Annotated in this window: 90 protein-coding genes (2 of these 90 running past the window's edge); 45 read left to right on the top strand and 45 right to left on the bottom strand. The window is 67.8% G+C overall.

Annotation, left to right across the window (positions count from 1 at the left end; genetic code table 11):
• The 3 genes from KW835_RS11210 to KW835_RS11200 form a co-directional block, all read left to right on the top strand.
• On the top strand, nucleotides 1-673 hold the 3' portion of the coding sequence (locus KW835_RS11210; protein ID WP_218382444.1) for a type I secretion system permease/ATPase. The gene continues 1,025 nt to the left of window position 1, outside the view; 673 of the gene's 1,698 nt are visible here — the last part of the coding sequence; its start codon lies beyond the left edge, outside the window; its stop codon occupies nucleotides 671-673.
• Between the two features lie 21 nt (nucleotides 674-694).
• Complete coding sequence (locus tag KW835_RS11205) at nucleotides 695-2,020, top strand: HlyD family type I secretion periplasmic adaptor subunit (RefSeq protein ID WP_218382443.1); 1,326 nt, start codon at nucleotides 695-697, stop codon at nucleotides 2,018-2,020.
• A gap of 68 nt (nucleotides 2,021-2,088) precedes the next feature.
• Complete coding sequence (locus KW835_RS11200; protein ID WP_255593463.1) at nucleotides 2,089-3,360, top strand: TolC family outer membrane protein; 1,272 nt, start codon at nucleotides 2,089-2,091, stop codon at nucleotides 3,358-3,360.
• 94 nt (nucleotides 3,361-3,454) lie between these two features.
• On the opposite strand, the gene KW835_RS11195 is transcribed toward KW835_RS11200, so the two are convergent.
• The 4 genes from KW835_RS11195 to KW835_RS11180 form a co-directional block, all read right to left on the bottom strand.
• Entirely contained in the window at nucleotides 3,455-4,573 is a 1,119-nt protein-coding gene (locus KW835_RS11195; RefSeq protein WP_218382441.1) for a glycerophosphodiester phosphodiesterase, read from the bottom strand.
• Nucleotides 4,574-4,941: 368 nt separating this feature from the next.
• Entirely contained in the window at nucleotides 4,942-7,788 is a 2,847-nt protein-coding gene (locus tag KW835_RS11190; protein ID WP_218382440.1) for a calcium-binding protein, read from the bottom strand.
• Nucleotides 7,789-8,087: 299 nt separating this feature from the next.
• Nucleotides 8,088-9,605, bottom strand: coding sequence for a CoA-acylating methylmalonate-semialdehyde dehydrogenase (locus KW835_RS11185; protein WP_218382439.1), 1,518 nt, complete (start codon nucleotides 9,603-9,605; stop codon nucleotides 8,088-8,090).
• A gap of 93 nt (nucleotides 9,606-9,698) precedes the next feature.
• Complete coding sequence (locus KW835_RS11180) at nucleotides 9,699-11,063, bottom strand: aspartate aminotransferase family protein (protein ID WP_218382438.1); 1,365 nt, start codon at nucleotides 11,061-11,063, stop codon at nucleotides 9,699-9,701.
• A 135-nt stretch (nucleotides 11,064-11,198) separates the two neighbouring features.
• On the opposite strand from KW835_RS11180, the gene KW835_RS11175 reads away from it, so the two are divergent.
• Both KW835_RS11175 and KW835_RS11170 read left to right on the top strand, forming a co-directional pair.
• Nucleotides 11,199-12,161, top strand: a complete 963-nt coding sequence (locus tag KW835_RS11175) for a LysR family transcriptional regulator (protein WP_218382437.1) — start codon at nucleotides 11,199-11,201, stop codon at nucleotides 12,159-12,161.
• A gap of 72 nt (nucleotides 12,162-12,233) precedes the next feature.
• Nucleotides 12,234-12,539 carry a flagellar basal body protein gene (locus KW835_RS11170; protein WP_218382436.1) on the top strand — a complete coding sequence of 102 codons (306 nt, stop codon included), beginning with the start codon at nucleotides 12,234-12,236 and terminating at the stop codon, nucleotides 12,537-12,539.
• Nucleotides 12,540-12,817: 278 nt separating this feature from the next.
• Here the strand turns inward: KW835_RS11170 and KW835_RS11165 are convergent, their stop codons facing one another.
• Nucleotides 12,818-13,081: a DUF2061 domain-containing protein gene (locus KW835_RS11165; protein ID WP_218382435.1), complete on the bottom strand. Its 264-nt coding sequence runs from the start codon at nucleotides 13,079-13,081 to the stop codon at nucleotides 12,818-12,820.
• A gap of 272 nt (nucleotides 13,082-13,353) precedes the next feature.
• Here KW835_RS11165 and KW835_RS11160 point away from each other — a divergent pair, with 272 nt between their 5' ends.
• The 8 genes from KW835_RS11160 (at nucleotide 13,354) to KW835_RS11125 (ending at nucleotide 23,526) form a co-directional block, all read left to right on the top strand.
• On the top strand, nucleotides 13,354-14,406 hold the full coding sequence (locus KW835_RS11160; RefSeq protein WP_218382434.1) for an SPFH domain-containing protein: 1,053 nt from the start codon (nucleotides 13,354-13,356) through the stop codon (nucleotides 14,404-14,406).
• Between the two features lie 104 nt (nucleotides 14,407-14,510).
• Nucleotides 14,511-16,028: a DUF4178 domain-containing protein gene (locus tag KW835_RS11155; RefSeq protein WP_218382433.1), complete on the top strand. Its 1,518-nt coding sequence runs from the start codon at nucleotides 14,511-14,513 to the stop codon at nucleotides 16,026-16,028.
• An 88-nt stretch (nucleotides 16,029-16,116) separates the two neighbouring features.
• A complete protein-coding gene (locus tag KW835_RS11150) occupies nucleotides 16,117-16,335 on the top strand; it encodes a DUF350 domain-containing protein (RefSeq protein ID WP_218382471.1) in 219 nt (72 codons plus the stop codon).
• Nucleotides 16,336-16,501: 166 nt separating this feature from the next.
• Nucleotides 16,502-18,109: a polyamine aminopropyltransferase gene (locus tag KW835_RS11145; protein ID WP_218382432.1), complete on the top strand. Its 1,608-nt coding sequence runs from the start codon at nucleotides 16,502-16,504 to the stop codon at nucleotides 18,107-18,109.
• A 277-nt stretch (nucleotides 18,110-18,386) separates the two neighbouring features.
• Nucleotides 18,387-20,084 carry an FAD-dependent oxidoreductase gene (locus KW835_RS11140; protein ID WP_218382431.1) on the top strand — a complete coding sequence of 566 codons (1,698 nt, stop codon included), beginning with the start codon at nucleotides 18,387-18,389 and terminating at the stop codon, nucleotides 20,082-20,084.
• A gap of 24 nt (nucleotides 20,085-20,108) precedes the next feature.
• Complete coding sequence (locus tag KW835_RS11135) at nucleotides 20,109-20,636, top strand: L,D-transpeptidase (protein WP_339385537.1); 528 nt, start codon at nucleotides 20,109-20,111, stop codon at nucleotides 20,634-20,636.
• Nucleotides 20,633-22,009 carry an MATE family efflux transporter gene (locus tag KW835_RS11130; RefSeq protein WP_218382430.1) on the top strand — a complete coding sequence of 459 codons (1,377 nt, stop codon included), beginning with the start codon at nucleotides 20,633-20,635 and terminating at the stop codon, nucleotides 22,007-22,009. Before KW835_RS11135 ends, KW835_RS11130 begins: the two co-directional genes overlap by 4 nt.
• A gap of 158 nt (nucleotides 22,010-22,167) precedes the next feature.
• On the top strand, nucleotides 22,168-23,526 hold the full coding sequence (locus tag KW835_RS11125) for an esterase-like activity of phytase family protein (RefSeq protein ID WP_218382429.1): 1,359 nt from the start codon (nucleotides 22,168-22,170) through the stop codon (nucleotides 23,524-23,526).
• A 109-nt stretch (nucleotides 23,527-23,635) separates the two neighbouring features.
• On the opposite strand, the gene KW835_RS11120 is transcribed toward KW835_RS11125, so the two are convergent.
• The gene (locus tag KW835_RS11120; protein WP_218382428.1) at nucleotides 23,636-24,616 is read right to left on the bottom strand and encodes a tripartite tricarboxylate transporter substrate binding protein; all 981 of its coding nucleotides are present in this window, start codon (nucleotides 24,614-24,616) and stop codon (nucleotides 23,636-23,638) included.
• 494 nt (nucleotides 24,617-25,110) lie between these two features.
• Here KW835_RS11120 and KW835_RS11115 point away from each other — a divergent pair, with 494 nt between their 5' ends.
• The 3 genes from KW835_RS11115 to KW835_RS11105 all read left to right on the top strand — a co-directional run bounded on the left by KW835_RS11115 (nucleotide 25,111) and on the right by KW835_RS11105 (nucleotide 27,447).
• Nucleotides 25,111-26,013, top strand: a complete 903-nt coding sequence (locus tag KW835_RS11115) for a LysR family transcriptional regulator (protein WP_218382427.1) — start codon at nucleotides 25,111-25,113, stop codon at nucleotides 26,011-26,013.
• A gap of 177 nt (nucleotides 26,014-26,190) precedes the next feature.
• Nucleotides 26,191-26,895 (top strand): riboflavin synthase subunit alpha, encoded by a 705-nt coding sequence (locus tag KW835_RS11110; protein ID WP_218382426.1) that lies wholly within the window; start codon nucleotides 26,191-26,193, stop codon nucleotides 26,893-26,895.
• A gap of 48 nt (nucleotides 26,896-26,943) precedes the next feature.
• Nucleotides 26,944-27,447 carry a GNAT family N-acetyltransferase gene (locus tag KW835_RS11105; protein ID WP_218382425.1) on the top strand — a complete coding sequence of 168 codons (504 nt, stop codon included), beginning with the start codon at nucleotides 26,944-26,946 and terminating at the stop codon, nucleotides 27,445-27,447.
• A 43-nt stretch (nucleotides 27,448-27,490) separates the two neighbouring features.
• On the opposite strand, the gene gcvA is transcribed toward KW835_RS11105, so the two are convergent.
• On the bottom strand, nucleotides 27,491-28,369 hold the full coding sequence (gene gcvA, locus KW835_RS11100) for a transcriptional regulator GcvA (RefSeq protein ID WP_218382424.1): 879 nt from the start codon (nucleotides 28,367-28,369) through the stop codon (nucleotides 27,491-27,493).
• Between the two features lie 86 nt (nucleotides 28,370-28,455).
• Here gcvA and KW835_RS11095 point away from each other — a divergent pair, with 86 nt between their 5' ends.
• Together KW835_RS11095 and KW835_RS11090 are read left to right on the top strand one after the other, a co-directional pair.
• Nucleotides 28,456-29,385, top strand: a complete 930-nt coding sequence (locus KW835_RS11095) for a DMT family transporter (RefSeq protein ID WP_218382423.1) — start codon at nucleotides 28,456-28,458, stop codon at nucleotides 29,383-29,385.
• A gap of 69 nt (nucleotides 29,386-29,454) precedes the next feature.
• Nucleotides 29,455-29,949: an NUDIX hydrolase gene (locus tag KW835_RS11090; RefSeq protein WP_218382422.1), complete on the top strand. Its 495-nt coding sequence runs from the start codon at nucleotides 29,455-29,457 to the stop codon at nucleotides 29,947-29,949.
• Between the two features lie 31 nt (nucleotides 29,950-29,980).
• Here KW835_RS11090 and KW835_RS11085 read toward each other — a convergent pair whose 3' ends face one another.
• The 7 genes from KW835_RS11085 to KW835_RS11055 form a co-directional block, all read right to left on the bottom strand.
• Complete coding sequence (locus tag KW835_RS11085) at nucleotides 29,981-30,958, bottom strand: tripartite tricarboxylate transporter substrate binding protein (protein WP_218382421.1); 978 nt, start codon at nucleotides 30,956-30,958, stop codon at nucleotides 29,981-29,983.
• A 40-nt stretch (nucleotides 30,959-30,998) separates the two neighbouring features.
• Complete coding sequence (gene tcuB, locus KW835_RS11080) at nucleotides 30,999-32,192, bottom strand: tricarballylate utilization 4Fe-4S protein TcuB (RefSeq protein ID WP_218382420.1); 1,194 nt, start codon at nucleotides 32,190-32,192, stop codon at nucleotides 30,999-31,001.
• Nucleotides 32,179-33,633 (bottom strand): FAD-dependent tricarballylate dehydrogenase TcuA, encoded by a 1,455-nt coding sequence (gene tcuA, locus KW835_RS11075; protein ID WP_218382419.1) that lies wholly within the window; start codon nucleotides 33,631-33,633, stop codon nucleotides 32,179-32,181. Before tcuA ends, tcuB begins: the two co-directional genes overlap by 14 nt.
• A gap of 192 nt (nucleotides 33,634-33,825) precedes the next feature.
• Nucleotides 33,826-34,764, bottom strand: coding sequence for a LysR substrate-binding domain-containing protein (locus KW835_RS11070; RefSeq protein WP_218382418.1), 939 nt, complete (start codon nucleotides 34,762-34,764; stop codon nucleotides 33,826-33,828).
• 79 nt (nucleotides 34,765-34,843) lie between these two features.
• Nucleotides 34,844-35,917, bottom strand: coding sequence for a porin (locus KW835_RS11065; protein WP_218382417.1), 1,074 nt, complete (start codon nucleotides 35,915-35,917; stop codon nucleotides 34,844-34,846).
• A gap of 89 nt (nucleotides 35,918-36,006) precedes the next feature.
• A complete protein-coding gene (locus KW835_RS11060) occupies nucleotides 36,007-37,005 on the bottom strand; it encodes a tripartite tricarboxylate transporter substrate binding protein (protein WP_218382416.1) in 999 nt (332 codons plus the stop codon).
• A gap of 49 nt (nucleotides 37,006-37,054) precedes the next feature.
• Nucleotides 37,055-38,146 (bottom strand): 4-oxalomesaconate tautomerase, encoded by a 1,092-nt coding sequence (locus KW835_RS11055; RefSeq protein WP_218382415.1) that lies wholly within the window; start codon nucleotides 38,144-38,146, stop codon nucleotides 37,055-37,057.
• A 220-nt stretch (nucleotides 38,147-38,366) separates the two neighbouring features.
• Between KW835_RS11055 and KW835_RS11050 the strand changes: the two genes are divergently transcribed.
• The 8 genes from KW835_RS11050 to KW835_RS11015 all read left to right on the top strand — a co-directional run bounded on the left by KW835_RS11050 (nucleotide 38,367) and on the right by KW835_RS11015 (nucleotide 51,593).
• The gene (locus KW835_RS11050) at nucleotides 38,367-39,308 is read left to right on the top strand and encodes a LysR family transcriptional regulator (RefSeq protein WP_218382414.1); all 942 of its coding nucleotides are present in this window, start codon (nucleotides 38,367-38,369) and stop codon (nucleotides 39,306-39,308) included.
• Nucleotides 39,305-40,426, top strand: a complete 1,122-nt coding sequence (gene mnmA / locus KW835_RS11045; RefSeq protein WP_218382413.1) for a tRNA 2-thiouridine(34) synthase MnmA — start codon at nucleotides 39,305-39,307, stop codon at nucleotides 40,424-40,426. The genes KW835_RS11050 and mnmA overlap by 4 nt, the downstream gene beginning before the upstream one ends.
• Nucleotides 40,427-40,706: 280 nt before the next feature.
• Nucleotides 40,707-41,183, top strand: coding sequence for a cellulose biosynthesis protein BcsD (locus tag KW835_RS11040; RefSeq protein ID WP_218382412.1), 477 nt, complete (start codon nucleotides 40,707-40,709; stop codon nucleotides 41,181-41,183).
• A 46-nt stretch (nucleotides 41,184-41,229) separates the two neighbouring features.
• Complete coding sequence (gene bcsP, locus KW835_RS11035) at nucleotides 41,230-41,832, top strand: cellulose biosynthesis protein BcsP (protein WP_218382411.1); 603 nt, start codon at nucleotides 41,230-41,232, stop codon at nucleotides 41,830-41,832.
• Nucleotides 41,829-42,611 (top strand): cellulose biosynthesis protein BcsQ, encoded by a 783-nt coding sequence (gene bcsQ / locus KW835_RS11030; protein WP_218382410.1) that lies wholly within the window; start codon nucleotides 41,829-41,831, stop codon nucleotides 42,609-42,611. Before bcsP ends, bcsQ begins: the two co-directional genes overlap by 4 nt.
• Complete coding sequence (gene bcsA / locus KW835_RS11025) at nucleotides 42,608-44,794, top strand: UDP-forming cellulose synthase catalytic subunit (RefSeq protein WP_218382409.1); 2,187 nt, start codon at nucleotides 42,608-42,610, stop codon at nucleotides 44,792-44,794. The genes bcsQ and bcsA overlap by 4 nt, the downstream gene beginning before the upstream one ends.
• A gap of 33 nt (nucleotides 44,795-44,827) precedes the next feature.
• Entirely contained in the window at nucleotides 44,828-47,164 is a 2,337-nt protein-coding gene (gene bcsB, locus KW835_RS11020; RefSeq protein ID WP_218382408.1) for a cellulose biosynthesis cyclic di-GMP-binding regulatory protein BcsB, read from the top strand.
• Nucleotides 47,165-47,264: 100 nt separating this feature from the next.
• Nucleotides 47,265-51,593, top strand: coding sequence for a cellulose biosynthesis protein BcsC (locus KW835_RS11015; protein WP_255593462.1), 4,329 nt, complete (start codon nucleotides 47,265-47,267; stop codon nucleotides 51,591-51,593).
• A 401-nt stretch (nucleotides 51,594-51,994) separates the two neighbouring features.
• Here the strand turns inward: KW835_RS11015 and KW835_RS11010 are convergent, their stop codons facing one another.
• The 5 genes from KW835_RS11010 to KW835_RS10990 form a co-directional block, all read right to left on the bottom strand.
• Nucleotides 51,995-53,638 (bottom strand): hypothetical protein, encoded by a 1,644-nt coding sequence (locus KW835_RS11010; RefSeq protein ID WP_255593461.1) that lies wholly within the window; start codon nucleotides 53,636-53,638, stop codon nucleotides 51,995-51,997.
• A gap of 426 nt (nucleotides 53,639-54,064) precedes the next feature.
• A complete protein-coding gene (locus KW835_RS11005; protein ID WP_218382407.1) occupies nucleotides 54,065-54,778 on the bottom strand; it encodes a Bax inhibitor-1 family protein in 714 nt (237 codons plus the stop codon).
• 107 nt (nucleotides 54,779-54,885) lie between these two features.
• On the bottom strand, nucleotides 54,886-55,461 hold the full coding sequence (locus KW835_RS11000) for a hypothetical protein (RefSeq protein ID WP_218382406.1): 576 nt from the start codon (nucleotides 55,459-55,461) through the stop codon (nucleotides 54,886-54,888).
• A gap of 537 nt (nucleotides 55,462-55,998) precedes the next feature.
• Nucleotides 55,999-56,556: a single-stranded DNA-binding protein gene (gene ssb, locus KW835_RS10995; protein WP_218382405.1), complete on the bottom strand. Its 558-nt coding sequence runs from the start codon at nucleotides 56,554-56,556 to the stop codon at nucleotides 55,999-56,001.
• Between the two features lie 118 nt (nucleotides 56,557-56,674).
• Nucleotides 56,675-57,844 carry an MFS transporter gene (locus KW835_RS10990; RefSeq protein ID WP_218382467.1) on the bottom strand — a complete coding sequence of 390 codons (1,170 nt, stop codon included), beginning with the start codon at nucleotides 57,842-57,844 and terminating at the stop codon, nucleotides 56,675-56,677.
• Between the two features lie 244 nt (nucleotides 57,845-58,088).
• On the opposite strand from KW835_RS10990, the gene uvrA reads away from it, so the two are divergent.
• From uvrA to KW835_RS10970, 4 genes are all read left to right on the top strand, one after another.
• Nucleotides 58,089-61,196, top strand: coding sequence for an excinuclease ABC subunit UvrA (uvrA, locus tag KW835_RS10985; protein WP_370633616.1), 3,108 nt, complete (start codon nucleotides 58,089-58,091; stop codon nucleotides 61,194-61,196).
• 212 nt (nucleotides 61,197-61,408) lie between these two features.
• A complete protein-coding gene (locus tag KW835_RS10980) occupies nucleotides 61,409-61,966 on the top strand; it encodes a sigma-70 family RNA polymerase sigma factor (RefSeq protein ID WP_218382404.1) in 558 nt (185 codons plus the stop codon).
• Nucleotides 61,963-62,961: a FecR domain-containing protein gene (locus KW835_RS10975; protein WP_218382403.1), complete on the top strand. Its 999-nt coding sequence runs from the start codon at nucleotides 61,963-61,965 to the stop codon at nucleotides 62,959-62,961. Before KW835_RS10980 ends, KW835_RS10975 begins: the two co-directional genes overlap by 4 nt.
• A 171-nt stretch (nucleotides 62,962-63,132) precedes the next feature.
• Complete coding sequence (locus tag KW835_RS10970; RefSeq protein WP_218382402.1) at nucleotides 63,133-65,631, top strand: TonB-dependent receptor; 2,499 nt, start codon at nucleotides 63,133-63,135, stop codon at nucleotides 65,629-65,631.
• 21 nt (nucleotides 65,632-65,652) lie between these two features.
• Here KW835_RS10970 and KW835_RS10965 read toward each other — a convergent pair whose 3' ends face one another.
• Nucleotides 65,653-66,636, bottom strand: coding sequence for an alpha/beta hydrolase (locus KW835_RS10965; RefSeq protein ID WP_218382401.1), 984 nt, complete (start codon nucleotides 66,634-66,636; stop codon nucleotides 65,653-65,655).
• Nucleotides 66,637-66,771: 135 nt separating this feature from the next.
• Between KW835_RS10965 and ompR the strand changes: the two genes are divergently transcribed.
• Nucleotides 66,772-67,497, top strand: coding sequence for a two-component system response regulator OmpR (gene ompR, locus KW835_RS10960; RefSeq protein ID WP_218382400.1), 726 nt, complete (start codon nucleotides 66,772-66,774; stop codon nucleotides 67,495-67,497).
• Nucleotides 67,494-68,870 (top strand): ATP-binding protein, encoded by a 1,377-nt coding sequence (locus KW835_RS10955; RefSeq protein ID WP_218382399.1) that lies wholly within the window; start codon nucleotides 67,494-67,496, stop codon nucleotides 68,868-68,870. The genes ompR and KW835_RS10955 overlap by 4 nt, the downstream gene beginning before the upstream one ends.
• 32 nt (nucleotides 68,871-68,902) lie before the next feature.
• On the opposite strand, the gene KW835_RS10950 is transcribed toward KW835_RS10955, so the two are convergent.
• The gene (locus KW835_RS10950; RefSeq protein ID WP_218382398.1) at nucleotides 68,903-70,855 is read right to left on the bottom strand and encodes a sigma-54-dependent Fis family transcriptional regulator; all 1,953 of its coding nucleotides are present in this window, start codon (nucleotides 70,853-70,855) and stop codon (nucleotides 68,903-68,905) included.
• 311 nt (nucleotides 70,856-71,166) lie between these two features.
• Between KW835_RS10950 and KW835_RS10945 the strand changes: the two genes are divergently transcribed.
• Together KW835_RS10945 and KW835_RS10940 are read left to right on the top strand one after the other, a co-directional pair.
• On the top strand, nucleotides 71,167-72,690 hold the full coding sequence (locus KW835_RS10945; RefSeq protein ID WP_218382397.1) for an aldehyde dehydrogenase family protein: 1,524 nt from the start codon (nucleotides 71,167-71,169) through the stop codon (nucleotides 72,688-72,690).
• 353 nt (nucleotides 72,691-73,043) lie between these two features.
• Nucleotides 73,044-73,424 carry a DUF779 domain-containing protein gene (locus KW835_RS10940; RefSeq protein ID WP_218382396.1) on the top strand — a complete coding sequence of 127 codons (381 nt, stop codon included), beginning with the start codon at nucleotides 73,044-73,046 and terminating at the stop codon, nucleotides 73,422-73,424.
• Between the two features lie 55 nt (nucleotides 73,425-73,479).
• Here KW835_RS10940 and KW835_RS10935 read toward each other — a convergent pair whose 3' ends face one another.
• Nucleotides 73,480-75,465 carry a methyl-accepting chemotaxis protein gene (locus KW835_RS10935; RefSeq protein ID WP_218382395.1) on the bottom strand — a complete coding sequence of 662 codons (1,986 nt, stop codon included), beginning with the start codon at nucleotides 75,463-75,465 and terminating at the stop codon, nucleotides 73,480-73,482.
• Nucleotides 75,466-75,749: 284 nt separating this feature from the next.
• Between KW835_RS10935 and KW835_RS10930 the strand changes: the two genes are divergently transcribed.
• A complete protein-coding gene (locus tag KW835_RS10930; protein ID WP_218382394.1) occupies nucleotides 75,750-76,190 on the top strand; it encodes an acyl-CoA thioesterase in 441 nt (146 codons plus the stop codon).
• 24 nt (nucleotides 76,191-76,214) lie between these two features.
• Here the strand turns inward: KW835_RS10930 and KW835_RS10925 are convergent, their stop codons facing one another.
• The 12 genes from KW835_RS10925 to def all read right to left on the bottom strand — a co-directional run bounded on the left by KW835_RS10925 (nucleotide 76,215) and on the right by def (nucleotide 86,395).
• Entirely contained in the window at nucleotides 76,215-77,216 is a 1,002-nt protein-coding gene (locus tag KW835_RS10925) for a succinylglutamate desuccinylase/aspartoacylase family protein (protein WP_255593458.1), read from the bottom strand.
• Entirely contained in the window at nucleotides 77,213-78,202 is a 990-nt protein-coding gene (locus KW835_RS10920; protein WP_218382393.1) for a tripartite tricarboxylate transporter substrate binding protein, read from the bottom strand. The genes KW835_RS10925 and KW835_RS10920 overlap by 4 nt, the downstream gene beginning before the upstream one ends.
• A 202-nt stretch (nucleotides 78,203-78,404) precedes the next feature.
• Nucleotides 78,405-79,307 (bottom strand): LysR family transcriptional regulator, encoded by a 903-nt coding sequence (locus KW835_RS10915; RefSeq protein WP_218382392.1) that lies wholly within the window; start codon nucleotides 79,305-79,307, stop codon nucleotides 78,405-78,407.
• A 66-nt stretch (nucleotides 79,308-79,373) separates the two neighbouring features.
• The gene (gene pyrF / locus KW835_RS10910) at nucleotides 79,374-80,201 is read right to left on the bottom strand and encodes an orotidine-5'-phosphate decarboxylase (protein WP_218382391.1); all 828 of its coding nucleotides are present in this window, start codon (nucleotides 80,199-80,201) and stop codon (nucleotides 79,374-79,376) included.
• A 162-nt stretch (nucleotides 80,202-80,363) separates the two neighbouring features.
• A complete protein-coding gene (locus KW835_RS10905; RefSeq protein WP_218382390.1) occupies nucleotides 80,364-80,921 on the bottom strand; it encodes a FlgO family outer membrane protein in 558 nt (185 codons plus the stop codon).
• Nucleotides 80,918-81,607, bottom strand: coding sequence for a hypothetical protein (locus KW835_RS10900; protein WP_218382389.1), 690 nt, complete (start codon nucleotides 81,605-81,607; stop codon nucleotides 80,918-80,920). The genes KW835_RS10905 and KW835_RS10900 overlap by 4 nt, the downstream gene beginning before the upstream one ends.
• A 209-nt stretch (nucleotides 81,608-81,816) precedes the next feature.
• Entirely contained in the window at nucleotides 81,817-83,016 is a 1,200-nt protein-coding gene (locus KW835_RS10895) for a phosphoglycerate kinase (protein ID WP_218382388.1), read from the bottom strand.
• A 174-nt stretch (nucleotides 83,017-83,190) separates the two neighbouring features.
• Nucleotides 83,191-83,526, bottom strand: a complete 336-nt coding sequence (locus KW835_RS10890) for an AzlD domain-containing protein (RefSeq protein WP_218382387.1) — start codon at nucleotides 83,524-83,526, stop codon at nucleotides 83,191-83,193.
• The gene (locus KW835_RS10885) at nucleotides 83,523-84,347 is read right to left on the bottom strand and encodes an AzlC family ABC transporter permease (protein WP_218382386.1); all 825 of its coding nucleotides are present in this window, start codon (nucleotides 84,345-84,347) and stop codon (nucleotides 83,523-83,525) included. Before KW835_RS10885 ends, KW835_RS10890 begins: the two co-directional genes overlap by 4 nt.
• The gene (gene fmt, locus KW835_RS10880; RefSeq protein ID WP_218382385.1) at nucleotides 84,344-85,333 is read right to left on the bottom strand and encodes a methionyl-tRNA formyltransferase; all 990 of its coding nucleotides are present in this window, start codon (nucleotides 85,331-85,333) and stop codon (nucleotides 84,344-84,346) included. Before fmt ends, KW835_RS10885 begins: the two co-directional genes overlap by 4 nt.
• 46 nt (nucleotides 85,334-85,379) lie before the next feature.
• The gene (locus KW835_RS10875) at nucleotides 85,380-85,889 is read right to left on the bottom strand and encodes a hypothetical protein (protein WP_218382384.1); all 510 of its coding nucleotides are present in this window, start codon (nucleotides 85,887-85,889) and stop codon (nucleotides 85,380-85,382) included.
• Nucleotides 85,886-86,395: a peptide deformylase gene (def, locus tag KW835_RS10870; protein WP_218382383.1), complete on the bottom strand. Its 510-nt coding sequence runs from the start codon at nucleotides 86,393-86,395 to the stop codon at nucleotides 85,886-85,888. Before def ends, KW835_RS10875 begins: the two co-directional genes overlap by 4 nt.
• A gap of 198 nt (nucleotides 86,396-86,593) precedes the next feature.
• On the opposite strand from def, the gene KW835_RS10865 reads away from it, so the two are divergent.
• Together KW835_RS10865 and dprA are read left to right on the top strand one after the other, a co-directional pair.
• Complete coding sequence (locus KW835_RS10865; RefSeq protein WP_218382382.1) at nucleotides 86,594-87,811, top strand: LysM peptidoglycan-binding domain-containing protein; 1,218 nt, start codon at nucleotides 86,594-86,596, stop codon at nucleotides 87,809-87,811.
• Nucleotides 87,812-87,886: 75 nt separating this feature from the next.
• A complete protein-coding gene (gene dprA / locus KW835_RS10860) occupies nucleotides 87,887-89,050 on the top strand; it encodes a DNA-processing protein DprA (protein WP_218382381.1) in 1,164 nt (387 codons plus the stop codon).
• Nucleotides 89,051-89,127: 77 nt separating this feature from the next.
• On the opposite strand, the gene KW835_RS10855 is transcribed toward dprA, so the two are convergent.
• From KW835_RS10855 to KW835_RS10835, 5 genes are all read right to left on the bottom strand, one after another.
• Entirely contained in the window at nucleotides 89,128-91,512 is a 2,385-nt protein-coding gene (locus KW835_RS10855; protein ID WP_218382380.1) for a DUF1631 domain-containing protein, read from the bottom strand.
• 17 nt (nucleotides 91,513-91,529) lie between these two features.
• The gene (secF, locus tag KW835_RS10850; protein ID WP_218382379.1) at nucleotides 91,530-92,480 is read right to left on the bottom strand and encodes a protein translocase subunit SecF; all 951 of its coding nucleotides are present in this window, start codon (nucleotides 92,478-92,480) and stop codon (nucleotides 91,530-91,532) included.
• 11 nt (nucleotides 92,481-92,491) lie between these two features.
• Nucleotides 92,492-94,375, bottom strand: a complete 1,884-nt coding sequence (gene secD / locus KW835_RS10845; RefSeq protein ID WP_218382378.1) for a protein translocase subunit SecD — start codon at nucleotides 94,373-94,375, stop codon at nucleotides 92,492-92,494.
• Between the two features lie 155 nt (nucleotides 94,376-94,530).
• Nucleotides 94,531-94,866: a preprotein translocase subunit YajC gene (gene yajC / locus KW835_RS10840; RefSeq protein WP_218382377.1), complete on the bottom strand. Its 336-nt coding sequence runs from the start codon at nucleotides 94,864-94,866 to the stop codon at nucleotides 94,531-94,533.
• 301 nt (nucleotides 94,867-95,167) lie between these two features.
• A complete protein-coding gene (locus tag KW835_RS10835; protein ID WP_218382376.1) occupies nucleotides 95,168-98,743 on the bottom strand; it encodes an indolepyruvate ferredoxin oxidoreductase family protein in 3,576 nt (1,191 codons plus the stop codon).
• A 191-nt stretch (nucleotides 98,744-98,934) separates the two neighbouring features.
• Here KW835_RS10835 and KW835_RS10830 point away from each other — a divergent pair, with 191 nt between their 5' ends.
• The 6 genes from KW835_RS10830 to KW835_RS10805 all read left to right on the top strand — a co-directional run bounded on the left by KW835_RS10830 (nucleotide 98,935) and on the right by KW835_RS10805 (nucleotide 107,016).
• Entirely contained in the window at nucleotides 98,935-99,417 is a 483-nt protein-coding gene (locus KW835_RS10830) for an Lrp/AsnC family transcriptional regulator (RefSeq protein ID WP_218382375.1), read from the top strand.
• 630 nt (nucleotides 99,418-100,047) lie between these two features.
• The gene (locus tag KW835_RS10825; RefSeq protein ID WP_370633614.1) at nucleotides 100,048-102,639 is read left to right on the top strand and encodes a DUF2339 domain-containing protein; all 2,592 of its coding nucleotides are present in this window, start codon (nucleotides 100,048-100,050) and stop codon (nucleotides 102,637-102,639) included.
• Nucleotides 102,636-104,138, top strand: a complete 1,503-nt coding sequence (locus KW835_RS10820) for a DUF3999 domain-containing protein (RefSeq protein ID WP_218382373.1) — start codon at nucleotides 102,636-102,638, stop codon at nucleotides 104,136-104,138. The genes KW835_RS10825 and KW835_RS10820 overlap by 4 nt, the downstream gene beginning before the upstream one ends.
• 150 nt (nucleotides 104,139-104,288) lie before the next feature.
• Nucleotides 104,289-106,061, top strand: a complete 1,773-nt coding sequence (locus KW835_RS10815) for an MFS transporter (RefSeq protein WP_218382372.1) — start codon at nucleotides 104,289-104,291, stop codon at nucleotides 106,059-106,061.
• 137 nt (nucleotides 106,062-106,198) lie between these two features.
• On the top strand, nucleotides 106,199-106,525 hold the full coding sequence (locus KW835_RS10810) for a hypothetical protein (RefSeq protein WP_218382371.1): 327 nt from the start codon (nucleotides 106,199-106,201) through the stop codon (nucleotides 106,523-106,525).
• A gap of 164 nt (nucleotides 106,526-106,689) precedes the next feature.
• Nucleotides 106,690-107,016, top strand: a complete 327-nt coding sequence (locus tag KW835_RS10805; protein WP_255593455.1) for a hypothetical protein — start codon at nucleotides 106,690-106,692, stop codon at nucleotides 107,014-107,016.
• Nucleotides 107,017-107,118: 102 nt separating this feature from the next.
• Here KW835_RS10805 and KW835_RS10800 read toward each other — a convergent pair whose 3' ends face one another.
• Nucleotides 107,119-109,098 carry a DUF2868 domain-containing protein gene (locus tag KW835_RS10800; RefSeq protein WP_218382370.1) on the bottom strand — a complete coding sequence of 660 codons (1,980 nt, stop codon included), beginning with the start codon at nucleotides 109,096-109,098 and terminating at the stop codon, nucleotides 107,119-107,121.
• 63 nt (nucleotides 109,099-109,161) lie between these two features.
• Nucleotides 109,162-110,385, bottom strand: coding sequence for a murein transglycosylase A (locus KW835_RS10795; protein WP_218382369.1), 1,224 nt, complete (start codon nucleotides 110,383-110,385; stop codon nucleotides 109,162-109,164).
• On the opposite strand from KW835_RS10795, the gene KW835_RS10790 reads away from it, so the two are divergent.
• Both KW835_RS10790 and KW835_RS10785 read left to right on the top strand, forming a co-directional pair.
• Nucleotides 110,318-110,530 carry a hypothetical protein gene (locus tag KW835_RS10790; protein ID WP_218382368.1) on the top strand — a complete coding sequence of 71 codons (213 nt, stop codon included), beginning with the start codon at nucleotides 110,318-110,320 and terminating at the stop codon, nucleotides 110,528-110,530. The two genes, KW835_RS10795 and KW835_RS10790, sit on opposite strands and share 68 nt — an antisense overlap.
• A gap of 213 nt (nucleotides 110,531-110,743) precedes the next feature.
• Nucleotides 110,744-111,394 carry an OmpA family protein gene (locus KW835_RS10785; RefSeq protein WP_218382367.1) on the top strand — a complete coding sequence of 217 codons (651 nt, stop codon included), beginning with the start codon at nucleotides 110,744-110,746 and terminating at the stop codon, nucleotides 111,392-111,394.
• A 65-nt stretch (nucleotides 111,395-111,459) separates the two neighbouring features.
• Here the strand turns inward: KW835_RS10785 and KW835_RS10780 are convergent, their stop codons facing one another.
• The 4 genes in view from KW835_RS10780 to KW835_RS10765 are tightly spaced (each overlapping or abutting the next) and all read right to left on the bottom strand, a layout consistent with a single transcriptional unit that may run on beyond the window.
• Nucleotides 111,460-112,089, bottom strand: coding sequence for a response regulator transcription factor (locus tag KW835_RS10780; protein ID WP_218382366.1), 630 nt, complete (start codon nucleotides 112,087-112,089; stop codon nucleotides 111,460-111,462).
• On the bottom strand, nucleotides 112,089-114,137 hold the full coding sequence (locus KW835_RS10775) for a PAS domain S-box protein (RefSeq protein ID WP_339385535.1): 2,049 nt from the start codon (nucleotides 114,135-114,137) through the stop codon (nucleotides 112,089-112,091). The genes KW835_RS10780 and KW835_RS10775 overlap by 1 nt, the downstream gene beginning before the upstream one ends.
• A complete protein-coding gene (locus tag KW835_RS10770; protein WP_218382462.1) occupies nucleotides 114,134-114,949 on the bottom strand; it encodes a carbon-nitrogen hydrolase family protein in 816 nt (271 codons plus the stop codon). The genes KW835_RS10775 and KW835_RS10770 overlap by 4 nt, the downstream gene beginning before the upstream one ends.
• Nucleotides 114,949-115,088 carry the 3' end of a YhdP family protein gene (locus KW835_RS10765; protein ID WP_218382365.1) on the bottom strand. The gene runs 4,048 nt beyond the window's last position, so only the last 140 of its 4,188 coding nucleotides appear in the window; its start codon lies off the right edge, out of view; it ends in the stop codon at nucleotides 114,949-114,951. Before KW835_RS10765 ends, KW835_RS10770 begins: the two co-directional genes overlap by 1 nt.

Genomic DNA, 115,088 nt, shown 5'->3' with positions numbered 1-115,088 from the left:
GGCGGCGCCCGGCCGTTCCGAGGACATCCTGCAGGGTCTCGATTTCGAGGCGCAGCCCGGTACGCTGACCGTGGTGATGGGCCCATCGGGCTCGGGCAAGTCCACGCTTGCGCGCGCGCTCGCGGGTGCCTGGCCGGTAACGGGCGGCCATTTGTCTACAGGTGGCCTTCGGGTGGGATACCTGCCCCAGGAAACGGCGCTGTTCAATGGCACCGTGGCCGAGAACATCGCGCGATTTCAGGCTGTCAACGGGAAGGTGGACGCACCCCGTGTGGTGGCTGCCGCCAAGGCTGCGGGTCTGCACGACATGGTGCTGCGCTTGCCTGGCGGCTATGACACGCCGGTGGGCGAAGGGGCCCGATCGCTCTCAGGCGGGCAGCGCCAGCGAGTAGCCCTGGCGCGGGCCTTGTACGGTGAACCAGGCCTTGTCGTGCTCGACGAGCCCAATTCCCACCTGGACGACGCGGGCGAGGCCGCGCTGCTGCAGTCGCTGCGCGGGCTCAAGGAGCGCGGCGCCACCATTTTTCTCGTCACGCACCGCGCTGGCGCTCTCGCACTGGCGGACCAGTTGCTGGTGCTGAACGACGGCCGCGTGCGCGCACAAGGCCCGCGCGATGCCGTGCTGGCGCAGTTGCGACCGGCGACCGCCGTTCCGCAGGCGCTGCCTGCCTGACCCTACTTTCCGAAGCAAGCCATGTCCACACCCCTGACGACGACGCCTCCGCTGGAGCCCCCTACCGACACTGGCCGCGCTGCGCGCATCGGCCTGTGGACGCTGGGTCTGGGCCTGGGCGGTTTTCTCCTGTGGGCCGCACTCGCGCCGCTGGATGAGGGCGTTCCCAGCCAGGGCATGGTGGCGCTGGACACCAAGCGCAAGGTGGTCCAGCACCTGACAGGCGGCATCGTGCGCCAGGTGCTGGTGCATGAAGGAGAGACCGTGCGAGACGGCCAGCCCCTCATTGCGCTGGACGACGCCACCACCCGAGCCAACCACGAAGCCTCCCGGCTGCGGTATTTCGCGCTGCGGGCGGCGCAGGGCCGCCTGGAAGCGGAGAGGGCCGGCACCGCTTCGCCGCGTTTTGCGGCCGACCTTCTGGCCGCCGCGCAGTCCGAGCCAGAGATACGCCAGCTTGTGGACAACCAGGTGCAGTTGCTCCTGTCACGCCGCGCTGCCCTCCAGGCCGACGTGCAGGCCATGGAAGAAGGCATCCAGGGCCAGAACGCGCTGCTGCAGTCCTACGCCGGCATGGTGGAAAGCCGCCGTGCGCAACTGGCCCTGCTGCAGGACGAATTGGGCCATACGCGTGAACTGGTCAAGGAGGGCTATGCCCCCCGCAATCGCCAGCTGGAGCTGGAGCGCCAGAGCGCCGATGCCCATCTGGCCATCACCGAATTGCTGGGCAACACGGCCCGCGGCCACCGTGCCGTGGCCGAACTGCGCCAGAAGATCCTCTCGCGCAAACAGGAATACCGCAAAGAGGCCGAAGCGAGCCTGGCCGAGACCGTGCGCGATGTCGAGCCTGAAAGCAAGCGCTTCACGGCGCTGAAAGGCGAGCTGGCGCGCACCGAGATCCGGGCCCCGTCCGCCGGTCAGGTGGTTGGCCTGGCGGTGCAGACCGTGGGCGCCGTGGTGCAGCCGGGGCAGCAGATCATGTCCATCGTGCCGCCGGGCGAACCGCTGGTGCTGGAAGCGCGGGTGGCGCCGCACCTTGTGGACCGGGTGCATGCCGGGCTGGCGGCGGACGTGCGGTTCAACTCCTTTGCCCATTCGCCGCAGCTGGTGGTGCAGGGTCAGGTAGCTTCCGTGTCCGGCGACCTGCTGACCGACGCGCAGACCAACATCAGCTACTACCTGGCACGGGTGAAACTGACCCCCGAAGGCATGAAGGCGCTGGGCAGCAGGCAGCTGCAGCCCGGCATGCCCGCTGAAATCGTCATCAAGACCGGAGAGCGCAGCCTGCTCACCTATCTGGCTGCGCCTCTGCTCAAGCGCATGGCAGGCTCGTTGAAGGAAGAATGATGGTGCGGCCAGCTACATCATCAGTCGCGCTCGCCTGCGTGGCGTTGCTCGGTTCCGCGGTCCACGCCATGGACCTGCAGGACGCATACCAGGGCGCGCTGCAGCAGGACGCGACCACCCGCGCAGCGCGCGCCGCCGTGCAAGTGGGCGACGAGCGCGTCGACCAGGCCAAGGCGCAGCTCTATCCGAACGTGAGCGTTACCGCAGGCTACGTGCGCAACAACCTGGACCGCACGCAACCCAACTTTCTGGGGCAGGAGGTCACGGCCAACGACCGCTACCCCAGCAAGAACGCCACCCTGACCGTGCGCCAGCCGCTGTACCGCAAGACCATCGCTGTGGTCATCGAGCAAACGCAAGCACAACGCGAAGATGCACAGGCCGGTCTGGAGAAGGAAACGCAGAACCTCGCCGTACGGGTGGCCGAGGCGTACACCCAGATCCTGTTTGCGAGCGATCAGATAGGGTTCATTGCGGCGCAGAAGGCGGCAACTGCCACCCAGCTTGATGCTGCACGCAAACAGTTCGCGGGCGGCAGCGGCACGCGCACGGACATCGATGAAGCGCAGGCGCGCCTGGACATGGCCGTGGCGCAGGAGCTTGAAGCGCGCCAGCAGCAGGGCTTTGCCCAGCGCCAACTGGCCCTGCTGATCAACACGCCTGTAGATGTTGCAGAACTGCGGCCACTGTCCCCCGAGCGCCTGGCCAACTGGAGCCCGTCGGCCATCGGACTGGAGGAATGGCTTGCGCAGGCTGAAGCGCAAAGTCCCGAACTGCGCCAGCTGCGTGCTCGGCTCGAAACGGCGCGGCTGGAAGTCGAGAAGGCCCGCGCGGGCCACCTGCCCACTTTGGACGCGGTGGCCCAGTGGAGCCGCAGTGACAGCGAGAGCGTCACCTCCCCCGCCACGCGCTACATCAACCGCACGGTGGGCGTGCAGCTGAACGTGCCCCTGTACGCGGGTGGGTACGTCAGCGCCGCCACGCGCGAGGCCGTGGCGCGCCAGACCCAGGCGGAGGAACTGCTCGAAGCGGCGCGCCGCGACCTGTCCCTGCGCCTTGCCACCGAGTACCGCAGCGTCACCGAGGGCCGCTTGCGCGTGCGTGCCCTGGAGCAGGCAGAGCGCTCTGCGGAGCAACTGGCGCTGTCGAGCCGTATGTCCATGAAAGGCGGGGCGCGCACGCTGGTGGATGTGTTCAACGCAGACCAGAAGAAGGCCCAGACCCAGCGGGACCTGGCACGCGCGCGCTACGAAATGCTGGTCGCGTATGTGCGGTTGCAGGCGCTGGCGGGAGCCGACGAAGGCGCCGGCATCGCGGCGGTGAACGCGTTGCTGCGCTAGTGCCGCGCCGTGGATACCTCGCACGGGTCATGAACGCTTCTTCGCGCTGACCGACGAGGCTTCACAGCGAGGTTCGTGCACCTGCTCTGTGGGCTCACTTGAGCGTATCCACCGCCTGGCGGCCTACGGCCGGGTCGTCGGTGAAAAAGCCATCCACCCCTGCTTTCAAGAAGGCCTGGATCTCGCCCACGCTGTCGCCGCGAACGGTGTTGTCGGTGGTGGGGGCCTTCTTGTAGGCTGCGGGCAGGAAGTTGTTTTCGGGCCGCAGCGTCCAGATGTGCACCGACAGGTTCAGTGCATGGGCGTCTTTCACCAGCGACGTCGCAGCACCCAGCACGCCGTTCTTCACGGGAATGACCAGGTCTTTGTGTGAGCCCACTACATCGGCGTAGGCGGCGATGCTCTTGAGGCCCTCTGCCGTGGCCAGGTCGGCGTAGGTTTGGGTGTTGCCCGCCACAGTGAAGTCGTAGGGCCGACCGGTGTTGCTGAGCAACTGCACCAGGCGCACGGTGCTCTGCTTGCGCAGGGCTTTGAGGTTGGCCACTTCGAACGACTGCACGAACACCGGGGCGTCCTTGCTGTTCCAGCCGTTCTTTTCCAGCACCGCGAGCAAGACGGGCTCCAGGGGCTTGCCGATGGACTGGAAGAATGTGGGGTGCTTGGTTTCGGGGATGACGCCAATGGTGCGCCCCTTGGCGATGGATTGCGCCTTGGCCAGGTCAATCACTTCCTGCAGCGTGGGCACCTCGAACTGACCGTTGTAGGCCACATTCGCCGGGCGTATGGCTGGAATGCGCTCGCGTGCGCGCAGCGTCTTGAGCTCGGCCAGGGTGAAGTCCTCTACAAACCAGCCCGTGATGGCTGTTCCGTCGATGGTCTTGGTGGTCTTGCGAGCTGCAAACTCGGGCCGGTCTGCCACATCGGTGGTGGCTTCGCGCACGCTGCCATCGTCGTTGAGGATGGCAATGGCGTTTTCGTGCCGCGACACCAGCACGCTGTCCTTTGTGATGACCAGATCGGGCTCGATCAAGTTGGCGCCATCGTCAATGGCTCTCTGGTATGCAGCCAGCGTGTGTTCGGGCCGCAATGCCGATGCTCCCCTGTGCCCAATCACCGTGGGCACGGGTGGCCAGGCTGGGGTGTCGCTGCCACCGCAGGCGGTGGCCAGAAGCAAAGTGGCCGCGACGGCCAGCAGAGTCTTGTGTATTTGCATGCGTTTCTCCCTTGGTTTTGTGACGCGGGATCATGCTCTTCTGGTTGTGTGAAAGAGTTGTGGCAAGCCTGCAAACAAGACAAGTGCTTCATTTCTACGCAGAAATCAACATGGCGTGCCTGAATTGGCTACGCGCAAGACGCAGTTGTGCTGTCTCACAGAAACCTTGCATCAGCAATGAATGCAAAGTCGGCACCTTTGCAAAAGAGATATCGCGGTGAGGAAAGGCCGGGCGAGGCGGACATCTTCGAGTGCCTTGTTCAGCGCTGTGCAGGCCTGCTTTCGCAGGCCACTGCACAAAAAGCAAAGCCGCCCCGAAGGGCGGCTTGGTTCCAGCTGCTGCCGGCCATGCGGCCGGTCGGCAGGCATCATGGAATGATGGTGACGTCGGAGGCCAGCAGGAACGCTGGGTGCGTGGTCGTGCCGAGGATCGCGACGTTGATGCTGGCCTTGCCGAAGCCAAAACCGTCCTGGTCGAACATCAGGGCGCCGGTGGCCGCGTTGTAGCGGAAGTAGGTGCTGGTGGTGATGTCCAGGTCGCCCCCGCCCAGAACACCGCCGTAGATGGTGCCGGAGAGGTCGATCGTGATGTGGTCTTCACCCACCACGAAGTCCGTGATCTTGTCGACGTTGGTGCCACTGATGAGGGTGGTGAACATGAACTCATCGTTGCCCGCGCCGCCCGTCAGAACGTCGGCACCCAGGCCGCCGTTGATCGTGTCGTTGCCCGCGCCGCCGATGAGGATGTTGGCGCCGTTGCCGCCGGTCAGCTTGTTGTCAAGCTCATTGCCCGTGAGGTTCACCGCGCCCGTGGACTGGATGATGCCGATCTCGAGGGCATTGCCCAGGCCCAGCGCGTAGGTGCCGGTGGTCATGGTGACGATGACAGTGTCCTCCGTGTCGGCGGGGAATTCGTCAGCGTTTTCCACGATCACGTCGCTGGCCGAGTCCACATAGTACGTGTCGTTGCCGCCCAAGCCATACATCACATCGTTGCCCGTGCCGCCGATCAGCGTGTCGTTGCCAGCGCCGCCGTGCAGCGTGTCGTTCCCAGCGCCGCCGTCGAGCGTGCCGGGGCTGCCGATGACCGTGAGATTGTCGGCAAAAGGCGTGCTCGCGTTGGCCAACAGCTCCGTCGGCGAGGTGGTGATATCGCTGAACTTGACGAACTCCATGTTGCGCAGCACGACAGATGTGCCGGGCGCGCCCGAGTACGTGAGCTTGATGTCCGTGGCGTTGAGGCGCGAGGCAGTCCAGTTCGCAGAAGTGCCCGGGAGGCTGCTCAGGTCGGCCATGTCCAGCGAGCCGATGCCGCCGTCCATGGTGTCATTGCCCAGGCTGCCCCACAGGGTGTCGTTGCCTTCACCACCCAAGAGGATGTTGTTGCCATCGTTGCCCTGCAGCATGTTGTCGATGCTGTTGCCGGTGATGTTGACGTTGACCGAGCCCGTGCCAAAGGCATTCTCGATGTTGGCCGACAGGACATAGGTGCCTGCTGCAGTGAATTGCACGTCCACCCAGTCGGTACCTTCGTTGACGTTTTCCGTGATGACGTCGCCCGCCGCGTTCACCACATACCAATCATTGCCCGCACCGCCAATGAGCTTGTCATTGCCCAGGCCGCCGTCCAGCGTGTCGTCGCCGTCGCCGCCGGTGAGGATGTTGGCGCCGCTGCCGCCCTTGATGTTGTTGGGTGCTCCGTTGTGGCCCGTGACGTTCACCGCGCCCGTGGACGTCACCTGGATCCATTCCACTTCGGTGGGCAGCACATAGGTGCCAGAGGCGACGGACAGGAAAATGCCGTCGTTGACGCCTCCGCCGGGATTCTCCACCGGGCTGTCCAGCAAGGAGTCCAGGTAGTAGGTATCGTCGCCGAGGCCACCGACCATCAGGTCGTTGCCCTTGCCGCCGTCGATGGTGTCGTTGCCGGCCGAGCCAATGACGGTGTCATTGCCCGCCAGCGCATTCACGCTACCTGCAACCGCCATGGTGAGGTAGTCGTCACCGTTGGTGGGGATGCTCAGGTCGGCCACGTTCTTGTCGCCATCGTTGAACTGCAGGACTTCCAGGCCGCGGATGATGATGGTCTGGGTCAGGCTCTTGAGCTGGATGTCGCCCGTGGTGCTGGTGGGCGCTGCGGTGATGACGAAGTCGCTGAAGTTGCCGTTGATGATGGCGCGGTCGGTGCCTGCGCCGCCATCCAGGGTGTCGTTGCCGCCCAGGCCTTCGAGCGTGTCGTTGCCACCGCCACCTGCGAGCACATTGTTGCCCGCGCTGCCCGTCAGCAGGTTGGCCTGGAAGTTGCCGGTGATGTTGACGCCCTGGGCGGAAGACGTCACGGTGGCGGATTCGATGTAGTCGGACAGCACGTAAGTGCCGCCCGCAGTGAAGGCCACCTGCACGTGGTCCGTGCCTTCGCCGGTAGCTTCCACGATGACGTCGCCCGCCGCATTCACGACGTAGATGTCGTCGCCCGTGCCGCCGATGAGCCGGTCGTTGCCTGCACCGCCGTCCAGCGTGTCGTTGCCGTCACCGCCCGTGAGCGTGTTGGCGCCGCTGCTGCCGGTGAGCTTGTTGTCCATGGCATTGCCCATGAGCCCTGCTGCGCTGGAGCCCATGACCTGGCCGTTTTCCACTTCGGCGCCCAGGGTGTAGGTGCCCGATGTCAGGGTGACCTGCACCAGGTCCGTGCCCTCGCCGGCCAATTCGACGACGGTGTCGTTGATGTTGTCCACCACGTAGGTGTCGTCGCCGGTGCCGCCTTCCATGTAGTCGCCGCCGGTGCCGCCATTGAGCGTGTCGTTGCCGCCGCCGCCGTACAGCATGTTGTAGGCGCTGTTGCCCGTCAGCACGTTGGCCAGGCCGTTGCCGGTGATGTTGATCAGGGTGGCACCCATGGCGGTGGCGTTTTCAACGTCGCCATTGAGGGTGTACATGCCCCCGCCCGCCAGCGTGAGCTGGACCAGATCGATGCCGGTGCCGCCGGAGGCAAAATCACCCAGGCTGTCGACGGCAATGGTGTCATTGCCGTCATCGCCGAACATCTGGTCGTTACCGGTGCCTCCATTCAGCAGATCGTTGCCATTGCCGCCGAACAACACGTCGTCGCCGCCCTGGCCGTAAAGAGTGTCGTTGCCGTCAAAGCCGCTGATGACGTCGGCGAGAGCCGTGCCGCTGAGAGAGTTGTTGGCCGCTGTGCCGTTGATGATTGCCATGATGAACCCCTGCTGAAAATGGGTGCCGCGATGAAGAGTGGGCAAAGCCTGCGCGAGCCCTCCCCATAGTGATATCAACGGAGTGTATCGGAATGCTGCTATTTCACTAGAGCTGTTACCTGGGGAATGTGGCGCCAAAGCCGAAGCTTTGTGACATAGCGCACGCAAACGGCGTGCGCCCCTGGGGCCTGCGCGGCCCTGAAAACCGCGACCTCGCAGTCAATGGGCCGGAAAATCGCCGGGCTGGGCAGTTGGCCCGCCGGATGCCCCGGCGGACTGCTCATGCCAATGCCGGATGGTCAGCGGCTGCTGGGGAAGCTAAAGACAGCCCCTTCGCGCACGCCGGCCGAGGGCCAGCGCTGGGTGATGGTCTTGCGCTTGGTGTAGAAGCGCACGGCGTCGGGGCCGTAGGCGTGCAGGTCGCCGAACAGGCTGCGCTTCCAGCCGCCAAAGGAGTGGTAGGCCACGGGCACGGGCAGGGGTACGTTCACGCCCACCATGCCGACCTGGATGTGGTCGGTGAAGTAGCGGGCGGCTTCACCGTCGCGCGTGAAGATGCAGGTGCCGTTGCCGTACTCGTGGTCGTTGATGAGCTGCATGGCCTCCTGCAGCGTCTTCACGCGCACCACGCCGAGCACGGGGCCGAAGATCTCTTCCTGGTAGATCTTCATGCCGGGCTTGACGTTGTCGAACAGGCACGCGCCCAGGAAGTAGCCTTCCTCGTGGCCTGCCACCTTGACTGAACGGCCATCGACCACCAGCGTCGCGCCTTCGGCCACGCCGCTGTCCACATAGGCCTTGACCTTTTCGAAGTGGGGCTTGGTCACCAGCGGGCCCATGTCGTTGCTGTTGTCGGTGCCTGGGCCGACCTTCATCTTGGCGATCTCGGTCTTGAGGCCCGCGATCACGGCGTCACCCACGGCGTCGCCCACGGCCACCAGCAGCGGGATGGCCATGCAGCGCTCGCCGCAGGAGCCATAGGCCGCACCCATGAGGGCGCTCACCGCGTTGTCCACGTCGGCGTCGGGCATCAGCACCGCATGGTTCTTGGCGCCGCCCAGAGCCTGCACGCGCTTGCCGTGCTTGCAGCCTTCGGCGTAGATGTACTCGGCAATGGGGGTGGAGCCCACGAAGCTCACGGCCTTCACGCGAGGGTCGCGCAGCAGCGTGTCCACCGCCGTCTTGTCGCCGTTGACCACATTGAGCACGCCGGGCGGCAGACCCGCCTCCAGCGCGAGCTGGGCGATGAACAACGTGGAAGAAGGATCACGCTCCGACGGCTTGAGCACGAAGGTGTTGCCGCAGGCCACGGCCATGGGCCACATCCACAGCGGCACCATGGCCGGGAAGTTGAAGGGCGTGATGCCGGCGGTGACACCCAGCGCCTGGAATTCGCTCCACGAGTCGATGCTGGGGCCCACATTGCGGCTGTGCTCGCCCTTGAGCAGCTCGGGTGCGTAGCTCGCGTATTCCACGTTCTCGATGCCGCGCTGCAGCTCGCCGTGCGCATCGGCCAGCACCTTGCCGTGCTCGGCGGTGATCAGGGCGGCGATCTTGTCGGCGTTTTCTTCGAGCAGCACCTTGAGCTTGCTCATGACACGTGCGCGCTTGAGGGGCGGCGTGTTGCGCCAGGCGGGGAAGGCGGCCTCGGCCGATGCGATGGCGGCCTCGACCGTCGCCTGGCTGGCCAGCGCCACGCTGGTCGTGGACTGCCCGGTGGCGGGGTTGAACACGGGCTGCGTGCGTTCGGTGTCGGCAACGATCTTGCCGTCGATCAGGTGGCCTACGGTGGTGGTGACGTTCTTGTCGTGGTTCATGGCTGGTATCAAAGAAAAATGCCACCAGCGCTTGCTGGTCAAGCGCTGGCAGCTATCAATAAAGGAGTGATTGCAGACAGTCCGGGAGCACGGTCACGCGGTCTCGGCGAGCGCGTCGCCCAACGCGCTGACCATGCGGTCGATCTCGGCCTCGGTGCTGATGAACGGCGGCGCCAGTTGAATGGTGTCGCCGCCGTAGCGCACGTAAAAGCCCTTGTCCCAGCACTTCATCGCGATCTCGTAGGGGCGGCGGGCCGGCTCGCCCGGCAGCGCGCTGATGGTGATGCCGGCGGCCAGGCCGTAGTTGCGGATGTCCGCCACGTGCTTGGCGCCCTTGAGGCCGTGCACCGCGTTCTCGAAGAACGGAGCCAGCGCTTTCACGCGGCCGGGCATGTCTTCTTTTTGCAGGATGTCCAGCACCGCATTGCCGGCGGCGCAGGCCACGGGGTGGGCCGAATACGTGTAGCCGTGCGGGAACTCGAGCATGTACTCGGGGCCGCCCTGGCCGATGAAAGTGTCGTAGATCTCCTTGGTGGCGATCACGCCGCCCAGCGGCTGTGCGCCGTTGGTCACCTGCTTGGCGAAGTTCAGGATATCGGGCGTCACGCCGAAGGCCTCGGCCCCGGTCCAGGCGCCGCAACGGCCAAAGCCGGTGATCACTTCATCAAAGATCAGCAGAATGTTGTTTTGTGTGCAGATCTCGCGGATGCGTTCCAGGTAGCCCTTGGGCGGGATCACCACGCCGGCCGAGCCCGAGAACGGCTCCACGATCACTGCGGCGATGTTCGATGCGTCGTGCAGCGCGATCACGTCCAGCAGCTTGTCGGCCAGCGCGCGGCCGCCGTCCTCGGCCATGCCCTTCTGGAAGGTGCCGGCCGGAGGCTGGGTGTGGGGCAGGTGGTCGGCCTCGATGCCCTGGCCGAAGGTCTTGCGGTTGCCCACGATGCCGCCCACCGAGATGCCGCCGTAGTTCACGCCGTGGTAGCCCTTTTCGCGGCCGATCAGGCGGGTCTTGCTCGCCTGCCCCTTGGCGCGCCAGTAGGCACGGGCCATCTTGAGCGAGGTGTCGGCCGACTCGGAGCCCGAGCCGGTGAAGAACACGTAGTCGAGGCCTGCAGGCGTCAGCTCCTTGAGCTTGTTGGCCAGCGCGAACGAGGCCGGGTGGCCGAACTGGAACGCGGGCGAGTAGTCCAGCGTGGCCGCGGCCTTGCCGATGGCTTCGGCCACATCCTTGCGCCCATGGCCCAGGCCCGAGCACCACAGGCCCGAGAGGCCGTCGAAGATCTTGCGGCCTTCGGCATCGGTGTAGTAGGCGCCCTGACCGCTCACGATCATGCGCGGCTTGGCCTTGAAGTTGCGGTTGCCGGTGAAAGGCATCCAGTGCGCATCGAGCCATTCGGCATCCATGCGGGGGCTGTCCGGGCCAGCGGCGGGTTTTTCGATGTGGACAAAGCTCATGGCGGTCTCCAGGGGCGGACGGTGGTGTTGAAAGGCAAACCAGGGGCAAGGGCGGCAAGACCCTGCACGGCGCCCATTGTTGTGCCGCCTGTTAATCTCTCAAATAATCCAATATCAATGTTTACTTGACAATCTATGCAAGTAAAAACCGCTTCCCCTGCCGTGGCGCCCACTCCTGGCTCCAAGCACCGTGCGGTGCTGGGCCAGCTCAGCGACATGGACCTGCGCCTGCTGCAGGTGTTCAAGAGCGTGGTCGAATGCGGCGGCATGTCTGCGGCCGAGCTGGAGCTGAACATCGGCACCAGCACCGTCAGCCGCCACATGAAGGACCTGGAAACGCGCCTGGGTCTGACGCTGTGCCGCCGGGGCCGGGCCGGTTTTGCGCTCACGGCCGAGGGCCAGCGGGTGTACGACGAAACCCTGCGCCTGCTGTCCGCCGTGGACGCCTTTCGCAGCAGCATCGACGACATCCACCGCCGCATGGGCGGGCGGCTGGAGGTGGCGGTGTTCGACAAGACGGCCAGCAACCCGGCTGCGCACATTGGCGACGCCATCGCACTTTTCGCCAGCCAGGCGCCCGAGGTCAGCCTGCAGATGCACGTGGCCAGCATCAACGCCATCGAGCGCGGGCTGATCGACGGCAGCTTCCACGTGGGCATCATCCCGGCGCACCGGTCGTCGCAAAGCCTGGTCTACGCCAACCTGTTCACCGAGACCATGCTGCTGTACTGCGGTGCGCGCCACCCTCTGTTCGGCACCGACCATGCCGCCCTTAGCTGGGACGCCCTGCGTGCCTACCATTTCGCGGGCCTGGGCTACCACTCGCCCAACATGGAGCTCAGCCACAGCGCGCGCCTGCCGCGCAAGGCCACGGGGTTCGATCAGGAGTCCATCGCCACGCTGATCCTGTCAGGGCGATACCTGGGCTTCTTGCCCGACCACTATGCGGAGGGCTTCGAGCGCCAGGGGCTGATGCAGGCGGTGCGGCCGGCGCAGTTCTTCTACCGCTGCGAATTCGTCAGCGTGCTGCGCAAGTCGCCGCAACCTCCCAGGGCGGCGCAGGCGTTTGCGCAATGCCTGATGCAGGCGCATGGGTGACAGCTTGCAGGCGGCGCACGCCGGGCGGACAATGCGGGCTTCCATCTTTTCAGCGCTTTGGCGGAGCACACCATGGCCAGTATTTCCTCCATCGGCAGTTCCGGCCTTCAGGCCGCCCAGTTGCGCCTGGACGCCTCGGCCAACAACGTGGCCAACATGAACACGCCCGGCTACCGCCGCGAGGTGGTGGCCCAGCAGGAAGCCGCCGACAGCGCCGGCGTGCAGGCCAGCCTGCAGCGCGAGCAGGACGCCAAGGGCGTGGCCCTGGAGCAAGAGGCCGTGGAGCAGATGTCGGCCACCTACGCCTTCAAGGCCAACCTGCAGACCATCAAGACCCAGGACGAGATGATGGGGTCGCTGCTGGACGTCCGGGCCTGACCGTCACGCCCGACGGGGGCTGGCACACAGCCCAGCCGTGGGTCACTGATGCCCCGCTTGCGGGGCGTCGCCGTTTCTGCGCCGGGCTTTCCGACCGTGGTGTCAGTGTGTCGACGCCATGCGTGCCAGCCGGTCGACCAGCCAGCGCTGAAACGCCAGGCCCGCAATGGATCGGCTGTGCAGGGGGATCTTGTACATGGTGGGCTCCTGAAGTGTGGATGGACTCGGTGTGCGGGCTTGCTGGTTCGGCTCGCGGGTTCCGGCTCTGCGGTCCGGGCTCAGCCCGGCTGGGGTGAAAGCCTGGCATCGGCGGCGGCAGCCACGGGCGCCTTGCGCAGCTTGCGGTCCCAGGCCTTCTCATGAAAGAAGAACGCCACCGCCTGCACCGTAGGCTCCAGCAGGCTCAGCGTGAGCGACGCCCAGAAATTGCCCGTCACCGCGTAGGCCACCATCGCAGCCACGCAGATGTGCACGACGTAGTAGCTGCCTGTTTTCATCAGCATGGTCTTGTTCTGGCGGGCGGCGTGGCGGATGCGGGACATGGTGGACTCCTGGCAGTGGCATGGCCGCTTCGCGGTGATGCGGGCGGCACGGGAAGGCATGGGATGAATGGTAGGCATTCTCAATAGCAATCGCCAATTGATTGCCGCTACCGCAGAGATAGCCGCTATCTGCGGCCAGCCCGCAGGCGCTGTTCCAGGCCGTGTGAACTACTTCACGCCGGGTGCCTTAAAAAAGCCCTGGTGGGGCGCAGCCCCGTTGCTATGATGGCCGCTCTTTTCAACCCCCTTTTCTCTTTGCTTTGGGAGCACACATGGCCCTCATGGACTTCATCAAGAAACAGTTCATTGACATCATTCAGTGGACCGAAGAGGGGGACGGCACCCTGGCCTGGCGCTTTCCCATGCGCGACATGGAAATCCAGAACGGCGGCACGCTGGTGGTGCGCGAGTCGCAGATGGCCATCTTCGTGAACGAGGGCCAGGTGGCCGACGTGTTCGGCCCCGGCACCTACAAGCTCACCACGCAGACGCTGCCGGTGCTGACCTACCTCAAGAACTGGGACAAGCTCTTCGAGTCCCCCTTCAAGAGCGACGTCTACTTCTTCAGCACGCGCCAGCAGATCGACCAGAAGTGGGGCACGCCCCAGCCCATCACCATCCGCGACAAGGACTTCGGCGCGGTGCGCCTGCGCGCGTTCGGCAACTACGCCTTCCGCATCGCCGATCCCAAGCTCTTTCACACCGAAATCTCCGGCACGCGCGAGTCCTACCCCGTGGCGGACCTGGAGGGCCAGCTGCGCGGCCTGGTGCTGCAGAACATCAGCAACGCCATTGCCGGCAGTGGACTGCCCTTCCTGGACCTGGCGGCCAACCAGGTCATGTTCGCCGACGCGCTGACCAAGGAGCTTGCGCCCATCTTTGCCAAGCTGGGCATCTTGATCGAGTCCCTCACGGTCCAGAACGTCTCGCTGCCCGAAGAGCTGCAGAAGATCCTCGACCAGAAGATCGGCATGGGCATGGTGGGCAACGACATGGCCAAGTTCATGCAGTACCAGACGGCGCAGGCCATCCCCAAGTTCGCGGAGAACAGCGGTGGCGGCAGCGGCATTGCGGGCGATGCCATGGGCCTGGGCGCTGGCGTGGCACTGGGCCAGGTGCTGGCGCAGAACCTGCAGCAGGGCTTGCAGACCCCCGTGGCGCCCGCAGCCGCCGCTGCGGCACAGGCAGCGGCCGCGCCCGTGGGGGTGAAGCCTGAAGAGGTGATGGCCACGCTGGAAAAGCTGGGCGACCTCAAGTCCAAGGGCATCCTCACGCAGGAAGAGTTCGACGCCAAGAAGGCCGAGCTGCTCAAGAAGCTGATCTGATCCGGTTGCTATCATAAAAATAGCTGCCTGCGCACGAGGGATAAGCGCCAGGGCCCTAAAAGGCCCTGCATCACGCTGAACGGCGCAGGCACCAATCCAACACGATGGCCACCGCCGACCCCACACAGCGTTATTACCGCGCGCCCTGCCCGGGCTGCGGCGCGCCGGTTGAATTCCGCAGCGCGCAGTCCACGCACGCCGTGTGCGGCTACTGCCAGAGCACCGTGGTGCGCAATGGCGACGTGCTGCAGCGCCTGGGCAAGATGGCCGAGCTGTTCGACGACCACAGCCCGCTGCAGCTCATGGCCAGCGGGCGCATTCAGCTCGATGGCAAGGACATCCCCTTCACCTTGGTCGGTCGCCTGCAGTACAAGGGCGACGCCGGTGTCTGGACCGAATGGGCGGCGTTCCTCGACGACGGCACCATGGCCACGCTGGGCGAGGACAACGGTGCCTACGTCTTCACCCGCCCTATCGACCCGGGCCGCGAGATGCCTCCGGCCGAGCGTTTTCGCGTCGGCGCCACCACCGCCATCAACGGCAAGCCCTACAGCGTGGCCTACACCGGCCAGGCGTCGCTCATCTCCGCCCAGGGCGAGCTGCCCAAGCTGCCGCCGCTCGGGCACCCCTTCGGCATGGTCGAGCTGCGCAGTGCCGATGGCGAAGTGGTCAGCATCGACTATGGCCACACGCCGCCCAATGTGGAGCGCGGCAAGGCCGTGCTGCTGGAAGACCTGCAGCTCAAGGGCCTGAAGGACGAATCCGCCAAGGAAGAAAAGGGCCGCCAGTTCAACTGCCCGCACTGCGGCGCGCCGGTGCAGGTGCAGCTGTCCACCACCAAGAGCCTCACCTGCGGCTCGTGCGCGAGCATCATCGACCTCGATAGCGGCGTGGGCGGCGAGCTGCGCTCGGCCGAGCAGGACGAACCCGTGCAGCCCATCATCCCCCTGGGCAGCAAGGGCCAGCTGCAGGGCGTGCACTGGCAGGTGGTGGGCTTTCAGCACCGCATGGGCGTTGCGCCCGGCGACGACGAGCACTTCGGCTGGAGCGAGTACCTGCTCTACAACCAGAAGCGCGGCTTTGCCTTCCTGGTCGATTCGGAAGAAGGCTGGAGCATGGTGCGCCCCACCACCGGCGCGCCGCAGCTGGCCGGCACCGGTAGCACGGCCACCTACCTGGGCACGCCCTACAAGCTCAAGTACAGCTACGAGGCAGAGACGACCTACGTGCTGGGCGAGTTCTACTGGCAGGTCACGCGCGGCCAGAAGACCTTCAACCGCGACTTCGAGGGCAGCAAGGGTGTGCTGTCCATGGAGCAGAGCAGCAACGAGATCACCTGGTCCGCCGGCGACAAGATCGCCAGCGACACGGTGGCCAAGGCCTTCAAGCTCGACGACAAGAAGGACGTGCTGCAGCGCGACGACCCGGGCCCGTTCGTGGCCAAGTCGGGCCTGGGGTGCGGCACCATCATCGTCATCGCGGTGGTGATCCTGATCCTGCTTGTCCTGCTCAGCCGCTGCTCCAGCTGCGATCCGCAACGGGAGAACTGCTCGTCCTCGTCCAGCTACCGCAGCTCGGGGGGCTCGTACGGTGGGTATTCCTCGGGCGGCAGCCACAAGTAGCAGGCACGGCGACACAGGTGGTCGCCAGCGCATCCCGCCCTATCTTCAATCGACAAACAGACAACCGTTCCAAGGAGAACACATCATGATGGGAATCGAATGGCTCAAGCCCGCGGCGTTTCTCGGGTCCATCCTGTATGCGCTGATCGGCGTGGTCATCTTCTGGGTGTGCTTCGTCATCGTCGACAAGATCACCCCCTACGACCTGTGGCGCGAGATCGTCGAGAAGCAGAACAAGGCCCTGGGCATGGTGGTGGCGGCGATGTGCCTGGGTATCAGCATCATCGTGGCGGCGGCGATCCATTGAAATATTCCCCTGAGCGGCTGCGCCGCGTCGGCCCCCTCTCGCATCGCTGTGCGATACGTGCAGAGGCACGATGCTGGCGCGCGCGGGCGAAGCGCCGCCAACGCGGCCGGGCGGCCTGTGCGCGGTGTTCGCTGGCCAAGTCCGCGCCCATTGCATGCGCCCCCCCATGAAGGACACCGGCGCGTCCCCCCCTTCTCCGGCCCGCCCCATCGACATCGCGCTGCTCATCAGCGTCTTCGTCGTGGCCGCCTGCGGGCTGCTGTACGAACTGGCCGCCGGGGCGCTCGCGTCCTATGTGCTGGGCGACTCGGTGCTGCAGTTCTCCACCATCATCGGCACCTACCTGTTCGCGATGGGCGTGGGCTCGTGGCTGTCGCGCTATTTCGAGCGGCAGCTGCCCGCGCACTTCCTGCGCATCGAGCTGCTGGTGGCGTTGGTGGGTGGTGCGCTGCCGGCCACGCTGTTCCTGGCCAACGCGTACACGCCGGGCGCCTTCCGGTTCCTGCTGTACGGCATGGTGATGGTGGTGGGCACGATGGTGGGGCTGGAGATCCCGCTGGTCATGCGCATCCTGAAGCGCAACGTCGTGCTCAAGGACCTCGTGTCTCAGGTGCTGACCTTCGACTACCTGGGAGCGCTTGCCGTGTCGCTCGCCTTTCCGCTGCTGCTGGTGCCGCACCTGGGGCTGATCCGCACCGGGCTGCTGTTCGGCATCATGAACGCCGCCGTGGCGCTGTGGGCCGTGTGGCTCTTCCGGCACGAGCTGCGGCGCCTGCGCGCGCACGTGGCCGCCTGTGCGATGGTGCTGGGCCTGCTTGTCGCGGGCTTTGCCGGTGCGGACCACATCACCAGCTTTGCCGAGGACAAGTTCTACCAGGACCGCATCGTCTTCAGCACCGCGTCGCCCTACCAGCGCATCGTCGTCACGCAAGGGCGGCTGGGCCACCGGCTGTACCTCAACGGCAACCTGCAGTTCGCGCAGGCCGACGAATACCGTTACCACGAGGCGCTGGTGCACCCTGCGATGTCCGCCCACGGCGCGCCCAAACGCGTCGCCGTGCTGGGCGGCGGCGATGGCATGGCCGTGCGCGAGATCTTGAAGTACCCGTCGGTGGAGTCCGTCACGCTGGTCGAGCTGGACCCGGCCATGACGCGCATCTTCAGCGAGAACCCGATGCTCGCGCAGCTCAATGGCAACGCGCTGCGCGACCCCAAGGTCAGGATCATCAACACCGATGCGTTCGGGTGGCTGCAGGGGAACACGGCCGAGAACGGCGCCATGGGCGCGGTCAACGCGGGCGGCGTGTCGCGCGATGCGCTGCCGCCTGCGGCGCTCGACACCTACGATGTGATCGTGGTGGACTTCCCCGACCCCACCAATTTCTCCATCGGCAAGCTCTACACCAACAGCTTCTACGCGCTGCTGGCCAACCGACTGGCCGCCAGCGGCTATGCGGTGGTGCAGACCACGTCGCCGCTGGTTGCGCGCAAGAGCTTCTGGACGGTGGTGCAGACCATGGAATCGGTGGGCCTGCAGACCGCGCCGTACCACGCACACGTGCCCAGTTTCGGCGAATGGGGCTTCGTGATCGCCAGCCGCAGGCCCTGGCGCCTGCCCGAGACACTGCCGGACAATCTGCGCTTTCTCACGCTGGATTCGCTGCCGCTGCTGTTCGACTTTCCGCGCGACATGGCGCGGGTGCCGACGGAAGTGAACAGGCTGTCGAACCAGGCGCTGGTCCACACCTACGAGCGCGAATGGGGCAGGCATTGAGAAGCCCGGCATTGAGAAGCCCCCCTGAGACGCTGCGCGTCATCCCCCAAAGGGGGACGCACCCAGCGGCCTGGCAAAGCCAGTTCCGCGGGTGCACTGGTATGGGGGCGTGCCGGTCGTTGCGGGCGGGGGCGGAATGCTGCCGTATGTCTGGCGGCTTGCAGATTCCAAAGCCCGTTCACGCTGAGCTGGTCGAAGCGCCGCGCCAGGCTTCGACAAGCTGCACAGGAACGGTGTGGGTGTTAAACCGCAGTTCCGCGTCAAAGACACTGACACCATGCAACGCCGCCATTTCCTAGCCACGGTTGCCGCTTCGGCGGCGTCTGCCGTTGTCCTGCCGGGGTGCGACGAAGCGCCGCGCACGCTGCGGGGCGGCTTTGCCGGCATCGACATGCAGCGGGGCCATGCGCTGCGGGACCTGCTCAAGGCCGGCGCGCTGCCCGAGCCTGCCGTGGTGCGCCGCGCGCAGGTGATCATCGCGGGCGGCGGCGTGGCGGGGCTGGCGGCGGCGCGCTCGTTGCGGCTGGCGGGGGTGGACGACTTCGCGCTGCTGGAGCTGGAGGACAGCGCGGGCGGCAACAGCCGGGGCGGGTCGGTGGGCGGCATCGCGTGCCCGCTGGGCGCGCACTACCTGCCGGTGCCGGGTGACGATGCGCGCGAAGTGCAGGACCTGCTGGAAGAGCTGGGCCTGCGCCAGCGTGTGGCCGGCCGCTGGCGCTATGACGAGCGCCACCTGTGCCACAGCCCGCAGGAGCGGCTGTACTTCCAGGGCGAATGGCAGGACGGCTTGCTGCCCGTGCACGGCGTGCCCGACACCACCCTCGCCCAATACCGCCGATTTGCGCAGGCGGTGGACGGTGCCACCCGCACCGCGCGCTTCAGCATGCCCGCCATGCGTTCGATGGGTCCCGGCAAACCGCTGCCACAGGCCCACCAGGCGCTCGATGCGATGACCTTCGCCGCCTGGCTGGCGCAGCAGGGCTTCGACGACGAGCACCTGCTGTGGTACCTGGATTACAGCTGCCGTGACGACTACGGCGCCGGCCTTGCCGTGGTGTCGGCCTGGGCGGGCATCCACTACTTCGCCAGCCGCCACGGGTTCCATGCACCGGGAGAGTCCGCGGACGAATCGCGCGAGAGCGTGCTCACCTGGCCCGAAGGCAACGGCTGGATCACCCAGCGCCTGGCCGCGCCGCTGCGCGCAGGGGGGCAGCTGCGCACCGCCACCAGCGTGCTGCGCATCACCGAAGGCCGCCATGGGGTGGAGGTGGATGCGTTCAACCACGGCACTGACAGCGTGGAGCGCTGGCAGGCGCCGCGCTGCATCGTGGCGCTGCCGGTCTTCATGGCGGCGCGCGTCGTGCGCAACCCGCCGGCGTTCCTCACCGGGGCCGCGCAGCGCCTGTCGTGGGCGCCCTGGCTGGTGGCCAACATCCACATCGACAGCCCGCTCACCGACCGGCCCGGCGCAGCCCCGGCCTGGGACAACGTGCTGTACGCCGACCCTACGCCCGGCGGCCTGGGCTATGTGGACGCCGGCCACCAGCGGCTGGATACCCGCGCCACCCTGGCCGGCCCCACGGTATTGACCTACTACCAGGCCCTGGGCAGCGTGCCGGACGGCCGCCAGCAGCTGGCGCAGCAGCCGTGGGAGCACTGGGCCGGGGGCGCGCTGGATGCCCTGTCGCTCCCGCACCCCGACCTGCGCCGCCGCGCCACGCGGGTGGAGGTGACGCGCTACGGCCATGCCATGGCCATCCCCACGCCGGGACTGGCCACGTATATGAGTCAAATCGGCATCTCACGCATGCCTATCAAGCGCAGTCAGCTATCGAAATCAGAGCGCCAGCCGTGGATTCCCACACCCGCCACCGCACGCCTGGCGTTTGCGCACAGCGACTGGGCGGGCTATTCGGTGTTCGAAGAAGCTTTCACACGCGGGCACGGCGCGGGGCTGGCGGCAGCGGCCGGGTAAGGCCCTGTTCAAAGGCTGGCGGCTGTGTCCACACGCATCGAAATCGATATCGGGCGGCAGGAACTGACGCTGCTGGCCGGCAACGAGGTGCTGGCCCGCTACCCCGTGTCCACCGCCCTGAACGGCGCCGGCGAAACCCACGGCAGCGGCTGCACGCCGCGCGGCATGCACCGGGTGCGCGCCAAGGTGGGCGCGGGTTGCGCAAGCGGCACCGTGTTCGTGGGGCGCCGGCCCACGGGCGAGGTCTACTCACCCGAACTCGCTGCCCAGCAGCCGGGGCGCGACTGGATCCTGGCCCGCATCCTGTGGCTCACCGGCTGCGAGCACGGTGTGAACCGCGGTGGCGGGGTGGACACGCTGCGCCGCTTCATCTACATCCATGGCTGTCCTGACGGCACCCCGCTCGGTGTGGCCGCGTCGCACGGCTGCGTGCGCATGGCCAATGCGGATGTGATCGACCTTTTCGAGCGGGTGGCGGTGGGGGCGCGGGTGTACATCCACAGCGACCATGCCCCCCCGCACACAGGGTGTACCGAGGGCACTGAGCCATGACAGACCCGTTTCATGCCAGCGGCCCGGCGCCTTCGCTCCACCGCCGCTTCCTTGTCTTCCTGGGCCCGCTGGTGCTCACCAACATCCTGCAGGCACTGACCGGCACGGTGAACCACGTCTACGTGGGGCGGCTGCTGGGCGCGGGCTCGCTCGCAGCGGTGGCATCGTTCATGCCGATGTTCTTGCTGCTGAGCGCTTTCATCTTTGGTCTGGGCAACGGGGCCTCCATCCTGGTGGGCCAGGCCTTTGGTGCAGGCAACCATGCGCGGCTGCACGCGGTGGCGGGCACCACGCTGTGCACCGGCGTGCTGCTGGGCCTTGTGCTGGCCGCCTTGGGGGTGGTGGCCGTGCGTCCCCTGATGCTGTTGCTGGGCACCCCCGCCGACGTGCTGCCGCAAGCGGTGGCCTATGCGCGGGGGATGATGGTGCTGTTCCCCGTGCTGTTCAGCTCCATGCTCACGGCCGCGCTGTTGCGCGGCACGGGCGATACAGTCACGCCCCTGCGTGCGCTGGTGGTGTCGCTGTCGGTCACGCTGGTGTGTGCGCCGCTGCTCATCCAGGGCATGCCCGCCATCGGGCTGCCTGCGCTGGGCATTCTGGGTGGCGTGGCCGCGTTGCTGCTGGCCACGCTGTGCTCGCTGGGCTACACGGCCTGGCACCTGCGGCGCCGTGCCCATGTGCTGGCCCCCACGCGGGCGCTGGCCGCGCAGCTGCGGATTGATGCAGCCCTGCTGCGCACACTGGTGCGGCTGGGCGTGCCCACCGGGCTGTTCTTCATCACCGGCTCGCTGGCAGACCTGGGCCTGCTCAGTCTGGTCAACACCCATGGCTCGGCGGCCACGGCGGCCTGGGGCGCGGCCAGCCAGGTCATGTCGTATGTACTGTTCCCGGCCATGGCCGTGGCCATGGCGTCATCGGTGTTTGCGGCGCAAGCCATCGGCGCGGGCCAGGGGGAACAGCTGGGGGCGGTCACCCGCACCGGTATGCGCATGAACCTGTGGCTCACGGGCGGTCTTGCCGTGCTGGTGTTTGCCACCGCGCCCTGGGTGGTGGGCCTGTTTGTGGCCGATGTGCGGGTGATCGACATTGCCGCTCGCGTGCTGGGCATCACCGTGTGGGGCGCATTCTTCTTCGGGCACGCCAGTGTGTACTCAGGCGTCATGCGCGCCAGCGGCACGGTGCTGGTGCCCACGCTCATCTCGCTGGGCTGCCTGGCCTGCCTCATCGTGCCGCTGGGCTGGGTGCTGGGCCGCCAGTTTGGCCTGGTCGCCACCTGGGCGGCCTACCCTGCCACCTACCTGTGCGCGATGGTGTTGCTGGGGCTGTACTTCCATGGCGTATGGCGGCGCCAGGCGGTGCGCCGGCTGGTTTGATCGGAAATGCGCGCTTGCGCATGATGGGGAAGCCCCGGATGGCTATAAAAATAATAGCTATCTGGACGCTCTGAGCGCCGCGCCAGCGTCGTGGCCGTCACAGCCCCGTCATGCGCCGGCGGCATCGTGGCTGCTTTACTCTGTTGCCAATAGCCACCATGTCCCGATTCTCTGCCCTGGCCGCCTGCGCCGCGCTGGCCTGCGCCGCCGTTTCTTCTCCTGCCATCGCCCAGCAGGCCTACCCCGCCACCCTCGCGGGCCACGCCCTGCTGCCGGCCCTCACCGTGATCGCGGCGCCCAAGGACGCACCACAAGACCTGCAGGTCAGCGGCAAATTCACCACCCCCCGCCGCGTCGAGGCCATCGGCTCGGTGATGGGCCAGTCGGGCGGGCGTGATACCGGCGTTTCGCTGCCCTTCAAGGGGCAGCCCGTCCAGGGCCACTCGGGCATCAAGCGCATGGCCGACGGTTCGTTCTGGATCCTTACCGACAACGGCGCCGGCGCCAAGGCCAACTCGGCCGACTTCATGCTGTACCTGAACCACTACACGGTGGACTTCAAGAGCGGCGAGTTCAAGCGCCACAAGACCGTCTTCCTGCACGACCCCGACAAGAAGGTGCCGTTTCGCATCACGCACGAAGGCACGGACCAGCGCTACCTGACCGGCGCCGACTTCGACCCCGAGAGCTTCCAGTTCGCCGGTGGCGCCCTGTGGATCGGCGACGAGTTCGGCCCCTTCCTCATCAAGGCCGACCTCAACGGCAAGGTGCTGGGCGTGTTCGAAACCAAGGTCGACGGCAAGGTCGTGCGCTCGCCCGACGCCCCCGGCGTTCTGATGCCCGGCGCGCCGGACGCCAAGCCCACGCCGTTCGAGGTCAAACGGTCCAAGGGCTACGAAGGCATGGCATCGTCCAAGGACGGCAGCAAGCTCTACGCGTTGCTCGAAGGCGCCTTGTGGAACGAAGAGGCCAAGGCGTATGAGAACGTGGGCGGCAAGCAGTACCTGCGTGTGCTGGAGTTCGACGTGAAGAGCGAGCAGTGGACGGGCCGCCACTGGAAGTACGTGCTGGACGCCAATCACCACGCCATCGGCGACTTCAACATGATCGACGGCAACACGGGTCTCATCATCGAGCGCGACAACGGCGAAGGCACGGCCGACAAGGCCTGCCCCGAAGGCCAAAAGCGCACCGACTGCTTCCACGACCTTGCCAAGTTCAAGCGCGTCTACAAGATCGAGATGAGCGATGCGAACGTGAGCGGCGAGATCCGCAAGGTGGGCTACATCGACCTCATGAACATCCAGGACCCGAAGCGTTTGTCGAAGAAGCCGCTGAACAACGGCGTGCTCACCTTCCCGTTCTTCACCATCGAGAACGTGGACGTGGTGGACGGCACGCACATCGTGGTGGGCAACGACAACAATCTGCCTTTCAGCAGCAGCCGCGAGCCCAACAAGGCCGATGACAACGAGCTGGTGCTGCTGGAAGCAGGTGAATTGCTGAGAGCGCGTTGATGCCCCGCTCGTCCATCCGCAAAGAGACATCTCTCTGTAGCGGGGGCCCTGCCCATACGGCGCACCTGATTCGCCTGGCTCGCTTTCGTCTCCGGTAAGCCAAGCATTCTCACTGCGGTTGCAAGTTGATCGCTTTGGCCAGACCGCGGTACCGGGCGGTCTCGGCCTCAAAGTACTTGGCCGACTCGGCCAGCGTCATGGGAGCTGCCGGCACCTGGGTTTGCTCGGCAAGTTGTTTGCGGACTGCCGGATCCTGCAGAGTCGTTCCAATCGCTTTGTGCAGAGTCCGCACCACCTCTTCTGGCGTGTTCTGGCGCACCAAGATGCCACTCCAGATTCTGTATGAGAAGTCTTTCAGCTCCTTGCCTTCGCTGGCCGTAGGTACGTTCTTCAGGAGTTCGGAGCGCTGAGCCCCCAATTGGCCAATCACCTTCAGCCGCCCCTGATCGGCCAGTGCGCCCATCGCTGCGCTGTAGACCAGGACGGCAAAATCCACATGGCCGCCGCCCAGATCCTGCAACAGTGGCGCATTGCCTTTGTAGGGCACGTGAGACAGCCTGATGTTCTTGCGCTGCTGCACATCCTCAAGGATGAAGTGGTACAGCGAGCCGACGCCCACGCTGCCATAGGTGAGCGGTTTGTCGCCCGACTTGCGAGCCAGCGCGATCAATTCGTCGACGCTGTTGGCTGGCAAGTCCTTGCGGGCGACGAACACCATCACCATGTCAGCCACCGGATGCACGAGGCGGAAGTCCTCGGTCTTCAGTTTCACCGCAGCATTGGCCATTGGCGAGAGGATCACCTCGTTGGCCGTCCCCTGAAAAAGATAGTAGCCGTCCGCCGGTGCTGCCAGAACCTTCTGCGCGGCAATCGCACCGCTGGTGCCTCCCAGATTTTCGATCATCACTTGCTGGCCAAGCTCTTTGCCAAGCGGAACATTCAAGACGCGTGCGAGCGCGTCTGAGGGTCCTCCGGCAGGATAAGGCACCATCAGGCTGATCGGTTTGGACGGGAAGTTCTGGGCCATCGCCGCGCTCGCGGCAAGCAAAAGACCGACCATGAACGTCGTCATCTTCTTGAAGGCTGTCATAAAGGGCTACTCCTTATTGAGGCTTTGGGACTGCACGCCACGAATGCTAGGCACCCCAAAATAATGTGTCCAATGCGTAATATTCGTAATTCGTATTCATTCGACTCATCGGGATGGCAGCTCGCCAAGGCGATGGGTTGAACCCCATGACGGGTCCAGGCGTGGGGCAGCAATCGCCCAGGGGCCACCATCGCAATCCCGTATGTCCGGACGGGCTGCCGTGCCACAGGGCTGGCACAAGCCCCCTCCCAGAATGTCCGAAGCGTTCGGCATGTTCTTGTGGATGCCCCCTGTTTATGAGTACCGATATGCTGAATTCGATATTTGGCGCACAAGTCAAGGTGTTGCTTGCCCATCGGCGGCTTGAACCAGTCTGCGTGCGCAAGGCGTGCCTTGTGGGGCCAGGTCCGAAAGTTGCTGAGGTCGGAAGCCATGCGTGAAAACATGTGTGGGATTCCCGGTGAATATTCATAGTCATTTGCCGCACTGAGACCATGAACCTGAGACACCTTGAGCATCTGCTGGCCGTCGCTGAGACCGGTTCGTTCAGCCGTGCGGCCGAGCAGCAGCACCTGACACAGTCGGCGCTCAGCCGCAGCATCCAGTCCCTGGAAGAAGACTTGGGCGCGCGCCTGATCGAGCGCACCGGCAAACGCAATGAACTCACCCCCTTGGGGCAGGCCGTGGCAGCGCGGGCCCGACGCATGGTGTTTGAGGCCGCCGAATTGCGCCGCAGTGCTGAATTGCTCAAACTGGGCGATCTGGGTGTCATCCGCGTGGGCCTGGGTTCCGGCCCGGGAGTCATGCTGATGACCCCCTTCCTGGCCTACATGGCGTTGAAGCATCCGAACGTGCAGGTCAGTGTGTCACCCGGGGCTACCGAGCTGCAATTGATACAGCTGCGCCAGCGCACGCTTGATGCGCTCGTCATCGATGTTCGGCGCATTGAGCCCGCCCCTGACCTTTTGATCGAGAACCTCACTGAAATGCAAACCGCTTTCGTCTGTCGCAGCGGACATCCGTTGCTGCAAGCGGGCAGGCCCGTGTCGTTCGATGAAATGCTGAACTTTCCCATCGCCTCCACGCCTCTGAGCGTGGAGGTGGCGCGGCTGTTGGTCGACCTCTTCGGTCCCCGGGCCAATCCCCTGCAAGCCGTGAGCCTGCGCTGCGACGACATTGCCAGCCTCATTGAAGCGGTGAAGGCGTCGAATGCCATCTACTTCGGCATCCGCGCTGCTGCTCGCGCCCATATCGAATCGGGAGAGCTTGAGGAATTGGTCAGCGCGCCTACGCTGACGATTGGAGCTCGCTTTGCGTTTGTCACGCTGCTGGGCCGCACCGAGGCGCCCTCAATGAGCTTGTTTCGCCAGTTTGTTGCCGAACGGCTGCGAGACTAGCTCGCTGAACTCCCCGGCGCGTGCAGCCGCAGTGGGCCGTACAGTGGTCTGCGACGGCGTGGTGCCGGAGGTTTTGGGGGGCTCAGATGGTACGACCAAGGTGGCTGGCAAAATAGGCTGAATTCACCGACAGTACGGGGCTTCTACGGCCCGAACTCGCCCACCACAATTCCCACCATGTTCACAGGCATCGTCCAGGCCACGGCAGGCATTGCCGCCATCCACGACCGCGCAGGCCTGCGCACCTTCACGCTCGACTTTCCCCAAGGCTTCTGCCAGGACCTGGCGATCGGCGCCAGCGTCTCCACCGACGGCGTGTGCCTCACGGTGACCGAGATCCTGTCGCCCACGCAGGCCAACTTCGACGTGATGCTGCAGAGCCTGAACATCACCACGCTGGGCAGCTACGCGCAGGGCGACCGCGTGAACGTGGAGCGCGCGGCCAAGGACGGGGCCGAGATCGGCGGGCACCCGCTGTCGGGCCATGTGGACTTCACCGGCACGCTGGTGCAGCGCCGCGAGTTCGACAACAATCTGGTGTGGCGCGTGGCCGTGCCCGAGGCGTTCCGCCGCTATGTGTTCGCCAAGGGCTACATCGCCATCCACGGCGCCAGCCTCACGGTGGCCGAGGTGAACCGGCAGGAAGGCTGGTTCGAGGTGTGGCTGATCCCCGAGACGCGCCGCGCCACCGTGTTCGAGGGCAAGCGCGAGGGCGACGCGCTCAACATCGAGATCGAGCGCAGCACCCAGGTGGTGGTGGACACCGTGCGCGAGGCCGTGCAGGAAAGCCTGGGCCGGCTGCAGCCCGTGCTGGAAGCCCTGCTGAAAGAAAAGGGTCTGTCGCTCGACGACTTCGTGCAGGCCCCCGTGCTGCCGCATTGAAAGACCGGTGCAGTGCGTTCGGCTGCGGCGCCCCTGTCTGAAGACCCCATGACGACGCCGACTGTCCGCCCCCTGGCCACCGCCGACCTGCCCGGCCTGCTGGCGGTGCAGCTGGCCTGCTATGGAGAAGGCTTCGTGGAAAGCGGCGATGTCTTCGCCCGGCGCCTGGCCAGCCCCGCCAATTGCTCGCTGGTGCTGGAGCGCGCGGGCACGGTCTGCGCCTACCTGGCCGCCTACCGGTCGGTGCGGCACAAGGTGACGCCCCTGCACGGCGACTTCGAGGCCGTGCCGCACCCCGACACCCTTTACCTGCACGACATGGCTGTGTTGCCTGTTTGCGCAGGCCAGGGCCTGGCGCGCGCACTGCTGCAGCCGATGTGGAACGCGGCTCGGGCCCAGGGCCTGCGGCACACCGCGCTGGTGTCGGTGCAGGGCTCGCAGGGCTACTGGGAGCGCCAGGGCTATGCGGTGCAGCCGCTGGCCGACGCCGCGCAGCGCGATCGGCTGGCAAGCTATGGCGAGGGCGCGGTGTACATGGTGCGCGGGCTCTGAGCCCCGGCGGTCACAAGGTGGTCACGAGGTGCCGACGCAGCGCCTAGCCGGCGCTGCGCTGGGCCATGATCCATTCGCGAAAGCAGCGCAGTGCAGGGTCTATCAAGGCTTCGGGCCGGTACACCAGGTGGTAGGCCAGCGGCGTGGCCAGGGGCTTGCAATGCACGGACACCAGCTCGCGCGCGGCAAGCTCCTGCTGCACCAGCGCGCGCCGCACCAGCGCAAAGCCGCGCCCCGCCACGGCGGCTTCGATGGCGGCGTTGGAGTGCGCGAACACAATGCCGTCCTCGCAGTCCAAGCCTGCTGCGCCATGTGCTTCGCACCACAGGCGCCAGTCGCCGCGGTGCTCGTCGTGCAGCAGCCGGGCGCTGGTGATGTCGGCCACGCGCGCCGTGCGGCGCGGCGCCAGCAGGCGAGGGCTGCACACGGGCACCAGGTCGTCGGCCACCAGCACCTCCGACTGCAGGCCGGGGTAGATGCCCTGCCCATGGCGCACGGCAAAGTGCACGCCCTCGGCCGCCAGGTCCACCGCGCGGTTGGTGCTGCCCACGTGCACGTCCATGCCAGGGTGTTGCTGCAAGAATCCGTGCAGGCGCGGCACGAGCCATTGCACGGCAAAGCCCGGCGTGCAGCTCACCAGCACCACCTGGCGCCGGTTCGTCGAAGCGATGCGCGAGGTGGCGTGGCCGATCACGGCAAGGCCCTCGGCGCATGCCCGCTGGTAGTCGCGCCCGGCGGCCGTGAGCGCCAGGCCCCGCGCCTGCCGCTCGAACAGCGCGCACCCGAGGAACTCCTCCAGCTTGCGCACCTGCTGCGACACGGCACCGGGCGTGACGTGCAGCTCCTGGGCCGCGCGCCGCACGCTGGCATGGCGTGCGGTGGCCTCGAAGAAGCGGACGGCGATGAGAGGCGGCAGGCGCATGGTGGTGGGGCGCTGTATAGCTCAGCTAAACGGCTGTAGAGGATAAATGGTTTGCCGTGGCTGCCTGCTGCCCCGAAGATCATGGCATGAACCTCCCGAGCCTGCTCCGCCTTCTTGCCCTCGCCGCCCTGTGGGGAGGCAGCTTTCTCTTCATGCGCATCGCCGCGCCGGTGTGGGGGGCCGTGCCCACCGCATTCGGCCGCGTGGTGCTGGGCGCGGCGGGGTTGCTCGCGTTGCTGGCGGTGGTGCGGCTGCGGCCGGCGTTCCAGGGCAAGCTCGGCGCTGCGCTGGTACTGGGTGCCATCAACTCGGCCATTCCGTTCTTGATGTTCGCACTGGCCGCCCGCGTGCTGCCGGCGGGCTACAGCGCCATCCTGAATGCGACCACGCCGCTCATGGGTGTGCTGATCGGTGCGTTGGCATTCGGCGAGCGCATCACGCCGCTGCGCGTGGGGGGCGTGCTGCTGGGCATGGCAGGGGTGGCGGTACTGGCGCAGGCCGGGCCCGTGGCACTCACTGCGCCGGTGCTCGGCGGGATCGCCGCCTGCCTGGTGGCCACGGCCTGCTACGGGCTGGCCGGTTTTCTCACGCGGCGGTGGATCACCCAGCGCGGCGGGCTCGACAGCCGCCTGGTCGCGCTGGGCAGCCAGTGGGGCGCCGTGCTGGCGCTCGCGCCGTTCGCCGCGTGGGAGGCCGCGCACCAGCCCGTGGCGGCCTGGCTCTCGGCGGGCCCTGTGGTCTGGGGCGCGATGCTGGCGCTGGGCCTGCTGTGCACCTCGTTCGCCTACGTGCTGTACTTCCGGCTCATTGCCGATGTGGGGCCGGTGAAGGCGCTCACGGTGACTTTTCTGATCCCCTTGTTCGGCGTGGCCTGGGGCTGGCTGGTGCTGGGCGAGGTGGCCACGCCGGCCCACGCGGGCGGCGGCGTGCTGATCGCGCTCGCGCTGTGGCTGGTGCTGCGGCCGGCGCCGCCCGCTGCGGCGGCGCCTGGCCCGGCATCCGCCGCGCGCCGCTGAGAGCGGCACGGGTGCATCGCCAGTGCGGGCGGCAGCACGACGTCATGCCGCCTCGTCATAATGCGCGCCATGCCCCACCGCTGGAAACCCAACGTCACCGTGGCCGCGCTCGTCGAGCGCGACGGCCGCTTTCTGCTGGTCGAGGAAGAGACCACGGACGGCCTCAAGCTCAACAACCCTGCGGGCCACCTGGACCCAGGCGAGTCGCCCATACATGCCTGCGCGCGCGAGGTGCTGGAGGAAACGGCCCACGACTTCGAGCCCACGGCCCTGATCGGCGTGTACCTGAACCGCTTCACCAAGACGCGCACCGGCGACGACATCACCTACATGCGCTTTGCCTTTGCCGGCACGCTGGGCACGCACCACGGCTGGCGCACGCTGGACACCGGCATCGTGCGCACGGTGTGGATGACGCCCGACGAGATCCGCGCCTGCCCCGAGCGCCACCGCAGCCCGCTGCTGCTGCGCTGCCTGGAGGACTACCTGGCGGGCCAGCGCTTTCCGCTGTCGCTGGTGCACACCGACATCTCGGTCACCGAGCCGGCGTCGCAGCAGGGCTAGCCCAAGGCCTCAAGGCCCGGGGGCGGGGGGCTCACTCCGCCGTGAGCTTGCGCTCCTTGATGATGGCGGCCCACTGCGCGGACTCCTTCTTCATGAAGGCCGTGAGCTCCGCGCGCGTGGTGGGCTGGGGCGTGAGGCCGTGCTTGTTCAGCGCCTCCTTCACGCCCGCATCGTTCAACACCTTCACGATCTCCTGGTTCCAGCGGTCCAGGATGGCGGGCGGCGTCTTGCCGGGGGCGACGAAGGCATACCAGTTCAGCGCCTCGAAGCCGGGGTAGCCCGACTCCGCCACGGTGGGGATGTTCGGCAGGTAGGCCGGGCGCGTGAGGCCGGTGGTGGCCAGGGGGATCAGCTTGCCCGTCTCCACATGCGGCATGGCCGTGGGCGGCGCGGCAAAGTACGAGGTGATGCGCCCGCCCAGCAGGTCTTGCAGGGCTGGAGCACCCCCTTTGTATGGAACGTGGGTCATGTCGATGCCCGCGCGCTGGTTGAACAGCTCGCCCGCCAGGTGCGACGCCGAGCCCGCGCCGGTGGAGGCAAAGTCCACGCTGCCGGGTTTCCTCCTGGACAGCTGTACGAACTCGGCCAGCGTCCTGGCGCCCGCGTCCTGGTGCACCACCAGCACGTTCGGAAAGTTCACCCCGCCCGACACCGCCGCCAGGTCCTTGAACGGGTCGTAGGTGAGCTTCATGAGGTGCGGCGCGATGGTCAGCGGCCCCACCGAGCCCAGCAGCAGCACCGTGCCATCGGGCACCGCATTGGCCACGAACTGGTGGGCGATGTTGCCGCCCGCGCCGCCCTTGTTGTCCACCACCACCGGCTGGCCGATGTTCTCGCCGAGCTTCTTGGCGATCAGGCGCGCGGCGGCGTCGGCTGCGCCGCCGGCGGCAAAGCCGACGACCAGGGTCACGGGCTTCTTGGGCGGAAAGTCCTGGGCGCGGCCGGCGTCTGCGAGCGTGAGTGCTGCAGCCGCCAGCGCCAGGGTTTGCAGTGCGGTTCTTTTTTTCATCGTTGTCTCCTTGGTCGTGGTGGTTGTGCGGGTGTTCTTTTCAGTCGGTCCCCAGGCCGATGGGGTGGGGCTGGCGCTTCTCCACCGCATGGCGCAGCAGCGCCGCGGTGCGGAAGATGCCGTGCGCGAACTTGCCGTAGGGCAGCGTGGCGAACAGCGCCATCACCGCGCCCAGGTGCAGGCACAGCATCAGCGCCAGGGCCGGTGTGCCGCGCGCGGCCCAGAGCAGCAGGCCGCTGGTGGCGGTGAGGAACAGCAGCGCGATGAAGCCCCGGTCCATCGGCTTTTGCGCAGCGTCGCCGTGTGCAGGGTGGCGGCGCAGGTTCAGCCACCCCAGGCCCGCCGTGCCCACGGCCAGGCTGATGCCGCCCAGCCCGCCCAGCAGCTTGGGCAGGCTGGGCAGGTCGTACGGTGCGGCCTGGCCCAGCAGGTAGTGGTACAGCGTGGCCACGCTGGTGGCGGCAAAGCACAGCATGAAGCCGTAGAACGTGAGGTGGTGAAAGCGCCGGCGCGACAGGGTGTAGGCGTCGTCTTCGTTGTGGCAGCCGTCGCCGTGGCCGCCGTCCAGGTATTTCAGGCGCAGCACGGCATCGGTGGCCTCGGCGGTGGCGGGGGCGCTCAGCGGCGCACCACTGGTGGCGGGCGTCACGTCGCGCCAGAAGCGGCGCACGCCCAGCGCCAGGGCCAGCGTGGCGAACAGGAACACCGGCGCGAACAGGCCCACCAGCAGGTTGTGCGGAAAGATGCCGTAGAAGCCGCCCTGCGGCCTGCTCCACAGCGCCGCCAGGCCCTGCCCGTGCAGCGCCACGGCCAGCACCAGGAACAGCGCCAGGCCTAATGCCAGCGCCAGCGACAGCGTGAGGCCGTTGCGCTGGTAGAGCGCGCCCAGCGCGGAGGGCCAGGCGTAGTCCGCATACGTCTGGCCGCGCACCTGCGCCATGGCCTGCGGAATGTTCACGGCGAATTCGTGCGGCGGCGCGTACTGGCAGGCATGCAGGCAGGCGCCGCAGTTGTGGCACAGATTGGCGATGAAGTGGATGTCCGCCTTCGGGAATTCGAGCCGGCGCGTCATGGCCGGGAACACGGCGCAAAAGCCTTCGCAGTAGCGGCAGGCGTTGCAGATCTGCAGCTGGCGCGCCACCTCGGATTCGGCGCCCGTCAGGGGCAGCACGGGGACCACGTCACCGTTGGCCAGCGCCCGGGCATCGCGTGTCAGGGCTTCAAGCGCTTGCATGGATTACTCCTGTTTTTGTAGCTGTTGGCGCTTGCTGGGAAAGCGCTAGAGCCTGTTTTGATGCCAATGCGGCCTGTGTGCCCGCAATGCGCCCGAAGGCGGTGCCGATGCTCATGCCCACCCCGGCGGTGTAGCCCTTGCCCAGCACGTTGCCGGCCATCATTTCGCCGGCCACGAACAGGTTGGGGCTGGGTGCGTTGCCAAAGCGCACGGCGGCGGTCTCGTCGGTGTGCAGGCCCAGGTAGGTGAAGGTCACGCCGGGCCTGAGCGCGTAGCCGTAGAACGGCCCTTTGTCGATGGGCCGCGCCCAGTGGGTCTTGGCGGGCGCGATGCCTTCCGTGTGGCAGTCGTCCAGGGTGGTGTGGTCGAAGGTGCCCACGCGGCAGGCGGCGTTGTAGGCATCGAGCGTGTGCATGAAGGTGTCCACGGGCAGTCCGAGCTTTTGCGCCAGCCCGGGCAGGGTGTCGGCCTTCACGCCCGGGAACACGGGCGGCATGAAGCGGCCGATGGCCTGGCTGTCGATGACCGAATAGCCGATCTGCCCCGGCTGCTGCGCCACCAGGCGGCCCCAGATCGCGTATCGCTTGGGCCAGAAGTCCTCGCCCTCGTCGTAGAAGCGCTCGCCATCGCGGTTGACCACCACGCCCAGCGACACGCAGTCGATGCGCGTGCAGATGCCGCCGTCGTACAGCGGCGCGCGCGCGTCGATGGCCACCATGTGCGCCTGCGTCGGGTCGCCGATGCGGTCGGCGCCGTGGTCGTCGAGCAGGTGCCTGAGCAGCACGCCCCGGTTGTAGGCCGTGCCGCGGATGAGGAAGTTGTCCGACGGCCACTCGCCGCGCTCGTTCCGGCCCCAGGCTTCGCGCAGCCATTCGCGGTTGGACTCGAACCCGCCGGCCGCGAGCACGCAGCTCCTGGCGGTGATGCGCTCGCCGCCCGCCAGGTGCGCCGCGACGAAGCGGCCGTTGTCGATATCGAGGCGCTCCACCGGCGACTCGTAGCGCACCTGCACGCCCAGCGCCTCGGCGCTGCGGTAGTAGGCATTGACCAGCGCCTTGCCCCCGCCCATGAAGAACGCGTTGGTGCGCGCTACATGCAGCGTGCCCGCCAGCGCGGGCTGAAAGTGCACGCCGTGGCGGCGCATCCAGGGGCGGCAGGTGGCCGACGCGCGGATCACCAGGCGCGCCAGGTGCTCGTTGGTCAGGCCGCCGGTGACCTTGAGCAGGTCCTGCCAGAACTCCTCTTCGGGGTAGCTGCCCACCAGCACGTCCTGCGGCGCATCGTGCATGCAGCGCAGGTTGCGGGTGTGGGCCGAGTTGCCGCCGCGCCAGGCCCGCGGGGCCGATTCGAGCAGCAGCACGCTGGCCCCTGCCTCGCGCGCCATGAGCGCGGCGCACAGCGCGGCGTTGCCGCCGCCGATCACCAGAACATCGGGCTGCATGGAAAGTTCTTCGTTTCATTCATGGGTAGGGCGAATGTAGAAAGAAGCTCTCCGCTTGCGCAGGGGCCGCCCCGGCATGACCCCATCACGGATCGTGATGGGGCGGTGGGTTGCACGCGGCTTTCCCCTCGTTCGCGCCAAGCGCCCGACGGCCTCAGTGTGAGCCGCGAGAGAAACGCGGAACCACCGGTGTCACGCCAGCGCGGCGCCCACCCAGGTGCCCGACTGCACCAGCGCACGTGCGCAGTCCGCCAGCACCACGCGCGTGGCCAGCGCGGCGGGCGACAGCTCGTCGTCCGACAGGCTGCACAAGGCTGCGGGGCGGCTGGCGGGAGCGTCCGCCAGTTCCGCCAGGTCAAAGCGTTCGTTGGCGTCGGGATAGCGCCCCACGGCGGCCCAGGGCTGCAGGGTACTGCCCAGGTCCGCGTTCACGGCATCCATCAGCATGGCGAGCGAGTCGATCTCCATCGCCACATTCGGCGCCACCTGCGCCGCGGCAAAGGCGGCATCGATGCGGCTTCGCAGGCCGTGCGGGCCCGTGGGCAGGATCAGCGGCTCGGCCCGCAGATGCGCCAGGCGCAAGCGCCTGGGCAGCCGGGCGGGCAGGGTGCTGGCGCCTCCGTGCGCGCTGCGGATGAGAAAGAGCCGCTCGTTGAGCAGGGGCAGCACGCTCCAGCGGCGCGCGGGCTGGGTGTCGAACAGCACGGCCAGGTCGAGCTGGCGCGCGTTGAGCATGTTGGAGAGGTGGCCCGACAGGCTCTCGACCATGTGCAGGCGCACGTCGGGGTAGCGCTCGCGCATGGCCCGCATCAGGGGCACGCCCAGCACCGACGCCGTCGTGGGGGCCAGCCCCACGCTCACCGTGCCCGACAGGCGCGCCTGCTGCGCTGCGCGCGCAGCCTGCTCCGCATGGCGCAGGGTGAGCTGCGCTTCGCGAAAGAATGCCAGCCCGGCCTCGGTCGGCACGGTGCCCTTGCTGGTGCGCTGCAGCAGCCGGGTGCTCAGTTCGCTTTCGAGCCGGCTGATCTGCTGGCTGAGCGCCGACTGCACCATCGAGAGGTCCAGCGCCGCGCGCCCCATGGAGCCGAGCTCGACGATGCGCACGAAGTAGCGAAGCTGACGCAGTTCCATGGGGTGATGGTCGCACAGTCCCACCAGAGCCTGTGCGGCTGCCCTGTCTCATGCGCCCAAGCCCTGCAGCGTCGGCGCCTCAGAACGAATGCACCACCCCGGCTGACACCCCGGTGGCATGGGCCTTGTTCGCCGCGCCCTGAAAGCCGTTGCGCCAGCGCGTGTGGTCCAGCTCGGCGTAGACCTTGGTGCGGCGAGAGAGCTTGTGCTCGGCAAAGGCGACCAGGCGGGTGTAGCCGTCGTCGGCCGCGCCGGTGCGCGAGCGGTCCACCTTGTAGCAGGCGGCGGTGATATCGGTGAGGCCCGTGGCGGACCAGGTGGCGCCGGCCGACACGACGCGCTGCACGGTGAAGCGGTCCGCAGCGGTCTCGGCCTTGCTGCGGCCCGCGTTGGCGGCCAGCCGCACGGCGCCCCATTGGTAGGCCGCGCCCAGCGTGGCGCCGCCCAGCGTGCGCTTGTTCACGTCGTTGAAGCTCTGGAACGCGCCCGACACCACGATGCCCTGGCCCGCCCAGGCCAGGCCTACGCCGTGCGAGGACAGTGCCGATGCCTGCGAGGCCACCTCGCCCACGCCCACCATGGCGCGCGCCGTGACGCCGCCCCAGCGGCCCGTGTACTTGACGGCGTTGTCCAGCCGGTACGAGCCCGAGCTGGCGCCCGCGCTGCCGTACTCGATGCCCAGCCCGTGCTGGCTCAGCGCCGTCACGCCGATGTTCGGGTTGAAGCTGGCAAAGCGCATGGCCAGCGGGTCCACGGGCGAGATGGCGTCGGCGAGCGTGGTGGTCTGGCGGCCCAGGGCCAGGGTGCCCCAGCCGCCCTGCAGGCCCACCCACGAGGCGCGGTCGAAGTACTTGCTCGCGTTGGCGGGTGCGCCGGTGTCGGCATTGAGGCCGCTTTCCAGGTTGAACAGCGCCTTGGCGCCGCCACCCAGGTCTTCGCTGCCGCGCAGGCCCCAGCGGCTGGTGGTGTGGATGCCGCTGCCCAGGCTGCGGCTCGTTCCCGGCGCCGGGGCGTTGGCGGCACTGAGGCCGCTGGCGTGGCGTGCCCCCAGATCCACCACGCCGTACAGCGTGACGCCGTCCGTCTGCGCCATCGCGCCGTGGCAGGCCATCGTGGCCAGCGCGGCGCAGGCCGCTGCAATGCTTCTTGTCATCATGTCTCCTGTCGTTGAAATGTCGGCGGGCAGCTCTGGCCCGCGCTCCCTCCTGGCAAGCCTGATCTCCTCCCTGCCCCTGTGCAATGTCAGTCGGGTGTGAGCTGGGCCTTCACCACCACGCCCTTCCACTTGGCGAGCTCCTGCTTGACGGTCAGGGCCAGTTGCTCGGGCGTGCTGGTGTCCACCACCGCGCCCTGCTCCTCGATGCGGCGCGCCACGTCCTTGTCCGCCAGCGCGGTGTTCAAGGCCTTGTTGAGCTGCTCGATCACCGGACGCGGCGTCTTGCCCGGCGCGAACAGCGCGTACCACTGCGTGATCTCCACGCCCTTGACGCCGGCCTCTTCGAGCGTGGGCACGTCGGGCAGCAGCGACGAGCGCTTGGGGCCGGCCAGGGCCAGCGCGCGCAGCTTGCCGTTCTTGACGTGCGGGTAGGCGGAAAAGAGGCTGGGGAACATCACCTGTGTCTGCCCGGCCATGGTGTCGTTCATTGCTGGCGCGGCGCCGCGATACGGCACATGCGCCATTTGTGCGCCGCTCTCCAGCTTGAAGATCTCGGCCGAGAAGTGCGGCGCCGTGCCGTTGCCCGCCGAGGCGTAGTTGAAGTCGTTGGGCTTGGCCTTGGTGAGCGCGACGAAGTCGCCCACCGTCTTGGCCTGCACCTTGGGGTTGACCACCATCAGCGTGGGCGAATAGCTCACCATGCCGATGGGCTCGAACTGCGTGATCGGGTCGTAGCGCAGCTTCTGCAACGCGGGGCTCATGCCGTGCGTGCCGATATAGCCGAACAGGATGGTGTGGCCGTCCGGCGCCGCGCGCGCCACGTACTCGGCGGCGATGGCCCCGTTGGCCCCGGCCTTGTTCTCCACGATGACCTGCTGGCCCAGCAGCGTGGACAGCTTGATGGCCACCACGCGCGCCATGCCGTCGTTGCCGCCGCCCGCGGCGGTGGGCACGACCAGCGTGATGGGCTTGTCGGGGTAGGCCGCGTGGGCGGCGCCTGCGGCCCACAGGCAGCAGGCGGCCACTGCCAGAGCGGCCGTGGCCAGTGCGGTGCGCCGGGTGGCCGGGGTGGATGGATGGGTCATGGCTTGTCTCCTGTCTTGGTTTGGATGGGGGGATCAGAGCAATCGGGGGTCAGTGCGCTGTGGCGCTTTCGGCCACGAACAGCGTGCCTTCCAGGATCTTTCGGGCCGTGCGCACCAGGGCGGCCTGCACCAGAGTGCAGTGGCCGTCTACCAGCGCGAGTTCCACATCCACGTGGATGCGCCCCGCCGGGTGCAGAACCTCCACGCGTCGCGTGCCGGCGCTGGGCGCGGTGCGGTTGTCCGTGGCCACGGTGCCGGGCAGCACCATGGCGGCGGCCACGCCGATGGCGCCGGTCACGGCGTGCGAGCGGTGGCAGCGCCGGGGGGTGAAGTAGCGCGAGGCGATGCTGCCGGGGACGGTGCCCTCGGAGACGATCACCGGCTTGGGCAGCACGCTGTTCGATACGTCGCCCATGCCCATGCGCAGGCCCGCTTCGCAGCGCAGGGCTTCGAGCCGGGCCAGCAGGGCGGCATCGGCATCGAGTTCTGCCGGGGTTTCGTCGCCGCGCAGGCCCAGGTCGGCGGCGCGCACCAGCACCATCACCTGGGCGGCGTCGATGCAGGTCACTGGCAGGCCGTGGATGGTGTCGATGCGCTGGCCTGTGGGAAAGATCTGGCCGGTGACGGCGCCCCAGGCATCGAGGAAGTTCATCAGCACCGGGGCGGCCGTGCCCTGCACGCCGTCGATGTGCACGTCGCCTTCGTAGTGCACCCGGCCGCCGCGGGTCTGCACCTGAACGTCGATGCGCGAGCGGGTGTTCACGTTGTAGACCCGCACCCGCGTCACGTCACCGGTGGTGCTGGCGGGCACCAGGCCCTGCTCGATGGCGAAGGGCCCCACGCCGGCGAGCATGTTGCCGCAGTTGGGGCGGGTGTCCACGCGGGCCTCGTCCACGCTGACCTGGGCGAAGAGGTAGTCCACGTCGCAGTCGGCGTGCACCGACCGCGAGACGATGGCCACCTTGCTGGTCAGCGAGTTGCCGCCGCCCAGGCCGTCGATCTGCAGCTCGTGCGGCGAGCCCAGGGCCGCTATCAGCGTGCGGTCACGCTGGGCGGTGTCCTGCGGCAGCCAGTCGGCCAGGAAGAATGGCCCCCGTGAGGTGCCGCCGCGCATCAGAACGCAAGGAAGGTTGTAGCTCATGGGTCCGCATGGTGCGGTGCTGCAACTTGTTTGTGAATTGCATTGTTGGCAACGATTGATGCACGCTGTGCAATAGATGCCGAGCGCTTCTACGTGCTGAAATGGCGTCTGTAAATTGCAATGTTGCGAAGCATTGATGCACGCGGAGCAATGGCTTCTATAGCTCTCCGGGCAGCGTCCACCGCGCCTCTTTCATCACCGCCAGAACCGCAGGACCGCCATGAACCAGAAATTCGATCTCGCCGACATCCAGGCCTTTGCCGCCGTGGCCGAGCTGCAGAGCTTTCGGGCCGCGGCCGAATCCATCCACCTGTCGCAGCCAGCCTTCAGCCGCCGCATCGACAAGCTCGAAGAGGCGCTGGGCGTGCGCCTGCTCGACCGCACCACGCGCCGCGTGACGCTCACGGCGGTGGGCCGCGACTTCGCGCGCAAGACGCGCGTGTGGCTCGACGACCTGGACGGAATGCTCATGGGCCTGGGCGACGTGGCGGCGCGGCGCATGGGCGAGGTGACGATCGCCTGCGTGCCCTCGGCCGTGTACTACTTCCTGCCGCAGGTGGTCAAGCGCTACCACGAGCGGTTTCCGAAGATCCGCGTCAAGGTGCACGACGCCAGCGCCAACGAGGTGCTGGTGGCGGTGGCGCAGGGCGATGCGGATTTCGGCCTGAACTTCATCGGCAGCCAGGAGGCAGAGATCGAGTTCAAGCCGGTGCTGGCCGAGCGCTTCGTGGCCGCGTGCCGGCGGGACCATGTGCTGGCGCGGCGCAAGAAGGTCTCCTGGGCGGAGCTGGGCCAGCACGATTTCATGTCGGTGGGCAAGACCTCGGGCAACCGCCTGCTGATGGACCTGGCGCTGGCCAACGTGCCCGACCGTCCTCAATGCCTGTACGAGGCCAAGCATGTGACCACGCTGCTCGGGCTGGTGGAGGCGGGCCTGGGCGTGGCGGCGGTACCCAGCCTGGCGATGCCCGGCAAGGACCACCCCACCCTGGTCAGCGTCCCCCTGGTGGACCCGGTGGTCACGCGCCAGATGGGGCTCATCAAGCGCCGGGGGCGGTCGCTGTCGCCGGCGGCGCAGCAGCTCTATGACCTGCTGGTGGCTACGCGTACTGCGCGGCCGCGCAGCGCCCGGGCGTCCGCAAAAATACAATCGCAGGGATGACAGCATCCCCCAAGCAGCGCGTCGTCGTCGGCCTCTCCGGCGGCGTCGACTCCGCCGTGACCGCCCACCTGCTCAAGAAGCAGGGCCATGAGGTGGTCGGCATTTTCATGAAGAACTGGGAAGACGATGACGACAGCGAGTACTGCTCGTCCAACATCGACTTCGTGGACGCGGCTGCCGTGGCCGATGTGATCGGCATCGAGATCGAGCACGTGAACTTCGCGGCCGACTACAAGGACCGCGTGTTCGCCGAGTTCCTGCGCGAGTACCAGGCCGGCCGCACGCCCAACCCCGACGTGCTGTGCAATGCCGAGATCAAGTTCAAGGCCTTCCTGGACCACGCCATGCGCCTGGGCGCCGAGAAGATCGCCACGGGGCACTACGCGCGGGTGCGCCAGAACCCGGCCTCAGGCCTGTTCGAGTTGCTCAAGGGCCTGGACCCTTCCAAGGACCAGAGCTACTTCCTGCACCGCTTGAACCAGGCGCAGCTGTCCAAGACGCTGTTCCCAGTGGGCGAGCTGCACAAGACCGAAGTGCGCCGCATCGCCGAGGAGATCGGCCTGCCCAACGCCAAGAAGAAGGATTCCACCGGCATCTGCTTCATCGGCGAGCGGCCGTTCCGCGAGTTCCTGAACCGCTACATCAGCCATGAACCCGGCCCCATCCTGGACGACCGGGGCCGCACGCTGGGCCGGCATGTGGGCCTGTCGTTCTATACCCTGGGCCAGCGGCAGGGCCTGGGCATCGGGGGGGTGAAGGAAAAAGGCACCCAGCGCGGCGGCGGCGAGCACGAGCCCTGGTTCGTGGCCCGCAAGGACCTGGCCAAGAACACACTGCGCGTGGTGCAGGGACATGACCACCCGTGGCTGCTGTCGTATCAGCTGAATGCTCAGGATGCGAGCTGGACGTCTGGCCACCCGCCCGCGCCCGGGGCGTATGCCGCCAAGACGCGCTACCGGCAGCAGGACGCCGCCTGTGAGTTGGGCGGCGCATCGGCCCAGGGGTTTCAGCTGCGTTTCGGCGACGCGCAGTGGGCCGTGACGCCTGGACAGAGCGCAGTGCTGTACGACGGCGACGTGTGCTTGGGAGGCGGTGTGATTTCCAGCGCCTCAGACTGAAACATTTGCTCACGAGCAGGGTTGTTAAAAACTATTGCACTCGATGAGCGATAGTTTGTGTGTATTGTCGTGTGGTTTGGTACCTACAAAAAAAGCCTGCTTGGCGGCAGTTCGCATTAGTTGACCTTTGGATGGGGACCAAAAAGCACTTTTGGTTAATCGGGCTTCTAGAATTCTCAAGCGTGATTGAAACGATGTGTATCAATCACGCGTTCTGGTAAACCCTTAGTTGGTCCATTCCGCGCCGGCCCTCCCGCCGGCCCGACGTCCTGCCCGCGCCATGTCCCATTCCGTTGCTTCCTTTCCCGGCCCCGAGATCGCCCAGCACCTGGCGACGCAGCAATGCGCAGCGCAGTGGCGGGGGTTTCTGCAGGCACTCACGGATGAATTCGCGTCATCCCTGCCCCCTGAAGACCTGCATGCGCTGATGTTTCGCGTTGGCACCCGCTTCGCGGCCGCCAACCCCCTGGAGCGCTCCTCCACGCTGGAAGACCTGCAGCGCAGCATGACGGCAGTCTGGGAGCGGATCGACTGGGGCTGGGTGCAACTGACGCAGGAAGCTGCCCGCCTGCACATCCAGCACAGCCTTTCTCCCGTATCCGCTGCTTTCGGGATGAACCACGTGCAATGGTCCGGCGGCTTTCTGGAAGGCGTCTACCAAAGCTGGTTCGAGCAGGCGGGGTCCGGTGCATTGCGCGTGGTGCAGGTCGCTGCGTCCGACGCGTGGGGCTGCGTGCAGTTCCAGTTGGCGCGCTGACCTCTTCTGCGTCCACACATGTACAAGGCATTGACGGTGATTGACTATGAAGCCCTCCGATGACGTCGTGAACCTCTTTCAGCAGTTTGGTGGCAAGCCTGGCCCGTACAAGGAACTGGGGCGCCAGCAGGAGCACCAGCTCTCGCGCGAGCGTTGGCCGCTGGTGACTGCGGTTCAGGATGCCGTGACCGGGGATATCCCGTCCGTGGTGCGGCGCGGCGAGGTGTCCGTCGATCCGTCGCTCCAGGTGGCGCGGCCGGAAGCCGCACCCGCCGCCCCCTCGCGGCCCGCGCCCGCCGCATGGGCGCAGACTGCACAAGCTCCGGTGGCCGCGCCGGTCGCTCCGATGACCCAGATTTCTCCCGCTGCCCCGGCAGCCGACTACCGCGCCGCGACCGTGGCGCCCCATGCACCGGCTGCAGCGCCAGCCGCCGCCGCACTGGCCCCGCGCTCTCCCCTGGCGGGTTTGGCCGGACTGCGCTCTGCCGCGATGGCGGCCGAGCCGCCTGCGCCGGCAGTGCCCGCAGCCTTGCCCGCAGACCTGCCGTCCGTGTTCGCCCGGCTGGCTGGCACGGGCTCAGCTGCTGCTGTGCCTGGCGTGCAGCCTGCGGCACCCGTCTGGCAGCCGCGCCGAGGTCCGTACCCATGAAGGTGATCGCTATCGTTTCCGCCAAGGGCGGTGTGGGCAAGACGACGCTGACGGCCAATCTGGCCACTGCCCTGGAAAGCCAGGGCGTGAGCCCGCTCCTGGTGGTGGACCTGGACCCGCAGAACGCCCTGGGCCTGCATTTCGGTGCCGACCCACGCTCGCTGGCGGGCGTGTCGCGCGCCACCCTGGAAGGCGAACACTGGGGTGCGGTCTGCGTGCGCAGCCTTTCGGGCGTGCACGTGCTGCCTTTCGGCGTGGTGAACGAGTCGGACCGGGTGGCTTTCGAGCGGCACCTGGACGCCCATCCTGCCTGGCTTGTCGAGCAACTCCAGCGCCTGGAGCTGCCGCCCGACGCGGTCGTGTTGATCGACACGCCCCCGGGCCCGTCGGTCTACATGCAGCAGGCGCTGTCCGCCGCGCAGGCGGCGGTGATCGTCAGCCTGCCGGACGCCGCGTCTTACGCGGCCCTGGCTCTCATGCAGCGCCTGGTGACCACCTACTGCACCCCCCGTGCGGACTTCGTGGATGCGCTCTACGTGCTCAACCAGGTGGACAGCGCCCGCCAATTGGCCAAGGACATCACGCGTGTCATGCAGGACAACCTGGGTGAGCGCCTGGTGGGCGTGATCCATGAAGACCAGGCGGTGCGTGAAGCGCTCGCCTACGACCAGAGCGTGCTGCAATATGACGCCCACGGGCAGGCAGCCGACGATCTGCGCAGGTGCGCACAGGTGATCGCCCGGCGCCTGCGCCTGCCGCTGGCGGGGGCTGGGCGATGAGCGTGGACCAGCGCCCCCAGGCCGACGAGGTCGCCGACGCCGACTCGCACAGTCCCCAGGCGCACTGGCGCACCGTGGTCCATGCCATCACGGCATGGGAGATCTGGCAGCACCCGCTGGCGCGCGTGGCGGCGGTGGTGTTCAGCGCGCTGCTGATGGGCCTGGTGATCAGCGTCCCGCTGGATCTGCAGGGGCAGATACTCTTTTCCGTGGGCTCTTTCGCAGCGGCCCTGCTGTTGAGCAAGACCCCCGGCCGCCTGTCCACGCTGGCGATGATCGTGCTGTCGATCTCCGCCTCGTCGCGCTACATCTTCTGGCGCTTCACGGACACGATCGGCTTCACCAACTGGGTGGACGCCGCTTTCGGCTATGGCCTGGTGCTGGCCGAGCTGTATGCGTTCGCGGTGCTTCTCATCGGCTACCTGCAGACTGCCTGGCCGCTGCAGCGCCGCCCCGTGCCGATGCCGGCGGATGTGAGCACCTGGCCCAGCGTGGATGTTTTCATCCCCTCGTACAACGAGCCGCTGGAAGTGGTGCGCCAGACGGTGTTCTCGGCCATGAGCCTGGACTGGCCCAAGGACCGCCTGCACGTGTATGTGCTGGACGACGGCCGCCGCCAGGATTTCCGCGAGTTCTGCGAAGAATTGGGTGTGGGCTACATCATTCGCGACAACAACCACCACGCGAAGGCCGGCAACATCAACGCGGCGCTCCAGGTCACGAACTCCGAATACATCGCGATCTTCGACTGCGACCACATTCCCACGCGCTCCTTCCTGCAGGTGTGCATGGGCTGGTTCTTCAAGGACACGAACCTGGTGATGCTGCAGACGCCGCACGTGTTCTTCTCTCCCGATCCGTTCGAGCGCAATCTGGACACCTTCCACCGAATGCCCAATGAGGGCGAGCTGTTCTATGGCATCGTTCAGGACGGCAACGACCTGTGGAACGCCTCGTTCTTCTGCGGCTCCTGCGCCATCATCCGCCGCAAGGAGCTGCTGGAGGTGGGCGGCATTGCGGTGGAGACCGTGACCGAAGACGCGCACACCGCGCTCAAACTGGCGCGCCTGGGCTACAACACGGCGTACCTCGAAGTGCCGCAGGCTGCGGGCCTGGCCACCGAGAGCCTGTCGGGCCATGTGGGCCAGCGCATCCGCTGGGCGCGGGGCATGGCGCAGATCGCCCGCACGGACAACCCGCTGTTCGGCAAAGGCCTCAAGCTGGGGCAGCGGCTGTGCTATCTCAATGCGATGCTGCACTTCTTCTATGGCCTGCCGCGTCTGGTGTTCCTGACCGCGCCGCTGGCCTATCTGTTCTTCGACGCGCATGTGTTTCAGGCCACCGCGCTCATGATCACGGCGTACGCGCTGCCCCACCTGGCCCATGCCAGCGTGACCAACTCGCGCATCCAGGGGCGGTTTCGCCACTCCTTCTGGAACGAGGTGTACGAGTCCGTGCTGGCCTGGTACATCATGCGCCCGGTGCTGGTGGCCTTCATCAACCCCAAGCTGGGCAAGTTCAACGTGACGGCCAAGGGCGGGGTGATCGAGAAGGCGTACTTCGACTGGACCATCGCGCGTCCTTACGTGGTGCTGCTGCTGCTCAACCTGGTGGGCATCGCCGTCGGCATCTGGAAGCTGTTCTATGCGGATGGCGACGAAAGCACGACCCTGGTCATCAACATGGTCTGGACGGTCTACAACATCATCCTGCTGGGTGCGAGCGTGGCTGTGGCCAGCGAGACGCGCCAGATCCGCGGCACGCCGCGTGTCGCGGCCAGCCTGCCGGCGGTGATTCGATTCGAGAACGGCCGCACCCTGGTGTGCAAGACCGAAGATTTCTCGCAACATGGCCTGGGGCTGACCGTGCCGGCGGAAAGCGACATTCCCATGGGCAGCCGCCTGTCGGTGTCGCTGTTCCGCTCCGACGAGGAGGGCGTCTTCCCTGCGGTGGTCACCTTCAGCGGCAATGGCCGCCTGGGCGTGAAGTTCGACAACCTGAGCCTGGTGCAGCAAGCCGAGCTGGCGTCGCTGACCTTCGCCCGTGCCGACGCCTGGATCGCCACCTGGGGCACGGGCCAACGCGACAAGCCGCTGCGCTCGCTCAAGAGCGTGATCACCATCGGGTTGCGCGGCATGGGTCAGTTGGCCACCACGGCCGTCAAGTCGCTCAAGCCCCGGTAGCCGTTCTGTTTTCTGTATTCGAAGATTCCACACATGACCTTCACACGACAACCGACAGATCGGCTGCCGCGCCAGCGCATGCTCCCCGCCATGCTGGCCCTGGCACTGGCAGGAACGGCCGCACCCGTTTCGCAGCTCGCTGCAGCGCCCGCTGCGCCGGGCACAACCGGCGCAGGGGCCGAGATGGCTGCAGTGTCGTCGCTGCCGGCAGAAGGCGGCGTGCGCGTGCAGCGCAACAGCTTCAAGGACCTGGGAGCTTTGTTCCCGCTGCAGTTGCGCGGTGTGGACGGCACCAGCGGCGTGGCCTTCAGCGTGCGCAACGACGAGGTGGTCACGGGCGCGAAGCTCAAGCTCAACTATTCCTACTCGCCGGCCCTGCTGACCAACCTGTCGCACATCAAGGTGATGGTCAACGAGCAGGTCGCGGCCACCATTCCCGTGACCACGCAGCAGGCCGGTGAGAACCTGCAGCGCGAGATCGTCATTCCCCCTCGACTGATCACGGAGTTCAACCGGCTGAACCTTCAGCTCATCGGCCACTACACCATGGAGTGCGAAGACCCGTTGCACTCCAGTTTGTGGGCCAACATCGGCAACGACAGCGTGCTGGAGCTCACCGTGGCCCCGGTGGCGCAGACCAACGATCTGGCGTTGCTGCCCCAGCCTTTCTTCGACCGCCGCGACGTGCGGCCGCTGGAACTGCCCATCGTTTTCAATGCCGCGCCCAACACAGCGGCGCTGCAGGCCGCCGGCACGATGTCGTCGTGGTTCGGTGCGCTCGCGGGCTTTCGGGGTGCCAAGTTCCCTTCGCTCATCGGCGAATTGCCGGCACGCGGCAATGCCGTCGTGATGGTGGCAGGCCGTGCGCAGGCCCCTGCAGGCTTGTCGCTGCCCGAGATCCAGGGCCCCACCGTCGCCGTGGTCAGCCATCCGGCGGACCGCAACGGCAAGCTGCTGCTGGTGATGGGCCGCGACGACGCTGAACTGGCCGTTGCGGCCAAGGCCCTGGCCGTGGGCTCATCGGCCCTGTCCGGCCCGCTCGCGCGCATCACCGAAGTCACGGAACTCAAGCCCCGCAAGCCCTACGACGCGCCCAACTGGCTGGCCAACGACCGGCCGGTCAAGTTCGGCGAACTCGTCGAAGAGCAGGCCCTGAACGTGTCCGGCTACTCGCCCGACCTGATCCGCGTGAACTTCTTCCTGCCGCCCGATTTGTTCGCGTGGCGCCAGAAGGGCATTCCGGTCGATCTGCGCTACCGGTACACCCCGCGCCCCAATGCGGACAAATCCACGCTCAACATCAACGTGAACCAGCAGTTCCTGCGTTCGCTGCCGCTGCATGCGGTCAGCCACGAACAGCCGGGGGCCTTCGACAGGCTGCTGACCAAGGTGCTGCCTCTGGATGAAACAGCGCCGGAGCGCGAGAAATTCCACATTCCGCTGTTCAAGCTGCCAGCCCAGTCGCAATTGCAGCTGCATTACTACTACGACGTGGTCAAGCAGGGCGCCTGCAAGGACGTTCCGCTCGACAACGTGCGTGGATCCGTGGAGGCGGACTCGACCATCGACATCTCCGGCTTCAAGCACTTCATCGCCATGCCCGACCTGGCGGCGTTCGGCAACGCCGGTTATCCGTTCACTCGGATGGCCGATTTGTCGGACACCGCCGTGGTGATGCCCGACAAGCCAGGCTTGGCGGAGTACGGCACCTACCTGGGCCTCATGGGCATCATGGGCCGCGTGACGGGCCACCCCGCGATGGGCGTGACCGTGGCGCAAGCCCAGCAGGTGGACAGGCTCGGTGACAAGGACCTGCTGGTCATCTCGTCGGGCGGCGGCAATCAGCCCCTTCTCAAGCAGTGGGCCAGTTCCATTCCTGCAGCGCTGCAGGGCGATGTCAAGAGCTTCCAGCTGGCCGACCTGGCCCGCCGCCTGATGCGCTGGTGGGGCTTTGAGGACGAGGCCAGCGTGCCGACGCGGCGCAACCAGGTCGCTTTCTCCAGCGCAAGCACCGACGCGTTCATCGCAGGCTTCGAGTCGCCCCTGAAGAGCGGTCGCAGCGTGGTGCTGGTGGCCAGCAACCAGCCGGCCGGGCTGGCGCAGGTCGTCGACGCATTGCTCGACGCCGATTCGCTGGCGCATGTGCAGGGCAGCACCACCGTGATCCGGGGCAAGCAGGTCGACAGCCTGCTGGCCGAGAAAAACTACTATGTGGGCCAGCTGGGTCCGCTGCTGTACGCACAATGGTTTCTCTCGCGCAATCCGCTGCTGCTGATCCTGCTGGGGGTGTCGGCTGCTGTGCTGGTGGCCATCGTCATGTACCTGTCGCTGCGTGCCCGAGCCAGGGCGCGCCTCAAGCAGAAAGCCTGATGAAGCCGCGCAGGCGCACAGGCGCCTGCCGCGATGTTCTGAAACAAGCAATCCGTTCCCGGCCCCGTTGTGGGCCGGGGCCACATGGGAGAAGGAAGGCATGTCCTCCAAAAACCGTCGTCACCACACACTCGCGCTGGGGCTGATGGCCTCGTTGATGGCGCCCGCAGCCTGGGCCCAGACGGGCGCTGAGCAGACCTTGCTCGACCAGGGCCAGTACTGGCAGGAGCGCGGCGATACGGTTCGTGCGGGCGAGGCCTGGCAGAAACTCCTGCGCATCAACCCCCAGAATGCCCAGGCCCTGTATGGCATGGCATTGGTCGAGCTCAGCGCCCAACGCCCCGAGGGCGCCCAGCGCTACCTCACGCAACTGCAGGCAGCCCATCCCCGCAGCCCCCTGGTGAGCCGGCTGCAGGACTCCATCCGCAGCGGCCGCAATGCACCCCAGATCGAAACCGCCCGCCAGCAGGCCAGGAGCGGCCAGGCCAGCCAGGCGCTGAGCACCTACCAGGCAGCGCTGGGCGACCGCGCGCCCACCGGCCCGCTCGCGCTGGAGTACTACCAGACGCTGGGCGCCACCGCCGGCGGTTGGGACGAGGCGCGCCGCGGGCTGAGCCGTCTGGCGCAGGAATCGCCCGAAGACCCGCAGATCGCCCTGGCGCTGGCCCAGCACCTGACCTACCGCGACGCCACGCGCCGCGACGGGATTGCGCAGCTGGCGCGCCTGGCAGGCCGTCCCGACGTGGGCAAGACCGCTACCGAAAGCTGGCGCAAGGCCCTGGCCTGGACGGGCACGCGCTCGGCCGACATCGCGCTGTACCAGGAATTCCTGCGCGCCAATCCTGGCGACACGGCCGTACAGTCGCGGCTGACCCAGGCGCAGAACCTGCAGAAACAGGCGCAGACCACCGCTCGCCCCGCTGCCGGGGCCGACCCGTTGCGCCAGCGCACCACAGCCGGCTTCCAGGCGCTGGACGATGGCGAGCTGGATGCGGCAGAAACCGCATTTTCGAGTGTCCTGGAAGCGCGCCCCTCCGACGGCGATGCGCTCGGCGGCCTGGGCATCCTGCGGTTGCGCCAGGAGCGTTTTGCCGACGCGCGCGGCCTGCTGGAGCGCGCCTCGCGCGCTGGGTCCGCCAGCCGCTGGAAGCAGGCGCTGGACAGTGCGACCTACTGGAGCCTGGTCGAGCAGGCCACGGCCGAGCGCGAGCGCGGTGACACCGCCGCCGCCCAGCGCTCGCTCGAGCAGGCCGTGCGCCTGAACCCCGCCGAGGTCACGGCAGAGACCGACCTGGCGGACCTTCTGGTGGAAGCGGGCCAGTACGATGCCGCCGAAGCGGCCTACCGCCGTGTCCTGGCACGCCAAACCGACAACCCCGACGCCGTGCGTGGGCTGGTGGGCGTGCTGGCCCAGAACAACAAAGCCGCCGAAGCGCTGGCCCTGGTCGAGAAACTCTCGCCCTCGCAGCAGGAGAAGGTCGGCGCCCTGGGCCGCCTGCGGGCGGCCCAGGCTCTGGGCCAGGCCCGTGCCGCCACCGAGCGCGGCGACGCCACGGCGGCGCGCACCGCCCTGGAAGACGCGCTGCTCAACGACCCTGCCAGCCCCTGGGTGCGCCTGGACCTGGCGCGCCTGTACCTGCGCATGGGTGCTGTGGCGGAAGCGCGCGGCGTGATGGACGGCCTGCTCATCTCCAACCCCAACATGCCCGAAGCGCTGTATGCCAGCGCGCTGCTGGCCTCCGAAGCCAGCGACTGGCCCGGTGCTCTCGCGCTGCTGGACCGGATTCCGGAGCAGCATCGCACGCGCGACATCGCCGCGCTGCAAAAACGCGTCTGGGTCCATGTGCAGGCTTCGGCCGCTTCGGCCCTGGCTGCGGAAGGCCGCCAGTCCGAAGCACTGGCCACGCTCGCGCAGGCCGAGTCGTTCGCCACGCAGGACACCGAACTGCTGGGTTCGCTCGCCCTGGCCTACGCCGATGCGGGCGAGCCCCAGCGCGCCCTGGGCATGGTGCGCCAGGTGCTGGCGCGCACCCCGCGGCCCGATGTGGGCCTGCGCCTGCAGTACGCCGCCACGCTGCTCAAGACCCAGCAGGACGTGGAGCTGGCCGGCATCCTGCGCCAGCTGCAGACGGCTCCGATGAGCGAGCGCGAGCGCAAGAGCTTTGCGGACATCCGCCGCGCCTATATCGTGCGCCAGGCCGACGGCCTGCGCGAGGCGGGGGATCTGGCGGCAGCGTACGACACCCTGGCCCCGCTGCTGGCGGAGCAGCCCGACGAGCCGCAGGCCATGGCGGCCCTGGCCCGCATGTACGCCGCCAACAACGACTACGCGCAGGCGCAGGCGCTGTATGCCCGGCTGCTGGAGAGGTCGCCCAACGATGTGCCGCTGATCTTGCAGACCGCGGCCATGGCCACGGGCGCGAAGGACTACGGCTATGCGGAGTCGCTGCTGTCCGTGGCGCTGGCGCGCGCACCGCGGGACCCCGAAGTGCTGGCCGCCACGGGACGGTTGTACCGTGCGCAAGGCAAGAACTCCAAGGCGACTGAATTCTTCACCGCCGCCGTGGCGGCCGAGAATGCTCAACGCGATGCCATGCTGGCCGCCAGCGGCGTGCCTGCGGGGCCCGTGCGGTCGGGCAATCCCTTTGCACAGCGCGCCAGCTTGCAACGTACCAGCAACGGGCTGTCGGTGCCCGGCGGTGCTCCGTATGGCGCCGTGGCGCGCTCTCCGGTCGGCTATACGCCCATGCAGTACGCGCCGCAGCCCGTGGCACGCAACAATGCGCCGGCGGGGCTCTATATTCCCGACCCCGCGGGCGCCAGCCGGTTTGGCGCCGCGCCGCAGGCCTACATCCCATCGCCGCCGATGACGCCCGCCAGCTACTACCCCGAGGCAGCAAGCCCTGCCGCTGCGGCCGAAGCGGCATCGGGCGGTACTGCGCGGCGCACTGCTGCTGCACGGAGCGCGGCAACGTCGGCTGACGCGCCTGCGCGCTCGACGGGCGTCACCCCGGCGGGCGGCGCAGCGCCGGCCTATGTACCGCCCGCGCCATTGCTGCCCCCGCAGCAGGCGCAGCAGGCCCCGGCGGGGTACATCACCCCTGCACAGGCTTACGGCGGATACGCGGCGGCGCCGCAGCCCGCTCCCCTGCCGCGAGGCGCAGCGGCGGCCGCGCCTTCGGCCTGGTCAACGGCCGGGCTGGGCAGCGCGCCCGATCCCACACGGCCGCGCACAGCGCGCGACGAGCTGCGGGAGGTTCAGCAAAGCCAGATATCCAGCTTCTCGGTGGGCGCCACGGCGCGTGCCCGACAGGGCGAGGCCGGCATGAGCCAGCTGTCCGAAATCCAGGCGCCTGTTCAACTCAAGATGAGTGTGGGCGACGGCCACGTGGTGCTGGGTGTCACGCCCACCGGCGTGAGCGCCGGGTCTCCAGGTTCCCCGTACGGCACGATCAGCCGCTTTGGCGGTGGGCCGCTCACCGCCATGGACATGCCCGAGCGTGGTGCCGGATCGCAGAGCGATAGCGGTGTCGGCTTGAGCGTTGGCTACGAAAGCGGTGGGTTCAAGGCCGACATCGGCAGCACGCCGCTCGGTTTCGGGCAATCGGACGTCGCGGCCGGCGTGAAGTACCGCATGGCCGTCACCGACAACTTCACGGTGGCCGCCGACCTGTCCCGCCGCCCCGTGACCGACAGCCTGCTGTCGTTCGCAGGGGCCCGCGATGCACGCACTGGCGACCGCTGGGGCGGAGTGTCTGCCACGGGCGGCCGCGTGGACATGACCTGGGATGACGGCGAGCTGGGCATCTATGGCTACGGATCGCTGCACAGCCTGGCTGGCACCCGTGTGCGCAGCAATGCGCGGGCGGAACTGGGTGGCGGGCTGTACTGGCATGTGCACCGCACCTCCAACGCCGACCTGACCGCAGGGCTGAGCTTCTCAGGGCTGTCCTACCAGCGCAACCTGCGCTATTTCACGGTGGGCCACGGCGGGTACTTCAGCCCGCAGCAGTTCGTCTCCTTCGGCATCCCCATCGAATGGGCGCAGCGCACGGGCCGCCTGTCCTACCAGCTCAAGGGATCGGTGGGCGTGCAGTACTTCAAGGAAGATGCTGCACCGTATTTCCCCAACAGCCCGGCCCGGCAGGTCTCGGCCGTTCAGGCAGCCAGCGATGCCCTCGCCTTTGGCGAGACCGGCGCCACGGCCATCTACCCCGGTCAGTCCCGCACGGGCCTGGGCTACAACCTGGGTGCTGCCATGGAGTACCAGATGCATCCGCAGGTCTTCCTGGGCGGTCATCTGTCGCTCAACAATGCGCGCAACTACCGTGAGTTCGCGGGCGGCATGTATGTCCGCTACGCTTTCCAGCCGTACAACGGCCTGCAGGCCTTCCCGGTGAACCCATTGCGGTCTCCGTATGCCAACTGAGGCAGGTTAGCCGCAGACCACGCGGCCACCCGAGGCAAAGGGCCCGCCGCACAGCGATGTGCGGCGGGCCCTTTGCTTTGTACTGCTTGCCAGGCACAGGCGCCTGGGGTCTGGTTGAAGAGGCTTGCCGTTCGTCGCGGCCAACCCGCTGTGCCGCTGGCCCCTGCAGGAACGAGTCTGGCGAGGGGGATACCCCGCATTCAATCTTGGTCCAGAACGTGCACGCACCGCCGCCGTTGCCCCATTGCGGCGGCCAGATCCCGCGCAAGGCTCAGGCGCCGCGCCTCACGCTGGAATGGCCGCACCGGTCAATCAGGCCGGTGTGGCACGGCTTGCGCCAGGCCGGCCCATCCGACCCGCGCACGGGTCGAATGGAGGCCGGCGTAGCGCAGCGCAGCAGCTCAAGGCGTTGTCGCCTGCTTCGCACCTACGAACACGGTGTGCGCACGCGTGCCAGCCACCGACAGGCCGGCCGTCAGGATGCGCAAGCCGACCACACGGCCATTGGCGTCGAACTGCGCCGCAGCGGAGCCGGACTGGGCAGGGCCCGAGGACAGACCGCAGGTGATCGGTGCGTTCGGGCTGTTGAGGTAGCCGAATGCCTCCACACGGTACAGGTTCAGGCCACTGCCCAGCTCGCCCAGCAGCTTGCCCGCGACTTCGCAGCCGCTGGAAGTGATGCCGGTGATCGCCCCGTCGGCAAACACGGTCAGGGTGGTGGTGTCGCCGCCAAAGCCGGTGCCCGCCATCCGGTAGGTGCCGACGATCAGGGCCGCGTTGGGAACCGTGCCGATCGGCAGGGCATACAGCGGATCGGGCGTGACGCTGAAGCGGGTCGGCGCGCCACCGGGCTGCGTGGGGTAGCTGAAGGTGCCGGTGAACAGGTTGGCGCTGCCCGTGCCGTTGCTGCTTTGCAAGGTGCCGTCGATCAGCACCGACTCGTTGTAGGTGCCCGTGTTGGCCAGCAGCCGGTTGAAGAACACGCCATCGTTGGCCGTCACGAAGCGGTTGGTGGTCGCGTTGTTCTGGTAGCGGATGAGGCGGCCGTAGAGAGCGTTGTGGTCCAGGCTGCTGTTGGTGTAGAAGAACAACCCGCCGTCAGGCAGCACGCTGCCCCAGACCGAGGTGTCGCCGATGACGCCGGCAGGCAGCGTGAACGAGCCCTGCCAGTTGCCGGCCACTGACAGCGGCGTGGCGGAAGGCGGCGTCACGGTGCGCGGGTCTGCAATGCCGTTGAGGGTGTAGGTGTTGTCCGGTCCCGTGGCGTTGCGCGTGAATGCCCAGATGCCGTTGGGAACCCCGGCGGCGTCGTACCGCAGCACGGCGATGCCCGACTGCTGCGTGCCCGACTCTCCGCACGACGTCGTGTCGCCCGACAGATTCAGCGTGAGCGAGTACAGCGGCGAATTCGCAGCACGCGGCGTGGCGGAGCCTGTGACCAGGCAGCCGCCGATGCGGCCGGACAATTGGCCCTGCGGGGACACCGCGATGACCCAGCCGCCACCGAACAGGCCCGTGCCGCGGTAGGTGCCCTCGATCATCGCTGGGGTCGCGTTGTGGAAATTGAGGCTGCTGTAGGAAAGCTTCAAGGGCACCACCGCGCCGGAAGCGGCGGCGGTCTGCACGGGGTCGCTGTAGTTGCCGCTGATGCCGTCGGTGCGGCCGATCTTGCCGCTGTTGGACGCCGTGCCGCGGAGTGTGAGGCCGGTGGCGAACTTGCGGTCTTGCACCGAGAAGTACGTGACCCCGGTGGCCAGCACGGAGGTCACGTTGACGTTCAGGCGCCCGTACAGGGAATCAAAGCCCGCCGCCCCCGGGGCCTCGCGCGCAAAGTAGAACTCGCCGCCGGTGCCCAGCGGGCCCGGGTCGATGTACCCCACGACCTGCCGCTGCGCCGCGCCGGTGCCCACCGTGCCTTCCCAGACCCCGCCGGGGTATTGCTGGACGCCCGGGGTGGGGCCCACATCCTCGCCATCGGACGAGCCGCCGCCGCAGCCGGCGACCAGGGCCGCACAGGTCAAAGAAAGCCAAAGAGATTTGCGCATGCTGGAGAGAAGAGATTCGGGTCAGTGAATGGGGCTGGCAACCGCCTTGGAGCGGCTGTGGAACGCCTGTGGCAGCCCATGCTGGCCGCCCGTGCAGGGTGCACGGCCGCAATGGCCCCGCCTGTGTCCAATTGTGCCAGCTATGCGCAAAAAGGCCGTTGGAAATATCGCCACAGGCATGGCCAGCATGCATGCCGTGTGTGCCCTGCATGCGGTATTGCGGTGGCGGTACGCCCCCAGGGGCCATGGCAAAGCAAGGATCGAGGTGCTATCAAAAAAGTAGCTAGAAGGGCCGCCAGTTCCACCCCGACAGACATCTGGGCGGGCATGTCGGGGGGCCATGAAAAAAGGCCGGGCCCCTTTCGGGTGTCCGGCCTGATGGGGTCAGGGGAGCGCGCCACCGCGGTACGGGGGCTCCCTGCATCCTCAGTCGTCGTTCGTCGCCAGACTGATCAGGATGCGCAGCACATACCAGAGCATGAGCGCGATCGACGCGAACAGGTGCAGAGCCGCGCCTGCGGGGCGGTCTGCAGGGTAGTCGTGGATGATGCGCGAGGTGTCATACAGCACGCACGCGCCAGCGAACAGCACCATGATTCCGGAGAACCAGATGCCCAGCTTGAAGCCAAAGATCGCACCGGCCACGATGGTGCCCAGCGCCACCAGGCCGCCCACCTTGAGGATGCCGCCCAGGAACGAGAAGTCGGACTTGCTGGTGAACGCCGTCCAGGTGAGCGCGCCTACCATCAGCAGCGTGATGAACGCTGCGGCACCGATGGCGCCGGGCACCAGCAGCTGGGCGATGCCGAACATCGGCGCGAAGATCAGCCCTTCGGCCAGCACGTACAGGCCCAGGCCGATGAGCTGGGTCTGCGGGTTCTCGGAGTTGTCGGCCAGGTAGGACGCGAGCCAGCCGACCAGCATGAAGGCGCCCATCACACCGAGCCAGATGAACTTGTTGCTGCTGGCCATCAGCATCTTGGCCGTGGTGGTGGAAAAACCGCTCATCATCAGGACGGCCGAGAGCACGACAAAAGCCAGGATGGCCGCGCCCAGGTGCTTGTATGTGGAGACGATGAAATCACGACGCTCCAGCGGTGCGCCGGAGGGAGTCTGGGGCGAAAGTGCGTTCGGATTCATGGTGTGGGTCCTGCTGTGATGGAACTTGTGGTTGCTGTGATCACCTCTGGGGGCGCGCGCCCCGCGGCGCTGCCCTCCCCCCTCTCTTCTTTGCTCTATGTGCTGCGTCAGGCGGCTGCGGCCTGAGCGCCTGCCTGTTCCTCGGCGCGGCGCAGCTTGCGGTTGGCCCACACGCCGCCGGCCCCCACCAGCGTGAGGAAGATCGCGAAGATCCAGGTGCCGGCGCCGCCCAGCGACTTCGCGCTGGACTGGGCATCGGCCAGCAGGCGCTGCTTGCTGGTTTCATAAGCGATCACGGGCTGGCCGGCGGCCACGACTTCGTAGACGAGGTCGTTGTCGCCGGAGTCGAACAGCGCAGTCACCTTCTCGTCGATGAGGTTCCCCACCAGCGTGGACGGCGTGCTGTGGTCGATGCGCAGCTTGCGGACTTCACCGCCCGCAGTGGGCGCCACGGTGATCTCGTAGTACTTCTTGGTCGCGCGCCGCTTGCGCGTGACGGTGATTTCCGAAGCGCCGGTCACGGTGCCTGCCACCGACGTGAGCTGCTCACGTGGCTTGTAGGCGTGGTCGCCTTCTGCCTTCCACTGGCTCCAGACCGACATGCCGATCAGGCCCGGGCCTGCGATCAGCAGCAGCCAGGCGTAGCCGGTGATGAAAATCAAGATCTTGCGGACGAATCCCATAGAAAACCCTCTTTGAATGTTGTGTGTGTTTTTGGCTGGCCACCGTTTGCTGGCCAGGGTGGCTGCGTCTCATTCCGCGAGGGAACGACGTCAGGCCCGCGATGATCTGCGAGTTGTGTGCAAGGGGTGTTTCAAAATGTTGTGCGCGTAGCATGAACGCCGCAACTTGACAAACATGTCCTTCCGTGCCGAATGGAATTCGTGTAAGCGGTGGGTCAGTAACACCGTGACAACGGCCTTGCCGCAGGCGCGCGCATGCCGTGGGGAGCGCCGCGAAGCTGCGGTGGAACGGGGCAGGGCTGCGTAGGTACCGCCAGGCTTGGCGGCAGCGTGCGCCCGTGGGCGGGCACGAATCGAGTTGGCGGAACAAGAAATGCAGGCACGGGCTGGGCAGTGCTGGGTCTGCCTCCACGCTGCATTGCACAGCGTTCCAAAAAGCCTTGCCTTGTGGCACCGGCGGGGCCAGGTTGCGGCCATATGCCCCGGTGGGCAGGCGGGGCGGCTCCCGTACGCCCTGCCTTCGAGTCGTCGCCGTCCTTAGAACGGAATATCGTCGTCCATGTCGTCAAAACCGGACGCCGCACGGGGTGCTTGCGCCGCGGGCGCGGGTGCGGGACGCGGTGCGGGTGCCGGCGGGCGCGCTGCAGGGGCTGCACGCCGGGCAGGAGCCTGGTCGTACCCGCCGCCGCCCTGGTCACCACCATAGCCGCCGCCGTCGTCATAGCCGCCTTGCTGGCCACCACCGCCGCCGCCCATGCCCTGGCGGCTGCCCAGCATCTGCATCTGGTCTGCACGGATTTCGGTGCTGTACTTCTCCACGCCGCTCTGGTCGGTCCACTTGCGGGTGCGCAGCGAGCCTTCGACATACACCTGAGAGCCCTTGCGCAGGTACTGGCCGGCGATCTCGGCCAGGCGGCCGTTGAAGACAACGCGGTGCCACTCGGTGGCTTCGCGCATTTCGCCGCTTTGTTTGTCCTTCCACTTGTCGGTGGTGGCAATCGTCACATTGGCCACCTGGTCGCCACTGGGGAAAGTGCGCATTTCAGGGTCGCGGCCCAGGTTGCCGACGATGATGACTTTGTTCACGGATGCCATGGTGGGAAAACCTCAAAAGAAAGCGGCACCGCACTGTGGATGAAAGCGGCGCCGAAAAGCAGGAATGAACCTGTCATTGTGCCCGAACCCGCCTGGCGCGGGGCCGGCTTGGTGCCGCTTACCGTGCCACGGGCCGCAGGCGCCAGGAAAGCGCCAGCCACACGCTGCACAGCACGGCCGTGGCCGCAAAGAGCCCGGTGGCACCCACCGTCTTGGCCAGCGCGCCACCCAGCACGCCCCCTGCAAACAGGCCCAGCGATTGCAGCGTGTTGTAGGCGCCAAGGGCTGCTCCTCGCAGCGGAGCGGGTGCCATGCGCGAGACAAGGCTCGGCTGGGAGGCCTCCAGCGCATTGAAGCCGACAAAGAAGATAAAGAGCAGGACTCCGAACAGCCAGGGCGCAGCGGGCGATGGCAGGCCCGACAGGACGGCAAACCCCACCTGGGCGATCAGCACCAGAATGATCGAGCCCAGCAGGGCTGCGCGCAGCCTGCCCGCGCGCTCCAGCGAGAACAGCCCTCCCATCATGGCGAAAGCGAGCAGCATCGCAGGCAGGTACACATGCCAGTGCGTTGCCGACGGCAACCCGGCCTGCACCAGCAGCGCGGGCACGGCCACCCACATCGCGATCTGCACGGTGTGCAGCACGAAAACCCCGGCGTTCAGCCGCAGCAGGTCGGCGTGCTTCAAAAGTTCGGACAGCGGCGCCAGCGCCCTGGACTGCGCATGGGCCTGTTCGGGCGGCACGACCCACAGCACGACGGCGATGCCCGCCGTGGCCAGCGCGAAAGTCAGCCCGAAAAGCCCCGGCAGGCCCCAGCGTGCGGCCATGGGCGGCGCGATCACCAGCGCCAGCATGAACATGAGCCCGATGCTGGCCCCCACCAGCGCCATGGCCTTGGTGCGCACCACGTCGCGGGTCTGGTCCGCCAGCAGTGCGGTCACGGCCGCCGACACGGCACCGGCGCCCTGCAGCGCCCGGCCCAGCAGCAGGCCCCACACGGAATCGGCCAGCGCGGCCACCAGGCTGCCTGCCGCGAACACAGCCAGCCCTGCGACGATCACGCGCTTGCGTCCGAACCGGTCGGAGGCCAGGCCCAGCGGCAGTTGCAGCAAGGCCTGGGTCAAACCGTAGGCGCCCAGGGCCAGGCCCACCAGCGCGGGGTCGTTCCCTCCGGGATAGCGCGCGGCCTCCAGCGCGAACACCGGCAGCACCACGAACAGCCCAAGCATCCGCAGCGCGAAGATGAGCGCCAGCGACATGCTGGAGCGCCGCTCCAGCGGGGTCATGGTGGTGGGGCTCAAGGGCTGTGAGCTGTGGTCGGGCACCGCTGCGCCTGGGGGGGATATGGACAAGGGATCTCGCACGGGGCGTGCGCAGGAATGGGAAATGGACGGAAGCCCGTATTCTCGCGCATCGCTTCCCAGGCGATCGCAGTGTCGGGCCCGCAGGGGCTTGACCCACGTCAAGAATGTGGGTGAGCGCGGGCAGGTCGCATCGCTGCGGGGCATCCTGGCCGGCCCAGCGAGACGGATGCCCGTGGCCTATCATGGTGGGTTTCCCTTTAGAGCCATCGCTGTGACCTCCTTGCCCGCCACGCCTGCCGATGACCGCCTCGCTGCCGACGGCACCTACCTCGCCCGCGCGCTGCGCGAGCAGCGCATCAGCATCCGCGGCGCGCGCACGCACAACCTCAAGAACATCGACCTCGACATCCCGCGCAACCAGCTGGTGGTGATCACCGGGCTGTCGGGCTCGGGCAAGTCCAGCCTGGCGTTCGACACGCTGTATGCCGAAGGGCAGCGGCGTTATGTGGAGAGTCTGTCGGCCTATGCGCGGCAGTTCCTGGGCCGGCTGGACAAGCCCGATGTGGACCTGATCGAGGGCCTCTCGCCTGCGATTTCCATCGAGCAGAAGGCCACCAGCCACAACCCGCGCTCCACCGTGGGCACGGTGACCGAGATCCACGACTACCTGCGGCTGCTCTACGCCCGGGCCGGCACGCCCTACTGCCCAGACCACGGCCTGCCGCTGGCCGCGCAGACCGTGAGCCAGATGGTGGATGCCGTGCTGGCCCTGCCCGAGGACACCCGGCTCATGCTGCTGGCCCCGGTGGCCCGCGAGAAGAAGGGCGAGTTCACCGAGCTCTTCACGCAGATGCAGGCGCTCGGCTACATCCGCTTCCGGGTGGATGGGACCATCTACGAATACGAAAGCCTGCCGCAGCTGAAGAAGACCGAGAAGCACAACATCGACGTGGTGATCGACCGCCTGAAGGTGCGCCCCGAGATGCAGCAGCGCCTCGCCGAGAGCATTGAGGCCGTGCTGCGCGTGGGTGGCAACGACGGCAACGGCCGCGTGCTGGCGCTGGAGATGGACTCGGGCCAGGAGCACCTGTTCAGCTCCAAGTTCTCGTGCCCGGTGTGCAGCTACTCGCTGGCCGAGCTGGAGCCGCGCCTTTTTTCGTTCAACTCGCCCATGGGCGCCTGCCCCGCCTGCGACGGCATCGGCCAGCGCGAGGTGTTCGACGCGGCGCGTGTGGTGGCCTTCCCGTCCTTGAGCCTCGCCAGTGGCGCCATCAAGGGCTGGGACCGGCGCAATGGCTACTACTTCGCCATGCTCGAGAGCCTGGCGCGGCACTACGGCTTTGACGTGGAAGCGCCGTTCGAATCGCTGCCCGCCCCGGTGCAGCAGGCGGTGCTGCACGGCTCGGGCGAGGACGAGATCGCCTTCAGCTACATCCTGGACAGCGGCGCCAACAAGGGCAAGGTCTACACCAAGAAGCACCCGTTCGAAGGCATCCTGCCCAACATGGCGCGGCGCTACCGCGAGACCGATTCCGTCGTCGTGCGCGAGGACCTGGCCCGCTTTCGCAGCAGCCAGCCCTGCCCTGAATGCCACGGCACCCGCCTGCGCCGCGAGGCCCGCCATGTGAAGGTGGGCGACGGCGAGCAGGCCCGCGCGATCTTCGAGGTGAGCCATGCCACCCTGAGCGGCGCGCATGCCTGGTTCCAGCAGCTCAAGCTCATCGGCGCCAAGGCCGAGATCGCCGACAAGGTCGTGCGCGAGATCACCACGCGCCTGCAGTTCCTCAACGACGTGGGCCTGAACTACCTGAGCCTGGACCGCAGCGCCGAGACGCTCTCAGGCGGCGAGGCGCAGCGCATCCGCCTCGCTTCGCAGATCGGCTCGGGCCTCACCGGCGTGATGTATGTGCTCGACGAGCCCAGCATCGGCCTGCACCAGCGCGACAACGACCGGCTGATCGCCACGCTGCAGCACCTGCGCGACATCGGCAACAGCGTGATCGTGGTCGAGCACGACGAGGACATGATGCGCGCCGCCGACCATGTGATCGACATGGGCCCCGGCGCGGGCGTGCACGGCGGCCGCGTGATGGCGCAGGGCACGTATGACGCGGTGCGCAGCCACCCCGAATCGCTGACCGGCAAGTACCTGTCGGGCACGCTGTCCATCCCCGTGCCCAAACGCCGCACCCCCTGGCTTCCGGTGGTGGACCAGCCCGTGCCAGCCCCGGCACAGGCCAAGGGCAAGTCGCGCTTTCCGCAGACCGAAGCCAGCAAGCGCCGCGCCGAGCGCATGGCCGAGCACCACGCCCGCCAGGGCGCCGTGCAGGCGCTGCGCGTGGTGGGCGCCACGGGCAACAACCTCAAGGACGTGAGCGTGGACTTCCCCGTGGGGCTGCTCACCTGCGTGACGGGCGTCTCGGGCTCGGGCAAGAGCACCCTGGTCAACGACACGCTGTATGCCGCCGTGGCGCGCCAGATCTACCGCGCCCATGAAGAGCCCGCGCCACACGAGGAGATCGTGGGCATCGAATATTTCGACAAGGTCATCAACGTCGACCAGAGCCCCATCGGCCGCACGCCGCGCAGCAACCCGGCCACCTACACCGGCCTGTTCACGCCCATCCGCGAGCTGATGGCCGAGGTCAACACCGCCAAGGAGCGCGGCTACGGCCCGGGGCGCTTCAGCTTCAACGTGGCCGGCGGCCGCTGCGAGGCCTGCCAGGGCGACGGCGTGGTGAAGGTGGAGATGCACTTCCTGCCCGACGTCTACGTGCCTTGCGACGTCTGCCACGGCGAGCGCTACAACCGCGAGACGCTGGAAGTGCTGTGGAAGGGCAAGAACATCGCGCAGATCCTGGAGCTGACCGTGGAAGACGCACACGCCTTCTTCAAGGACGTGCCGACCATCGCCCGCAAGCTGCAGACGCTGCTGGACGTGGGCCTGTCGTACATCCGCCTGGGCCAGGCGGCCACCACGCTGTCGGGGGGCGAGGCGCAGCGCGTGAAGCTGGCGCAGGAGCTATCGAAGCGCGACACCGGCCGCACGCTCTACATCCTGGACGAGCCCACGACCGGCCTGCACTTTGCCGACATCGACCTGCTGCTCAAGGTGCTGCACCAGCTGCGCGACGCGGGCAACACCATCGTGATCATCGAGCACAACCTCGATGTGATCAAAACCGCCGACTGGCTCATCGACATGGGTCCCGAGGGGGGGGCCGGCGGCGGCACCGTGGTGGGCGTGGGCACGCCCGAAGACCTCGCCGCCAATCCGGCCAGCCATACGGGGCGCTACCTCGCACCGTACCTGCAGCCCGTGAATCAGCGATAAAACAGGCTACGGCGCTTATGTATCAAGCGCCAAATGCTATAAAAATAGAAGCAACCGGCGTCTGGGCAACCTGCAGTGCACGCGCCGGGGGCTCTGCGCTGGCCGCCCACGGCACAGGCGGCACTGCGCCGTGGGGTTCGTGTCGATAGAATGCGATTAATTCTCATTCTATAAATCCACCTGTCCCATCCGGGCCCACACAGGAGTGCGCCGTGCCGGCCTCCGAGCTTGCTGCTGCCCCGCCACCCGACGTTCACACGCTCTACTGCGACCACCACGGCTGGCTGCAGCGCTGGCTGCAGTACCGGCTGGGCAATGCCTGCGACGCTGCCGACCTGGCGCACGACACCTTCGTGCGCCTGCTGACCCGGCCTGCGAGCCGGGGCCTGCACAGCTTTGCCGAGGCGCGCGCGTACCTGCGCATCGCCGCCAACGGCCTGTGCGTGGACCTGTGGCGCCGCCGCGAGGTGGAGCAGGCCTGGCTGCAGACCCTCGCCGTCCTGCCCGAGCCGCTGGCACCTTCGCCCGAGCACCAGGCCATCGTGGTCGAGACGCTGCTGGAAGTCGGCGCCATGCTCAGCCGCCTGCCGCACAAGGCTGCGCGGGCCTTCGTGCTGGCGCAGGTGGACGGCATGCCGTACCGCGACATCGCGGCCGAGCTGGGTGTCTCCGAGCGCATGGTCAAGAAGTACATCGCGCAGGCCATGCTGCAGTGCGCGTTGATCGAAGCCGGATTGTCCGGCGATCCTCGCAGCCCCGCACCGCTGTGAAACCCCCGGCCCCTGCGCTCCGTGCCAGCGTTGCCAGCCTGGAGCAGGCCGCGCAGTGGTACGCCACCCTGCGCGACGACCGCGCCACGGAGTCGGACCAGCTGGCCTGGAGGACCTGGCTCGCGCAGTCGCCCGAACACGAGGCTGCGTGGGCGCACATCGACACGGTCAGCCGCAAGTTCGACCCGCTGCGCGGCCTGGGTCCGCCAGGCACGGCCGCTGCCGTGGCAGGGCTGGATGTGGCGCGAGCCAAGGCCGTGGGCCGGCGCAGCGCGCTCAATGCCTTGGGCGGCGGACTGGGCCTGGGTGTGGTCGCCTGGCTGGGCTGGCGCCATACGCCCCTGCCAGCGCTGGCGATGGCGCGGCTGCGCGCCGACCACCACACCGGCACTGGAGAGCGGCGCGATCTGGCGTTGGCCGACGGCTCGCGCGTGTGGCTCAACACCCGCACCGCGCTGCAGGTGCGCCTCAATGCGCGGGAGCGCCGCCTTGTGCTGCTGGCCGGCGAGATCCTGGTCGATACCGCGCGGGACGCGCTGCAGCGCCCTTTCTACGTGGACACCGCCCACGGCCGGCTCCAGGCCCTGGGCACGCGCTTCACGGTGCGCGACACCGAAGGCCGCGTCCGCCTGAATGTGTTCGAAGGCCTGGTGGAAATCCACACCCACGGCGGCAAGGTCTTGCGCGTGCCGGCAGGCCAGGCTGCCGGGTTCGACGCCGAGACGGTCTCGGCCTTGCAGGATGCCGACCGGCTGCGCGAAGCCTGGAGCCGGGGCAGTTTGCCGGCCGACAGCCTGCCCCTGGGCAGCTTGCTCGAAGAACTGGGCCGCTACCGCCACGGCCACATCAGCGTGGCGCCCGAGGTGGCTGGCCTGCAGGTCATGGGCGTGTACCCCGCCGACGACCCTGAGCAGGCCCTGTACATGCTGGAGCAGGCCTTGCCCATCCGCGTGCGGCGCGCACTGCCGTGGTGGACCACGGTCGAAGCCCGGTAGGCATCCCCCGGCGGCCGGGGCCTGCGCGCGGGACGGAAAACTTTGCCAACCAGGTTCCCTTTTCTGCGTCTCGTTCGATTCAGTGGATGAGAGATGGCCATTCGGATGCCGTGCAGCGCGCTCCGGGGCCGTCTCCGCATTTTTCGAAGAACCTATCGAGGAGAAGCATCCATGTCCCGCCGCCACCGTTTCCATCGGCATGCCCAGCGTGCTCGCCAGCCCGCCGCCCACGGCCTGTCCCACGCCACCCTGCGCCCTGTGGTGCTGGCCATGCACCTGGCCACGGCCAGCGCGGTGCTCGCCGCCTGCGCCTGGACACCCGGTGCCCATGCGCAGACGCAGGCGTCCGAGCCGGCGCGCCGTTTCCAGATTGCCGCCGGCAACCTCACGTCGGTGCTGAACCGTTTTGCCGAGGAGGCAGGTGTCTTCCTGGCGGCCCCGGCGGAACTCACGCAGGGCAAGCGCAGCCCGGGTCTGTCGGGCAGCTTCACGGTCGAGCAGGGCTTTCTGGAGCTGGTGCGGGGTCAGGGACTGCAGGTGCTGCGCCAGGCCAATGGCAGCTATGCATTGCGGCCGGTGCCCGGGGGAGCTTCGGGCCCCGCCGGAACTGCGCCGGGCGAAGCCACGCTGTCATCGGTCACGGTGAAGGCAGCGCTCGAAGCCGACATCACCCGCAACCTGGGCACGGCCGTGCGCGCCGGTGCACTCGGCGATGTCGCGCAAAAGGACACGCCGTTCTCCAGCGCCGTGGTGAGCAGCCAGCAGATCCAGGAGCAGGCCCCGCAAAAGCTTGGCGACCTGTTCGTGCAGGACGCCTCGGTCTCGGACAACAGCGGCGCCTACACGGCCTGGAGCACCTACCTCACGGTGCGTGGCATGGAGCTGGATTGGCAGAACTCCTACCGCATCGACGGCAAGCCCTTCCTGGGCTACACGGTGACGCTGCCCTACGACCACATGGAGCAGGTCGAGCTGCTCAAGGGCGCCACCGGTTTTCTCTACGGCTTCGGCGCGCCGGGCGGCATGCTCAACTACGTGACCAAGAAGCCGGGCGATGCGCCCACGCGCAGCGCCAGCCTGGGCTACGCCGGCGGCAGCATCGTGCGCGCCAACGCCGATCTGGGCGGCCGCCTGGGCGCGGACGGCGGGCTCGGCTACCGCCTGGACGTCACGCGCGAGGCCGGCCGCACCGCCAACGACGGCTCGCTGGAACGCACGTCGCTGCTGCTGGCGCTGGATGCGAAGCTGACCGACCGCCTGAGCTGGGACCTGCAGACCATCTTCCAGGACCGCCTGACCGAGGACACCGAGCCCGGCATCCAGACACGCGCGCTCGCCACCCGGCTGCCCGCACCGATCCGCAACGACAGGACGCTGGTGGGCCCGGGCAACTACGTGGACAACCAGTTCGGCTTTGTCGCCACGGGCTTCAAGTACCGCCTGAGCGACACCTGGAAGGCGCAGACCAGCTTCAGCCAGAGCTATTCGAAGACGCGCCGCAACGAGTCCATCCTGGGGTTGCAGAACCTGGCGGGCGACTACATCGACGCCCGTGCGGACTACGGCGAGCGCTACCAGTACAGCTATTGGGACGCCATGCTGCAAGGTCGCGTGGAGGCCGCAGGCATGACTCACCATATCGTGGCAGGCGTCTCCTGGCAAAAGCAGCGCAACGACGACTCGCGCAATGCGGTGTACATCCCCGACGTGGGCACCGGCAACCTGGCCCGGCAGAACTCGGTGCGCTACGACAGCATCGGCGGGTTCGACAGCCTGGGGCTGTACCGCCTGACCGAGATCACGCAGCAGTCCCTCTTCGCCAGCGACCGCATCACGCTGGACGACCGCTGGTCCGTGCTGGGCGGCCTGCGCTGGATCCGCTACGAAAAGCTCAACTGGAACGCGGGCGGCGCCGCCACGGATGCCTACCGCGAGAACGGCATCGTCACGCCCACCGTGGCGGCGATGTTCAAGCTTTCGGGGGACACCATGGCGTACGCGAGCTACGTGCAGTCGCTGCAGCAAGGCGCCACGGTTTCCAAGCTTCCCACCTACACCAATGCGGGCGAGATGCTCAACCCGCTCATGAGCCGGCAGTGGGAGCTGGGCATCAAGCGCGACGGCACCGACTGGTCGGCCACCGCGGCGCTGTTTCGCGTGCGCAAGACCACCGAATACGACCGCAGCTGCGGCACGGACTGCCTGACCAAGGTGCAGGACGGCGCATCGGTGTTCCAGGGGCTGGAGCTGGGCGCCACCGCCCGGCTGGACAAGGGCTGGAGCCTGGGCGGCAACCTGATGGTGCTCGATTCCGAATATGCGTCGGGCGAGGAGGCGATGGTGGGCCGCCGCGTGGCCGGTGCGCCGCGATGGGTGGCGACGGCCCAGGTGGCCTACCGCGTCCCGCAGGTGCCGGGCCTGCAGGTGCAGGTCGGCGCCAAGTACACCGGCAAGACGCCACTGCGGGCCGACAACTCCATCCCTGTCGACGGCTACGCCCTGGCCAGCCTGGGGGCGTCCTACGAAACCCGGGTGGGTGGGCGTGACACGGTGTGGCGCGCCAGCGTGCACAACCTGTTCAACAGGAAGTACTGGATGTACCAGTACAGCAACTACATCAAGGCCGGTGATGCACGCTCGCTGAACCTCAGTGCCACCGTGCACTTCTGAGCGGAGCCGCCTGGCTGCACATCACCGCTCCAGAAGGCGCGCCACCACCGGGTCCAGCGAGGCCATGAAGCCCTCCACGGCACGGGTGTAGCCGCTGTCCAGGCCCAGCTCGCCATTGATCTCGCCGTGTTCGAGCGGCTCGGGCAGGACCTCGGCGCGTACGCCCAGGGTGGCGGCCTGACGGGCCATGCCCTCGGCCTGCAGGCAGGGCTGGTCCGGGCGCTCGGTGGAGCACACCAGCTGGTAGGGCGGCGCGCCGGCCACGAGCTGGTGGAAGGGCGACAGCAGCGTCCAGGCGGCGGGGTTGCTGCCGAAGGCCTCGTCGTACAGGCGGGCATGCGGCGCGGCCATGAGGCGCGGCACGTTCAGCACCGCGCTGTCCAGCGACACCGTGCCCAGCCACGGCCAGGCACCCTGGCGCTGTGCAAAGGCGGGCTGCGCGTTGACCAGCGACACCAGGTGCGCTCCGGCCGAGTGGCCCATCAGTATGAAGCGGCCCGGGTCGGCACCCCACCCGGGCGCGCGCTGCTGGGCCGCGGCCAGCGCCTGGGCCACGTCGTAGGCCTGCTGCGCCACGGGAGTGTCGGGCAGCATGCGGTAGTTGATGGAGACGAACACGAAGCCGCGCGCCACCCAGCGCGCCACCTTGTTCTCCACGACCTTGGGCATGGCCTTGTCGCCCGTGCGCCAGGCACCGCCGTGCACCATGAAGATCACCGGCGCACGCAGGGCCGCCGGGCGTGCGTCGGCGGGCGGTAGGTAGACGTCCATGCGCTGGCGCGCGTCGCTGCCGTAGGGCACATCGGCCAGCTTCTGCACACCGGCCGGCAGCGGCGCCGGGTTCTGCAGCGCACGCTCCAGCAGCCGGGCGCGCAGGCGGTCGCCGGCCGTGGCGGGTGCGCCGGACGCCTGCGCATGGGCTGGAGCCTGGGCCAGGGTGGCGGCGCAGGCCAGCGCGCAGAGCAACAAGGCAGGACAGGATCTGAACAAGGTGGCGGCAGGCATGGTGAAGAGCTCCGAAGGTGGGTATGCCTGCATGGTGCAGCCTCCACGCCGGGCTGCGGGTTGCGCCAGCGCGCGAAGTGATGACAAGGTATGACAGCGCTGCCGTGGGCCGTCACCGCCTGTCATGATCGGCGCATGAACGATGCACGCGCCAAGATCCTCGTGGCCGACGACGAGCCCGACCTGCGGGCGCTGCTGCAGCGCTACCTGGGCGACCAGGGCTACACGGTGCGCACGGTGGAGGGTGCCGCAGCGCTCACCGTGCTGCTCGCGCGCGAGCGCTTCGACGTGCTGGTGCTCGACGTGATGATGCCGGGCGAGGACGGCCTGTCGGTCTGCCGGCGCCTGCGCGCCCAGGGCGAGACGATTCCCATCCTGATGCTCACCGCGCGGGGCGACCCGGTGGACCGCATCGTCGGGCTGGAGATGGGCGCTGACGACTACCTGCCCAAGCCCTTCAACCCGCGCGAGCTGCTGGCGCGCATCCAGGCCCTGGTGCGGCGGCAGCGCTTGCTGGGGGCGCACATCGGACCGCGCCAGGCGGGCGGGCAGATCGCGTTCGGCGCGTTCACGCTGTGGCTCGACGAGCGGCGGCTCGTGCGCAAGGGTGCGGACGTGCCCCTGTCCACCGCCGAGTTCGCGCTGCTGCAGGCCCTGGCGCAGCAGCCGCACCGCCCGCTGGGACGCGACCGGCTCATCGCGCTGGCCTACGGCCAGGACCACGAGGCCACTGATCGCAGCATCGATGTGCAGGTGATGCGCCTGCGCAAGCTCATCGAGGCCGACCCCGCGCAGCCGCGCCACATCCGCACCGTGTGGGGCGTGGGCTACATGTTTGTGCCCGAGGGGCCCGCGCCGTGACGGCATCCGTCCGTCCGCGCGGCCTGTGGCCGCGCAGCCTGCTGGGCCGCAACCTGCTCTTGATCGCGGCACTGGTGGTATTGGGCCAGCTGGTGGCCGTGGTGCTGGTGCGGCAGATGATCCTGCAGCCCCGCGTGGCGCAGGTGGCCGATGGCGTGGCGCGCAATGTGGCGGCGCTGAGCGCAGGGCTGCAGGCGCTGCCCGCAGGCCAGCGCGCCGCGTTTGTCGAAGCCTTCAACCTCAATGCCGCGCAGGTGGCGCCCACGTCTCAGTCCCGGCGCGCCTTGTTGTCGCCGCTGGAGCGGCAGTTCGTGCAGGCCGTGGCGCGGCGGCTGCAGGGTGGGGGCACCGCGCCGGGCGGCGAGGCCGTGTGGCGGCGCGACAGCACGGGCGTGCTGGCGCTGCGGGTGGTGCACGACGGCACAGCCTACTGGCTGCACCTGCCCAGCGTGTTCCCCACGCGCGAGTTCACGGGCGCCTGGCTGCTGGCCACGCTGATCAGCATGCTGCTGGCGTTGTGGGGGGCCTGGTGGCTGCAGCGGCACATCAACCGGCCGCTGGGGCAGGTGGTGGCGGCGGCGCAGCAGCTCGCGCAGGGCCAGGCCCCCGCCGCCCTGCCCGAGGACGGGCCCGACGAGATTGCCACCGTGGCGCGCAGCTTCAACCAGATGGCGCAGAGCCTGGCCGCGGCCGACCGCGAACGCGCGCTGATGCTGGCGGGCGTGTCGCACGACCTGCGCACGCCGCTGACCAAGCTGCGGCTGGGGGTGGAGATCGCAGGCCCCCACCTGGACGCGCCGCTGGCCGCGAGCATGGCGCGCAGCATCGAAGCCATGGACGGCATCGTGGGCCAGTTCCTGGACTTTGCGCGTGCGGGTGAAGCCGAGGAGGCCGTGGCCGCTTCGTTGAACGAGCTGGCCCGGGCCGTGGCCGAGGCCCAGGCGGACCATGGCCGCGCGCTGCGACTGGAGCTGGCGGCCTTGCCCGACGTGCGGGTACACCCGCAGGCCCTGCGCCGGGCGGTGGACAACCTGGTGGAGAACGCTTGGCGCCATGGCTCGCCGCCCGTGGTGCTGCGCACCGGCGCAGAGGATGGCGGCGACACCCCCGGTGGTGCGACAGTCTGGATCGAGGTGGCGGATGCCGGCCCGGGCATCGAGCCCGAGGTGATGGACCGCGTGCGCCAGCCTTTTTCACGCGGTGGCGGTGCAGCCCGCAGCGGCGCGCCCGGCGCGGGGCTGGGCCTGGCCATCGTCGAGCGCGTGGCGCGCAGCCATGGCGGCCGGCTGGAACTGCACAGCGGCACGCCGGGCCAGGGGCTGCGGGCCCGGCTGGTGCTGCCGTTTGAGGTAAAAACCGACCTTGGCGCTTAACAGCAAAGCGTCGATAGCTATCAAAAATATAGCTATCGCGCCGTGCGATGGCCCAGCTTGCGGTACAGCGTCTGCCGGCTGATGCCCAGTTCCCGGGCCGCCTGCGACATGTTGCCGCGCGCGGCCTGCAGCGCCTGGTCGATGGCGGCATGGGACAGCTGCTGCAGGTTCAGCGGTGGCGGGGCCGCCGCGGCCTCGCACTGTGCAGCGGCGTAGTCCGGGGCCGCGACCAGCGCTTGTGCCAGGTCGTCGGGCAGGTGACTCCAGCCCAGCGTGTCCTCACCCTCTTCCAGCATGGCGCATGCCGTGCGCAGACCGTTGGCCAGCTGGCGCAGGTTGCCGGGCCACGCATGGGCCGCAAGGCGGGCGAGCACGTCAGGGTCCACTTGCACCGCCAAGCCCAGGCCCTGCTCGGCGGCCAGGTCAACCAGCAGGCGCCGCGTGAGGGCGACGAAGTCGCTGCGCTCGCGCAGCGCGGGCAGCTGCACCGTGAGGCCGTTGATGCGGTAGTACAGGTCCTGCCGAAAGCGCCCCTGCTCGGCCGCCTGCTGCAGCTGGCTGTGTGTGGCGCAGATGAGCGCGAAGTCCACCGGCACCGGCTTGCCCGCGCCCACCGGTGTCACGCTGCGCTCCTGCAGCACGCGCAGCAGGCGGGTCTGCAGCGCCAGGGGCATGTCGCCGATCTCGTCCAGGAACAGCGTGCCGCCGTGGGCCTCGCGCAGGCGGCCCAGGCTGCCGTCCTTGCGCGCGCCGGTGAAGGCGCCGGCCACGTGGCCGAATAGCTCCGACTCGATCAGGTGCTCGGGGATGGCCGCGCAGTTGATGGGCACGAAGGGTGCGTCCCGGCGCGGGCCGCTGGCGTGCAGGGCGCGCGCGAACACCTCCTTGCCCACGCCCGACTCGCCCAGCACCAGCACCGCGATCGGCTTGCCCAGCACGCGGCGCGCCTTGTCGGCGGCGCTGCGCCAGCGGGCGTCGCCGGTGTCCAGCTGGGCCAGCGCGTCTTGGGCGGCTGCAGTGCGGGCAACTGGGGTGCAGGGCGATGGGGTGACCCACGCGGCGGCGTCCATCTGCACCTGCGCAAACAGCAGGCCGCCTTCGGGCGTGCGCACGGCCTGGGGCTGCTGCGGGCGGCGCCTGTGGTGCGAGAGCAGGTTGTCCAGCCGCACATCCAGCACCCGCTCCAGCAAGGTGGCGCCCAGGTCGCCCGCGTGCAGGCCCAGCTGGGCCAGCGCCACGCGGTTGGCACCCACGATCCAGCCGTCGGCCGACACGGCCACGATGCCTTCGGCCACGCTGCCGATGCCCTCCGGATCGCGGTGCAGGTGCAGGCGGATGTTGCGTTTGCAGGTGGCGGCCAGCAGGCGGTTTTCGATCATGCGGGCGGCGGTGCTCACCAGGCCCAATGCGTGCGCGTGGCCGTTGCGGTAGTCGCCCGAGATGTCGAGGATGCCCAGCAGCTCGCCCGTGGCCGAGAGGATGGGCGAGGCCGCGCAGGTGAGAAAGCCGTTGCGTTCCAGGTAGTGCTCGCCGCCATGCACCTGCACCGCGCAGCCCTCGGCCAGGGCCGTGCCGATGGCGTTGGTACCCCGGTGCGCCTCGTGCCACGAGGCTCCGCTGGTCAGCGCCACGCGCTCGGCCTTGCCCACAAAAGCCGGGTCGCCCAGCGTGTGCATGAGCATGCCGCGCCGGTCGGCCAGCACCACCACGCTCTGGCTGTGGCGCACTTGCTCGAACAGGTATTCCATCACCGGTCTGGAGTGCGCCAGCAGCTCTGGGTTGCTGGCCAGCACCTGGCGCAGCGTGCCGCTGCTGGGGTGGTCGATGCCCTGGGGCCGCCCGGTGGGTACCAGGCCCGCGGCCAGGCTGCGCGACCAGGAGCGGGCCACGCGATCGTCCACCAGGCCGCTGGGGCACTGGCCAGAGTCCAGCAGATGCTGGCGGGCCTGTCGCAGGGCGACGGGGGAGGTGTTGGTGGGGCGCACGCTTTGTCTCCGTGCGGGCTCAGGGCGGCCCGCTTGTGGTGTATAGGCCAGTATGGCGGGCGCTGCGGCGCGGGGCAAGGGTGTGGGCGCAAGCGCGGTGCCAACTGTTCCATTTCGTGACAGGTGTCGCGCCCCGGCACGGCGGGGGTTGTCCGCTGCGACAGGTGGGCGCGGTGAGTGCTTCCAAAAAGTCAATGAAATCAAGGGCCCACGCCTGGGCGCAGGCTGGCATGTGTTTTGAGTAGGGCTGTGGCATCGGAAGGGCCCATGGGCCCGGCCGATGTCCACAACAACCGCAGGAGACAACGCTCATGACCGTGTACGCAGCCCCCGGCGCCCCAGGCGCCAAGATCACCTACAAGCCCCGGTACGACAACTTCATCGGCGGCAAATTCGTGCCGCCCGTCAAGGGCCAGTACTTTGATGTCATCACGCCCGTGAGCGGCAAGGTCTACACCCAGGCCGCGCGCTCCACGGCCGAAGACATCGAACTGGCACTGGACGCCGCCCACGCCGCCGCCGACGCCTGGGGCAAGACGGACGCGGCCACGCGTGCCAACCTGCTGCTCAAGATCGCCAATCGCATCGAGGAAAACCTGGAGCGCCTGGCGTATGCCGAAACCGTGGACAACGGCAAGGCCATCCGCGAGACGCTGAACGCCGACATCCCGCTCACCGTGGACCACTTCCGCTACTTCGCGGGCTGTGTGCGCGCGCAAGAAGGCGCATTGAGCAACATCGACGAGAACACGGTGGCGTACCACATCCAGGAACCGCTGGGCGTGGTGGGCCAGATCATTCCGTGGAACTTCCCCATCCTGATGGCCGCGTGGAAGCTGGCCCCGGCGCTGGGTGCGGGCAACTGCGTGGTGCTCAAGCCTGCAGAGTCCACCCCCATCTCCATCCTCATCCTGGTCGAGCTGATCGCCGACCTGCTGCCGCCCGGCGTGCTCAACATCGTCAACGGTTTTGGCCGGGAAGCGGGCATGCCGCTGGCGCAGAGCAAGCGTATCGCCAAGATCGCGTTCACCGGCTCCACCAGCACGGGCCGCGTGATCGCGCAGGCCGCTGCCAACAACCTGATCCCCGCCACGCTGGAGCTGGGCGGCAAGAGCCCCAACATCTTCTTTGCCGACGTGATGGACAAGGACGATGCCTTCCTCGACAAGGCCATCGAAGGCCTGGTGCTGTTTGCATTCAACCAGGGCGAGGTCTGCACCTGCCCTTCGCGCGCACTCATTCAGGAATCGATCTACGACAAGTTCATGGAACGCGTTTTGAAGCGTGTGGCCGCCATCAAGCACCAGAACCCGCTGGACACCGACAGCATGATGGGCGCGCAGGCCAGCAAGGAGCAGCTCACCAAGATTCTGAGCTACCTGGACCTGGGCAAGCAGGAAGGCGCCGAAGTGCTGGCCGGTGGCGGCCAGGCCCACCTGGGCGGCGACCTGGAAGGCGGCTACTACGTGCAGCCCACGCTGTTCAAGGGCCACAACAAGATGCGCATCTTCCAGGAGGAAATCTTCGGCCCCGTGCTGGCCGTGACCACCTTCAAGGACGAGGCCGAGGCCATGGCCATCGCCAACGACACGCTCTACGGCCTGGGCGCGGGCGTGTGGAGCCGCAACGGCAACGTCGCCTACCGCATGGGTCGCGCGATCAAGGCCGGGCGTGTGTGGACCAACTGCTACCACGCGTATCCAGCGCACGCGGCGTTCGGCGGCTACAAGGAGTCGGGCATCGGGCGCGAGACGCACAAGATGATGCTGGACCACTATCAGCAGACCAAAAACTTGCTGGTGAGCTACAGCGAAAACAAGCTCGGCTTCTTCTGAGGGGGTGGCGGTCCAAAAACCGTCCCTGGCGTCGTTGCTCCGTCTTGCCGTAGCGTTGCTACTGTCTGCGACGAAGACGCCTAGGGACCCTCTGCACGAATCATCGCGCCGTGTGCATCTGCGGTCTCGGGCGGCCTGCGGCGTTGCAAATACTCGCAATAGCTACGGCTATTGCTGCGTTTTGCGCCTTGCACGCCATCCCGATCCGCAGCGCACACTTGGCAGCTCGATTCGTGCAGAGGATCCCTAGCCAGGAACGGTTTGTGAACCGCTGCAAGCGCCTGCTGCCGGCCCGTTGTTCCAACGTGCCGGGACGCTTGCTTCCATTGACGCTGATGAACCGGGAGACACCCATGGTCGACAAAGTCATCGCCACCCCCGCCGCGCTGGAGCTGGTGGCCTTTCTGCAAGCCAAGCACGGGCCTGACCTGATGTTCCACCAGTCGGGCGGCTGCTGCGACAACAGCGCGGCCAACTGCTATCTGCCCGGCGAGATCACGATGGGCGCGGGCGACGTGTACCTGGGCGACATCGGCGGCTGTCCGTTCTACATCGGGCGCGCGCAGTACGAGACCTGGAAGCACACGCAGCTCATCATCGACGTGATCGATGGCACGGGCGGCACCTTCTCGCTGGAAGGGCCCGAGGGCAAGGCCTTCCACACGCGCTCGCGGGTGTTCAGCGATGCGGAGCTGGCTGCATTGGGCATCGAGCGCGCCGCCCCGGGGATTTGACGCGTGGTATTCAAACGAAAATGACTTCTAGCGCTTGACCATCAAGCGCTGGCAGCTATTGAACTTGTAGCGATGCGCGCGCTGGCACGGCAGCATGCATGCGCGTGCGGCCCTCGTCCCCCAGGCGGAACACCGACACCACCTGCACCAGGTCCTCGGCCTGCACCTTGAGGCTGCCGGCGGCGGCGGCCATTTCCTCGACCAGGGCGGCGTTCTGCTGCGTGACCTGGTCCATCTGCGTCACGGCCTCGCCCACCTGGGCCACGCCCAGCGACTGCTCGTGGCTGGCCGTGCTGATCTCGCCCACGATGTCCGTCACGCGGCGGATGGCCTGGACGACCTCGTTCATCGTGGTGCCAGCGCGGTCCACCAGGGCCGTGCCGTGCTCCACGCGCTCCACGCTGGCGCTGATGAGTGCCTTGATCTCGCGCGCGGCCTCTGCGCTGCGGCCGGCCAGGCTGCGCACCTCGCTGGCCACCACCGCAAAGCCACGGCCCTGCTCGCCCGCGCGGGCTGCTTCCACCGCGGCGTTGAGCGCGAGGATGTTGGTCTGGAACGCGATGGAGTCGATCACGCCGATGATGTCCGAGATCTTCTGCGATGACGCGTTGATGCCCTGCATGGTGTGCACCACCTGGGCCACCACCTCGCCACCCTGCACGGCGACGGTGCTGGCACTGTCGGCCAGCTGGCTGGCCTGGCGCGCGCTGTCGGCGTTCTGGCGCACGGTGGAGCTGAGCTGCTCCATCGAGGCGGCGGTCTCCTCCAGCGCGCTGGCCTGGCTCTCGGTGCGGGCTGACAGGTCGGTGTTGCCCTGCGCGATCTGCACGCTGGCGGTGGCCACGCTCTCCGAGCCGCTGCGCACCTGGCGCACCACGTCCGTGAGCTGCGTGCGCATCTGCAGCAGTGCCGCCAGCAGCTGGCCCACCTCGTTCGTCCCATGCGCGATGGGCGCTCCAGCCAGGTCGCCCTGCGCCACCGCGCGGGCCAGGCCCACGGCCTGCTGCAGCGGCTGCGTCATCGAGCGCACAAACACCAGTGCCATCGCGCAGGTGGCCGACAGCGTCACCGCCAGCGCCATCGCCACCCAGAGCAGGCTGCGCTGCAGCCGCGCCACGCGGTCCTGCAGCGCCTGGTCCAGGCTGGAGAGCGCCTGGGTGTTGAGCGTGTTGAGCCCCTCGAGGGTGCGCGTGAGCGCGTCGAAATAGTCCTTGGATGCCATCTTGAGTTCGGTGGCGCTGATCACCTCGCGGTCGGCCAACTGGACGGACTGCTGGATCTGTGACTTGATGTCCTCGGTGCTGCTGCCCAGGGCCTTGTGCAATGCCGGGTCACCCTGCAGCGCGCGCTGCAGGCCGCGGAAGGTGTCGCCCTGCAGCTCGGACACGCGCTGCTGCAGCACCAGCATCTGGCCCTTGGCTTCGGGCGTGAGCTGGCCCCGCCCCAGTGCACCAGCGCCCTGCGCGCGCAGCAGGCCCAGTTTTTCGCCGAGCAGGGGGGCCTGGATCAGCGACGACTGGATGAGCGCTTGCGTGGGCGCTTCGGGGTCTATCTGCAGGCCGTAGGCGTGCACCAGTGATTCACTCAGCTGCAGCAGCGTGCCGATGAGCTGCGTGTGCTGCGCCGTGCTCTGCGCCAGCTCGATGCCGCGCGCGGCCACCGCCGTCTCCAGGGTGCGCCAGGCCTGTTGTGCGTCGGTCCATGCCGAGGCCTGCGCGGGGGGCACGCCGGCGGCGGCAAAGCGCGCGGTGACATCGCGCAGCGCGGCTTCCACCGCTTCGCGTGCGGCGGGGCGGCGTGCGGCCAGCGATTCGTCGCCGCCCAGCATGCCGGCCGACAGGCCACGGTGCACCTGAAGCGTCTGCACCAGCCGCGTGACGGCCTGCGCCGGGGGCACGCCGCGCGCTTCCTGGCGCGCGTGGGCGATGCCGCGCAATGCGTCTGCCACATACACATAGGTGGGCAGCGCGCTCATGAGGAGCCCGATGGTCCCAAGGATCAGGAATTTTTCGAGCAGGTTCAGTCGGTGAAGCAATGACATGGCAAGGCGGCACGCCCGGGCGTGCAAGGGTGGGGACCGGTGCGGCCGCCGGCCAGCGAAACGGATGCGTGTGCCGCAGAGTTGTTACGCAATGTAGGCACTAGCGGGGCGCGGTGTATTGACTCAGGTCAAGCACCATGCTGGTGCCCGGCCGCTGGCAACCGGCTGCCGCAAACCCGCGCAGCGCCTACGCCAGCGCACGGCCGGCGCTGACGCGCGCGGCTGCTCAGCGCCTCAGGACGCTGGCGATAATGGCCTCACACCGCTTTCGTGGAGCACTCCGCATGCAATCCATCACCCTGCGTTTCCTGGCCTCCCAGAGCACTCTTGCGCGGGCGGGGCGCGTGCCCGGCGGCACGGTGCTGCGCTGGGTGGACGAGGCCGGCTTTGCCTGTGCGAGCGCGTGGGCCAAAGGGCCTTGCATCACAGAATTCGTGGGCGGTGCGCATTTTGTGCGCCCGATTCGCCCTGGGGACCTGGTGGAGGTGCATGCGCGCCTCGCATCCACGGTGGAGGCTTCCATGCACCTGGCCATCGAGGTGCGCAGCGGCGCGGTACACGGCGAGCCGCAGCAGGAGGTGGTGCATTGCGTGGCCGTCTATACGGCGGTGGATGCTGACGAGCAGCCCCGCGCCATCGACCGGTGGAGTCCCGAGACCCCGGGCGACATCGCGCTCGCGCAGCGGGTGCAGGCCCACATCGACGCGGCGCGCGCGGCGCAGTGAGGCTGCGCCGCTCCCCCTGCGGTATCAGGCCAGGGCGTGGCGCCGCGCGAAGCGCACCACCGTCACGCCCGCGCGGGCCTGCCGCACCGAGGGCATGACCAGAACGCAGTCGTCGTACGGCGTGGTCACCGGAACGCCATCGTTGTCGCCCACCACGGTGCCGGCCTGGCTGAACACTTCCAGCCCGGTGTAGGGGCCCGCGAAGCGAAAGGCACTGCTCGTGGCCACCACGGGGCCCGTCACTTCGAGCGCCCACTGCCGCGGTGCATCGGGCAGGCGCCAGCCGGGCAGCCACTGCGCCAGGGCCTCTGCACCGATGACGCCGGACTGCTCCAGAAAGCGCACGCACTGGTCCTGCGCCACGGCGCGGCTGGCGGGGTCGCCGTGGAAGCCGCATTCGACGAGCAGGGAGCGGGTGCCGTTGTCATCTGGCGCACCGAAGCGGCCGTAGTCGCGCATGCGCACGCCGTCCTTGTGGCCCGCGTCCACCACGATGTGCTCGGGCGAGCGCATGGCACGCGCGAGTTCCAGGTTGCGCGGCTGGATACCGGTGAGCAGCAGCGGCGCGGAGGGCTCGTGCATGGAGTGGATATCGAGCAGCCAGTCCGCCTGCGCGACGAAGGGCCGCAGCGCGGCGGCACGGCGGCGTTCGGCGGTGTCGCCGGCGTCCATGCGCTCGTCGAGCCACTGGCGGTTGAGGTCCTCGTCGGTGAAGCGCGAGGCATCGTGGTTCGCGGCATCGAAACGATCGAAGGCCGCGAGGTTGCAGAAGGCCAGCGTGAGCGTGCCAGTGCCGGGCCGCACGCCGGCTTCGAGCAGCCCCTTGAGCGCCCAGGCGCCGCACAGCTCGTTGCCGTGCACCAGGGCGCTGAGCATCACATGGCGTCCGGGCCGGCCCGAATCGAAGTGCCAGACGCCTTCGGTGCTGGTGTTGCCGGCGCGCCAGGCGCTGATGTCGGGCGCAGGCAATTCAAAGGTCAGGGGCTGCATGTCGGTGTCGGTGGCGGTGGCGGCGTTGCGGGTCATTCTTCGATCTTGGCGAATTCGACGATCTTCTTGTACTTGGCCACTTCGGCGGCCAGGTACTGGTCGATGTTCACGTTGGTGGCAGCCACCGTGGAGCCGGTGGCTTCCATCTTCTTCTTGAACTCGGGCGACTGCAGGCTGTCGTTCAGGGCTTTCTTCACCTTGTCGAACACGGGCTTGGGCAGATTGGCCGGGGCCAGCAAGGCGAACCACACGCCGATGTCCACATTCTTGTACTGCGGCGATTCGGCCAGGGCCGGGATGTCCGGCGTGGTGGGCGAGCGCTTGGCCTCGGTGGTGCCCAGGGCGATCACTTTGCCGCTGCGGATGTGCGGCAGTCCGCTGGAGAGCACGAACACGCCGTATTCCAGGTTGTTGCCCATGAGGTCGTTGGTCAGCGGGGCTACGCCGCGGTAGGGGATGTGTGTCATGAACAGCTTGCCCTGCTCCTTGACCATCTCGCCCGCCAGGTGCAGCGATGTGCCCACGCCCGAGCTGCCGTAGCTGAACTTGCCGGGGTTTTTCGACACCTTCTGCGTGAACTCGGCCAGGTTCTTCACGCCCGAACCGGTGGACGCCACGAGCACCAGCGGCTGCGAGGCAATGAGGCCGATGGCAGTGAAGTCCTTGACGTCGTACTTCACTTTCTTGGTGACCAGCTTGTTGATGGCGATCTCGTTGCTGGCGCCGACCAGCAGCGTGTAGCCGTCCGCTGCCGCGTTGGCCACCTTCTGCGCGCCGATGGCACCGCCCGCGCCGCCGATGTTCTCGATCACCACGGGCACGCCGAGCTTGGCGCCCAGTTCGGTGGCCACGGTGCGTGCCGTGAGGTCGGTGCTGCCGCCGGGCGGGTAGCCCACGACGATGGTGATGGGCTTGGACGGGTAGGCGTCCTGCTGCGCCCAGGCGGGCACCGCGGCGAGGGTTGCGAATGCGCACAGCAGCGCGGTGCGGCGCAGCGGGGAGGACAAAGACGGGTTGTGCATGGTGGGGGTCCTGGTCAAAGTTTGTTCTGAACTGCTGCAAGCCGCCACGGGACACTGGCACGGGCCACCGGGGGGGGCATCGGGCGCGTCATGAAACTTCCTGCGGCGTGCACCATTGTCAAAAAAGAGATCTGACCAGTTGGTGCCGAAACGGCACCAACCATTGCCAATCTGTACCCGCCATGCAGGGAAAACCCGGGCGTCAGCGCTGCGAAAGCGCTTTCCAGAGGGCCTCGGCGAGCGGTCCCAGGCGGCGCTTGGGGCGGTACAGGCGCACGTCGAAGCGCACCTCCATGCGCGCATCGCCGGCCAGCGCGAGGCGCCTTGCCTGGCAGTCGGCGTGCACCATGGACCAGGGGAGCCAGGCCACGCCCAGGCCCTTTTGCACGTACTCATAGTGTGCGTCGGCCGAGTCGCATTCCACCACCCGCTGCAGGCGCGGGGCATGGGGGTTGTGGGCGAGGTGGTCTTCCACCAGCCGACCCAGTGCCAGCTGTGGCGCGTAGGCAAGATAGGGCACGGTATCGGTGGCGCCGGAGGGCCCGAACCGGTGTAGCGCGTGCCCCTGGGCCGTGGCGCGCGAGACGGGCACCAGCCGGTCCGACGCCACCGTCCGGTGCAGGAACTGCCGCGCATCAAGCCGGATGGCGAGCGCGGGGTGGTGGTAGACCAGGGAGAAGTCGGCCTCGTTGCGCTCCAGCAGGGCCACGGTGTCTGCCAGCGCGCGCGTCCGGATGCACAGTTCCCCCCCCTGCAGCAGCGGCTGCAGGCGCACCAGCCAGTCGGCCACCACGGTGCGCGCGAGCGTGCGGCCGGTGGCCAGGGTCACGGTGCGGGCCTGGCGGCCAGCCAGGCTTTGCAGCTCCTCATGCGACTGGGCGAGGTTCCGGGCGAGCTGGCCTGCTGTTTCCAGGAAGCTGTGGCCCGCGGGCGTCAGTGTGACCGGGCCGCTGGTGCGCTCCACGAGCGGCGTGCCGGCCCAGGCCTCCAACGCGCGGATGCGGCGCCCGAAAGCCGGGTGGGTCACGTGCCGCAGCTCGGCCGCGCGGGTGAAGCTGCGCTCCTGCGCGAGGACGATGAAGTCTTCAAGCCATTTGAGCTGCATGGCGGTGGGGTGTGGGCCGGCGAATCGGGCAGGTGCTTGTGCTTCGGCCCAGGGCGCGGTGCGGCCCTAGCGGCTGCGGGAGGCTTCGAGCACGGCGCGGGTGCGCTGCGCCTCGGTGCGCGCTGCATCCGCAAAGTCGTCGCCCTTGGAGGCGTACAGAATGGACCGCGACGAGTTCACGATGATCGGCCCGCCGTCGCGCAGCCCGGCGCGCACGGTGGCTGCGGCGTCGCCGCCCTGCGCACCCACGCCGGGGATCAGCAGCGGCAGCGTGGGCGCAATGGCCCGCACGCGCTCGATCTCCTGCGGGTAGGTTGCGCCCACCACCAGGCCCAGTTGGCCATTCTTGTTCCAGGGCCCCTGCGCCAGGCGCGCCACGTGCTCGTACATGAGCGGCTGGCCGTCGACGCTGGCCAGGCGCTGCGTCTGCAGGTCGTCGCCACCCGGGTTGGAGGTGCGGCACAGCAGGAAGGCACCCTTGCCATGGTAGGCGAGGTAGGGCTCGATGGAGTCGAACCCCATGAAGGGTGAAAGAGTGACAGCGTCGGCCCCGTAGCGCTCGAATGCCTCCTTGGCGTATTGCTCTGCGGTGGAGCCGATGTCGCCCCGCTTGGCATCCAGGATGACGGGCACGTGCGGTGCGTTGGCGCGCATGTGCTGCATCAGGCGCTCAAGCTGGTCTTCGGCACCGTGCGCGGCAAAGTAGGCGATCTGGGGCTTGAACGCACAGACGAGGTCGGCCGTGGCGTCCACGATGGCTGCGCAGAAGTCGTAGATCCTGTGGGCATCGCCCTGCATCCCTGCAGGAAACCGCGTGGGCTCCGGATCCAGGCCCACGCACAGCAGGGAGTTGTTCTGCGCCGTGGCGTCGCGCAGCATGTCGGTGAAGGTCATGGGGCGTGATTTTAAGTGGGGCCCTGCGGCGCACCGCACTATCGATGCAGCGGCCGGCGCGCTGCCATGTTTCGGAGCGCGCGGGTGGCGCCAAGGTGCTCGTCGGTCAGGCAATAAAAAAGGCCGTCGAAACGGCCTTTGGGGGAGCTTGCAGCGTGCGGATCAGCGCGGCACGGCCAGCAGGCGTTGCACGTCGCGGTCGTTGGGCAGCGCGTAGTCGTAACCACGGATGATGCGGCTGTCCTCGGTGCGCACGAGCTTCAGGCTCACATAGGTGAAGTTGGCGGCGGCCGAATACGTTCCCACGAGCACGAGCGAAGCGTTGTGGCTGCGCGCGATGTCCTTGATCTCGCGCGAGAGCAGCAGTTCGCCAGCGCCTTCGCGAACGAACACGTCGCCGCGCAGCTTGATTTCCTTCACATCGAAGCCGGTGGCTGCCATGTGCGAGGCGTATTGCTCCGACAGGGTGCGGCCCAGGGGTGCGGAACGGCTGAGGTCGTTCACGTTGACCACCGTGGCCACGAGCACCGGGCCGGTGCCGGTTGCACTCAGGTCGAAACCAGCGGTCAGCTTGGCCACGGCGTCGCGGCTGCTGTTCAGGAACTGGTTGGCAGAGGCTTCCTGGTAGGTAGGCTCGGTGCGCACGGGCGTGCTGTTGTTGGCGCAACCGGCCAGCAAAGCTGCGGCGGCCAGCGCGGTCAGGAGTGCTACGGATTTCATTGAGAGACCACCTTCATGTTGACGTTCCGATAGTACGAGGGACGCAGGAACAGCGGCGTGTCCGCATTTTCCAGGTAGTACACATCGGTCTTGCGTGCCACATACTGGCCACCGCGCGTGACGGTGGTGGTCAGGATCAGTTCGGTGTTGGTGGGGCCGCCCGAGTTGATGCTGGAGCCGTAGTCGGCCAGTGCGGTGAAGCCGAGGGTGCCCAGCAACTGGGCGTCCAGATGCTCGTGGCGCAGGCCATAGGCGGCCATCAGGCCCGCGGCGATCATGGTGAACTGGCCAGGGATGAAGTGTGGGCGGGGGCTGTTGTGTCGTACGACCTGGGTGTTGTAGGTCACCGTCAGCGTCTGGCCGGGATCCTGCAGCACGGGCGCACCGCTTTGCACGAGCTTGGTGATCAGGAAATCGCGAAAGGCGAGGTCGAATGCGCTGGGATTGGGCGGCTGCGCAACGAACAGCGCGGTGCCTGGGGCAGTGCCTGCCTTGTCGAGCGTGCTGAGCGTCTGCGCCACGACATCGTTGGACACCAGTTCCCAATGGCCGGCCGAGCGGACCTTGGGCTGGCTTGTCAATTCAAAATTCTCTGCGAGAGGGATCGGCGAACGGTAAGCACACCCCGCCAATGTAGCCACTGCGCCAGCGAGTACCGCCAAGCCGACTGCTTTTGAAAATTTCATGATTCCCTCCAACGGACTTTGAGAGGCGGGGACATGAACAGATACATCCCACGCGATTGAAAAATAATTCTGGGCGGGATACTCAACAAAAACAAGAAAAAATTGAGGTAACTGCGCTCCCGCACACGCAAATCGTTGTTTTTGGTCACAGTTGCGCGTGACTACTTACGCGGAGTCGCATGCGCTTGCGACTCCATACGTAACAAATATCAACTTGCGGTAACGGCTCGTTTTTCCAGAATGTCGAAAGCGGGCAGCTTCTTGCCCTCGAGCACCTCCAGGAAGGCGCCGCCGCCTGTAGAGATATATCCCACCTGCTTTTCGATGCCGTATTTGGCAATGGCCGCCAGGGTGTCGCCGCCGCCGGCGATGCTGAATGCGGGGGATTCGGCGATCGCCTTGGCGATTTCGCGGGTGCCGTTTTCAAAGGCGGCAAACTCGAAAACGCCCACGGGCCCGTTCCAGACGATGGTGCCTGCGGACTTGAGCTGGGCTGACAGGCGGGCCGCTGTCTCGGGGCCGATGTCCAGGATCAGGTCGTCATCGGCCACATCCTTGGCGGCCTTGACGGTGGCGGTCGCATCGGCGGCAAACGCCTTGGCCGTGACCACGTCCGTGGGGATCGGCACTTCCGCTCCGCGCGCCTTCATGGCGTCGATCACGGCGCGCGCCGCGTCCAGCAGGTCGGGCTCGGCCAGGCTCTTTCCAATGGGCAGGCCGGCGGCCAGCATGAAGGTATTGGCGATGCCGCCACCCACGATGAGCTGGTCCACCTTGTCGGCCAGGCTCTTCAGAATGGTGAGCTTGGTCGACACCTTGGAGCCCGCGACGATGGCCGCCAGGGGGCGCTGGGGCTGGGCCAGCGCCTTGGTCAGCGCATCGATCTCGGCCGACAGCAACGGGCCCGCACAGGCGATGGGTGCGAACTGGGCAATGCCGTAGGTGGTGCCTTCGGCGCGATGGGCGGTGCCGAAGGCATCGTTCACGAAGATATCGCACAGGGCTGCCAGCTTCCTGGCCAGCTCTTCCTTGTTCTTCTTCTCGCCCACGTTCAGGCGGCAGTTCTCGAGCAGCACGACCTGGCCCGGTGCCACGGTCACGCCATCGACCCAGTTGGCCACCAGGGGAACCTCGCGGCCTAGCAGCTCGGACAGCCGCGCGGCCACGGGTGCCAGGGAGTCCTCGGGCTTGAACTCGCCTTCGGTCGGGCGGCCGAGGTGGCTGGTCACCATGACGGCGGCTCCGGCGTCCAGCGCCATGCGGATGCACGGGATCGAGGCGCGGATGCGGGTGTCTTCGGTGACGCGGCCGGCATCGTCCTGCGGCACGTTCATGTCGGCGCGAATGAAGACGCGCTGGCCTTGGGCCTTGCCCTGGGCGCACAGGTCGGAAAAGCGGAGGATGTTCATAGCAGAGGTGAAAAGGGGAAGGAGGGCTCGCGGCGCCCATTTTAGTGATCGCGGCGCATGGAGCTGACGTGCTCCGCCATCTCGCCAGTGCACCCGTGGAACTGGCTCTGCCAGGCCACGGGGTGCGTCCCCCTCAGGGGGATGGCGCCGAAGGCGACCCAGGGGGGGCAATCTTCACCAACCCAACCCGATGTGCAGCGGCAGGTAGATCGCCATGCCCACGACGATGGTCCCGAGGATGCCCCGCTTCCAGAAGTAGTAGCCGCTGGCGCACAGCACGGCGGGCAGGCGGGCGTCCATGAATGTGTCGATGAGCTCGCCCTGCGCCATCAGGATCTCGGGCGCGATGACGGCGGCCAGTGCCGCCAGCGGCGCGTATTTCAGGCCGCGCTTGAGCCAGTCCGGCAGCGGCAGTTCGCGCTCCGGGATCATGAAGAAAGAGCGCGACACCACCGTGATGATCGCCAGGCCCAGAATGGCGATGGCTGGCTCTATCCAGCTCCAGCTCATGGGTGGCGCTCCTCGCGCAGCGGCACCACATCGCCGGCCTGTACGTGCTCGCGCTCTTCAGGCGGCAGGACGCTGTCGGCGGGCAGCAGCACGACTTCGGGCTTGTGGCGGCGGCGGTCCACGGCCTCCATGATCAGGCCCACAGCAACGGCAGCCGCGATGGCCACCAGGATGTTGAGCTTCAGGGGCAGCGCGAATGCCGCGATGGCCGCGGTGCCCGCCACGCCCGTGGCCAGCCAGGTGGCGCGGTCGAACAGCAGCGACAGCAGCACGCCCAGCAGCGCCAGCACCCCGGCGAATCCGAGGCCCCAGGACAACGGCACGGTATTGGCCAGCAGGATCCCCGCGATGGACGGCACCTGCCAGGCCAGCCAGTTGGTGCTGGCTGCACCGCAGAAGTACGGCACTTGTTCGGGCTGCGGCTGGGCCTGCGGAAAGCGCTTCATGAAGCCCACATAGATCACGTCGCCGCTGAAGTAGCCCAGCGCCAGCCGCTGGCGCAGCGGCAGGTGGCCGAAGTAGCTGCGCCACATGCTGCTGAAGATCACGAAGCGCAGGTTCACGCAACTGGCGGTGAGCCACACCACCCACAGCGGTGCGCCCACCGAGAGCAGGGGAATGACCGCCAGCTGTGCGCTGCCGGCATAGACGACCAGTGACATGAAAACGGCCATGCCGACGGACAGGCCGCTCTTGACCATGACCACGCCGGTGACCAGGCCCCAGGCGGCGATGCCCAGCGAGGTGCCGGCCATGTCGATCACGGCCATGCGAAAGTAGGGGTGGCGCAGCGTGTTGCGAATGCGCGTGCGGCGGCTCATCCGGGTGCCGCCGCCGCTGCCTGCGCAGCGCCCAGCACCATGCCGGGTGTCACATCGAACCCCCGCAGGAAATCTGCAGCGGCCAGCCGCTTGCCGCCTGCGCGTTGCAGGGTGGTCAAGCACAGCGAGCCTTCCCCGCAGGCTACTGCCACGCCGCTGTCACTGACGGAAAGAACCTGGCCCGGGCGCCCGCTGGTCATGCCCTGCGTGCTATCTATTTCATAGCTCCAGATCTTGATGGACTCGCCAGCGCATTCAGTGCTGGCACCGGGGAAAGGGTCGAATGCACGGATGCGCTGGCCGATCACCTGCGCTGGCAGGGACCAGTCGATGGCGCTCTCGGACTTCTCGATCTTGTGCGCGTAGGTGATGCCTTCGGCAGGCTGGGGCTGCGCCCGCAGGCCGCCGCAGGCCGCTATTTCCAGCGCCTCCACAACCATCCGCCCGCCCAGGACGGCCAGCCGGTCGTGCAGGGTTGCCGTCGTGTCGTTCGCGGCGATGGCCGTGCGCTCGGTCAACAGCATGTCGCCGGTGTCCAGGCCTGCATCCATCTGCATGATGGTGACGCCGGTTTCGGCGTCACCGGCCTCGATGGCGCGGTGGATGGGGGCAGCGCCGCGCCAGCGGGGCAGCAGGCTTGCGTGGATGTTGAGGCAGCCCTTGGGCGGCAGGTCCAGTGTCCACTGCGGAAGGATGAGGCCGTAGGCGGCCACCACCATGACGTCGGCCCGGGCGGCAACGAGCGCGTCGCGTGCAGCAGCGGCATCCTCAGGATACTTGCCGTCCAGACGCAGGCTTCGCGGCTGCGCCACGGCAATGCCGTGGGCCTGGGCGCACTGCTTGACCGGCGACGCCTGCATCTTCATGCCGCGCCCGGCGGGCCGGTCTGGCTGGGTCAGGACGAGCGGCACCGTGAAGCCGGCGGCCAGAAGGCGCTCCAGCGCCACGCGGGCGAACTCGGGGGTACCGGCAAAGATGACTCTCATGGAAACGAAGTGGTCATGCGCGCTGTGGCCGCCGGTGCAGCAGCCATCAGTCGCGCGCGTTGTCGAAATTGGGCAGCTCGTCGGTGAACATCACCATCCGCACCACGCCCTGGCGGTCCAGGTGGACGTGGGCCAGGCGCAGGTCGGAGTTCTGCCGGAAGCGGTAGGTCCAGATGTCCCCATCGAAGCGGGCTACCCGCTCCACACGCAAGGGCGGGCCGAAGGTGCCTTGCACATCGGAGGCTGTCCAGGTGCCGACGGGAATGGTCTCGAAGCCCGTCTGCGTGAGCACCTGCCTGTTGCTCACCAATTGGCCCGATGCGTTGAAATCCAGGTTGTAGGCGGCAGATCCTGCGGGAAGCTCTGAATAGAGCAGCCGTTCTCCCGATGGCAGGGCCACCACTGCGGTCGGCGGGCCCTGGCGGCCGATCACCTCCTCACGCATCGCACCGGGTTTTTCACTGGCCACCAGCGCACAGCCCGCAAGCTGAGCCGCCAGCGCGGCCAGCGCCAGCACTCCGCCGCCCCGCAAGGCGCGAAGCGCTGAGCCCGTCACTCGCGAGCCCCTCGCTGCTGCTTGACCATCTTGGTCTTGATGCGGTTGCGCTTGAGCGGCGACAGGTATTCCACGAACACCTTGCCCATGAGGTGGTCCATCTCATGCTGAATGCACACGGCCAGCAGGCCATCGGCCTCGATGACGCGCGACTGGCCTTGCGCGTCCAGGGCGCGAACATGGACCGCGTCGAAGCGCTCCACGCCGTCGTAGATGCCAGGCACCGACAGGCAGCCCTCATCGTTGACGTGCTTTTCGGCGCTGGTCCAGACAATCTCGGGGTTGATCAGCACCATGGGCTGGTCGCGCCCCTCGGACACGTCGATCACCACCAGTCGCTCGTGCGCATCGACCTGGGTGGCTGCCAGGCCGATGCCCTGCGCGTCGTACATGGTCGCCAGCATGTCGGACACGAGCGTGCGGATGCGGTCGTCGACCGCTTCGACGGGGCGGGCGACCTTGTGGAGCCGGGGGTCCGGGTAACAGAGAATGGGAAGGATTGCCATGGATGCACGTAAGAGATGTCGCTATTTTCGCCACTTTTGCAGTCCGGTGCGGTGTTGCAAGCCAATAATCGTTGCCGAATCAAGGGCTTGAGCAGAGAATCTAAAAAGGTTTGTAACTTAGTTGCCTGGTTGTTCGCATGGCGCGAAAGCCAAGGCGCCAGTGAGGGGGCGTTCACAATGCATGAGAAAAGGAACAACATGACGGCATTCACCAGCGTGCGGCGGACCGCCCTAGGCGCACTCACCATCGTCGCTGGCGCTGTTCTGATGGCCTTGCCGGCTCAGGCGCAGAACTACCCCATTTCCGGCGAGCAGCGTGCCACCGCGCAGGCCGTGGCCGAGCGCGGCATTCCCCTGGCGGAGCTGGCGCCCAACGCACCTGATACTTACGTCGTCAAGCGTGGCGATACTCTGTGGGGCATCTCGGGCATGTACCTCAAGCGCCCTTGGCGCTGGCCCGAGCTGTGGGGCATGAATCTCAAGGCGATCCCCAACCCGCACCTTATCTTTCCTGGCCAGACGTTGTATCTGGAAAAAGACGGCGCCTATGCCCGCCTGAGCACGACGCCACCCGGTGCGCAGGTATCCGACACCCAGACGGTGCGCGTCTCGCCCCGCACCCGCACCGACAGTTTGGCCGACACGGCCCTGCCCACCCTCAAGCCCCATCTGATCGAGCCGTTCCTGGTGGAGCCTCTCATCGTCGATGCGCAGGAATTGCAGCGCGCGCCGCGGGTCATCGCCACGACCGACGACCGCGTGCTGATGGCCAGCGGAGACCGAGCCTATGTGCGTGGCGATGCCGCCTCGCCGGTGCGCGCCGAGCGGGGCGAGCCACGCCAGTTCCGCGTCTTCCGGGACGCGGTGCCTCTCAAGGATCCGGTGACCGGCGTCATCCTGGGCTATGAAGCCCAATACCTGGGCAAGGCTGAGCTCGTGAGCGGCGAGTCCTATGAGGAAACCCCGAACGGCAAGGGCGGTTTTGTCTCCGAGTACGTGCCGGCCACGGTCGATTTGTCTGCCACCAAGGAAGAAATCCGCGCTGGAGACCGCCTGTTGCCAGCGCCCGAGCGGACCTTCACCAGCTACACCCCTCGCGCGCCTCAGATAGAGGTCGACGCACGGGTGGTTTCCATTTACGGCAGCTTCTCCGCGGCCTATGCAGGCCAGAACCAGGTCGTTGCCATCAACCTGGGCACCGAGGACGGCATCGAGGCCGGCCATGTGCTGAGCCTCATGACCCGGGGTGAGCGTATTCGGGACAAGACCAACGGAGGAAACACGGTGGTCAAGTTGCCCAGCGAGAACAATGGTACGGCCATGGTGTTCCGCACCTTTGATCGCGTCTCTTACGCGCTCCTGCTGGAAATCAAGGGCGGAGTGCGCGTGGGCGACCGCCTCGTCAATCCGCGCTGACCGATCACGGCGGCGCAAGCTGCGCACTCGGTCTGCTGGGTGCGGCGGAGTGCGCTGCCTGCAACTTATCCGTCCATGGACCGCGAAGAACTCGGCGCGTGGTTGCGCCTGACCTTGAGCCAGGGCATCGGCAATTCGACGGCGCGCAGCCTGCTGGCGCGGTTTGGCTTGCCGCAGGCTATCTTCGAGCAGACCGAGGCGGCTCTACGGCTGCATGTGACTGCAGCCCAGGCGCGGGCTCTCTGCGCGGTGCCCGACAACTGGTCCACTCTGCAGGAGGCGACTTGGCGCTGGCTGCAGGACGCCGACCCACAAGGCCCCGCGCGTGCCGTCGTCACCTTGGGCGACGCCCGCTATCCGCAGGCCTTGCTGCAGACTGAAGATCCCCCGCTTCTCATGTACCTGATGGGGCCAGCCTCGCTGCTGGCGCAAAGCCCGTTTCCGTCGGGGCGCTGCATCGCAGTGGTCGGAAGCCGCAACCCGACTGCGCAAGGCGCAGAAAACGCGCGGCTGTTCTCCCGGGCGCTCCATGGCGCGGGGTTGACCATCGTTTCGGGGCTGGCGTTGGGTGTGGATGCCGCAGCGCACGAAGGCGCGCTGGATGCGGCGCTCGGCCTGCCGGCTGCCGCGGCCACCATTGCGGTGGTGGGCACGGGACTCGACCGCGTCTATCCGCGCAGGAATCTGGATCTGGCCCACCGCATCGCATCGCAGGGCTTGCTGGTGAGCGAGTACCCGCTGGGCACCCCCCCGCTGCCCGCCAATTTCCCCAAGCGCAACCGCATCATCTCCGGCGTGTCCCAGGGCACCCTGGTCGTGGAGGCTGCGCTGGCATCCGGTTCGCTCATCACGGCGCGGATGGCTGTGGAGCAGGGGCGTGAAGTGTTTGCGATCCCCGGCTCCATCCACGCACCTCAATCGCGTGGGTGCCACGCCCTCATCCGCCAGGGCGCCAAGCTGGTGGAGTCTGCCCAGGATGTGCTGGAGGAGCTGCGTTTTCCAGCACTGGCGCCACCCGAGCCGGAAATCACCCATTGTGTTGACGATGCTGCACAAGCCCCTGAGGCCGATACGCCGCTGCTTCAGGCGTTGGGCTTTGACCCCATCAGTGCGGATGCCCTGGTGGCCCGGACAGGGATGACGGCCGCGCTGCTGCAGGTGGAGCTCCTGGAGCTTGAACTCGACGGCCGGGTGGCACGTCTGCCGGGGGGACTGTTTCAGCGTCTGGCTGCCGCCTGATCATTGGCGGGGTCAGCGCTCGTGGGCGGTGGCTGAGCGGAAAATCCTGGCCGGGTCAAGGGCTGAAGGCTGCGGCCTCAACCCAGCAGCCGCTCCGGATTCGCGTCGAGCTTGGCCAGTGCATCCCGCGTGGCGCGTACGGTCAGGCCTTCTTCGTCCTGCGCCACGAGCAGGCCTGCCTGCAGATAGGCAGCCAGGCGGCGCAGCTGAATCAGGTAGCTGCTGCCATCGACCGCAGCGAAAAGGTGCAGCTGCTTGCGCTGGCTCTGCCACACGTACTGCACCTGCGCCGACGCGCCGTTGTGGTCCAGCGTGTACCAGGTCCCGGGCTGCAGCTCCTGGGCCCAGGCCACCATGTTGTCGTCGACCGGGGCGCCGTTGTCGGCCACTACGTGGATGGACGAGGCGTCGATACCGAGCATCATCTCGATGTTGTCCGCGTTGAGCGGCATTTCGCCGAGTGTTGCGTCGCCGATGAAGTCCTCGAGGTTGGAGAGCCGCTTGGCCATGGCGTCGATGTGCGCCTGGGGGATGGAAGCGGTCTTGGACAGGAAGGCGTCGGCCAGGGTGTCGGTCAGTGTCTTGATCTGCGCATCCTGCGCCGTGCCGTTCACGCCCAGGATCTCCAGGCCCTGCCGCAGGCGCTGCAGCAGGCCCGGCAGGTTCTGAATGACCTGCGCCCGGTCCGCGCGGTGGGGCTTGGCGCTGGCCGCCCACACCAGGTCGGCAGCGGTGCGTTTGAAGGCGATGGTGTCCTCGTGCTGGGGGCCGTCGCGCACGGCGGACAGGGCCAGCACCTCGGCCCAGGTCTTGAACAGGAACTCGCGGATCTCGTCGCGCACCGGCATGTCCTTGAGCATGGTGCGCAGCTCGATGGTGTACTGGATGGCCAGCGTTTCCTTCTGCTCGACCTGCTGGGCGACGCTCACCAGGCGGGACGTCGCCTGCTTTTCGGTCAGGAACTTGGAGAGAAATTTCTCGAACTCGTCGTAGACCAGCTGGAAAACCCGGCGACCGGTCTCGGGGTACTGCTCGATCACCTGCACCACGCGGCGGATCTCCGCCTCCAGCGCGCTGCCATTGATGCTGGTGGCATCGAAGCCCATCACGCAGGCGCCCATGCGGTCAATGAGCTGGCGCGCGGGGTGGGTCAGGTTGCTGAAGAATTCCGGCTCGGCCAGCGCCACGCGCAGCACCGGCACCTGCAGCCGTGCGAACCACACGCGCACCGCAGGCGGGATGCGGTCTTCGGCAAGGATGCTCTGGAACATCAGGGCCACCACCTCGATGATGGCCTTCTCGCCGGGGGTCGCGGCCTTTTTCTTGAGCTCCGTGGAGCGTTCTCGCACGGCCCCGGCCACTTGCACCATGCCGGCGGGGCTGTAGTCTTCCATGAGTGTGGCCACGCCACTGTAGTAGGTGTCAGCCTGCACGCGGTGGGCCGTGAGGGCATGGGCCAGCGCCGCCGAGGCCGGAGGCGCATTCACCATGTCGAAGCCGGTTGCGGGCTGCGTGAGCAGCCGCCGTAGTTGGCCCATCACACCCTGCGCGCGCTGGCGGGCCCGCGCCAGCGGCGTCATGCCGGTGGCGAATGCGGTGGGCATGCCGTGGTGCTGTGGGTAGCCGGGGGGCTGCGGCATGCGGGTGGGGTATGAGCCCATGGGCGGGCGGCCGGGCGGCGCCGACAGGCCACCATGGACTCCTGCTGCCGCCGCCATGGCGTCGCGCGTCTGGGCCAGCGCCTGGGACGCCAGGCCGCCAGCTCCGGAATCGCTGCCCGGACCGCCGACGCCGCCGCTGGCCGTGCGGCGCACGCGGGACCTCAGGTCCGCCTGGGGAGTGACACCCTGCTCCACATAGAAGACATTGACCGCCTGGTACTGCTTTTGAAGCAGGTTGGCAATTTCGCGCTGCAGCGGGTCCACCACGACCTGCAGATCTGTGCGCGGCAGGCCCGCTTCGATCCATTGCTCCACCAGCAGCAGGCACACGGTGTCGGGCCGCAGGATGTCGGTGTTGTCCAGTTCCTGGCTCTCCAGGGATTGCGTGCGCTGACGCAAGGTATCGAACTGGGGCCCCACCTGCTCATTGACGGTCAGCGCCATGCGCGAGGCGAGGATCTTGTTCTCGACCACATCGTCGCTGAGCAACTCGAACTGATTGCCCAGTCCCCCGCTGGGGGCCAGCTGACCACGGTTGGTGCTGGTGTGCGGCGCCAGGGCTTCGCGCCACACCTTGGCCGTCCGGTCGATCCAGACCGCGTTGCGCTGCTGGTACAGCATCCAGGTGTCGCGGTGCGCCTGCATCTGCCGGGCGGTGCCGGTCTGGGTGATCAGCGTGGTGAGAAAGTCAAGGATGACCTTGTCCAGCTCAGGAAGCCCGCCGCAGATGCCTTCAACGAACCGTTGGCGCGCCTGCCGGGCCAGGCGGCGCTGCGGAACGGACGACGGTGTAGGCTGCATGAGCGGATATTAGCGGGTCAGACTGTGGCTCCGGCATGGGGATCGTTCGGATCCTCATCCTTTTTTGCAGGTTTGATCAGGTCTTCGCGCTTCACGCCCAGCCACATGGCGATGGCCGCTGCCACGAACACGGAAGAGTAGATGCCGAACAGGATGCCAATGGTCAGCGCCAGCGCAAAGTAGTGCAGGCTGGGGCCGCCGAAGAAGAACATCGACAGCACCATCGCTTCGGTCGAGGCGTGGGTGATGATCGTGCGGCTCATCGTGCTCGTGATGGCGTGGTCGATGACCTCGTGGGTGGTCATCTTGCGGTACTTGCGGAAGGCCTCGCGGATCCGGTCGAAGATCACGACCGACTCGTTGACCGAGTAGCCCAGCACGGCCAGCACGCCGGCCAGCACGGCGAGCGAGAACTCCCACTGGAAGAACGCGAAGAAGCCCAGGATGATCACCACGTCGTGCAGGTTGGCGATGATGGCCGCCACGCCGAACTTCCACTCGAAGCGGAAGGCCAGGTAGATCACGATGCCCACCACCACCATGGCCAGCGCCATGAGGCCGCCGTGCACCAGCTCCTCGCCCACCTGCGGGCCGACGAACTCGGTGCGCCGCAGCGTGACCTCGGGGTCTGCGGCCTTGAGGGCGCCCAGGACCTGCTCGCTCTGCTGTGCGGACGTCACGCCCTTTTGCACGGGCAGACGGATCATCACGTCGCGCGCGGTGCCGAAGTTCTGCACCTGCACTTCGGAATAACCCAGCCCCGCCACGGTCTCGCGCACCTTGGCGAGTTCGGCTGGCTGGCTGTAGGCCACTTCCATGACCGTGCCGCCGGTGAACTCCACCGAGAGGTGCAGCCCGCGCGTGAGCAGGAAGAACACGGCCAGCGCGAAGGTGAGGAAGGAGATCGCGTTGAAGATCAACGCGTGCTTCATGAAAGGGATGTCTTTTCGGATGCGGAAGAATTCCATGTCTTCCTCCTTTAGTTCGTCTTGGCCACAGCGGTGTCAGGTTCAGGCTTCCACACCTGGCCGATCGACACGCTCTTGAGCTTCTTCTGGCGGCCGTACCACAGGTTCACCAGGCCGCGCGAGAAGAACACGGCCGAGAACATGCTGGTCAGAATGCCGATGCAGTGCACCACGGCAAAGCCGCGCACCGGGCCGGAGCCGAAGGCCAGCAAGGCCAGGCCCGCGATCAGCGTGGTCACGTTCGAGTCCAGGATGGTGGCCCAGGCGCGCTCGTAGCCCGCGTGGATGGCCGCCTGGGGCGAGACGCCCGCGCGCAGTTCCTCGCGGATGCGCTCGTTGATCAGCACGTTGGAGTCGATCGCAACGCCCAGCGCCAGCGCCATGGCGGCAATGCCGGGCAGCGTGAGCGTGGCCTGCAGCATGGACAGGATGGACAGCAGCAACAGCACGTTCACGGCCAGTGCGACGGTCGAGAACACGCCGAACAGCGCGTAGTAGATGCACATGAAGACGGCGATCGCCACCATGCCCCAGACTACGCTCTTGATCCCGCGCTCGATGTTGTCGGCGCCCAGGCTCGGGCCGATGGTGTATTCCTCGATGATTTCCATCGGGGCGGCCAGCGAGCCGGCACGCAGCAGCAGCGCGGTGTCGTTGGCTTCGGCCGTGGTCATGCGGCCGGAGATCTGCACCCGGCCGCCGCCGATTTCGCTGCGGATCACGGGGGCCGTGACCACTTCGCCCTTGCCCTTTTCGAACAGCACGATGGCCATGCGCTTGCCCACGTTTTCGCGCGTGATGTCCTTGAAGATGCGCGAGCCCTTGGCGTCCAGCGTGAGGTTCACGGTGGGCTCCTGGGTCTGGCCGTCAAAGCCGGGCTGGGCGTCGGTGAGGTTCTCGCCGGTCAGCACGACCTGCTTCTTCACGATGATGGCCTGGCCGCTGCGCTCCAGGTAGCGCTCGGAGCCGAACGGCACCGGGCCGCGGCCGGTTTCTGCGGCGCGGGCCTCGGTGCCCTCGTCCACCATGCGCACTTCCAGCGTGGCGGTGCGGCCCAGGATGTCCTTGGCCTTGGCGGTGTCCTGCACGCCGGGCAGTTGCACCACGATGCGGTCCAGGCCCTGCTGCTGGATCACCGGCTCGGCCACGCCCAGCTCGTTGATCCGGTTGTGCAGCGTGACCATGTTCTGTTTGAGCGCCTGCTCCTGCACCTTGCGCGTGGCTTCGGGCTTGATGGCGGCGCGCAGCTTGAACTCGCTGCCGTCAGGGGTGCTGGTGACCTGCAGGTCGGTGAACTGGTCCGTGATCAGGTTGCGCGTGGCCGTGAGCGTGGCCTCGTCGCGCACCCGGATGTCGATGTTCTGGCCGTCGCGGCTGATGCCGCCGTGGCGGATGTTCTTGTCGCGCAGCGCGGTGCGGATATCACCGGCGTACGACTCTGCCTTCTTGGTCAGCGCCGCCTGCATGTCCACCTGCAGCATGAAGTGCACGCCGCCGCGCAAGTCCAGGCCGAGGTACATCGGGTTGGCGTGCAGGGCCTTGAGCCACAGCGGCGAGCGGGACACCAGGTTCAGCGCCACGATGTAGGACGGGTCGGCAGCGTCGGGCACCAGGGCCTTCTGCAGGGCGTCCTTGGCCTTGAGCTGGTTGTCCGGCGTATCGAAGCGAGCACGCACCGAGTTGCCTTCCAGCGCCACGAAATCGGGCGTCACGCCAGCGGCCTTCAAGGCCTCTTCCACCCGCTGTTGCACGGCGGCGTCCACCTTGATGGTGGCCTTGGCCGACGAGACCTGCACCGCAGGCGCCTCGCCAAAGAAATTGGGCAGGGTATACAGGGCCCCCACCAGCAGCACGATCACCAGGATCGCGTACTTCCAGACCGGATAACGGTTCATGATCGCGCTCTACTTCAGTTGTCCATGGCGCATGGCGCCAGCCCCCTGCCAGGGATGCCGTGGAACTGGCTCTGCCAGGCCACCGGCATCGTCTCCCTTCCGCGCTACGTGCGAAAGAAGGGAGAAGCGGCGCAGCCGCTCAGGGGGATGATCATTTACTTGACGGAACCCTTGGGCAGGACTTGCACCACGGCACTGCGCTGCAGTTGCACTTCCACGCCATTGGCGATCTCGATGTGCAGGAAGCCTTCGGACAGGCGCGTGACCTTGCCGACGATGCCGCCGGCCGTGGCCACTTCATCGCCCTTGGCGATGGCGTCGATCATGGCGCGGTGTTCCTTCTGGCGCTTCATCTGGGGCCGGATCATCACGAAGTACAGGACCACGAACATCAGCACCAGGGGCAGCATGCTCGTCAGCGAGGACATCATGCCGCCGCCGCCAGCGGCTGCGGCGGGTGCGGTCTGGGCAAAAGCGGAAGAAATAAACACGGGTGGAACTCCACAACGGATGGTCGAAATACACAAAAACCGCCATCGGCCGGCACCCAGGGTGCCCGCCAAGGCGGAACAGGACATTGTATGCGGCCCCCCGCCCGCGCCCCAAGGGCGAAGACCCAAGCTGGCGGCGGGTGTTTGCTGCCGCGGGTGCGGCCGGCGGCGGGGCTGCAAAACTGCGCATCAAAAAGGCCGCTGGCGCTTGATGGCAAAGCGCCGACAGCTCTCTTATTCATAGCAAAAGGCCCGCGCACTGCGCGGGCCTTCATGACAGGTGATGGCGGCGGGGCCGACTTCAAGCCGCCTGGCGCTGCGTGCTTGCGGCGGGGGCGCCACGCCACTGGGCCATCAGTCCGTCCCACTTGGGGCGTGCCGTTTTAAGGTGGCGCTCCTTCACGTGGCCGTAGCCGCGGATCTCTTCGGGGATGCGGGCGATCTCCACGGCCAGGGCCAGATTGTCGGCGGTCAGGCCTGCCAGCAGCTCGTCGATGCAGGCGCGGTATTCCACGATCAGGGCGCGCTCCATGCGGCGCTCCTCGGTCTTGCCGAACATGTCGAATGCCGTGCCGCGCAGGCCCTTCATCTTGGCCAGCACGCCGAACGCGCTGCGCATCCAGGGGCCGAACGGCTGCTTGACCAGCTCGCCCTTGTCGTTCTTCTTGGCCGTGAGCGGCGGCGCCAGGTGGTGCACCAGCTTGTAGTCGCCTTCGAACATGCCAGCGATCTTGTCCGTGAAGGCCTTGTCGGTGTGCAGGCGCGCGACCTCGTACTCGTCCTTGTACGCCATGAGCTTGAACAGGTAGCGGGCCACGGCCTCGCTCAGGCGCGTGCCGGTGTCCAGGCGCGATTCCGCGGCTTTGACCTTTTCAACAAACGCGTGGTAGTCGGCCGCGTAGGCCGCGTTCTGGTAGCCGGTGAGGAAGTCCACGCGCTTGGCGACCATTTCGGCCAGCGACGGCTTCTTGACGAACTGGATCACCTGCGCGGCCTGGAAGAGTGCCTGCACCGACGCCAGGTCGTGCGCGCAGCGGCGGCCCCATTCGAAGGCGGCCTTGTTGTTGTCCACCTGCACGCCGTTCAACTCCATCGCACGCATCAGCGACGCGTAGGTCAGCGGCACGCGGCCCTTTTGCCAGGCGTAGCCCAGCATCAGCGGGTTGGTGTAGATGCTGTCGCCCAAGAGCTGCGTGGCCACCTGCTCGGCATCGAAGCTGCCCACGCCGCCGGCCCCCACGGCCGCCGCGATGGCGCTGTCGCAGTTGGCGCCCGGGAATTGCCAGTTCGGGTTGGTCACGAACGCCGCCGTGGGCGTGCCGTGCGTGTTCAGCGCCACGAAGGTGCGGCCGGGCTGCATCACCGCCAGCGTGTACTTGTGCGCCGCCACGATGGAATCGCAGCCGATCACCAGGTCCGCCTTGGCGGTGTCGACCTTGGTGGTGTAGATGGCCTCGGGCCGGTTGGCGATCTGGATGTGGCTCCAGGTGGCGCCGCCCTTCTGGGCCAGGCCACCGGCGTCCTGGGTGATGACGCCCTTGCCGTCCAGGTGCGCCGCCATGCCCAGCAGCGAGCCGATGGTGATCACCCCCGTGCCGCCCACGCCGCCGACCACGATGCCCCAGGCGGCCTCTGCCACCGGCAGCACCGGCTCAGGGATGGCGGGCAGCGCCGACAGATCGCCCTTCTTGTCCTTCTTGGGCTTCTTGAGCTTGCCGCCTTCCACCGTGACGAAGCTCGGGCAGAAGCCGTTCACGCACGAGTAGTCCTTGTTGCAGGTGCTCTGGTTGATGCGGCGCTTGCGGCCGAATTCCGTCTCCACCGGCTCTACGGAGAGGCAGTTGGACTTGGTCGAGCAGTCGCCGCAGCCCTCGCACACCAGGTCGTTGATGACCACGGTCTTGTCGGGCGTGGCCAGGGTGCCGCGCTTCCTGCGGCGGCGCTTCTCCGTCGCGCAGGTCTGGTCGTAGATGATGACCGTGCAGCCCTTGATCTCGCGGAACTGGCGCTGCAGGGTGTCGAGCTCGTCGCGGTGGTGCACCGTCACGCCCTCGGCCAGTGCCACGCCATCGTACTTGTGGGGCTCGTCGGTCACGATGATGAGCTTGGCCACGCCCTCGGACTTCAGGCTGTTCATGATCTGCAGCACCGAGTGGCCTTCGGGCCGCTCGCCCACCTGCTGGCCGCCGGTCATGGCCACGGCGTCGTTGTAGAGCACCTTGTAGGTGATGTTGGTGCCTGCGGCAATCGACTGGCGGATGGCCAGCAGCCCGCTGTGGAAGTAGGTACCGTCGCCCAGGTTGGCGAACACATGCTGGTCGGTGGTGAACGGCGCCTGGCCCACCCAGGTCACGCCCTCGCCACCCATCTGCGTGAAGGTGGACGTGTTGCGGTCGGGCATCCAGTTGGCCATGTAGTGGCAGCCGATGCCGGCCACGGCGCGCGAGCCCTCGGGCACGCGGGTGCTGGTGTTGTGCGGGCAGCCGCTGCAGAACCAGGGGGCGCGCTCGCCCGTGTCCACCTTCAGCTCGGCCATGCCGCGCTCGCTGGCCTCGATGACGGCGATGCGGGCATCCATGCGGGCGATGATGTCGCCGGAGACGCCCAGCTTCTTCAGGCGCTTGGCGATCGCCTTGGCGATGATGGCGGGGGTCAGGTCGGCCTTGGCGCGCAGCAGCCAGTTCTGGCTGGGGTTGGGCATGGACCATTCGCCGCCCGTCGCATCGCCCTCGGGCTCGTCGAACTTGCCCAGCACGTGGGGGCGCACGTCGGCGCGCCAGTTGTAGAGCTCTTCTTTCAACTGGTACTCGATGACCTGGCGCTTTTCCTCCACCACCAGGATCTCCTGCAGGCCCTGCGCAAAGTCGCGCGTGATGGTCGCTTCAAGCGGCCACACCACGTTGACCTTGTGCACGCGGATACCGAGCTGGCGGCAGGTGTCGTCGTCCAGGCCCAGGTCCACCAGGGCCTGGCGCGTATCGTTGTAGGCCTTGCCGCTGGCGATGATGCCGAAGCGGTCGTTTTGGCCTTCAATGACGTTGTAGTTGAGCTTGTTGGCGCGGATGTACGCCAGGGCCGCGTACCACTTGTAGTCCATGAGGCGCGCTTCCTGCTCCAGCGGCGCATCGGGCCAGCGGATGTGCAGGCCGCCGGGCGGCATCGCGAAGTCCTCGGGCATCACGATCTTCACGCGGTCGGGGTCAATGTTGATGCTGCTGGAGGATTCGACCACCTCCTGGATGGTCTTCATGCCCGACCACACGCCCGAAAAACGGCTCATGGCGAACGCGTGCAGGCCCATGTCCAAAATCTCTTGCACGCTGCTCGGAAAGAACACCGGCGTGCCGCAGGCCTTGAAGATGTGGTCGCTCTGGTGCGCAGCCGTGCTGCTCTTGCTGATATGGTCGTCGCCCGCGATGGCGATCACGCCGCCGTGTTTGGCCGTGCCGGCCATGTTGGCGTGCTTGAACACGTCCGAGCAGCGGTCCACACCGGGGCCCTTGCCGTACCAGATGCCGAAGACACCGTCGAACTTCTTGCTTTGCGGGTACAGGTCGAGCTGCTGCGTGCCCCAGACCGCCGTCGCGCCCAGCTCCTCGTTCACGCCCGGCTGAAAGACGATGTTGTTGGCCGCCAGATGCTTCTTGGCGGCCCAGAGCGCCTGGTCGTAGGTGCCCAGTGGCGAGCCCCGGTAGCCGCTGATGAAGCCGGCGGTGTTCAGCCCGGCGGCGGCGTCGCGCTGGCGCTGCAGCATGGGCAGGCGCACCAGGGCCTGCACTCCGCTCATGAACGCCCTCCCACTGCCTAAGGAATATTTGTCGTCGAGCGTGACGGTCTCTAGGGCCTTGCGGATGTGCTCGGGCAGTGGGGCGTTCATATGGCTATGTCTCCAATGGCTTTTTGTGGGGCCGCGCCTTGTGGGCCCGGTGGGGGCGGAGCCTGTCCGCCCGTTTAGGGCAGCGACTCCAGTCTGCAGGGAAGTGTATGTCTCTGCCGCTGATATGTCTTTGCGTTTTGTGCCGCGTTTAGGCTATTCTGAGAAAGGATCTTTCTCGCCAAAGGCCATTTGTGAACACTCTCGACAAATTCGACATCGCCATCCTGAACGAGTTGCAGGCTGACGCCCGCCTGACGAACGCCGAGCTGGCCCAGCGCGTGGGCCTGTCGGCCGCGCCGTGCTGGCGGCGCGTGCGGGCGCTGGAGGAAGAAGGTTTCATCAAGGGCTACCGTGCCGAGATCGACCGGCACAAGATCGGCCTGGGCGTGCTGGCCTTCGTGCGGCTGGACGCCGACCGCAGCACGGGCAACCTCACGCGCAAGATGGAGGAAGCCATCCGCCAGATACCGGAGGTCGTGTCCTGCCACTACATCAGCGGCACGGGCACCTTCGAGCTGCAGGTCGTCGCGCGCGACCTGGACAGCTTTTCGCAGTTCGCGCGCGACGTGCTGCTCAACCTGCCCAACGTGAAGGACATGCACACCAGCTTCTCGCTGGGTGAGGTCAAGGCCAGCAGCGCGTTGCCGTTGGCGCACCTGGTGCGTGCCAAGTAGAGATAGCTACTGGTTTGATAGCTATCGACGCCCGCTGCATAAGCGTTAGAGGCCGCTGGGGCTTGCAATCTGTGCCGCCGAAGCTGCCCTGCGACGTAACAAGGCGTTAGCGCATGGCCCAATCGCATGGTGTGCTGTATAAGCCTGCGGAGCCTTGACGGGCTGCCCAGTCGCCGGGTGGGGCGGGCGGTGTGGGTCCACAAATATGACGGCTTCTTTCGAGCAGGCATGCCGCCTGCCGGCGGGAGCCCCAATGAGGGAGCGGGCAGCATGATCATCTGGGGCATCTTTTGGGGCGCGGTGCTGGGCTCCTGGTTTGGCGGCTACGGAGACTTTGGTCCCTTCCTGGGCGGCGTCCTGGGTTTCTTCGCGGGCCTGTCGCTGCGTTTTGCGGTGCGCTCTGCCATCCGCAGCGAAATACAGGCGCATGCCGCGAAGGCCGGTGCCAAGCCCGCGCCGCCAGCCCGCGTGCAAGACGAGACACCGCCCGCCCCCCTGGCGGCGCAGCCCACTGGGCCGGAGCCCGTGCTTGCGCGGGTGCCGGCGCAGGCCTCTGCGGCCCCCGCTCAGAGCGTGGCGCCGCTGGATGCCGACGATGCGGACTGGGCTAGCGAACTCACGCCCCAAGGCTTGCCGACTGTCCGCGCCCCGTCCCCCGCGCCCCGCAGCCCGGCGCCAACCAGCGAGCCCAGCGCACCCAGCCCGGTCGAACTCGCCTTGCTCGCCGCCAGGAACTGGCTGCTCGGCGGCAACACCATCGTGCGCGTGGGTCTGGTGATCCTGTTCATCGGCCTGTCCTTCCTCGCGCGGTATGCGGCGTCTGCCGGACTCTTCCCGGTCGAGTTCCGCCTGGCAGCGATTGCGGGCGTGGCCATTGCGCTGCTGGTGGTGGGTTTCCGCAAGCGCACCGACAAGCCCGCCTTTGCGCTTGCCCTGCAGGGCGGCGGCGTGGCGGTCATGTACCTCACCGTGTTTGCGGCCTTCCGGCTCTACGGGCTGCTGCAGCCGATGCCGGCCTTCGGCCTGATGATCGTGGTCTGCGCGACGAGCTGCGTGCTGGCGCTGCTGCAGGACTCGCGCTCGCTTGCGGTGGCGGCGTTCGCCGGTGGCTTTGCGGCGCCCATCCTGCTGTCCACGGGGCAGGGCAGCCACGTCGGCCTGTTCAGTTACTACACCCTGCTCAACCTGGCGATTCTGTTCATCGCCTACCAGCGCTCCTGGCGCGTGCTGAATGTGGTGGGTTTTGTCGCGACCTTCGGCGTGGCGTCGGCCTGGGGGGTGCTCAGGTATGTGCCCGACCAATACGCCAGCACCCAGCCCTTTCTTGCGGTGTTCGTGCTGATCTATCTCTTCACTGCCATCCTCTACGCACGCAACACGCCCGCCAGGCTGGGCAACGCGGTGGACAGCATGCTGGTCTTCGGCACGCCACTGGTGGGCTTTGGCCTGCAGGCGGGCTTGGTGCAGCCCTTCGAGCTGGGCGCCGCCTTCTCGGCGCTGGCCTTTGCGGCGCTGTATTTGCTGGCCGCCATGGTGCTGGTGCGCCGTGCGCTCGCGAACTACCGCCTGCTCATCGAATGCTTCATCGCCATTGGTGTGGGCTTTGCCACGCTGGCCGTGCCGCTGGCGCTGGACGCGCAATGGACGTCGGCGGTGTGGGCGCTCGAGGGCGCTGGCGCCTTCTGGGTCGGCATGCGCCAGGCCCGCTGGATGCCGCGTGCCTTCGGCATCGTGCTGCAGGGTGTTGCGATGCTGGCCTTCATGGACGGCGTCTCCAGCGTCGCGCGCCTGCCGCTGGTCAACCCAGCCTTTCTGGGTGCCTTGCTGATCGCGCTGCCAGCGCTGCTGCTGGCCTGGTGGCTGCGCAAGCCGCTGCCGCACAGCGGCTCGGCCTGGGCGCGGGGCTATGCGGGTGTGGAAGCGCGGCTGTCCAGCCCCGCCTACCTCTACGGCTTTGCCTTCTGGTGCCTGGCCTGGCTGCTCGAGATCACACGGCGCGTGCCCGGCCTGGAGGCGGGACAGTGGCCCGTGCCGGTGTTCTCGGAACGCGTGACCGAACTGCTGGCCATGGTAGCCGTTGTGCTCAGCGCCGCGCTGTCGATGGTGCTGGGACTTCGCACGCGCTGGGCCGTGGCCACCTGGCCGGCGCGCGGCACCATCGCCGTGCTGGCGCTGGGATTTGTCGCACAGGTGGGCGACGGCTACCGCGTGCTGGCCACGCCCGCCTGGGCCGTGTGGCCCGTGGCGCTGGGGCTGCATGTGTGGATGCTGCGGCAGACCGATCGCCTGCAGGCGGCGGCCGGTGGGGACGGCAAACCCGCAGCGCGCATGTTGCCCTTCGGCTGGTTCCACGCCGCCACGGCGTGGCTGGTGACCTTCCTGCTGGCCGACTGCCTGTGGTCTGGCATCGGCAAGGCCGAGCTGTGGCGTACCTCGTGGGCCGGCGTGGTGCTGCTGGTCAGCGCGATTGCGGTGCTGATGCTGCTGGCGCTGTGGGCCGGCCGTGGCAACCGGCCCGCTGCGCGCGCGGCGCTGCCCTGGCCGTTGAATCCGCATGCCGAGGCCTACTACTGGCTGGCGGCCCTGCCCCTGGCGGTACTGGTGTTCTGGGGCGCCTTGCTCGCGGCCGTGCATTCGTCGGGGCACACCGCACCGCTGCCCTACATCCCGCTGCTCAACCCGACCGACCTCACGCTGGCGCTGGCGCTGGGCGGCCTGGTGTTCTGGCGGCGTGTGCTGCTGGCGGCGCTACCGCAGCCAGCCCGCGCGGGCTGGGTGACGGGCCGCAATGCGCTGGCGGCGCTGGCCTTGCTGGCGTTCGTGGCGATCAACACCGTGTGGCTGCGCGTGGCGCACCACTTCTTCGGCGTGCGCTGGGATGCCTCCGCGCTGTTCGACAGCTTTGTCGTGCAGACCGGCTACGCCATCCTGTGGACTGTGCTGGCCCTCAGCATGATGGTGCTGGCGCACCGCAAGGTGCAAAGGCCGCTGTGGCTGGTGGGTGCAGGCCTGCTGGGCGTGGTGGTGCTCAAGTTGCTGCTGATCGACTTGTCCAACGCGGGCGGCGCCGAACGCATCATCGCCTTCATCGCGGTGGGCGTGTTGATGCTGGTGGTGGGCTACTTTGCGCCGCTGCCGCCCAAGGCGGCCCCCCGCGCAGCGCCTGGCGCCCCGCCGGCGGTGCCCCCGGCAGCCCCGGCCGAGCAGGAGATGCCCTCATGAAGCCAGTTCCTTCGATAAACCTGCCGCTGGCCATCGGCACGGCGCTGGCCGCTGCTGCCTTGTTGCTGCCCGTCGGCGCGGCCCGGGCTGCGGCCGATGCCAACAGCCCTGCGGCCTACGGCATCCGCATCCCCGTCACGCTGGCGGCAGACGCGCCGCTGCAGCGCGTTCTGCTGCCCGCCGAGGTGCTGGTGCGCCTGCAAAGCCCGGGTTATGCAGACGTGCGCCTCTTCAACGGCGCCGGGCAGCCCGTGCCCATGGCGCTGGCCGGCGTGGCCGCAGCCCGCGCACCGGAAGACACGGTGGTGTTGCCGGCGTATCCCATCGTGGCCCCTGCCGGTGCTGCGGGGTCGGCCGGGCTGGACGGCCTGTCGCTGCGCATCGAAGAGCACCAGGGCCGACGCGTGGTGCAGGTCGACACGTCCGGCGCAGCGGGCGCGGCAGCCAGCACAGCCGGCACCCCCACCGTCCGGGGCGCGCTGATCGATGCGCGCAGCGTGCATCGGCCCGTGGCCCGCATGGTGCTGGATGCCGACCTGCCCGCCGGCCAGCCCGTGACCTTCACCGTCCAGGCCAGCCGGGACCTGAAGTCCTGGCGGCCATTGGCCGAGACCGTGCTGTACCGCGCCGACGCTGTCGCCACGGGCACGCCGACGCCGGCCCGCCTGGGCAACGAGCAGATCGACCTGCAGCGCGCCGACCTGAAAGACCACTACCTGCGCGTGACCTGGGGCGACGCTGCGGTGACCCTGCGTGGCGCCACGCTGGCCACCGCGCGCGGCACGGGCCCTCGGGAACGCGTCAGCGCCAGCATGGCGGCGCCCACGCCGGGCAACCCGCGTGAGCTGACCTTTGCCCTGCCATTTGCCACGCCGTTGGCCGCGCTCCAGATCACGCCGCAAGGCAGCAACGTGCTGGTGCCCGTGCGCGTGCTGGGCCGCAACCACCGCGAGCAGCCCTGGTCGCACCTGGCCAGCGCCGTGGTCTACAGGATGGCGCTGGGGGGCAAGGAGCAGAGCAGCGGCCCTGTGGAACTCGGTGGCGTCTCGGTGCGCGAGGTCAAGATCGAAGCCGATGCGAAGACGCCCGGCTTTACCGCCGCGCCCGAGGTCACTCTGCAGTTCGAGCCGGCGCAACTGGTGTTCCTGGCCAGCGGACAGGGGCCATTCACCCTGGCAGCCGGCTTGCCCGGTGCCACGGCGGCTGTCGGCGCGTTTCTGCCCCTGGCGAGCCTGGTGCCGGGCTACCAGAGCGCGCAGGAAAACACCCTTCCTCTGGCCGTGGCGGAAGTAAGCCGGGCGGACATAGCCGGCGGAACAGTGGCGGGTGGGCCGTTGGTGGCCGCCACGGCTGCCGCAGAAGGCATCTCCACGCGCAGCTGGGTGCTGTGGGGTGTGCTGCTGGCAGGCGTAGGCGCATTGGCGTGCATGGCCTGGCTGCTGCTGCGCCAGACAAAAACAGCCGGCGAGGCCCCGGCTTCGCCGCCGGACGCGGCGTGAAGCGGCATCAAGCCCCCCGGGCCGCCTGACAACCAAAGGAGCAGAGGACCAGAGGGCGCCCAAAAGGAGGGGCCGTGTGGCGCAGGCAAACGGTTGGCTATTCGGTGCGGGCCCACCACGGCCGCTCCAACCGTCGCACAATGCGGGCACATGCCACCTTTGCCGCCCCACGAAAGCACGCGCAGCACCGCGCCCCCCCCCTCCCCTGACGAGAATCCGGTGCCTGATGCTGCGATGCAGCACCAACCCGCCGAGAGTGCCGACGCCGCGGCAGACCGTGCGGCCCGTGCGCAAGGCACCGAAGAGTCCGTCGCCGCCCAGCTCGAGCAGGGGGCTGCGGCCCAGCTGAACCAGGCCGCCTCGCTGTCGCCCCTGGCGCCGCTGTCGGTCCCGGTGTTCCGCATGCTGTGGCTCACCTGGGTGGCGGCCAACACCTGCATGTGGATGAACGACGTGGCGGCCGCCTGGCTCATGACCACGCTCACCACGTCGCCCATCCTGGTCGCGCTGGTGCAGTCGGCGTCTACCTTGCCCGTGTTCCTGCTGGGCCTGCCCAGCGGCGCGCTCGCCGACATCCTGGACCGGCGGCGCTACTTCATCGCCACGCAGTTCTGGGTGGCCGCCGTGGCCCTGGTGCTGTGCGTGTTCATCATGGCTGGCGGCATGACGGCGCCGCTGCTGCTGGTGCTCACGTTCGCCAACGGCATTGGCCTGGCGATGCGCTGGCCGGTGTTCGCCGCCATCGTGCCCGAGCTGGTCAGCCGCCCGCAGCTGCCCGCCGCGCTGGCGCTCAACGGCGTGGCGATGAACGCGTCGCGCATCATCGGCCCGCTGCTGGCCGGCGCCATCATTGCGAGCGCTGGCAGCGCCTGGGTGTTCGTGCTCAACGCCGTGCTGTCGGTCATTTCGGGGCTGGTCATCATGCGCTGGAAGCGCACCCATGTGCCCAGCCCGCTGGGCCGCGAAAAACTGCCCAGCGCCATGCGCGTGGGCCTGCAGTTCGTGCGGCAATCGCCGCGCATGCGTGCCGTGCTGTGGCGCATCTCCATCTTCTTCTTGCACGCCACCGCATTGCTGGCCTTGCTGCCGCTGCTGGCGCGGGGCCTGGAGGGCGGCGGCGCCGGCACCTTCACACTCCTGCTGGCCAGCATGGGCGCGGGCGCCATCGTGGCGGCGATGTTCCTGCCCCGGCTGCGCCAGGCCATGGCGCGCGATGTGCTGGTGATCCGCGGCACGGCGCTGCAGGCCGCCGCGACGGGCGTGATGGCCGTCGCGCCCAACGTGTACGTCGCCGTGCCCGCGATGGTCGTGGCCGGCATGGCGTGGATCACCACGGCCAATTCATTGAGCGTATCGGCCCAGCTCGCGCTGCCCAACTGGGTGCGCGCGCGCGGCATGTCGATCTACCAGATGGCGATCATGGGCTCCACCGCCCTGGGCGCGGCCGTGTGGGGCCAGGTGGCCACGGTCAGCGATGTGCATGTGAGCCTGGGTATCGCAGCAGGCACCGGCGTGGTGGCCATGCTGCTGGTGCAGCGCCTGGTGGCCGACCGCAGCATGGAGGAGGACCTGAGCCCCTCGCGGGCCTTCAAGGCGCCGGTGGCCGATGCACCCCCTGGGGCCGGGCATGTGGTTGTCACCATCGAGTATTTCATCGACCCCGCCCGCGCCGCCGAATTCCGCGCCGTGATGCAGGAAAGCCGCAGAAGCCGCCTGCGCCAGGGCGCTCTGGCCTGGCAGCTGTTGCACGACATCGGCCAGCCCGCGCGGTATGTGGAGCGCATCGAGGACGAGTCCTGGACGGAGCACCTGCGCCGCTTCGACCGCGTGACGGCGTCCGATGTGGCTCTGCGCGACCGCAAGCTCGCGTTCCATGTGGGCGACGCTCCACCGCGCGTGACACGGTGGGCGGTGGAGCCATAGCCAAATTCTGAAAATGGAGCTTGTCTTGGTTGATGGAGGGACGAGGTGAGTAGGGCGAAGTCCAGACTGCCACCAATCAATCCTATTTCCGCGCCATCGCGTTGGACAAAATCCGACTATCTCGCCGGTTGATTTGAATGTTAATTCTCGATATTGTTTTGTTTGGGATGTTTTTGCTAGGCTGTTTTGGATTTTGGCGTGCTGGAAGGCTCTTCAAACGGCTGGAAGGGAATTTTCTCAAGAATAATTATGGAATCGCCGACGCTTCCAAGGCAGATGCGGCATCTGAATTTCTGGCATGGCTGTTTGTTGTTTGCAGCCTCTGGCTATGTATCTGGGCCGCGATTATATGGGTGTTCGACATAAAATTCAGTCTGTGGTCTGGCATATTCCTAGTAATGGCTGCTGTGCACCACGTAGCGAGCCAAAGGGTCAGGGAAAAATATGGAGATAAGAGTCTGTGATTTATCTTGAAATGGTAATCAATCCCCTTAAAATCATTTTCTCTATTAGGACGAAGCTTCTCACGCGTCTACTTTTTCTCTGCCTCACTGCCGCCGCGCCTGGTATCCACGCTGCCGATGCCGGCCTGCTGGGCTGCTGGCGTGCCACCAGGATCGTGCTGCACATGCAAGATGGCACTGAGGCCGAAGACACCTCGGGCCGCTGCACCCTGCAGTTCAAGCAGACCCAGTTCGAATCGACCTGCAAGACGGCCACCGGCACGGCCACCACTGCATACCGGTACCAGGTCGTGCGGCCGCAGGTGTACGCGGCCACGATGGCGAGCAGCACGTTCAAGACGGAAATGATCGGCTCCACGCGCGAGTACGAATACCGCATCGACGGCGATCAGCTGCGCACCGTGAGCGTTCCTCCGGCCAAGCCGCCAGAGCCCCCGGCGGTGGCGGCCCCTCGGGTGGAAACCGAGGCGGCCAGGACGCCATGCCCCTGAATCTGATGCGCTTCCATTTTGATAGCTGCACGCGCTTGACCAGCAGGCGCTAGAGGCCAGAAAAGCCCAGAAGGCCCGAAAGACCCGAAAGGCTTCGATTCTTCAGGCGGCCTTGCCCGGTGGGGCTTCGGCGGCTGCGTCCGTGCCCCCGTTGGCGAAGCTGCGGCGCAAGATGCCGGTCAGCATGGTGTGGAGCAGCGCCTGGACCGCGTCGTCGCCCCGCCCCTCGTGCTGGAGTGCGCAGGCTAGCGCATCGCCGTGTGCAGCCACCGTGCCGGTGACCTCGGCGCGCCAGCGCTCGGCCAGCCTTGCCGCATCGGCGGGCGGTACACGCGCCACGTGGGCGATGACGAGGTAGTGTGTGCAGGCCGCCTCGGCGGCATGGCGCAGCACCTCGTCCTTGTCGTCCTTCTTCTGCAGGGACTTCAGCACCCAGGCGGTGGTGCCGCCCAGCAGTGCGCCCAGGGCCGTGCCCGCGCCCAGGGTCAGGCCGCCCGTGCCCACATCGATCAACGCACCGGCCTTGGCGCCGGCCGCCGCGCCCGCTGCGGCGCCTGCAGACGTGCCCACGGCCAGCGCCGTGGTGCTGGCACGGCGCGGCGCTGGCAGTGCCGCGTGGCCTTGCAGGGACGGGGGCTCGTCCCCTGCAGTGGATGCGGGCGGCTGGCCGTGCAGCGCGCGCAGTGTGGCGTCGAGCGCCTGTACTTGCCGGGCGTAGTGGTTGTGCTGTGCGGGGGCGTCACCAGCGCCCGGGTGCGCGCAGGCGTGCAGGTGGCGGGCCAGCGCTTGCAGCGATTGGCGAAAGCGCAGCTCGTTGCGCTCCACCCAGGCTGCGCGCAGGCGGCCCAGGGCGTGTTGCTGCGCGGGCAGCGCGGCGGCCAGCCGGTCAAAGAGTGCGGGCTCCAGCACCCAACTGGCGCCAAAGTCTTCCCACGGCAGTGCCAGCAGGGGCGCGCCCTGCCATGCGGGCGGTAGGGCGTCGGTGGTCCACGCCAGCACGGCGTCCACCGGCTGGCGGACATCGCCGAACTGCAGGCGGTCGCCCTGCGGAGTTTGCACCGCGGCGTTTTGCAGCACCTCGGCGAACGGCCCGTGCAGGCCGATCAGCAGGTCGCCCGGCAGGGCGGCGCGCAGCGCATCGAACGCTGCATCGCTGGGGTCGATGCGGGCTTGCCAGCGGCACTCGCGCCAGCGCGTCCAGGCTGCCAGCGCCAGGCGCGGCACCACCACCACCAGCGCCAGCAGGCCCACGTACATCCACACCCAGCGGCTGCCGCCTGCGCCCTCGCCGGCAAAGTTCTGCGTGGCCGCGATCTCCTGCAGCGTGAAGGGAGCCGTGCCGAACAGTACAGCCAGCGGCCAGAACAGCACCGACACGATGGCATGCACCTGCGCGGCATCGAGGAAAGTGCTCTCCCATCCGAACTGGTAGCGCACCACCAGACCGCGCAGCAGCAGCGACAGGGCAATGCCCGCGCCCCAGGCCGCCGCGCACAGGTGCAGGACGCGCGCCGCGCGCTGCACCTGCAGGTCGGCCGTGTGGGCCCACCACCGTGCATGGAAGTCCGCCACGATGCGCGCCGCCAGCCCGCGCCCCCGGCCCGTGCCCAGGCGGCGGTGGAGGTGCCGCAGGCCCTGCAGCAACGCAAGCCGCGAGGCGGGCGGCCGCCAGGCGCGCCAGGCCATCAGCAGATACACGCACAGGTTCCAGGCCAGCACTGTCAACAGCGGTGGCGACAGCAGGTCCACCCGGTGGGCGTTGGCGATGCGGTCGATGGCCAGGCCCATCGCCAGGGCCAGCAGCGGCAGGCCGCGCGCCAGCCAGCGCCAGGCTGCGCCGGGCTCGTGCAGGGCGGAGACGGTGGTGTCCCTGCCGCTGGCGCGCAGGGCGACGGTGTCGGCACGCTCCAGCACCACATCGCCCGCACCCACGCGGGGCACGCCGCGCTGGCGGGCGGTAGCCACGGCCGTGCGCGTGGCCTCGTCCCAGTCTGCCTGGCTGACCAAGGTGCGCCCGCCATCCACCTGCTCGATGGATTGGGCGAGCAGCACGGTGCGTAGCTGGGGCAGGGTCAGGCGCATGGATGCTCCTGTTTCAATAGCTGCTGGCGCTTGTTAGGCAAGCGGTAGAGGCGGTTTTGACCATTATCTGGGCCACAGCGCCCACAGCCGCAGGTTCTGCTTCAAGCGCCCGGCAATGTCCCCGGCCTCCGGGCCCCAGCCCGTGAAGAAGTCGGCCCGCACCGCGCCCAGGATGGCGCTGCCGGTGTCCTGCGCCATCACCATGCGGTTGAGCTGGACCTGCGGCCCGCTGGAGGCCAGCCACACCGGCGTTCCGTACGGAATGCTCTGGCGGTCCACGGCGATGGAGCGGCCGGGCGTGAGCGGCACGCCCTGCGCGCCGCGCGGGCCGAAGCCGGCGTCCAGCGGGTTGAGCGGCTCCTCGCGGAAGAACACGTAGCGCGGGTTGGTCCACATCAGCTCGTTGGTGCGCTGCGGATTGGCGGCGAGCCAGGCGCGGATGCCGGGCCAGGTGGCATCGCGCGTGTAGCCCTGGTCCAGCAGCCAGCGGCCGATGCTCTGGTAGGGGTGGTCGTTGGTGCCCGCATAGGCCACGCGCACCAGCGACACCGAGCCGTCGGCTTCTGTGATGCGCAGGCGGCCCGAGCCCTGGATGTGCAGCACCATCGACTCGACCGGATCGCGCAGCCAGGCAATGGCCCGGCCGGCCAGCGCGGCCTGCGCTTCGGGCAGGGACTCGATCTGCTGGCGCGAGTACCAGGGTTTGCGGGCGCCCAGCCCGGCCGGCACGCGGTAGATGGGCACCGTGAAGCCGTTGCCCGGCTGGCGGGCGCCATCCATCATCGGCTCGTAGTAGGCCGTGAGCAGGCCGTCGGGGTTGCCGTCGGTCGCCTCCACACGGTAGGGCTGCAGCCGGGCGATGAGCCATGCGCGCTGCTCTTCGGCGGTGGCGATGCTCAGCTGGCGCACTTCGCTGCACAGCGCCGTGAAGGGCGGCGCGGGGCGCTCGCAGCTCTTGATCCAGGCGTTCCAGGCCTCGTGCAGCGCGTCTTCGGTAAAGCCCGGCAGCTCCGCCCAGCGTACCGGCACCCAGCGACTCTTGGGCTGCGACATCGGCGGGGGCAGAGGCCCGTTGTCGCCGGGCAGCACCACCGTGCTGGGGGGCAAGGGTGCAGGGAAGGCCGGGGTGCGGGAGGGGCTTGCGGGCGGGGGGCTGGAGCAGGCGGCCAGCGTTCCTACAATCAGCGCCGTCCATACAAAGCGCAGGAGTGTCAATTTCATGGGGCTGATTTTGCTTGAAGCGTTGCTGGCTCTCGTGCTGCTGGTGGCCATCGTCTGGTGGACCATGTTTTCCGGCCGCAAGGGCGGCGAGCTCCAGCCGTCCGATCAGGCGGCGCCTGCCCCCAATGAACCCGATGCACCGCCACCTGCGGCACCGGGGGCATCCGTGACACCTCCTGCGCCCTCCTCCAAGCCGCCGGGCGCTGCCTGACTGCCCGCGCGCTGCCGGCCAGCACCGCTGTGGCTCCCGTCGGCACGGTCCTACAGACATGGGGCCGCTGGGCCGATGGTTCCCGGGTCCGTGCCCCGCGACCATGGCGGTGAGCTGGGCGCTACCCATGCTGCAGCCATAGCCAGGCTGCACCGGTGAACGGAACTCCCGCAGTGCCCAGCACCTTCTGACCCACATTCAAGGAGCACACACATGCGCAGAAACATCCTCTGGGGCGCCACAGCCGCCGTCGTCATCCTCGCCACCGGGTGCGCCAGCATGGACGACACCCAGCGCCGCACCGCCACGGGGGCGGGGGTTGGCGCACTGGCTGGCGCAGTGATCGGTTCGGCCACGGGCGGCAGTGCGGGCACCGGCGCCGTGGTGGGCGCGGGCGTGGGAGCCCTGGGCACCTACATCTGGTCCCAGAACATGGAGCGCCAAAAGCGCGAGATGGAGCAGGCCACGCGCGGCACGGGCATTGCCGTCACGCAGACGGCTGACAACCAGCTCATGCTCAACATCCCCAGCGACATCTCGTTCGCCGTGGGCCGCTCGGACATCCAGCCGAACTTCGCGCCCGTGCTCGACCAGTTCGCGGCCGGGCTGCGCAACAACCCCTATGCCGATGTGCGCATCGTCGGCCACACGGACAACACTGGCAGTGATGCCATCAACAACCCGCTGTCGGTCGACCGTGCCGCCAGCACCCGCAGCTACCTGACCGCCAGGGGCGTGGATGGCCGACGCATCGCCATCGATGGCATGGGCGAGCGCTATCCGATAGCCACCAACGAGTCGGCCGACGGCCGGGCACGCAACCGCCGCGTCGAAATTTTTGTGGGTGAGCGCCCACGGGGCTGACGCCGTGCGCCGCCGGCTCGCTGTGCCAATGCCGCAGTGCGGTTCGTGGCGTAGGGTCGGTGGCCCTACTTGCCCACGCGCAGAAGGTTGGCCAGCTCCACGGCCGACTTGACCTGCATCTTGTCGAACACGCGCGAGCGGTGGACTTCCACCGTGCGCACACTGATGTCCAACTGGTCGGCGATCAGCTTGTTCGGCAGGCCCGCCACCACCAGGTCCATCACATCCCGCTCGCGCTCTGTCAGGTCGGCCAGGCGCACCTGCAGGTCGCTGCGCTCGCGCAACTGGGCCAGGCGCGCGGCGGACTGTGCCAGCGCCTGCTCAATGCGGTCCACGAGCGCGTTGTCCGAAAAAGGCTTCTCGCAGAAGTCGAAAGCGCCGCGCTTGACCGTGTCCACGGCGGTGGGTACATCGGCATGGCCCGTGAGGAAGATCACCGGCATGGTGGCCAGGTCGCCCCGCACCGCCAGCAGGTCGAACAGCGCCAGCCCGCTCATGCCGGGCATGCGCACATCCAGGAGCAGGCAGCAGGGCTGGCGTTGCGCAGGGCGGCTCTTGAGCATGGCGTCGAAGGCCTCGGCACTGTCGAACGACTCGCTGGGCAGCCGGCGCGATCGCAGCAGCCAGGCCAGGGCCTCGCGCACGCTGGCGTCGTCGTCCACGATGTACACGGTGGCGTTGGTGATGGGTTCCATCAGGAATGGGGCGCGGGTTGGAAGATGGGGAGCGTGAAGGTGAATACCGTACCACGCGGCTCATGCGGGGCGAAGCCAAGGAAACCTCCGTGCTGCTCGATGACCGTGCGGCACAGCGACAGCCCCAGGCCCATGCCTTCGGCCCGGGTTGTGAAGAACGGGGTGAACAGGCGCGCTGCGACGTCGGGCGCGATGCCGGTGCCCACATCGGTCACCGCGAATTCGATCCAGCCGCTGTGCTGGTTGGAGGCCGCACGGCGCACGCGTATGTCCAGCACGCGGTAGGGTATCTCGGGGTCGTCCATGGCCTGCATGGCATTGCGGGCCAGGTTGAGCAGCACCTGCTCGACCATGGTGCGGTCGCACAGCAGCAGGGGCAGGCCGGGCTCCACCGACGTGTTCACACGCACGCCCAGCTTGCGGGCCTGAAGGATCGCCAGTGGCAGGATGGCATCGAGCAGTTGCTGGGCCGACACGGCCTCGCGCGCCTGGTCGCGGCGGCGCACGAAGTCGTGCACGCTCTTGATCACCTTGCCAGCCCGCTCGGCCTGGCGGGCGATCTGTTGCATCGCCATGCGAACGTCCTGCAGGTTTTCGGGCGCCGGCATGCCGCCCGCAGTCTCGGCGGGCGCTTCCAGCAGGTTCATGGAGCCCGTGGCATAGCTTGAGATGGCGGCCAGCGGCTGGTTGAGCTCGTGGCTCAGCAGCGAGGCCATCTCACCCACGGTGGCCAGGCGGGCCGTGGCCTGAAGGCGCTCCTGCGAGGCGCGCGAGAGCTCTTCGACGCGCCGCTGCTCGCTGATGTCGAGGAACGCGCTCATCCACCCGGTGTGCTGGCCCTGGGCGTTGATCAGCGGGGCCTCGATGATCAGCACCGGGAACCGTGTGCCGTCCTTGCGCATGAACACCGACTCGAACCCCTCGCGCGGCGGCACGTGGTGGCCCGACAGTCGGATGGCCTGGCGCTGGCGGTACTCGTCCACCAGCTCGGGCGGCCAGTAAGGCGCCGATGCGCTCTGGCCCAGCAGCTCCTGCGCGGTGAAGCCCACCATGGAACAGAACGCGGGGTTCACGTACGTGATGCGGCCCTCCAGGTCCCGCGCGCGCAGCCCTGTGACCAGAGAGTCCTCCATGGCCTTGCGAAAGGCCAGCGCATCGGCCAGGTCGCGCTCGGCGCGCAGGCGCCTGCGGTTGTCGCGCACCAGCACCACCATCACCGTGACCAGCGCGATGGACATGGCCGTGACCAGCGCCGTGAGCACGTTGGGGAACAGGCTGGGCGCGCTGTGCCAGGTGTCCATGCGCAGCACGAGGGTGGTGCCCGGCAGGTCCAGCAGATGCTGGGCGGTGAACATGCGTGAGCCACGGCGCGCTGCGCCGAGCACCGCCAGGCGCGTGCCGTCGGCTTCGGTGAACGAGGCCTCCTGGCTGCGCGTGAGGTTGTGCGCCACCAGGTTGATCAGCACGTCCTGCAGTGAGTACGTGGCCACGAGAAAACCTGCTTGCCGACCGCCGGAGGTCAGGGGCAGGCACAGCTCCATCATCTCCGAGCCCAGGCCGTCGCCGTGGGGCTGGAAGTAGCTGCTGGAGTAGGACGGGCTGCTCAGCCGGCGCGCATTGGTACAGGCGATGGCAGCGTCGGACTGGTGGCCCTCGCGGATGCGTGCATCCCAGGCCACGGGCCGGTAGGGCGACTGCGCATGGGTGCGCATCCGCAGGTTGGCGTCCCGCCATTCGATGCGCACCAGCTCGCGGCGGCTGCGCAGCAGTTCGGCAGCGTCCACCTCCCAGGCGAGCTGGCCGGGGTCGCCCGCGTGCAGCGCCTGCAGACTTTGCAGGTTGCGCGTGAGCGCCACGCGGATGTCCGACACCGCATCGGCCGTGTCACGTTCCAACCGCGTCTGCACCTGGCTCGCCTCATAGCGCCCCGCCAGCCACACCATCGTGGCCAGCATGGAGATCACCAGCAGCACCAGCAGCGTCCAGAGCGACCAGCGCCGCCAGGCGCCCCGCCAGCGCCGCAACAGGGTGCGTGGCCCCAGCTTCACAGGACGCGGTGCGACAGGGAGGGCAGCTGCAGCCGCACGCTGCGCAGGCGCTCCGGGTCCAGCGTGCCCTGCACCACGCCCGCGCCCTGGTCCTGCTCGGCCAGCACCGTGCCCCAGGGGTCCACCAGCATGCTGTGGCCCCAGGTGTGGCGGCCGTTCTCGTGCACGCCGCCTTGGGCGGGGGCCAGCACATACGCGAGGTTCTCGACCGCGCGGGCGCGCAGCAGCACCTCCCAGTGCGCCTGGCCCGTGGTGTGGGTGAATGCGCTGGGCACCAGCAACAGGTCGGCCCCCGCGCTGGCGTGGGCGCGGTACAGCTCCGGAAAGCGCAGGTCGTAGCACACCGACAGCCCCACGCGCCAGCGGTGGCCGCTGCGCGAGGGCAGGTCGAACTGCACGGGCGTGCTGCCGGCCTCGATCACACGGCCTTCGTGGTACTGCTCGAGCCCGTTGTCGAAGGTGAACAGGTGGATCTTGTCGTAGCGTGCCACAGAGGCGCCGCTGGGGTCGAACACCAGCGTCGTGTTGCGCACGCGCTCAGGCGTGGCGGTCTGCAGCGGCAAGGTGCCACCCACCACCCACATGCCGAGCTCGCGGGCGGCGGTGGCCAGAAAGCGCTGGATCAGGCCCTCGCCGGCCGTTTCGCCCAGGGCCAGCTTGTCGGTGTCCTTGTGGCCCATCACGCAAAAATATTCGGGCAGCACGGCCAGCTCGGCGCCGCCCTCGGCGGCCTGCTCCAGCAGGCTGCGCGCGGTGGCCAGGTTGTCGTCCAGACGGGTGCCGGACACCATCTGCAGGGCTGCAACTTTCATCATGACGATTCTCCAGTCTTTGCGGGGGGGCTGCCGCTGCGCTGCGGTGCCTCGGTGCCCGGCACGGCTTCGCGCGCGCGGCGGGGCACGCGCACCACGCGGGGATCGGACCAGGTGCCGTCGATGCGGAATTCTTGCG

It is taken from the genome of Acidovorax sp. sic0104, from assembly GCF_019219095.1.
In the GTDB taxonomy this organism is placed as follows: domain Bacteria; phylum Pseudomonadota; class Gammaproteobacteria; order Burkholderiales; family Burkholderiaceae_C; genus Acidovorax.
Note: the sequence above shows the minus strand (reverse complement) of the source record. Positions and strands in the feature narration are given on the sequence as shown.

What these genes read in the sequence shown, in the direction of transcription:
- secD (WP_218382378.1), bottom strand. Translation starts at nt 94,375, where the DNA reads ATGAACCGTTATCCGGTCTGGAAGTACGCGATCCTGGTGATCGTGCTG.
- KW835_RS11190 (WP_218382440.1), bottom strand. Translation starts at nt 7,788, where the DNA reads ATGGCAATCATCAACGGCACAGCGGCCAACAACTCTCTCAGCGGCACG.
- KW835_RS10770 (WP_218382462.1), bottom strand. Translation starts at nt 114,949, where the DNA reads ATGAAAGTTGCAGCCCTGCAGATGGTGTCCGGCACCCGTCTGGACGAC.
- KW835_RS10810 (WP_218382371.1), top strand. Translation starts at nt 106,199, where the DNA reads ATGTTAATTCTCGATATTGTTTTGTTTGGGATGTTTTTGCTAGGCTGT.
- dprA (WP_218382381.1), top strand. Translation starts at nt 87,887, where the DNA reads ATGGACCGCGAAGAACTCGGCGCGTGGTTGCGCCTGACCTTGAGCCAG.
- pyrF (WP_218382391.1), bottom strand. Translation starts at nt 80,201, where the DNA reads ATGACCTTCACCGACATGCTGCGCGACGCCACGGCGCAGAACAACTCC.
- KW835_RS10970 (WP_218382402.1), top strand. Translation starts at nt 63,133, where the DNA reads ATGTCCCGCCGCCACCGTTTCCATCGGCATGCCCAGCGTGCTCGCCAG.
- KW835_RS10990 (WP_218382467.1), bottom strand. Translation starts at nt 57,844, where the DNA reads ATGACCCCGCTGGAGCGGCGCTCCAGCATGTCGCTGGCGCTCATCTTC.
- KW835_RS10890 (WP_218382387.1), bottom strand. Translation starts at nt 83,526, where the DNA reads ATGAGCTGGAGCTGGATAGAGCCAGCCATCGCCATTCTGGGCCTGGCG.
- ssb (WP_218382405.1), bottom strand. Translation starts at nt 56,556, where the DNA reads ATGGCATCCGTGAACAAAGTCATCATCGTCGGCAACCTGGGCCGCGAC.
- gcvA (WP_218382424.1), bottom strand. Translation starts at nt 28,369, where the DNA reads ATGCGCCTGCCGCCTCTCATCGCCGTCCGCTTCTTCGAGGCCACCGCA.
- KW835_RS10945 (WP_218382397.1), top strand. Translation starts at nt 71,167, where the DNA reads ATGACCGTGTACGCAGCCCCCGGCGCCCCAGGCGCCAAGATCACCTAC.
- KW835_RS11155 (WP_218382433.1), top strand. Translation starts at nt 14,511, where the DNA reads ATGGCCACCGCCGACCCCACACAGCGTTATTACCGCGCGCCCTGCCCG.
- KW835_RS11085 (WP_218382421.1), bottom strand. Translation starts at nt 30,958, where the DNA reads ATGAAAAAAAGAACCGCACTGCAAACCCTGGCGCTGGCGGCTGCAGCA.
- KW835_RS11140 (WP_218382431.1), top strand. Translation starts at nt 18,387, where the DNA reads ATGCAACGCCGCCATTTCCTAGCCACGGTTGCCGCTTCGGCGGCGTCT.
- KW835_RS11170 (WP_218382436.1), top strand. Translation starts at nt 12,234, where the DNA reads ATGGCCAGTATTTCCTCCATCGGCAGTTCCGGCCTTCAGGCCGCCCAG.
- bcsB (WP_218382408.1), top strand. Translation starts at nt 44,828, where the DNA reads ATGACCTTCACACGACAACCGACAGATCGGCTGCCGCGCCAGCGCATG.
- KW835_RS11040 (WP_218382412.1), top strand. Translation starts at nt 40,707, where the DNA reads ATGTCCCATTCCGTTGCTTCCTTTCCCGGCCCCGAGATCGCCCAGCAC.
- KW835_RS11185 (WP_218382439.1), bottom strand. Translation starts at nt 9,605, where the DNA reads ATGAACCACGACAAGAACGTCACCACCACCGTAGGCCACCTGATCGAC.
- KW835_RS10800 (WP_218382370.1), bottom strand. Translation starts at nt 109,098, where the DNA reads ATGCGCCTGACCCTGCCCCAGCTACGCACCGTGCTGCTCGCCCAATCC.
- KW835_RS11010 (WP_255593461.1), bottom strand. Translation starts at nt 53,638, where the DNA reads ATGCGCAAATCTCTTTGGCTTTCTTTGACCTGTGCGGCCCTGGTCGCC.
- KW835_RS10920 (WP_218382393.1), bottom strand. Translation starts at nt 78,202, where the DNA reads ATGCACAACCCGTCTTTGTCCTCCCCGCTGCGCCGCACCGCGCTGCTG.
- ompR (WP_218382400.1), top strand. Translation starts at nt 66,772, where the DNA reads ATGAACGATGCACGCGCCAAGATCCTCGTGGCCGACGACGAGCCCGAC.
- KW835_RS10785 (WP_218382367.1), top strand. Translation starts at nt 110,744, where the DNA reads ATGCGCAGAAACATCCTCTGGGGCGCCACAGCCGCCGTCGTCATCCTC.
- KW835_RS10900 (WP_218382389.1), bottom strand. Translation starts at nt 81,607, where the DNA reads ATGAAATTTTCAAAAGCAGTCGGCTTGGCGGTACTCGCTGGCGCAGTG.
- KW835_RS11205 (WP_218382443.1), top strand. Translation starts at nt 695, where the DNA reads ATGTCCACACCCCTGACGACGACGCCTCCGCTGGAGCCCCCTACCGAC.
- KW835_RS11105 (WP_218382425.1), top strand. Translation starts at nt 26,944, where the DNA reads ATGACGACGCCGACTGTCCGCCCCCTGGCCACCGCCGACCTGCCCGGC.
- KW835_RS10780 (WP_218382366.1), bottom strand. Translation starts at nt 112,089, where the DNA reads ATGGAACCCATCACCAACGCCACCGTGTACATCGTGGACGACGACGCC.
- KW835_RS10820 (WP_218382373.1), top strand. Translation starts at nt 102,636, where the DNA reads ATGAAGCCAGTTCCTTCGATAAACCTGCCGCTGGCCATCGGCACGGCG.
- KW835_RS11070 (WP_218382418.1), bottom strand. Translation starts at nt 34,764, where the DNA reads ATGGAACTGCGTCAGCTTCGCTACTTCGTGCGCATCGTCGAGCTCGGC.
- KW835_RS11195 (WP_218382441.1), bottom strand. Translation starts at nt 4,573, where the DNA reads ATGCAAATACACAAGACTCTGCTGGCCGTCGCGGCCACTTTGCTTCTG.
- KW835_RS11005 (WP_218382407.1), bottom strand. Translation starts at nt 54,778, where the DNA reads ATGAATCCGAACGCACTTTCGCCCCAGACTCCCTCCGGCGCACCGCTG.
- KW835_RS11120 (WP_218382428.1), bottom strand. Translation starts at nt 24,616, where the DNA reads ATGACAGCCTTCAAGAAGATGACGACGTTCATGGTCGGTCTTTTGCTT.
- KW835_RS11110 (WP_218382426.1), top strand. Translation starts at nt 26,191, where the DNA reads ATGTTCACAGGCATCGTCCAGGCCACGGCAGGCATTGCCGCCATCCAC.
- KW835_RS11055 (WP_218382415.1), bottom strand. Translation starts at nt 38,146, where the DNA reads ATGAGCTACAACCTTCCTTGCGTTCTGATGCGCGGCGGCACCTCACGG.
- KW835_RS10905 (WP_218382390.1), bottom strand. Translation starts at nt 80,921, where the DNA reads ATGAAATCCGTAGCACTCCTGACCGCGCTGGCCGCCGCAGCTTTGCTG.
- KW835_RS11060 (WP_218382416.1), bottom strand. Translation starts at nt 37,005, where the DNA reads ATGACCCATCCATCCACCCCGGCCACCCGGCGCACCGCACTGGCCACG.
- KW835_RS10965 (WP_218382401.1), bottom strand. Translation starts at nt 66,636, where the DNA reads ATGCCTGCCGCCACCTTGTTCAGATCCTGTCCTGCCTTGTTGCTCTGC.
- tcuB (WP_218382420.1), bottom strand. Translation starts at nt 32,192, where the DNA reads ATGCAAGCGCTTGAAGCCCTGACACGCGATGCCCGGGCGCTGGCCAAC.
- KW835_RS11095 (WP_218382423.1), top strand. Translation starts at nt 28,456, where the DNA reads ATGAACCTCCCGAGCCTGCTCCGCCTTCTTGCCCTCGCCGCCCTGTGG.
- mnmA (WP_218382413.1), top strand. Translation starts at nt 39,305, where the DNA reads ATGACAGCATCCCCCAAGCAGCGCGTCGTCGTCGGCCTCTCCGGCGGC.
- KW835_RS10885 (WP_218382386.1), bottom strand. Translation starts at nt 84,347, where the DNA reads ATGAGCCGCCGCACGCGCATTCGCAACACGCTGCGCCACCCCTACTTT.
- KW835_RS11115 (WP_218382427.1), top strand. Translation starts at nt 25,111, where the DNA reads ATGAACCTGAGACACCTTGAGCATCTGCTGGCCGTCGCTGAGACCGGT.
- KW835_RS11145 (WP_218382432.1), top strand. Translation starts at nt 16,502, where the DNA reads ATGAAGGACACCGGCGCGTCCCCCCCTTCTCCGGCCCGCCCCATCGAC.
- KW835_RS11065 (WP_218382417.1), bottom strand. Translation starts at nt 35,917, where the DNA reads ATGACAAGAAGCATTGCAGCGGCCTGCGCCGCGCTGGCCACGATGGCC.
- KW835_RS11050 (WP_218382414.1), top strand. Translation starts at nt 38,367, where the DNA reads ATGAACCAGAAATTCGATCTCGCCGACATCCAGGCCTTTGCCGCCGTG.
- bcsQ (WP_218382410.1), top strand. Translation starts at nt 41,829, where the DNA reads ATGAAGGTGATCGCTATCGTTTCCGCCAAGGGCGGTGTGGGCAAGACG.
- KW835_RS11125 (WP_218382429.1), top strand. Translation starts at nt 22,168, where the DNA reads ATGTCCCGATTCTCTGCCCTGGCCGCCTGCGCCGCGCTGGCCTGCGCC.
- KW835_RS11160 (WP_218382434.1), top strand. Translation starts at nt 13,354, where the DNA reads ATGGCCCTCATGGACTTCATCAAGAAACAGTTCATTGACATCATTCAG.
- KW835_RS10790 (WP_218382368.1), top strand. Translation starts at nt 110,318, where the DNA reads ATGGGGCTGATTTTGCTTGAAGCGTTGCTGGCTCTCGTGCTGCTGGTG.
- uvrA (WP_370633616.1), top strand. Translation starts at nt 58,089, where the DNA reads ATGCCCGTGGCCTATCATGGTGGGTTTCCCTTTAGAGCCATCGCTGTG.
- KW835_RS11165 (WP_218382435.1), bottom strand. Translation starts at nt 13,081, where the DNA reads ATGTCCCGCATCCGCCACGCCGCCCGCCAGAACAAGACCATGCTGATG.
- KW835_RS10940 (WP_218382396.1), top strand. Translation starts at nt 73,044, where the DNA reads ATGGTCGACAAAGTCATCGCCACCCCCGCCGCGCTGGAGCTGGTGGCC.
- KW835_RS10930 (WP_218382394.1), top strand. Translation starts at nt 75,750, where the DNA reads ATGCAATCCATCACCCTGCGTTTCCTGGCCTCCCAGAGCACTCTTGCG.
- KW835_RS11150 (WP_218382471.1), top strand. Translation starts at nt 16,117, where the DNA reads ATGGGAATCGAATGGCTCAAGCCCGCGGCGTTTCTCGGGTCCATCCTG.
- KW835_RS11130 (WP_218382430.1), top strand. Translation starts at nt 20,633, where the DNA reads ATGACAGACCCGTTTCATGCCAGCGGCCCGGCGCCTTCGCTCCACCGC.
- KW835_RS11090 (WP_218382422.1), top strand. Translation starts at nt 29,455, where the DNA reads ATGCCCCACCGCTGGAAACCCAACGTCACCGTGGCCGCGCTCGTCGAG.
- KW835_RS10795 (WP_218382369.1), bottom strand. Translation starts at nt 110,385, where the DNA reads ATGGTCCACCAGACGATGGCCACCAGCAGCACGAGAGCCAGCAACGCT.
- KW835_RS10835 (WP_218382376.1), bottom strand. Translation starts at nt 98,743, where the DNA reads ATGAACGCCCCACTGCCCGAGCACATCCGCAAGGCCCTAGAGACCGTC.
- KW835_RS10895 (WP_218382388.1), bottom strand. Translation starts at nt 83,016, where the DNA reads ATGAACATCCTCCGCTTTTCCGACCTGTGCGCCCAGGGCAAGGCCCAA.
- KW835_RS10865 (WP_218382382.1), top strand. Translation starts at nt 86,594, where the DNA reads ATGACGGCATTCACCAGCGTGCGGCGGACCGCCCTAGGCGCACTCACC.
- KW835_RS10925 (WP_255593458.1), bottom strand. Translation starts at nt 77,216, where the DNA reads ATGACCCGCAACGCCGCCACCGCCACCGACACCGACATGCAGCCCCTG.
- fmt (WP_218382385.1), bottom strand. Translation starts at nt 85,333, where the DNA reads ATGAGAGTCATCTTTGCCGGTACCCCCGAGTTCGCCCGCGTGGCGCTG.
- KW835_RS10915 (WP_218382392.1), bottom strand. Translation starts at nt 79,307, where the DNA reads ATGCAGCTCAAATGGCTTGAAGACTTCATCGTCCTCGCGCAGGAGCGC.
- def (WP_218382383.1), bottom strand. Translation starts at nt 86,395, where the DNA reads ATGGCAATCCTTCCCATTCTCTGTTACCCGGACCCCCGGCTCCACAAG.
- KW835_RS11015 (WP_255593462.1), top strand. Translation starts at nt 47,265, where the DNA reads ATGTCCTCCAAAAACCGTCGTCACCACACACTCGCGCTGGGGCTGATG.
- bcsP (WP_218382411.1), top strand. Translation starts at nt 41,230, where the DNA reads ATGAAGCCCTCCGATGACGTCGTGAACCTCTTTCAGCAGTTTGGTGGC.
- bcsA (WP_218382409.1), top strand. Translation starts at nt 42,608, where the DNA reads ATGAGCGTGGACCAGCGCCCCCAGGCCGACGAGGTCGCCGACGCCGAC.
- KW835_RS10815 (WP_218382372.1), top strand. Translation starts at nt 104,289, where the DNA reads ATGCCACCTTTGCCGCCCCACGAAAGCACGCGCAGCACCGCGCCCCCC.
- tcuA (WP_218382419.1), bottom strand. Translation starts at nt 33,633, where the DNA reads ATGCAGCCCGATGTTCTGGTGATCGGCGGCGGCAACGCCGCGCTGTGC.
- KW835_RS10935 (WP_218382395.1), bottom strand. Translation starts at nt 75,465, where the DNA reads ATGTCATTGCTTCACCGACTGAACCTGCTCGAAAAATTCCTGATCCTT.
- KW835_RS11200 (WP_255593463.1), top strand. Translation starts at nt 2,089, where the DNA reads ATGGACCTGCAGGACGCATACCAGGGCGCGCTGCAGCAGGACGCGACC.
- KW835_RS11175 (WP_218382437.1), top strand. Translation starts at nt 11,199, where the DNA reads ATGCAAGTAAAAACCGCTTCCCCTGCCGTGGCGCCCACTCCTGGCTCC.
- KW835_RS10805 (WP_255593455.1), top strand. Translation starts at nt 106,690, where the DNA reads ATGCAAGATGGCACTGAGGCCGAAGACACCTCGGGCCGCTGCACCCTG.
- KW835_RS10855 (WP_218382380.1), bottom strand. Translation starts at nt 91,512, where the DNA reads ATGCAGCCTACACCGTCGTCCGTTCCGCAGCGCCGCCTGGCCCGGCAG.
- KW835_RS11000 (WP_218382406.1), bottom strand. Translation starts at nt 55,461, where the DNA reads ATGGGATTCGTCCGCAAGATCTTGATTTTCATCACCGGCTACGCCTGG.
- secF (WP_218382379.1), bottom strand. Translation starts at nt 92,480, where the DNA reads ATGGAATTCTTCCGCATCCGAAAAGACATCCCTTTCATGAAGCACGCG.
- KW835_RS11180 (WP_218382438.1), bottom strand. Translation starts at nt 11,063, where the DNA reads ATGAGCTTTGTCCACATCGAAAAACCCGCCGCTGGCCCGGACAGCCCC.